This window comes from Rickettsia endosymbiont of Pantilius tunicatus (assembly GCF_964291875.1).
Lineage (GTDB): Bacteria > Pseudomonadota > Alphaproteobacteria > Rickettsiales > Rickettsiaceae > Rickettsia.
The window spans coordinates 748,993-864,335 of sequence record NZ_OZ198175.1 but is presented as its reverse complement, the minus strand read 5'-3'; the positions used below and the strand labels follow the sequence as shown (position 1 = coordinate 864,335).

Here is a 115,343-nt window from a genome sequence, read left to right as displayed (position 1 = left end):
AGGACAAATATCAGTGTACCGCACTGTTATTACTGGAGGTGGATCGCAGCTTAGAGGTTTAAAGGAGCTTTCAAGTAAGATTTTTGAGAAGCAAACTAGAATAGGTAAACCAGAGCTTATTGATGGCTTTACTGAAGATTATAATCCAGCTACTTATTCGGCAGTTATAGGTATGCTAAAAATTCATGCTCTAAAACAGCAAAAAGAATTTGCACATATGAAACTTGATGAAAATAGCAGCTGGATTAATAAAGTTTTTGATTGGCTAAGAGAGAATATTTAATTAAATCTATTATTGACTTTCTTTTCTAACAATTTTGTTACATAAATTTATAATTTCTGTTTTTTATTCATTATTATACTTATCAAATTTTTATTTAATACTTGATTCATATTGTTGGATAAAAAAAAGAGTATTTAATTTTTAGGTCTGTGTTTAGAGCCTGTCTTGAAATTAAGGTTTAGTCAATTTTTTAAGCATAAGTGTAATCATATTGATATAAATAATATGTTCAGAAGTTTTATAGTTATGCTCATAGTCTTTACTCATACGACGAAAATTATTGAGCCAGCCAAAAGTACGTTCAACTATCCAACGCTTGGGAATCACTTTAAACCCCACTTGATCAACAATTTTACGAGAAATTGTCAGTAATGCTCTTACAGTTAAAAAACACCAAATTTGTGATGCTCCAGCATAACCACTATCTGCAAAAAATTTGATAATACTAGGATATTTTGCTTTTGCCTTGATTATTACATTTTTAGCACCATCTCTGTCTTGTATACCTGCTGAATGTACTTCACATGATAATACTAAACCAAGTGTATCTGTAACTATATGGCGTTTCCTACCCTTAATCTTCTTGCCTGCATCATATCCTCTAGCTCCCCTTTTTGGGTAGTCTTAACAGACTGACTATCTATAATCCCTACAGTAGGAGTGGATTTCTTACTTTCTTTCTCCCTTACTTTTTGGACTAATCTATCATGTATTTCTTGCCATCTACCATTCTTACGCCAACGTAAATAATAGTCATATACTGTTTGCCATGGGGGAAAATCTTTAGGTAATAATCGCCACTGACAACCACTCCTCATTACGTAACGAATGCCATTAATTATATCTCTTATATTATGTTTACGTGACCGTCCTATCTTGCAAGGACCAACAAATGGAGCTAAATGTATCCTTTCTTCTTCCACTATATCACTGGGATACATATTCCTACTTTATTATTTTTTGACAATATAAATTATTTCTTATATCTTTTCAAGACAGGCTCTTAGAGCAGATTAATATATTACCTTTAACCTTGGTAATAAAGACTTTATCACCAGCTTTAGCTTTCTCGTTTGGTATAAGGTAAGCATTCATAATGACCCCTGACCATTTTACTTGTCCAAGGTTTTCTTCAGAAATTAACTCGCTATAAACTTCAGCTTCTTTACCTATCATATCGGAATAGTTTTCATTAGAAGTAGTTTTGCTATATACATATTTTTTGAGAGGATAATATAATATACAAAACCATATGAGAGATAATAAACCAAAAAGCGTTATTTGATTTGTTAAGTTAATTAAAGGGTAATGATATATTATAAGAGCATTTGACAATGCTCCAAATCCAAAAAATAAGAAACCAATATTTGGAACTGCAAAAAATTCTGCAATTATACAAATTACTCCGATTATTAACCAAATTTCAGTTAAGTACTCATTTATCATGAACATAAGTTTTTAAAAATAATATAACATCTGCGATTTCTTGCGGTTTTGATATACCGGCAAAAGACATTTTAGTACCAGGAGCATAGCTACTTGGTTTATGCAAGAAAGCAAACAAACTATCATCATCCCAACTACCTCCAAGAGCTGATAGAGCAGGGGAATATTTATAATCGGATATACTTGCTTTAGGACGACCTGCTACATCCCATAGATGAGGTCCTATCTTATTTGGACCATCTTTATCAAGAGAATGGCACATTAAACATTTTTTAGCTATTTCACGACCATTATCAGCATTTGCAGTTTTCATCAATTCCGGTATATTGATTGGAGTTTGTGCTTGCGTAGTAGGGGTTTCTGAAACTTCCTGCACTGCAATACTATAACCTCGATGTTTTGGTTCTAAAACTGGTTTATATAATATATTTGCAATAAACCCAACCATCATAGCAATTAAGCTTGCAAACAATATAGCTGCAACAATTTTATTTAATTCTTTTCCAGACATTTACTTTTGTTTTTTATTAGAATTTATACTATAATTTGGATTATAAGAAAAGTTAATTAAACAAATAAAATAAAAAAATAAATGGTCGATTTAAAAAAATCAAGATTTCGAATAATATTAGATAAAATTAATAATAATTGGAATCGTTTTACAGAAAGCAAAACCGGTAAAATATTACTTAGTAATGCTTTAAATTATGCTATTTCATTAACAGGGGTAGCAATTGCGATTTCAGGGCTTTTTACACCTGTATCGCCTATAGTTATAGTAGTAGCTACTATAACTGCGGTTAGTGTAGGAATTCAGGCTATAAATGAAACTATTAAAATACGCAATTTACGTAAACTTCATAAAGAAAATAATTTATTAGTACAAAATAGAAATGCTAAAGTCCAGCAAGATTATATATTATCATTAGAACCTAGTTTAAACGATATTCTAAAAAGTGAATTATTTACACCACCTAAGAAAGAAAAAGATTTAAATAGTGATAAGTACAAAGTAACTAGCAGAAATCTTAAAAGTGTTGGTATAGTACTTACGAATAATGTAGCTGGTATAACTTCTGCTATATCTACTGCTATTGTTCAAGGAGCAAGCGGAAATGTACTTGGAGTTTTAAGAGCTACAGGTTATGGCATATTAACTTCTATTTCGTTAATTACTGGAGGGCTTAGTGAAAAAGAAAAAAATAGAATAAGAACAATATTTAAGTTAAATATAAATGAAGAATGTAAAAAGCACGACACTCCAGATTATAAAAATTTAGATCAGTTGGAAAAATATACTAAAGAACAAATTCTGCAAACAGCAGCGTTAAAAAAGTTAATTACCGATAAGAATTATTGGAAAATGAAAGATCATGATAAGAGAGAGAAATTTCAGGAGATAAGAAATAATTTTATTTATGAAATAAGAAATAATGGGTTCAATGATTTTTGTAACAAAAATAAAATATCATTAAATATTGAAAAAGAAAGTTATGTCAAAGATATTGGTAGAGTAATGAATCCGTTTTATGAAAAACCTAATAAGGCTCAAGAATATAGCAACTTAGCAAATGTTATGAATAAAAGAAGAAGATCTACTATAGCTCGCTGGCATTAACAAACTTATGAGAAGTACTATCGCTAAATATTCGTTGTAATAACTCGTTATTAAGAGCATGACTAGTTTTATAGCCATTGATTGAGCTTATAATGTTATTACCAGAAGTATATAGATCGCCAAATAGGTCTAATAATTTATGACGCACAAATTCATCTTGATAACGTAATCCATCAGGATTTAAGACTTTATCTTGATCGTCTATTCCTATTGCGTTCTCAAATGAAGCACCTAGAGCAAGTCCTTTACTTTGTAAATAATCGACATCTTTCGTAAAGCCGAAAGTACGAGCATCGGCAATATTATCATTAAAAGATTCTTGTTTTGAAAAGACTAAGCTTTGTCTTCCTATAGCTTTACTATTAAAATCAATAGTTAAATCTATTTTCATGTGATCAGAAGGTCTACATATCAATTCGCAATCTTTATGAGCAGCTGTTACTTCTTTTAAAATTTTTAAATATTTTTTAGGAGCATTTTGTAGTTTTTTCCCAGCACATTCAATCATAAAGACGAAAGGCTTACTACTTCCATCCATTATAGGAACTTCAGGACCATCTATTTTGATAATAGCATTATCAATTCCGCATCCCCATAATGCAGCCATTATATGTTCAATTGTTGAGACTTGTATTTTGTTGCTATTGCTTATAGTAGTAGAAAGTAAAGTATCAGAAACGTTAAAATATTTTGCTTCAATATAATTATTTTCTGAAGATATATCCGTTCTTACGAAAATAATACCGGTATTTTCTTTAGTAGGTTCAATAGTTAACTGAGTACGTTTCCCAGAATGAACACCTATTCCGTAACAGCTTACGGGCTTTGATAATGTAACTTGCTGCATTTAAAATACTAATAACATATACTTAAAATATTAATATTTAATGCTGAATGGTGCAAGGTATATTATGTTACAAAATGTTACATATTTAAATTATACATCTTAAAGGTACAGCAAGAAATTTGTCAGAAAAACTAATTATTTTGTTACCATTGTAAAGTATAATGCCACGTATAATTTGTGATGCTAATGCTTCGGACAAATCTTTTAGCCCCGCAAAATGCTGACTTTGAATAGTTTCCGTACTTTTACACTCTAACCCACAAAATATATCACCTTTATGTAAAAGAAAATCAACTTCTTTTCCTAAATGTGTGCGATAAAACGTTTGTTCTATTCCTGTAGTTAAAGTTAATAACTTCCTTAATTCTGCCCATAACCATGTTTCAAATATTCCTCCATAATAAGGACTTTTTGGTAATAGATCAGGAGTTGTTATACCCTGTAAATATGATGCATAACCTGAATCATTCATATAAATTTTGGAAGTTTTAATTAATCTTTTACGGGTATTACTAAACCAAGGTGTTAACTGATTTATCTGAAAAGTTGTTTCTAAAATCTCTAAATATCTTGATATTGTTCTCTGGTCTAATCCTATTTCATTACCTAAATTCTTTTGATTTAATAAATTACTGCTTTGTAAACCAATCAGACGAAAAAGCCTAGCAAAAGAAACGACATCCAAAAATTTATTTATATTTCGTACATCTCGTTCAATATAAGCTGATTGATAAAAAGAGAACCAACGTTCACGAAATCTTTCTTGCTTTTTTAGTGCGATTTCTGGAAATCCACCATAAAAAATATATTCATTGAGAAATTGAGTATTTATTTCCGGTTTATGTTTTAGCTCTTCAGTCCATTTATCCTTTAATTCAGGGATAGTTCTGCCGGAAAAAATATCTGATATAAAAGAAGAGGGGTTATTTTGATTTAAAATTTCTCCTAAACTTAACCCCTCAAGATGTATTACATCAATGCGTCCCGCTAGGCTTTCAGATATTCTGGGGTAAGAAAAAATATTAGCTAATCCGGTTAAAAGAAAACGCCCTGGTTTCTTATCTTCATCTATTGATTTTTTTATAGCTTTTAAAAGATCGGGAGCTCTTTGAATTTCATCAATAGCAAGAGGATAGCTTACGTTTTTTATAAATCCGTAAGGGTCTGCGGTTGCTGCTTCTAATTGCGAAATATCATCTAAAGTGATATAGGATTTAAAAATTCCCTCATCACACAACTGCTTTACTAATGTAGACTTACCAACTTGCCTAGCTCCAATGATAAGAACGGCAGAAAAATCTTTTAAAGATTGCTTTACAAATGATGTTATATGTCTATTTATTATGTTGTAAATTATAACATACCAATGCTATTATTTGCAACATTTATTTTTTTATAACTCTTAACCAAGCATCCCAGTCACGTTTGCCTAAATCTTCTTCAAATGATAATAAATCTTTTACAGTCTGTTCACATGTTTCTTCGGAGGGTATTATAAGTTCTTGTTTGTTAGCTAAATTTAGTAAACATTGTGTTTTGCAAGCTTGCTCTAAATGATAAGCAAAAAACATAGCTTCATGTATTGTTTTCCCGCAAGTAATAACACCATGGTTGCGAAGTAGCATCACATAATTTTGTTTGAGATCATTAACTAGCCTGCCGCTTTGTTTATCGGCGTCTAATATTAAAGAATTATATTCATGGTAAGAAATTCTGTTGTAAAAATGTAATGCCCATTGGCTGATTGGCAATAACCCGCATTTCAAAGCAGAGACTGCAATACTTGCTGGAGTATGGTAATGGAAAATAGCTGAAATATCAGGGCGTGCTTGATAAATGCTTCCATGAATAAAATAGCCAGTCTTATTATATTGATATTCCTCTCCCTCTAGAATTTTCCCATCTAAACTAACTTTTAAAAGATTATGCTCTGTTACTTCTTCAAACCTAAGCCCAAAAGGATAAATATAATAAAAATCAGCATTTTTCGGTCTTGCTGATAAATGGGTGTAAGTGTGGTCATCCATCGACAAATATGCCATTATTTTATAGGCAGCTGCTAAGTTGTATTTTATGTTAGTCATGAGTCAAGATAATTTTATTGTGTGGTTTGAAGTCTTCATTGATGTCACAGAGGATATTTATAAAAAAGGTATGTATTTGCTCTTTCCATATCTATAATTGCTTTTTTAGGAGTTTTTAGGCATTCTTGTAGATGTTTTTTATTTAAATATGGTGCTAAATTATAATTCAATATATGACATTGTAAATTATCTTTTTTATTACTAAAATTAAATGTGACTTCATTTCCTTGCTCTAGCAATTTTTTAATATTTATTGTTTGGTCTATGAAATTCTTTTGTTCTAAACTTAAGTGTTTGATTCTTAGAATATTTTTCACTACTGAAAATGAAACAACAGCAAATAATAACATAAGAATAAATAATTCTTTTCTACTCTGTTTTTCATTTAAGAAAATACTAATTTTTACATACGCGACAGCAACCATACCTATACCTAGAACGTAACAACCAAGATATCGAAGTAACGAGGCTCCTTTAATTGCTTCTTCATAGCTAAAAGTAAAGAAATATAGATATAGTCGCCATAAAGCAAAAATTATGCCGCAAATAAATGTGGCTATTAGAAAAAATTTATATTCTGCTAACAGTTTCGGTTTATATTTACGAATTCCATACCAGGCAATAAAACAAATAGTATATACAACTAAACTTCCTTCTTTTACTAAAAATTTTAAAAGAAACTTACCATAATTTAGTAATAATAATTTATGCTGTTCATTAAAATTTTCTACAATATATATTAAATTACTAAAACTATGCTCTTTTCTATCTAAGAAATCGTGAGTATTCCTAAAATAATCCATTAAGATAAAATTGCATAATATTGGTAGAATTAATAAAATTACATAGGTAATATAATCATGTGATGTTTTAGGTTTTTTATCAAAAAATGTATAATGCAATATAAGAATTATCGAAGCAAAACTTGCAAGCCACGCTCCGATTTCTCTAAATAAAGGAAGTAATATAGCGATAGGTATAATCAGCTTTAAAGCTTTTTTCTTATCTTCTTCAAGAATATAAATAACAAGAATAGATCCGAACATTAGCCCTATAGTACTATCATTATATATAGAGCGAAGTCCTGTCGTATATAATACTACTGCACAAAGTATAGCAGAAAATAGTAAACCGGTCTGCCAAATTTTCTTATTGGAAGCTAAAGGAGCTAAGAACATTAAATGTAGTAAGAAATGAGCAAATAGCACATTTCCGTCCGAGTAACCTGAAAGCATTAGCATAAAGTAGTGGTAAACAGCGGCACCTCTTGGATAATGTGCATGCGTAGAAATAATAGAGGTAAGTGAAGTTTGGTTTTCAAAAAATCCTGAATATAATAGTTCTTTAGTAAATATTCCCCAATGGGAAAAATCATCATAAGCATGCAGAGATGCTTCTCTGGTATAGAGGGAAAAAAGAAAAATCAATAGAGTGAAAATAAGAGATTCGTAAGAAAATCTATGTCGATTTATAAATGCTAATAATATACCGATGAAGTAAAGTAAATAGGTAGCAGCCATTAACAGATTTAGTATAGCACAGCAATATAAAATCGTAATTAATATGCTAATTGTTATAGGTATCGCATGATTTAATTTTATTTTGAAATATTTTGAGAAAAAGCATGAAAAGCCAAAAAAGCTTAATATCGGTATGATAATCATTTACTTTAATAATAATTTAGATGTCACATAATAAAGATTAAAAGTTTAAATGTAAACTTTTCTATTGTTATTACAGTGCAATTGACTATATTTAATAGATATTAGTAATTTTTTTAAATAAAGAATAAATTATTTAATATGGCAACAGCAGATACATCCAAACGTAGTGATAAATTACGGAAAAGCTTAGAAAAAATTTTGTCTTCTTCTAAAGCTAATAAATTAATTAATAGTGCAATTAAAGATTTGTCATCTTCAAATGGGTTAAGTTTTAAAACAATCTTACTTGGAGCAAAATTTACTTTAACTAATCCTGTAAATACTTATAACCTTGTTAAACTTGCTAATTCCTCTGATACATATCTTGATCCAGAATTTCAAAAATCACTTCTTGAGGAAAAACCAATATGGGAGTTTTTAAAAAAGAATGCTAGTAATTTACCTAAAATAGGGCAAATACTTGCTAAAGCTGGATTTAGAGAGTTTCAAGAAGGTAATTTCTTAGATCAGAAAGGCTTGGATATATTAAAAGAAAGTTTCAAAAATGACGAGGTGCTTGATCAGCTTAAAGAAGTTGCAGTAGAGGTAAAAAAAGATGAACCTAATTGGAACAAAGTAACTTCTAATACTTTGGATATGCTTACCAAAGATAAAAACTTTGAAAAGTTTTTTAATGAAAAAGAAAAGGATATTGCAAGCTATATAAAAATTGGAGCAACTGAAATATTACCAGGCGATTATATCAAAAGTTTTGATGACATATTACAAAAACCGGAAAGTAACCAAAGCTATGCAGAAGTGCAAAAAATCTTTGATAAAAATCCTGCTTTAAAACAAGAAGTTGCTGAAAATATAGATAATTTGAGGTCTTTAAAGGAATTTAATAACCTAAGTCCTGAAAAACAGAAAGTACTAAATAGCTTTGTAGCAGATGCTAAACAGCAGGCTAAACCTGCCTTGAAAGAGTATTTTGAAAATTATAGAATTGATCCCAAAGTTTTAAGTACTGTTCCTAGTTTATTAAATGAAATTCCTAAAATAAAAGAAGTTTTTGATACTCTTAATGATCCAAATCAAGGATTAATGATAGCTATTGAAAAAACTTTAGAAATGACTAAAGACAATAAAGAATTAAGAGATTTTTTTGCTAATAATAAAGAATTTTTTCCAAATGCAGCTTTAGGCATTATTGAAAATAATCCTGATTTGCAAAAAATGACTAAAGACTATAATTTTGATAAGCAAATGCTTAATATAGTCGGCGAAATGATGTCAAAGCCTGAAATGGCACATGATATTATGTTAGATGTAAATAAAGGCGATTATATGAGCGTGACAAATAGTTTAATTTTAGCTCTCAATGATCCGTCGTTTAAATTAAAAGATACATTGCTGCAGCAAAGTAAAGATGGCTTATTTGATAATTTATTCAAAGGTGTAGTTGAGGTAGATGCAAAAGATAGCGGTGTCATTAAACAGCAACTTGAGAATTACGGTCTACAAGCAGAAGATGTTGTAAAGCTTAGCAAAGTGATGCCTTTATTGCTTGATAAGCCTGAATCATTACAAAAAGTTTTTAGCAGTTTTGTTAAAGGTGATTATACAGGAATTGCAAAAGAGCTAATTACATTAACGAAAGATAATCCTGAAATTCAGCAATATTTAAATGATAATAAAAGAATATTCGCAAAAGTAGGAGTTAAGGTAGGGCTAGATTATGTAACTCAAGCAGTAACAAATATATTTAGTGGGACACCGCAGCCGGTAGAAGATAAAATTACAGATAAAAACATCCTTATTGATCAAGCGGTTGATAAAATATTTTTACAAGCTAAATCGGAAAGTAAGCAAAATTTACCTAATAAAAAAGAATTTGCTAATGAAGTAAAAATATTATGTCAAGAAAATTCAGAACTTGAGAATTATATTGTAGAAAAATTAAGTTCAAAACCTATTAGTAGTGTAGGGGACGTTTCTACCCCAAAAACGAATCAATATAGACATGTTTCAGATCATACAAATTCTCCTATGCAAGTGCTGAATCCTTTATATGAAAATTTAGTAAATAAACAAGATGTAAAGGCAGGACTCTTAGCAAATATGCTAAGTGAACAAGTTTCGCAAAAGCTATTTGATAGAGGTGATAATAGGGGAGAAGATTTTCATATGATTAATCAGACCTTAAAACAAGTAATTCCCGAGCATATTAAAGAAAACCCACATAGTATAGATCATTTTTCAACACCTGAAAATCAAGAAAAGCTGACAAACAATATTGCCAATACTTTAAACGATAAATCTAAATATACTTGGGCTGGTCTTGCTACTGGCGGCGTTTATCTACCAAAAGAGATTTTTAACGAAGAATTAAAAGGTAATTTAAAAGCTGAGTTTAAAAATAATTTTCATTCAAATACTTTAGTTGAAGCAAAGAATATGGCTTTAAAATTGAGTAATAAAATCATTATAAATACCGATCACACATTAAGCTCTCCATCTAATACTCCTACTACGCATAAACATAAGCAAGAAACGCAAAGGTAATAATATCTATATAATACTTGACTAATTTACTAGGACATTCTATTGTAAGTTCGGATATTTATAGTGGATGATAGTATGATGCTAACGACAAAAGGTAGATATGCCGTAATGGCTATATTAGAGATGGCTTCAAATGTAGACAATGAGCCTATAAGTTTGAATGAAATTTCTTTAAAACAAAATATATCACTTAATTATCTAGAGCAAATATTTTCTAAGCTTAAAAAAGCTAGTCTAGTTAAGGCTATTAGAGGTCCAAATGGAGGATATATCCTAATAGGTAAATTAGAAGAAATAAAAATTTCTAATATTATGGATGCTGTAAATGAAAATTTCATAATGACCGGCTGTTATAAAAAATCGATAAAAAATTGTGCCTCGAGCACAATGAAATGTAATTCGCATAAATTATGGAAAGGGCTTGGTAAGCATATTAGAGATTATTTTGAAAATATTTCAGTTAAAGACGCTCTAAATCTGAATTTATATATATGATATATTTAGATCATAACTCTACTACTCCTATTGCACCAGAGATTAAGAAATATGTAATAAGCTTGATGGATAAGGAGCTTAATGCTTCATCTATTCATAGTGCAGGTAGGTTTGCTAAGAAAATCATTGAGGAATCACGCACACAAATAGCTAAAGTTCTTGGTATATCTTTTAAGGAATATGATATTACGTTTACTTCATCCGGAACGGAAAGTAATAACTTAATAATGAAGAATTTTTATGACGGTGATATTTTCATTTCTGCTATTGAACATTTATCAATCTATAACCATATAAAGCATGCTCCAAATATTAAAGTAATAAAAGTTGATAAGCAGGGAATAGTTGATCTAGAACATTTGGAGGAGCTATTAGCCCAAAGTACGGTTTCTAAAAAGTTAGTGTCCGTAATGATGGTCAATAATGAAAGCGGAGTACTACAAGATATAGCTAAAATAAGTGAGATAGCTAAAAAATATGATGCAAAATTTCATAGCGATTTAGTACAAAGTTTTGGTAAAATACCAACAAATATCAAAGAGTTAGGAATAGATTTTGCTACAATTTCAGGGCATAAAATAGGAGGCGGGCAGGGAGGAGCTGCTTTGGTCTCTACTTCTCGCTTTCCGCTTACTCCAATAATCATAGGAGGTGGGCAAGAGAAGTCAGTACGTTCAGGCACTGAAAATGTTTTAGCAATTGCAGGCTTTGGTTTAGCAGCTGAATTAATGAAAAAAAATATCGCAGAGAACTATATAAAACTCAAAAGCTTACAAGAAGTTTTAGAGAAAAAATTAAGAAAATATCCTAATGTAAATATTATTAGCGAAAACGCAAAGAGATTACCTAATACTACATTGTTTACTGTGCCAGGTACGGATGCTCACACCAAATTAATTGGTTTTGATTTGCGTTATATTTGTGTTAGTTCTGGCTCAGCCTGCTCATCAGGTAAGATATCTAAATCGCATGTGCTAACTAATATGGGGCTAGATGAAGAGGAGGTAAAATCGTCTATTAGAGTGTCTTTAGGCTGTAATAATACGGTTGATGATATAGAGGCGTTTATGAGGGCTTTTGTGAACATTTATGATGTTATGTAGCGTCATTGCGAGGAGATGCATAGCATTGACGCGGCAATCTCATAAAGCAATACAAAAATCCTGAGATTGCTTCGTTAAAACTTGCAGTTTTTCCTCGCAATGACAATAAAAATTCACTTACAAAACAAGAATTAACTAACAATATGAACACACAATTAAATAATTTAATCCTACCAATATATATGGATTATCAGGCAACGACGCCGCTAGATCCACGTGTGATGGAAGCGATGCTGCCATATTTTACTACCAAGTTTGGTAATCCTCATTCACGTAGTCATTCTTTTGGTTGGGAAGCTGAAAACGCTGTAGAAGAGGCAAGAGGTGATATTGCAAAGCTAATAGGGGCTGAAGCTAAGGAAATAATCTTTACATCCGGTGCGACTGAGTCTAATAACCTTGCTATAAAAGGCATAGCAAAATTCTATGGTAATAAAAAGAACCACATCATTACAGTAGTTAGCGAACATAAATGTGTCCTTGATGCTTGCAGGCATTTAGAGCAAGAAGAGATAAAAGTCACCTACTTACCAATCAAACCTAACGGAATAATCGATTTAGAGGTTTTAAAAAATGCTATAACGGATCAGACTATGTTAGTATCAGTTATGGCAGTAAATAACGAAATAGGTGTGATTCAGCCTTTAAAGGAAATTGGAAAAATTTGCCGTGAGAAAGGCGTTTTCTTTCATTCTGATATCGCTCAAGGGTTTGGTAAAATCCCAATTGATGTTAATGAGTGTAATATCGACCTTGCAAGTATCTCAGGACATAAAATTTATGGTCCAAAAGGTATAGGTGCTTTATATGTTAGAAAAAAGCCTCGTGTGCGTATCACTCCGCTAATAAATGGTGGTGGTCAAGAGCGTGGGATGCGTTCCGGTACGCTGCCAACTCCTTTAATAGTAGGGCTTGGTACGGTTGCTAAGATAGCATATAATGAGATGGAAAAAGATACCAAGCATGTAAATCACTTATTTGATAAGTTTTTAGATGCTATAAATAGTCAAATTTCTGAAGTTTACTTAAATGGTGATAAAGATCAAAGATATAAAGGTAACTTGAATTTAAGCTTTGCGGGTGTTGAGGGAGAATCGATTATACTTGCCATTAAAGATTTGGCGGTTTCGTCTGGTTCGGCTTGTACTTCAGCTTCACTTGAACCATCATATGTATTGCGTTCTATGGGAGTTGATGAAGAGCTTGCCCATACTTCGATTAGATTCGGCATAGGTAGATTTACTACCGAGCAGGAAATAGATTATGCAGTAAAGTTAATATGCTCAAAAATCAATAAGCTACGAGACTTAAGCCCGCTTTGGGAAATGATGCAAGAGGGGATTGATCTAAAGAAAATTAAATGGGCTACACACTAATGCTCTTTTGCTTTTAAGAATTGCTCTTTCATTTTATCAGGGGTTCGTGTGCTCACGTACTATTTGTACGCTCCGCTCACTCACCCATCAAAATAAAATTCAATTCTGAAAATCATGCGAGCATTTATATAAAAATAGAATCATGAATTAAGGAATAACAATGGCTTATAGCAAAAAAGTAATAGATCATTATGAGAACCCACGTAATATTGGGTCGCTTGATAAAGAGAAAAAAAATGTCGGTACAGGTTTAGTAGGTGCACCTGCTTGTGGTGACGTTATGAAGTTACAAATTGAAGTTGATGATAACGGAATTATAACGGATGCAAAATTTAAAACATTCGGTTGCGGTTCGGCTATTGCCTCAAGCTCTTTAGTAACAGAATGGGTAAAAGGTAGATCAATAGACGTTGCTGAAGAGATTAAAAACACCGAAATAGCAAAAGAATTATCATTGCCTCCAGTAAAACTTCACTGCTCATTGCTTGCCGAAGATGCAATAAAAGCAGCTATAGCTGATTATAAGCTTAAAAAAGAAAACAAAAAAGATACTTAAAACATGAAGAAAAACGTTATTTCATTAACTGATTCGGCTGCAAAACGAGTGCAATTACTGATAGAAAAACGTAATAAACCCACATATGGAATTAGGGTAGGCGTTAAGTCAGGCGGTTGTGCCGGTCAAACTTACTATGTTGAGTATGCCGATAATAAAAATCAGTTTGATGAAGTAGTCGAAGAAAAAGGTGTACGAATCTTAGTTGATCCGAAAGCATTAATGTATATACTAGGTTCTGAAATGGACTATGTAGAGACTAAATTTAAATCCCAATTCACTTTCACCAACCCTAATGAAAAAGCAGGTTGTGGCTGTGGCAAATCATTTAGCGTGTAGTAATTAATAAAAGTTTTAAAATATGTTTAACTGGATTTTTAATAATTCACCTATTACTAAAAATATGGCAAAAGAGCTAGAAAAAATACTTCAGCTATTTCCAGAGCTTAGCGAAGCAGAGAAGCAAGAAAGAGTTGATATTAGATTGATGAGAGATAGTGATATAGAAGATGATAAAAATCTATACTAGAAGCAGTAATAAAACCTTTACAAAACATTAAATCAAATGATCCTTATATTATATTTGATTTCCGACATTATAAACAAGTCCATTTAGGCAATATGATTTTTTCTAGCTTTTCTTCTGATTGGGCACTGTAGATGTTTTTAACATTATCCAAATTTCATCAAGAAAGGTTTATATTATTTAATAAAAATGAGTATGGGATAAAGATAATTCAAGGTAGTAAGATACACGACCTTGATAATATACAAAACATAGAAGTTACAAAAGAATATGGATATTCAGTTTATAATATTAAGGCTAATGGATTAGAATTTTCTGAATATATTTTAAATGTTAGTAATATTAAAAATCCAAATTATGATAAAACTGCTATTGTTGGCGGAAATCTCAAATTTACTAATCAAGGAACTTTTTTTTTCTATTATTGCAGAGAATGTAGAAAATATAGGCTTTGATCTAAGAGCAGCATCTACTATTCAAGAAATGCTTGCAAGGTGTTTTTCATATTTTCGTTTTTCTATAAAAATATATGATGTGGAAAATAGCCATATTATAGGAGGAAAAGATACCAGTGGAAATTATGCATATGTTAATAATACAAATACAACGGGGTCTTTGCATAAGTCTCAGGATAACGCAGTTGAATTTTATGAAGAACCGCAGGGTAATTGTTTTCTAACTAATTATCAGCCAGGAATATTAGGCAAATTGATGAATGTATTAGGTGAGATAGATTTTATGACAACATAGATTGTAAATAAATCCTACTTAATTAATTGCTCAATATTTATAGTTGATAGTATCTCAGCTATTATTCTTGAGATAAATTCTCTGTAGTAGTTTTAACACCACACCGGTCAGTATTATAAGTAGAAAAGTAAAAAAGCTAAATGTTACCCATAATGACTTAAATTTTTGCCATAATAACATACTAAAGAAAGGGGTGCTTGAGGATAATATAATACCGCCAAGGGAGTGAGATAAGCTGTAAAGTCGCATTCTAACAGCTGTTTTAAATAAAGATTGGACAATAATTTGCAGTGGAACAGCGTAAAATGCGGCAAGTCCAATTAGCATAATAGGAAATAGAACAGTAAATATTTGCTGATATAGTAAAATCTGCATAGCAAAAGCAGCTATAAGACTAAGTAGTAAGGCAAATATAATCTGTCTTAAAGGGTTTATTTTATCCGCAAGTATTCCTGCAAAAACTGCTGCTACCCCGTAAGTAATAATTAGAGTTATATTCATAAACTCAGTTTCTATAGGGTTTATAAAGGCTATTTTTGCTAAAAACACACCTAAGAAATACACTAAGAAATGATATATACCGCCGATTGCCCCATTAATTATTAATGCTATAGTAAAAGTTAATTTAGCATTTTTTAAGATTTGAAAAATAGGAATATTATCAGATTGTTTATTTTTATGATGTAAAAACTCTCTACTTTCCTCAAAATAACTTCTCATCAAAATTGCAAATAATCCAAATATAGCACCTACAAAAAAGTTAATCCGCCACAAATAATAAATATTAAGGTTGGTCGCACAATAATAAGCCATAGCAGCAAGTAATGCTCCTATTTGGGTGCAGCTGGCAACTACTCCTAGCCCTGAATTCTTTCGATTATTTTTTGTCTTTTCTGCTACATAAACTTTTATGCCATCAACTTCACCAGCTAAACTTGCAAGAAAAATCATCCGGCAAAATGTAAGCATAATTGTAGCAAAAATACCTATTTTATCAAAGGAAGGGGTAATAGCAATTAGTAAGGTAGAAATGCTACTGATAAACATGGATATTTTGATGGATTTAGTGCGTCCGTATCTATCCCCTATATAGCCAAAAATTATAGAGCCTAAAGGACGGATTATAACAGCTGCACTAAGTAAGGCAAAAAAACCAAGTAGCTGCGTTTCATGCGTACTTCTCGGTAAAAAATTTTGTGCTAAAATGTGTGCTGATAAACCAAATAACGCATAATCGTAGTAACGAATTATAGATACAAAAAACGCAATTAAAAAAGCTGAATTGGACATAAAATATATTTCTTTCTATACCGTGATAGTATCATATGATACTATCACAATGTAATTTGTAGATAAAATATCTATGGTATACTCGGTGTAATATTATTTATAAAGGATTAATATGAAAAAATTTATGAAATACTCATTTTTTACTTTTCTATATATAGCAATAACGATAATAGTTGCCTATATGATTTTGGCACAAACGATTCCAAATGATGGGCAGTGTCATATGGTAGATAGACCGCTTATTATTCATTATATTTTAGCTGCTATTATTACTGCTTTACCAACATTAGTTTTAATATATAGTAAGAAAAAAAAGAAAAAATAATATGATTGGTAAATTAAGCGGTAGAGTCGACTCAAGCTATGATGATTACGTTATAATCGATGTGAACGGAGTAGGGTATAGGGTTTTTGCTTCCGCTAAAACTTTAAGTAAACTTTCAGAGGGGGAATCCTATAAACTATTTGTTGAAACACATGTTAGAGAAGATCATATTAATTTATACGGCTTTTTGAGCTTAGAAGAAAAGAGTTTTTTTAACTTGCTGCAATCTGTGAATGGTATAGGAACAAGGATGGCTTTGTCCATTTTGTCAGCTCTTACGCCTACTGATATACAAATTGCTATAAGTAATGAAGATAAGAATATTTTTAAAGCGATTTCAGGAGTAGGGGCAAAACTTGCCGAGCGTATAGTACGAGAATTAAGCGATAAAGTGGCAAAAATATCAAGCTCATCTGCTGCTATTAAAGACAGTTTAAACATTAAAGGTATTACGCCGGTAGCAAGTAATGACGTGATAAAAGCTTTGGTAAATATAGGCTTTTCAAGGTTTGAAGCTCAAAACGCCGTACAAGAAATTATCACCAAAAACCCCGAAATTTCTATTGATGAACTAATCAGAACCGCACTAAAGAATCGTAATAATAATTTTTAAATAAATCGTATAGCAAAAAATAGTTTTTTCGCTATTATTGGTTAGTATATGTAAATCGTCATTGCGAGAAGAAACTGCAAGTTTTGACGAAGCAATCTCAGGAATATTATACTACTTCATGAGATTGCCGCGTCGATGCTACGCATCTCCTCGCAATGACATTTTCCGATCCATAAAACCGTCTAAAAAAGTTAATGACTAATATATTATCGCCCGAAAAAAATCAGAATGATCAAGAGTTACCGCTAAGACCGTCATATTTGCAAGAATTTGTCGGGCAGCAACAGATTAAGGAAAACCTTTCCGTATTTATTAGGGCAGCTAAATCTCGTGGGGAGCATCTTGATCATACTTTATTTTATGGTCCGCCTGGGCTTGGTAAAACTACACTTGCCAAGATTATTTCTAATGAGATAGGCGGTAATTTTAAATCAACTTCCGGTCCTGCTATACTTAAAGCAGCAGACTTAGCTGCTATTCTCACCAATCTTGAAAAAAATGATGTGTTATTTATTGACGAAATTCATCGTTTAAATACTTCAGTTGAAGAGGTGTTATATCCTGCTATGGAAGATTTTGAGCTTGATATAATTATCGGGGAAGGTCCGGCTGCAAGATCGGTGAAAATAAACCTGCCACAATTCACGCTAATCGGTGCTACTACCCGTCTTGGTTTGCTTAGTAATCCCTTGCGTGATAGGTTTGGTATTCCTATGCGTTTGAATTTTTATAATACTGAAGAACTGAAAAAGGTTTTAAACAGAGCAAGCAAGTTGCTTGATATTGATCTGACTGATTCAGGTTCAGAAGAAATAGCCAGAAGAAGTAGAGGCACGCCAAGAATTACCTTAAGGTTGCTACGTCGTATAAGAGATTTTGCAGCGGTTAATAATCAGTTAGAAATAGATAAAGAAATAGCTAATTTTGGTTTAAACCGCTTAGAAGTTGATATTATCGGGCTTGATAGCAATGATTATCGTTATCTAAAATTTATAGCAGATAATTATAATGGCGGACCTGTTGGGATTGAGACGATAGCAGCCGCTCTTTCCGAACAGCGTGACGCACTTGAGGAAACCATAGAGCCTTATCTAATACAGATAGGTCTATTACAAAGAACACCACGGGGCAGGGTGATAACAGCTGCTGCTTTTGAGCATTTAAAAATTTCACTACCAACTAGTCCCCTTTACCAATTTAATATTTTTAACGACAATGAACAATAATTTAGATAATGACTACCAAGCTTTTTATATAATTAAAAGGCTGATAAAAAATCATGTTAAACCTTATGCAACTAAGATATATATAGCAATATTTTGTATGGCTGTCGCAGCAATTTGCACTGCTATTATAGTGCATGCGGTCAGACCTATTATTGATAAGATTTTTTTAATACATGACAGAAGAATGCTTGTTATAATGCCGATAGTGCTTATTGTGACTTTTTTCGTTAAAGGAATTTCGGAATATTATCAGAATTATCTAATAAAATTTGTTGGGCAAAGAGTATTAAACGATTTGCAGATTAAAATGTATGAGCATTTATTATTTGCTGATATTTCTTTTATTCAAAAGCAATCTTCAGGACGTCTTATATCCCGCTTTACTAACGATATTTCTTTAATGCGTGGTGCTGTTTCTAATTTACTTGTTGGGTGTGCAAAACATTTTCTAACTGTAGTATGTTTAATAATAACGATGTTTAATTTAGAACCGCTATTATCTTGCGTAGTTTTTCTTGTTTTTCCTCTTGCTGTTTATCCGGTACAAAAGATGGGTAGAAAAATAAGAAGAATATTTGCACGATCACAAGAAGAGCTTGGGCACTATACCTCTAAACTTGATGAAGCCTTTCAGTCAATTAGAATTATTAAATCTTTTGTCGGTGAAAAAATAGAAAGTAATAGAGCAGCATTAATTATTAACAATATCTTAGAATATTATAAAAAAACATCTAAACTAGATGCGTTAGTTTCGCCGATTATGGAGGGGTTAAGTGGTCTTGCAGTTGGTGGTATGGTATGGTATGGAGGTAATTTGGTACTTGACGGGAAGACTACCCCGGGTGCATTATTTGCTTTTTTAGCTTCTTTTGCTGCGGCTTATAGACCATTTAAAAGTTTAGTGTCATTAAATATTAATCTCCAAGAAGGAATTGCTGCCGCTAAAAGGGTATTTAGTATTTTAGATACCGAGCCTTTAATTAAAGATTATGTTGCGGCTAAAGAAATAGATTTATCTGTCGCTAAAGTTTCTTTTGAGAAATTAGCTTTAAGTTTTGAGAGTAAAACCGCCATAAGGAATATAGATTTAAAGCTAGAACCTAATAAAATGATTGCATTTGTCGGACGCTCCGGTAGTGGTAAGACCTCGCTTAGTAATTTATTAGTGCGTTTCTATGATCCAACAGAGGGAAAAATTATAATTAACGATCATGATATTAAGCATATTAAGCTCACTTCGCTTCGCAAGCAAATATCCTTAGTTACTCAAGATACTCACTTATTTGATACTACTATCGCCGAAAATATTGCATATTGTCAGCCTGAAGCTACTAGAGAAGAGGTAATCGAAGCAGCAAAATATGCCGATGCTCATGAGTTTATTACGCATCTACCGAACGGTTATGATACGCAGATAGGCACACAAGGCTTGACTCTTTCTGGAGGTCAGCGCCAACGTTTATCGATTGCTAGAGCTTTTTTAAAAAGTGCACCTATTTTAATTTGGGATGAAGCAACAAGCAGCTTAGATCAATCTTCTGAGCAGAAAATTTTAAAATCGCTAAAGAACTTACGTAAAGGAAAAACCACTTTAATTATTACCCACCGCTTAAGTAGTATTACCGACCTTGATAACATAATCGTAATGAAAAATGGCGAGGTTTGTGAACAAGGAAACCATAAGAAGTTGCTTGACAATAAAGGTGAATATTATGCCTTGTATAATAAAGAGCTGAGGGAAACGCTTGACTAAAAGAATAAGTAGTCTAAAAATATTAATTTTTATTAACCATTTTAGTTTTGTTCTCGTGTAAGCTTTGTTGCATGGATAGGAAAATGTCGTGTTGTGAGCAAGCCACGGGATGATAATCGGAAAAATTAACATGCTTATCACAAAAATATTTAAAGACTATCGCTTATTTGAGATATTAATCTTAGGAATAGTTAGCGGGATGCCGCTGGCTATAATTTTTTCTACTATTTCTGTTTGGCTAAAAGAGTCGGGTATAGATATTGCAGTTATTACTACTTTTGGAATAGCAAAACTATCTTATTCGCTAAAAGTATTTTGGTCTCCGTTGATTGATAGTTTTAAAGTGCCTTTTTTAAGTAGATGGGGACATAGAAAAGGTTGGCTTATATTATGTAGTAGTTTGATGGCTTTGGTATTAATAGTTATGGGAAGAGAAAACCCTGCCACTTCTTTAACTGCTTTATATTTTCTAACTATAGCTTTAGGATTTTTATCAAGTACATTTGATATTGCTGTTGATGCTCTTCGTATCGATAAGTTTGAAGAAGAAAAGCAAAGTATAGCCAGTGCAACAGCGGTATTTGGTTTATAGGATTGGTATGCTAATTACTGGCGGCTGGGCTTTATATTTTGCTGAAATAACTGATGATAACTGGCAATTAACTTTCTTTATCATAGGTATAATATTTGCTGTTTCTACGATTTTTATAATAACAGTAAAGGAAAAAGAATTAGCAAGAGAGAAAATAAGTTTTATTTCTATTGCTTCTTGGATTCATACAGTAATTAGCCCTTTTAAAGATTTTTTTAAAAGAGAATTTGCTATAACTATTTTGTTTGCTGTAATATTTTTTAAACTTGGTGATTCGATGCTTTTATCTATTGCATCGCCTTTTTATATAGAACTTGGTTATAGTAAATCAGAAATAGCAGTAATTGTTAAGCTATATGGCTTAATTGCAACCTTAGTTGGTGGCTTTATTGGTGGTATAGTAATGTATAGGTTTAATAATTTTAAAGGTTTAATTATTACCGGTATCATCCAAAGTTTAACGCATTTTGCGTTTATTTGGCTCAATAGTCAGCCTCCTTCTTTTGAAGCCTTATTAATTACCATTACTATAGAAAATTTTGCTGCTGCTATGGGTACTACTGCTTTAGTTGGATATATAAGCTATTTATGTAATAAAAAATACTCAGCAACGCAATATGCACTTTTTACCTCTGCGAGCAGTTTATGTAACAATACTGTCACTATTTATGCCGGTAAACTTGTAAATATGTTAGGCTGGAATGGCTTTTTCATCTTCACTATCATTTTAGCCTTGCCTGCTTTATTTATATTAATGTATCTTAATAAAAAGGTTAATGTATAGTAAGTTTTGGCGTCATTGTAAGAAAAATTTGTTATCCCGCGACTTGATCGCGGGATCTCAGGACACGGAACATGATACAAGATCCCGTGGACAAGCCCACGGAATGACAATGAGAAGTGCTAGATCCCTGCTTCCGCATGGATGAAATTATAGTGTCATACACTATAGTTTCATCTTGACCAAACTTGAATAATATTTTATCTACATAAGATGTTTAGAAAAATTTTATTGCCTTACATTTTTGTTATCATTTCTTTATTTACCCAAGTAAGTGAAGCAAAAAAGGCTGTAAAAAATTCTCCTAAAGTTCCTATTCCCGTTCAAACTAGTTTAGTAATTGATGCTAAAAGCGGTAAAGTTTTGCACGCTCATAATTCTCAAATCCGAATTTATCCCGCCTCTTTAACTAAGTTAATGACTTTATATATAATGTTTGAGTTAATTGAATTAGGTAAATTATCTTTAGATAAAAAGCTTCTTGTATCGGCAAAAGCAGCAAAAATGCCTCCCTGTAAAATTGGTTTAAAGGCTGGGGATACTATAACAACTAGAGAAGCAATCAATATGCTAATTGTTAAATCAGCAAATGATGCTGCTGTTACGGTTGCTGAAAATATTAGACCTTCTGAAAAAGATTTTTCTCACTTAATGAATATTAAAGCCAAGCAGCTTGGAATGAAAAATACTTATTTTAAAAATGCTTCAGGTTGGCATGACCCGTTACAGCAGACTACAGCACGAGACATGGCTAAGCTTACTTTAGCGATTAAACAGAAATTTCCTAAATATTATCCGTTATTTTCTAAAACTAGTTTTGTATTTCGTGGTAATATAATAAATGGTCATAATAAGATTACTAAAAATTATGCAGGAGCTGAAGGTATGAAAACAGGTTTTCATACTCCGGCAGGATATAATTTAGTTACTACTGCTTCAAGAAATGGTAAATCATTAATTGCAGTTGTAACAGGTGGTAGAAGTGCTGCATCTCGTGATCAGAAAATGATCGGGTTGTTAGATCAGCACTTTAGCGTAGTATCTACCAAACCTAAAGTCACCCTTGCTTCCAACAATAAGGTAAAAGCAAAACCTAAACCAAAAATAGTGATAAAAAAAGGAGTCATACGTAGTTAGTCTTCATAAATCGTCATTCATGAGGTTGTCACGCAGTCCTCGCCTGTTTTAGTACTATGGAAGCCATTCATGAAAATTTTTTATTTTTCTCATTATTATCCTTGCAAATATTATTGCTTCTAAATTTTAACTAGTCTATATAGAATTCTTCTTAATTATAAACCTTTTAAAGTTAATTTTAAAAAATTAAAAATATGGAAAAACTTATCGGTTCAATTTTATTAATTGCTGGTACTTGTATAGGTAGCGGTATGATAGCCCTGCCTATGGTATTAGCAAAAATAGGTTTAATACCTAGTATAATACTAATGTTTATAATTTGGTTTCTAATGTATTATACTTCTTTAATTAATTTAGAACTTAACCTTCAAGCCGGTAAAGGTTTAGCACTAGGAAGACTTGGAAGATATTTTTCAGGACGTATTGCTGAAATTATCGGTATGGTGAATCTTAAAATTCTTTCATACGCTTTACTGGCAGTTTTTATATATGGAGGTTCGTCAATAATACAAAACTTATTATCCTTAGATATAAGTATAACTTATATAGGAGCATGGTATGCCGTTATATCTATTTTAGTATTATTGCTACCGTTAAAGTTAATAGATTATATAAATCGTTTGTTATTTATTGGGATACTTATAGTAATAGCAATTTTAATTATAGGACTTATTGCTATGATTAAATGGTACAATTTACCATTATTTTCATCAAGATATAAAGAAATATTAGTATGGAGTGAAATAATACCTGTAGTTTTTACTTCTTTTGGTTTCCAAGTAATTTTTCATACTTTAACTAATTACTGTAACAAAAATGCTAAAACATTAAAATTAGCATTCTTATTTGGTACTTTAATTCCAGCAATAGTATATATAATTTGGACATCCAGCGTTCTTACTGTAATACATCATGAAAATCCGGTATTTTATCAACAGATGGTTGTAGGCAATGTTGAAGTAGGAGAGTTAGTTAAAGAATTAAGCAGTATAGCAAAATGGCAGTCCGTACAATTGCTAGTGTGGATAATTTCTACTTTGGCTATAGCTACCTCAGTAATTGGTGTAGGTGTAGGTCTATGTGATTCTCTAAAAGTAAGTTTTTCAAACCTACAGTGTAATTCAATAATTCGTGATATAATAGCTTCTACTACTACTATATTACCAGCTTATATTGTAACAATACTAATTCCTAATGCTTTTATTACAGTTTTAGGATTTGCCGGTATGATACTGGTAATAATAGCAATTTTATTGCCTGCTTACTTATTATATAAAGCAAAAATAAAAAATTTTTATTATCCTGAACTAAAAAAGAAATATTTAATTGTTGTATCAGTAATTATCGGAATATTTATTATAGGATATGAACTTACTAATACGATTATCGGTATTTTATAAAAGTATACTTGCTCTTTATTTACTATGTTGATACATAAAATTTTGCGAGTCTCGATTGTGCTCAAGTATTTAATATACGCTCCGCAACCTCGCTCGTAAATTTAATGCCTAAACCTTATTGCTTTTTGCTACATATAATATATAGCTCGGTCAGGCACTAGATGGTCCTAGGTTTTGTGCAGCAGCTATTATCTCGGATGCACTGGATATTTTGTTTCTAGATTAATAAATTTAGAATATTGACTATCGTAGAATAGCTGAACATTTCCAACAGGACCGCTACGATGTTTTGCAATTATAATATCGGTAATATTATGTGCTTTACTCATATTATCTTGCCATTCAGCATATTTTTCGGCATGTTTAGGGTCGCTTGCTGCGGGCTCTTTTCTGCTTAGATAATATTCTTCTCGGTAAATAAACATAACTATATCAGCGTCTTGTTCAATACTTCCTGATTCTCTAAGATCGGATAGCATAGGTCTTTTATCCTCACGAAGCTCTACGGCTCTTGATAGCTGAGATAATGCAATGACAGGAATATTTAATTCTTTGGCTATGGCTTTTAAACCTTGGGTGATTTCTGAAACTTCATTAACCCTATTATCAGATTTACTTACACCTCTAATTAATTGTAAATAATCGACAAATAATATACCTAGATTATGCTTGCGTTTCATTCTTCTAGCACGTGTTCTTATAGCTGAAATAGTTAAAGCAGGAGTATCGTCAATAAAAAATGATAATTCTGATAAAGCTATGGCTTCTTTGCGAAGACGATTATAGTTTGCTTCATTAATCATTCCTGTACGAAGAGTAGTAGAGTCAATTCCTGCACTCATTGAAAGCAAACGTGTTGTAAGCTGCTCGGAGGACATCTCTAAAGAGAAAAATCCCACAGATTGCACTTCTTGATTATCACGCTTATTTTTAATAAGCATATTATTGCAAGCATTTAAGGCTAAATTTAAAGCAAATGCTGTTTTACCCATAGCAGGACGTCCTGCAAGAATTACAAGATCAGAATTATGAAAACCAAATAGTTTATTATCTAAATCGATTAAGCCGGTAGATATACCTATCACGTGATCATTATTTTTCATTGCTCTGTTTATACTAGCAATCGACTCTGAAATAGGTATAGCAATTTTGGTAAAGCTTTTTTCGTTTATCCCTTCGCTAGCTAAATCATAAAGCTTAGATTCGGCTCGTTCAATTTGTTCTTTTGCTTCAAACTCTAACGAAGAATTATAAGCATCATTTACTACTTCTTCACCAATATTTATCAAATAACGTTTTATCGCTAAATCATAGATTATTTTACCATAATCGATAGGATTAATTACCATCATTGACATAGTGACTAGTTTTGCTAAATATTCAGCTCCTTCCATTTCAGCAAAAAGTTCATCATTTGCTAGCATACTACGTAATGTTATAGGGGTAGCTATTAAACCTTTCTCGGTAATTACTTCAATTACGTTATAAATTTTTTGGTGAATAGGTTCAAAAAAATGTTCACTGCGTAAAAATTCTGATACATAATTTAGCAATTCATTATTAGTTAAAATTGCCCCAATAAGCATCTGTTCTGCTTGAGTATTTGAAGGTAAAACTCTTGCTAATACAGTATTTGCTTCATCGTTAGCTATATTTTTATCGTTATTTGCTTTATTACGTGCCATTGTTATTTTTTTAGTATTTGAATTGTTATAAGAAATTGTTATCCTGTATTAGGAATTCTATGTCATTCCTGCAAAAAGTTGATTTTTTATTATTTACAAACCACTCCATCTTTTAATCAGATTAGTTTCGATATCAAAAAGGTCTAAAACTCTAGCAATAGAGTGGTTTACTATATCATCTATTTGTTTAGGTTTGCTATAAAAAGCTGGCATTGGTGGTGCTATAATTCCGCCATAATTTGTTACTTTCAGCATATTTTCTATATGTCCTGTATGTAAAGGAGTTTCACGAGTCATTAAAACAAGTTTTCTTTTATCCTTTAATACTACTCCTGCTGCTCTGGTAATTAAATTATCTTCCATAGCATGAGCGATGCTAGCTAAAGTTCTCATACTACAAGGGGCTATTATCATGCCAAAAGTTTTAAACGAACCGCTTGCAATAGCAGCTCCTATATCTTTATTACTATAATGATGATTTGCAAGAGCTTTTACTTTTTCTATAGAATATTCAGTTTCAGCTTTTATAGTAAGAGCAGCTCCATCTGAAATAACTAGATGAGTCTCTATATTCTGTTCTTTTAATACTTCAAGTAAACGAATACCATATATTGCCCCTGAAGCTCCAGAAATTGCTATGATAATTTTTTTCATCGATGTTTTTATAATTTATTAGTTTAGTATATAATAAAAAAAATTATATAAAACAAATTATATATGCAAATAGCGAAGATGTTATTACCGACGATAAAATTATTCCCTCTAGATTACTTAATCCCTGAAGATTTATCTTTAAATATTGGTGATTTTGTTATAGTGCCTTTTAGAAATAAGGAATTAACCGGCATAGTGTGGGAATTTGCTAATGTTCCTGAAGTAAAGAAGCTAAAAACTATAAAAGAAAAAATACCGCTAAATTTAACTATAACTTCAGAAGTTTTAGACTTAATTAAATGGATGAGTAATTACTACATGGCTGAGCTTGGTAGTATAGCTAAATTAGTACTACCGGTAGATATAGGTGAAAAGCCAATTAAAGTTAAAGAACAGAAAATAAATAATAATTTTACGTTGCCTGATTTATCAGAAGAGCAGAAACAGGCATTACAAATGTTAAACAATAGTAATAAACCAACCCTTATTAAAGGTGTTACTGGTTCAGGTAAAACAGAAGTTTATTTTCATCTCATAGCAGAATATTTAGCGAAAGGTAAGCAAGCACTTGTAATGCTTCCAGAAATAGCACTAAGCACGCAAATTATTAATCGTTTTAAGGAGCGTTTTGGGTTTGATCCTATAATATGGAATTCTAGTGTTACAAAAGCTCAAAAGAAAATGATTTTAAGAGGTATATTAGATAATAAGGTTAAAATAGTCATTGGAGCTCGCAGCAGCTTATTTTTGCCTTTTAAAAACCTTGGATTAATAGTTATTGATGAAGAGCATGACGATTCTTATAAACAAGATGATGGTGTGTTATATAATGCAAGAGATACTGCTATAGTTAGAAGTACGTTTGATAAAGCACAAATAGTTTTATGCTCGGCAACGCCCTCTATTGAGACAATGTATAACGCAAATATAGGAAAATATAGTTTAATTAATTTAAGTAGTAGATATAAAAACGCTGTTTTACCGAATATTGAAATGATTGACATGACAAAAGAGGAGCTACCTAAAAATTGTTACTTGTCTAATATTTTAATAAAAGCCATCAAAAAGAATCTAGAAAACAAAGAGCAAACGCTTTTATTCCTTAATAGAAGAGGCTATGCCCCTCTAATGCTATGTAAATCTTGCGGTCATAGATTTACTTGTAAATATTGTTCTAGTTGGATGGTAGTGCATAAAGCTTCTAAAAAGCTTGAATGTCATCATTGTGGTTATCAAAGTAAGATTTTTGATTCTTGTCCTGAATGCTTAGAAGATGAATCGCTAGCTATTTGTGGTCCTGGAATAGAACGGATAGAAGAAGAGGCAAAAACGCTTTTTCCAAATAGTAAAATTGCTGTGATAAGTAAGGATCATGTTAAAAATCCAGAAAAGATAGCTCAGCTTCTACATCAAATGGAAAATCTAGAAATTGATATATTAATAGGAACACAAATGATAACAAAAGGTTATCATTTTCCAAATCTTACTTTAGTTGGGGTAGTCGATGCCGATCTTGGAAGTAATCATGCTGATCTTAGATCAAGTGAGAGGGCTTTTCAGTTGCTTCATCAAGTAGGTGGTAGAGCAGGGCGTGGAAACTCTAAAGGTATGGTATATTTACAAAGCTATTATCCTGATAATATTATTTTTAGCTATATTAAAGATGAGCGGGAAGATAACTTCTTTGTCAATGAGTTAGAAGTACGAAAAGCTGCCGATATGCCGCCATTCTCGAAAATGGCATCAGTAATTTTATCCGGCACAAATGAGCATAAAATTTTAGAAGTTGCTAAGAATATGGTACGAATTGCTCCAGAAGCACAGGTGAAAATTTTGGGACCAGCAAGCTCGTTAATGTCAAAACTTGCTGGTAAATATCGTTTTCGAATACTTATTATTGCTGATAAAAAATTTAATTTGCAAAAATATTTAAAATTTTGGTTAGAACTGATTAAAATTCCATCCTTTTGTCATATAAAAATAGATATCGACCCAAAAAGTTTTTACTAACCTCTTTGTTTAGTTTTGCTTTTAGACTTAGTTTTTTTAGGTTGGAGCTTACTTTCTAGAAGTTTTTTTGTTGTAGATTTAGCTGTTAAAGGTTTGGTAGCACCTCGTTCTTCTTCTTTAGCTTCCTTGGTATTTTGTTTAGCATCTTTTACTGCTTTCATATAGTAATGCACTTTGTTAATTTCATCATTATATTCTTTATTGCCTATATTTTTGATAGCTTTTAAACTATGTTTTATAACATTACCAATATTTTTCCAAAGAAGAGTTTTATCTGTTGTTGTAGGTTCTTCGCACCATTTATCTAATTCTTTTAGCTTTGCTTCTACCATTGGTAAGGTTGTCAATCCTTTTTGTCCTTTTATATGATGATCTTGTGTTGATTCACCATTATAAATTTTAATAATATCAGCTACTTTTTCTTCAAATTCTTTATGGTGTCTAGTTTGCTTTAAATTAGCTTTTACCTCTTCATCCATTGATAATTCCTTAAGTGTAGAAATTATACCATGTAATCTCTGTTCTCGAATATCACTAAAAGCCTTATGTAGAGCATCTTGTTTTTCTTGTCTATCTACAGCTGCTGTATCTTGTTCCTTTTTAGGTTTTGTTTTAAATATGTTTGTTATATCTTGTATTATACTCATAATAAATATCCTAAATAAATTTAACCATATTAAAATATAACTACTAATAGTTTATAGTTTTCAAATCTATTTTATCAAAATATAAAAATTTCTTTTTGTGGTGCGATATTTTTACTATAAGATATAAAGTTATTATAAATGATTTTGCTACCTATTTTCATCTATAGGTAATTTAGTAGGGTTAAATTTAATTCCTTGTTCATTGATATAATTAACAACGCTTTTTAAGTAATGTCCTAAATTAGCAGCATTTAGATAGGTAAATACTGGATCTTTAGCTACTAAATAAAAAGGTTTTGTTACTCCTGAGCTTCTAATACTACCTGGTCCTTCAAAATCCCATATATTTTCTCCTGGTTTTAGAAGCCATTATTAAAGTATTTACTTCCCATATGCAGGCTTGTAATGAAGTTCTATATGGTCCAAAACGCTCTCTAATATGTACATTATCAATTCCTTGAACAGGAGGTCCATCATTTATGCTAGGATCTAATGCGATTTCTGTATAAGCAGCATTAGTTTTTCTCATTAAATTTAATATTTGAGCTAACCTTTTTTCGTTTACTGGAGCATTTAGTATATAATCATCTAATACAATAACCACATATTTTGTTTTAACACTTTCAAGTGCTTTTAAAAAATTACTTGACCAGCCTTTATCTGCGTCTCCAACTAAAATGTTAGTCACTCTTGGATGATCAAATTTTTCTTCATTACTCATTAAATAAATAGGTGCATAACTATATTTATTATTTAAGCTAGACCAATATTTAAAAAAGATTTCAAAAGCTGGATTCCATAACTCTGAGTATTTATCATAAGAAGGCATCATTATTATTGATAAATCTTTAAAGTTATATAAGTTTTCTTCTTTTTTATTTATATTATTTGCATTTGCAGGTAATATAATATTTACTACCACTAAGAAAATTATAATTTTTTTATCATGCTATAGTATGTTTATAGGTTAATGAAATTAAATAATATTAGATATTAATCAATATGTAAAGTTGATAAAATAGGAATGTTGAATAATCAAGAGAATTTATATGTACCCACTTATTAGACCTAGAAGAAACAGAAAAGCTGCTTGGCTTCGTGATTTAGTTGCTGAAACTACCCTTAGAGTAGAGGATTTGGTATTACCGCTATTTGTTGTGGAAGGACATAATCAAAGGCAAGAAATTAAAACTTTACCAGATATATATCGCTTGTCTATAGATCAGGCAATAGAAACGGCAAGAAAAGCAGTTGATCTCGGTATTAAAGCTATTGCTTTATTTCCATGTATTGATCAAAGTTTAAAAAGCGAGAATGGTGATGAAGCTTATAATTTAGATAATTTAATGTGTCGTACTATAAGAAATATTAAAAATGCCGATATTGATATAGGTATAATATGTGATATAGCACTTGATCCTTATACTACGCACGGACATGACGGTGTAATACATAACGGTGAAGTGGATAATGATAGATCAGTAAAAGCCTTATGCAACCAAGCTTTAACTCTTGCAAAAGCTGGTGTTGATATTGTCGCTCCTTCTGACATGATGGACGGCAGGATTATGGCTATAAGAGAATACCTTGATAAAGAGCATTTTACTAATGTAGGAATACTTGCTTATGCCGCTAAATATGCCTCTAGTTTTTACGGTCCGTTTCGTGATGCAGTTAAAAGTAATAAAAAAACTTATTTAGATAAGTCAAGCTATCAAATGGATGTGCGTAATATCAAAGAGGCAATGCTTGAGATCGAACATGATATAGCAGAGGGAGCAGATATGGTTATGGTTAAACCTGGGATGCCGTTTTTGGATGTTATTCGTGAAGCGGCTAATAACTTTAACACTAAAATTTTTGCATATCAAGTTAGTGGAGAATATGCCATGCTAAAACTTGCAGCAAATGCCGGAGTTTTAGAGTGGGAAAAAAGTTTATTTGAATCACTAATTAGTTTTAAGAGAGCAGGGGCAAGCGGTATATTTACTTATGCAGCTCTTGAAGCGGCTGAACTATACCTTTGATACTTCAAGATTTGGCTAGCCAAATTGTGGGATTCGTCTTTGCTCACGTAGTTTATCTACGTTCCGCAGACTCACCGCTTATTTGACTTACCAACTTTTGAAGTATCTGTGGTATATTTGAAAAAATAAATTATTTTTAGAGAGGTAAAAATGGCTACAAGCAATAAACCATTACTAAAAAATAGAGTTGAAACTTTAGAGCCTGAATTAAGTTTAGATAAAAAATCAGCTTTTAAAGATTGGAAATTTTTAAAGCCTAAAAGTGGTGGGGCTAATGAAGCAGGAGAGTACGGTGGAGTATATCAAAGTGTGGATGGTAACATTACTGCAATGATAAAACAAGAAGCTTCATCATCAAAAAATATAGCTGAATTTTTAGGGTCTAAATTTTTTGCAGCAATAAGCCCTGGTAATGGTGCTGAAGTTAGTTTAATTGCTCCAGATGGTTTTAGCAAATCTAAAAATAGTGATTCGCAAATATATGTTAGATCTGAATTCTTTAAGAATTACAGTAGTGATATGTATGTGGATATGGATAAACATATGTCTGCTGAAACTAAACCAAGTTCTTGGTTTAGAAAAGATGGGGGCAGACCACTATTTATGGGAGCTCGAAATAAACTATTTAGAACTTTAGAAAATGCTTTTAAAGAAGTTAAATATCAAAATTTTGAAAATATCATGCCGACAAGTTTGTTAATTGGTGATTTTGATATACATGTCGGAAATATAGGAGTTATTAGAGATGAGAAAAATCCAAAAATTTTACCTAAATTAGTAAGAATTGATTTTGCTGGTAGTTTTGATAAATTAACAAATCAAATTTATTCTCATTCAAGAATGAGGCATTTGCCTGGCTTTGGTCCTACTAATCACTTTAGAGAATTTCCATCTAAATTAAGAAGAAGTCCTGAACTTGGTGATAGTTTAATTGCGGCTTCCAAAATCAATTTAGCCAAAACTATTAATGAAAGTTTTGATGAGCTAACTAAATATTATAGCGACAAAGCAATAGCAGATTTTGCTAAGCAGGCTATGCCAGAACTATTTAAAAAATCTGAAAAAATAACCCCGCAGCAGGTTAAAGATAGCTTATTAGATGTGATGCTAAAAAGACAAAAATCTTTAAAAGAGTATGGTCTTGAAATAAAATTAACCAATGTAATTTCTAAAAAATATACTTATCCTTATTTTGAAGTAAAAGAGCAAGAATTAAAATCATTAATGAAAGAACAACCTAATTACTTTGAAAAAATTCTTAAAGGTGAAGAAGGGAAAATAGGAGGAAAAAAATTTAAATTACGAGACAAAGTTAGTTCTACTTTAAACAAAATTCTAGAAACTCTAGGGATTAGACCTAGTGCAAAAAAACACTTAATAAAAACAATAAAAAGCTTAAATGAAGAAGTTAATAGTGAAAAAGATTTAATAGATTTTTCAAAAGAAGTTGAGACAAAAAAAGTTAAAGCACCAGCTAAAGAAAAAGCTAAACCTAAAGAAAAACCAAATTTATTAGATTTAAATGAAGAAGATTTAAAAGCAATTAAGCATTTAAAAAAAGAAGTTTTAAAGCCAACAAAGTTAAAAGCGGTAGAGAAAGCTAAGCAAGCTCCAAAATCGAAAACTGCTCATCCGAAAGATGCTTCTAAAGCTAAAAAAATTATGCAAAAGTAAAAATGAGCAAAACCATAGTTAGGTTAAATTAAAATATGTCTAGCCGTATTTTTATAACTTTTTTTATTTTATTGAAAGAAAAGGCTAGACGTTAACAAAAAGATTTGTTATAAGGAATTATCTGAATTTTCCAGATGCTTCTAATGTTCCTCGGTAGCTCAGTGGTAGAGCAAACGGCTGTTAACCGTTCGGTCGCTGGTTCGAGTCCGGCCCGGGGAGCCATTCCGTATAATCGGCTATTTTTTGTAGCTTATCAAACGAAAAAGCCAAGTTATAATAAGGATTTTATCCCCTCAAGTTTAGGTATTTAAATACAAAATTTAAAAACTTTCTTTTTTCTTCAATAGTCAAATCTTACATTAGAATAATAATAAGGTTTAAAATATTAACATATTAATAATTTTGATTGACGAAAAAATAAAATATGTATATGATACTCATCAAACTAAAAATAAATCAATTATTGGGGAAATTAATATGTTTAATAAGTTAAATCGCTGTACTCTTGCTTTAATGTTACTAACTAGTAGCATGTCATTTTCTGGACCTTTATCTACCAACGTAGTTGATCCTAACCAATCATATACTGGTGATGATATTCGTAATGTGGTAGAGAATCATATGGGCAATAATCCAAATATATATTTCGTACAACCAATTCCATTAAACACTGATAAGGATTGTATAAATACTATGGCTCAGCTTTTTATTAATGATGTTGAAGAGATAGTAAATCTAGGTACTCCAATTCAGAATGTAAAATTGCTAATACCTAATTTTTATGGAAATGAGGGTGAGGATGGACATTGGACTGCGGCAGTAATACGTAGAGATAAATCAGGAAATGCTAAGTTATATCACAACGATCCTACAGGTAATCCATATAATCCTACACCTTTACTAAGTAAAATAATAGAACTAATAAGGGGTGAATTGGGTGATATACCAATACATGACTTACAAATACGTCAACAAAGTGATGGTACTTCTTGTGGAGCATTTACTGCTGAAGATCTTGTAGTTTTAGCAGAGATGAATGGTGATGAGTTGACATTAGAATCAGCAAGAGCATTACTTTCTAATATAAAAGATGCTCAAGCACTTCGTAACAAACACGCAGGTATCGTTACTCAAGAGAATAGAGAGCATGCTACTCAAGAAAATAGAGAGTATTTTGAAGATGAAAATGAAGAATACGTTTTTAATTCGGATAAAGATAAAAAATTTGCCGAGCAATTAAGAAAAGCATTACCAGGTAGTGAAGCAGAAAAATTTGGTGATAGTCTTGATGAATTTGAGGAGCAACAATTAAAAGAAGCTTTTTCTAAGTTAATCGATCGCCCAAAAGAGCGAAATAGCGAAATTATACGTGCAGCATTAAGACATGCATTAACAGATACTCATAATTCTGCAATGAGTGCGATACATAGCAGGTTAAGTAATGGACCTTTAATAGTAGCAGCAGGTGATGATGATGTTGCTGGTGATACATGGCAACATGGTGTATGGGCTAGGGCATCAATTAGCCACAGCAAAGATAAGGCAAATAATAAGGAAGCAGAATATTTTAGTGGATATAAAACAAAAGGACATAGTAATACTATAGGTGTTGATACCTTAGTAAGCGATAATCTACTTCTTGGTTTAGCGTATACTAACGCTTACACAAGCATAAAGCCGCAAAATCAAAATTCAGGTAATTTAGACAAAGTTAGAACTAATATGTTCTCATTATATGGTTCATATAATATACCAAATTATAATTGGTTTGTAGATGGTACTATATCTTATGCAGAAAGTGTTATAAGAGGTAAAAATGTACGTAATGGTAATGAAGTAGCATCAAGCAAATATAAATCACATTTATATAGCGGTAGCGTGTCTTTAGGATATAATTATCATACAAGTAATGACATCTATATTACGCCAAGTTTAGGTATGACAGGTTCTTTAATTAAAGATTCTGGATATAAAGAAACTGGGACTAATTTTCAAAATTTAAATGTTGCGAAGAAACATTACAATAAGTTAAGCAGCATATTAGGAGTTAGAACATTTAAGAATATAAATCAAGGTAAGTTAACTATAACACCTGAATTATATAGCTTTGTTAATTATTCTCTGAAAAATAAAACTCCTAGTGTTAATGCTCAGTTGCAAGGTATAGATGAGACTTTACCAACAATTAACTTTAAAAGTAATAAAGTAGATTATAATTTAGGTGTTGGTATTTCATTAAAACACAATATGATGGAATATGGCGTTAATTATACTGCTACTTTTGCTAAGAAGTATGAAGCACATTCAGGTAGTTTAAAAGTACGAGTAAATTTCTAATCCAATCCTATCTATTGCCAAGCGGTCTTTGACTGCTACGGCTTTAATTCTCAATTTTTCCTTTATCACCCCGTAATGGCATTGCCCACGTGAATCAGTTTCGTCTCTGTCATCCCGTGATTTATTCACGGGATCCAGTTAAAAATACTAATAATATTAGTATTTTTTATTATTTTCTGGATCTAGTTAGCAAGCCACGGTATGACTACCTTAGGGCATTTTTTGATCTACACAACAATGCCGCCACAGCATGACAGGGGGAACTGATCCACGCCCCGCTTCCATATTTCTCTACTACTTATCTTATTACTTTCTTATTTATTAGTTTTAATATTCTATCAAATACAGTATGCTTACACAGTTGGCAATGATGGTGGGCAATAAAAAAAGTTTATGGTAAAAGAACGTATTAATTCGCTAAGATGTTTATTTGAAGAGCAAGGCATAGATGGATATATAGTTCCGTCTAATGATAAATATATGAGCGAGTACGTACCTGAATATGCTAAGAGACTTGAGTATATTACAGGTTTTACTGGCTCGAATGGTATAGCTGTCATATGCAAAGATATAGTGCTATTCTTTACTGATGGTCGATATTTAGAACAAGCACGTAAAGAACTTGCCCCGCAGCTTTTTAAGATTTTTGACTTAAAAGATGTATCTAAATTTGCTTGGGAAAGTTATTTAAGTAGAGCAGGGTATGATACGGAATTATTTACTTATCCCGCTATAGCAAATTTAAACCTAACATTACAAAAAGTTAATGGTAATCTAATTGATAAAATTTGGCAAGATCAACCATTTGAACCAAATTCTCAAGTTTACTTACATGATATCCAGTTTGCAGGTGTCTCACATATAGAGAAGATTGATAAATGCCGTAACATGTCATTCCGTAGTTTGGAAACTAAATCCAGAAAAATGGACACCGAAAAATATTCTTTAATTATCTTAGATAGCTCTTCTATATGTTGGTTATTAAATATGCGGGCTAGTGATGTTGCTTATACGCCTTTAATGTTCGCTAAAGTGATAATCAATCCTGAAAAGTTATATTTGTTTATTGACCCTACAAGAATTAACGCTGAAATTATTAAAGAGCGTCCTGAAATAATGATTTTACCTGAAGAAGAATTTGAGAACATCTTAAGGGACCAGGATAATATTTTTATCGATGATAGCATAGCATCTATTCATATAATGGATTTGATAGAGGGTAAAAAAGTCCATAAAACTAAAGATCCGTGTTTAATGCTTAAAGCTTGTAAAAACGAAATAGAAATTAAGCATGCAATAAATTTTCATATCAAAGATGCAGTAGCTTTATGTGAATTTTTTGCTGATTTGGAGGAAAGTACTCGTCATTGCGAGAAGATGCAAAGCGTTGACGAAGCAATCTCAGGAAAATATGAGGAGATTGCCACGCAGTCTACGACTGCTCGCAATGACAAAATATTAAATGAATATAACCTTGGTCTAAAACTTACCGAATATAGAGCTAAACAGGAGTGTTATGTTTCAGATAGCTTTCCGGCTATTTGTGGCTTTAGGGAAAATAGTGCAATCATTCATTATAGGGCTGATGCTAAAACCGCTAAGAAGATTGAGGGGCAGGGGATATTACTTATCGATTCAGGCGGTCAATATAAGGGTGCTACTTCTGATATAACAAGAACAATTACGATAGGCATCGCTACTGATGAGCAGAAAAAGCGTTATACACAGGTGCTTAAAGGGCATATTGCTCTAGCTAAAGCCAAATTTCCTAAAAATATCATTACGGGAGCAAATCTTGATATCTTAGCACGGCAATGTTTATGGCAAGATTCGCTAGATTATCCTCATGGCACAGGGCATGGTGTTGGAAGCTTCTTAAGCGTTCATGAAGGACCGCAAAGTATAAATCTCCGTAATAAAACGATTTTGCAAGCTGGTATGATTTTATCTAACGAACCAGGGTTTTATATTCCTGGGGAATATGGTATTAGGATTGAAAATTTAATATATGTAAAAGAAAATAATGGCTGGCTGGAATTTGAAGCTCTAAGTTTAGTGCCTTACGCTAAAGAACTAATTGATGTTAAGCTACTTAATAATGATGAAATAAGCTATATAAGGCATTACTATCAAAAAATTAAAACACAAATTCATCATTTATTATCACCAACTGCTAAAGAGTGGCTTGATAATGAAATAAATTTATTTTTATAGGCATTATTGTAATTGACGTTTCTGCTATTTATTGGTATAAAGTCTATAAATGTGTCACATATTGTTTAATATGCATGGGCGTCAACTTAAACATTGGTGTCATCCCGTGGCTTGTCCGCGGGATCAAGTAAAAATTATACTAATTATACTAAAATTCATACATTGGGACGTCGCCAAGTGGTAAGGCAACGGTTTTTGGTATCGTCATCCGGAGGTTCGAATCCTCCCGTCCCAGCCAACTAATTTACATATGATAATCCTGCTCCATTAAAAAAAATTTTGTATGATAGTGAATAATCGAGCTACTTCTAAGTTAAAGATAGAAGTAAGATAATTAAATAAAATTAACACTTTGAGAATAAAATTTAATTGTTCTATAATCTATATTATGGAAAATAGAAACTTTAGCTAATTCTTTTGTTCCATAAGTATGATAAACCATTTTTTACTTTTGTATTATTGTATTACAAGATTTAAAAAATAATAAAGCTTCAAGCCGCATTACAAAAAACCAAACAATCGTTCCTTATACTTTTATCATAATTTTCTTATCCATTATAATATACTCTATAATATACTCTTTTTTACTTTTGTATTATTGTATTACAAGATTTAAAAAATAATAAAGCTTCAAGCCGCATTACAAAAAACCAAACAATCGTTCCTTATACTTTTATCATAATTTTCTTATCCATTATAATATACTCTATAATATACTCATTACTTCAATTTTTTCCTGAATTTAAAGTATAATTCTAGCTGTTTTAATTTGGTGCATTCGATTGGATTTGAACCAACGACCTTTGCCTTCGGAGGGCAATACTCTATCCAGCTGAGCTACGAATGCATATTTATTTTTATACTGACTGTAGTAATTAAGGTAAATCAATCTGATATTTTAGAGCTACTTGTTTACTGTTATTTTTGATCTATTTTAGGAAGCAATACTGTATCCGCTCTGCCCTTACCTGTTTTTTCTCACTATCTATATTGCGAGAAAATTATAAAATAGAATTCTGTAGAAGTAATTTGAGGGTATGAAATATAAAAAAAGGATAAGTTTTAAAACTTATCCTTTTTTTATTTTTTATGCGTTATTATTAGTAGCGGTAGTGGTTTTTAATTTATCTTTTCCAGCTAAACATTTTACTAGATTATTAACAGCCTGTTGCTCATCTGTACTTTGAATTTTCATAAAATTTCTTGAAACTTCAATACACATACGTTGATGTTGAGTATGCACAGGTTGTGGCTTATTTGCCTCTTCTAATCCTTCGAAGAAATAATCAATATTTCTATCTAATGCTTCAGCAATTAATACAAGTCTTCCTACAGAAATTCTATTAATTGCTCTTTCGTATTTTTGTAATTGCTGATGGGTAACGTCAATTACCTCTGCAAGTTGTTGACGAGATAATCCTTTTGCTAGCCTTAAAGAATAGATTTTCTTTCCTATAAAACTATCGATTTTTTGTATTATGTCATTTTTTCTAGCCATTTTCTTCTCCTAGGTTGTTTTATATATTTATAATTATTCCAATAACTACTATACTATAGTTATTAATAATTATATAAATATTAAACTTATACAATTATTAGTCGAAATAATAACACATTTCAATATCATATACAACTAAAAAATAACATTTTTTAAGTTTTTTGTAATTATTTAGTAAATAATAATTAATTCTAAACTTTAATATTATTGAAATATTTGTAAAATAAAAAATATTCTTATTTAAAGACAAATTTAATTTATATCTAGTAATATACTAGATTATTATATTAAATTTGTAATAGAAGTATTATATATAAAATAAAATGTGTTTTTTTTAGATTTAAATCTTTATAAGATTGTAACTTAATAAAAAAATAAAGTTCTGGGGTATTATAGAAAAATATAAAATAAATGCAATAATAAATTTAATTTCCTTTGCAATATTTCAAATATTTCTTTATACAAGTAACATTTTAACTAATTTTTGGAAATTGATTTAATGAAAAAAATATTTAATTGTCTTTATGTTGCGTTATTTAAAACAATAGAGCATGACGGAGTCGAACATTCCGGATATATGTCATTTATGGTACTTTTATCTATTTTTCCTTTTTTAGTATTTTTACTAGCTTTAACAAGCTTTTTAGGAGCTTCAGAACTTGGACAAAATTTTATACAAATTTTTCTAGAAAGTATGCCAGAGCGGGCAACAGAATCAATTGAAAAAAGAATAAAAGAATTGTTAAGTGTACCGCCACAAAGTTTAATGAATCTTGCCGTCGTAGGTAGTGTTTGGACAGCCTCTTCCTTTGTAGAATGCTTAAGAACCATTCTAAATCGTGTATATGAGATTAAGTCCCCTCCCCCTTATATAAGAAGACGATTACTTAGTATTTTACAATTCCTTGTAATTAGTATTTTAATTACTTTCACCATGTTTCTTCTAGTATTTATTCCAATAGTTTTCACAAAAATTCCAGTATTATTAGAAGCTATAGAACAATATAAAAATATTTTAAATTTTATAAGATATGTTTTAATCTTAGTTTTATTATTTTTAGGAGCCTCCTCTTTATACTATATATTACCTAATGTAAAACTAAACTTCATAGATGTATTTCCAGGAGCTTTATTAACAGTAATATTATGGGTAATAAGCGGTTACTTACTTTCAACTTATATAGTTTACTATAACCAGCTAAATTTAATGTATGGATCTCTTGGTAGTATAATAGTTACATTGATATTTTTCTATATTATCAATATGATATTTATTTATGGTGCAGAATTTAATTATCTAATGAAGAATTATAATATAGTTAAAAAAAGAGTTAATGAAAAGTAGTTACACGATTAGAGCGACTTAAGCTTCTATTTCTACTTTTAGTTTTTTTATTTTCTCTATAGATAATTCGGTAATTTCATAAGAATTGATAACCGATATCAATAAATCCTTATTTTCTTCTATTCTATCAATGTTTGTATGGTAGGTAACCCCCCTACTCTACTCTTGCATTATAGTATTAAGTAATTGAGCAAGATGGACATAAATATCTAATGTTTCAAGCTCATTTTTACTAAATTTATAAGGAGATTTTACATAAATAAGATTTTGGGTATCTTGCTTTTTGGCTTGATCAGATAATATATATACATATAATTTGCAATAGTTGAGATTTGATCTTACATTTAGTAAAATAAATTAATTATTAAATGGAGATAAGAAATGAACTTAAATCAAAAAATAATAAAGCCAAAATTAGGATTACTAGAACTCGCTAAGAGTCTTGGTAGCATATCATCAGCATGTAAAGCGATGGGCTATAGCAGAGATAGTTATTACAGATTTAAAGAACTGTATGAAGGTGAAGAAGCGTTGTATGAAATTAGTCGAAGAAAGCCAATAATAGCCAATAGAGTTGATCCAGCGATAGAGAAGGCAGTAATGGATATGGCAATAGAATATCCAGCATATGGTCAGCTAAGAGTATCAAATGAGCTTAAGAAGAGCGGTATACTTGTATCACCTGGAGGAGTGAGATCAATTTGGTTACGTAATGATTTAAACAATATCAATAAAAGGCTTAAAGCATTAGAAGCAAGGATGGCTCAGGATGGTATTGTACTTACTGAATCTCAGTTACAAGTACTAGAGAAACGACGTAGCGAAAAAGAAGCCCATGGCGAGATTGAGACACAGCATCCAGGTTATCTAGGATGCCAAGATACATATTATGTAGGAAATTTTAAGGGTATAGGTAAGGTTTATTCTCAGGTATTTATTGATAGCTATAGCAGAGTAGCTGATGCTAAACTATATACTGATAAAACAGCTTTAACTGCTGCTGATATGCTTAATGACCGCGTGTTACCATGGTATGAAACTCAAGGCATACCAATACTTCGTATTCTGACAGATCGCGGGTCAGAATATAAGGGAAATATAGAGCATCATGCTTTTGAATTATTTCTAAGTATCGAAGGTATAGAACATACTATTACTAAAGCATATTCTCCTCAAACAAATGGTATGTGTGAACGTTTTAATAAAACTATGACACAAGAATTCTTTGATACAGCTATGCGGAAAAAGATCTACACTGATCTTGATGATTTACAATTAGATCTTGATATTTGGTTAGAGCATTTCAATAATGAGCGACCACATTCAGGAAAATATTGTTATGGTAAAACGCCTATGCAAACTTTTAAGGATAGTAAGAAATTAGCTATTGAAAAGAACAATGAAATCTTATATCTTGAATACTCATCTGACAGTCATAATTTATCAGATATTCAGATATAATTTTTATAGTGTCTGTAAGATCAAATCTTGACTTCTACATATAATCTATGCTCTTTTTTACCATTTATATCTTCATCACATAATATCTCATGCAGTGCTGCTATATCTTTTTTAGCTTCTGATAAAAACTTGATGGCAAGTTCTTCTAGTTTATCTTTAAACAATAATTTTAGCTCTTCATCTCTTGCTAGCTCTTTTTGTGAAATAACTCTTATATCATCTAATTTAAAATATATTTTAATATTTTCTAAAAAAATTCAGTATAATTTTGAGGTTTCGGAGCTTTAAAGCTACTAGTTAAATTATTGTGAAGAAACTTCTTATCTAGATAAAGCTGAATTATATTTAAATTTTTTTCGTATTTTATTATTTTAGTAATAACAAATACGACTAGAAAGAGAAAAATGCTTATTAATAAGGGATATACAATATTTAATTGACCAAACATTATAATTTATAGGTTTTTAATTAACTATGCATACAGTAGTAAAATTTATTTTAATTTCAACTTATATTTATTAATGTTGCCAAATATAATGGATTATATGTCGTTCTTGTGCAGCATTGCGTAGACGTTAAGGCGTCATTGCAAGCGGGCATTGCCTGCGTGGATCAGAAAACACCCTAAGGTAGTCATCTAGTTGCTTGTACCTGAGGCATTCAGAAAATAATAAAAAATACTAACTGGCTCTAGTTCATAAATCACGAGATGACAAGGGGAAAATGATCCACGCAGGCAATACCTCCTCGTAATGACGGAAAAATTGATCACATTGGTAATACCAAAAACCACCCGTAATGTGTAGAAGTCAAGATTTGATCTTACAGACACTATAAAAATTATATCTGAATATCTGATAAATTATGACTGTCAGATGAGTATTCAAGATATAAGATTTCATTGTTCTTTTCAATAGCTAATTTCTTACTATCCTTAAAAGTTTGCATAGGCGTTTTACCATAACAATATTTTCCTGAATGTGGTCGCTCATTATTGAAATGCTCTAACCAAATATCAAGATCTAATTGTAAATCATCAAGATCAGTGTAGATCCTTTTCCGCATAGCTGTATCAAAGAATTCTTGTGTCATAGTTTTATTAAAACGTTCACACATACCATTTGTTTGAGGAGAATATGCTTTAGTAATAGTATGTTCTATACCTTCGATACTTAGAAATAATTCAAAAGCATGATGCTCTATATTTCCCTTATATTCTGACCCGCGATCTGTCAGAATACGAAGTATTGGTATGCCTTGAGTTTCATACCATGGTAACACGCGGTCATTAAGCATATCAGCAGCAGTTAAAGCTGTTTTATCAGTATATAGTTTAGCATCAGCTACTCTGCTATAGCTATCAATAAATACCTGAGAATAAACCTTACCTATACCCTTAAAATTTCCTACATAATATGTATCTTGGCATCCTAGATAACCTGGATGCTGTGTCTCAATCTCGCCATGGGCTTCTTTTTCGCTACGTCGTTTCTCTAGTACTTGTAACTGAGATTCAGTAAGTACAATACCATCCTGAGCCATCCTTGCTTCTAATGCTTTAAGCCTTTTATTGATATTGTTTAAATCATTACGTAACCAAATTGATCTCACTCCTCCAGGTGATACAAGTATACCGCTCTTCTTAAGCTCATTTGATACTCTTAGCTGACCATATGCTGGATATTCTATTGCCATATCCATTACTGCCTTCTCTATCACTGGATCAACTCTATTGGCTATTATTGGCTTTCTTCGACTAATTTCATACAACGCTTCTTCACCACCAGTTTCATACAGTTCTTTAAATCTGTAATAACTATCTCTGCTATAGCCCATCGCTTTACATGCTGATGATATGCTACCAAGACTCTTAGCGAGTTCTAGTAATCCTAATTTTGGCTTTATTATTTTTTGATTTAAGTTCATTTCTTATCTCCATTTAATAATTAATTTATTTTACTAAATGTAAGATCAAATCTCAACTATTACACGTAATGACCTTAATTTAATTACATATGTGCTATAATATGAGGTTCTTCATGACCAATAAGCGGCATTTCTTGAGGTAAGTGATCAATATAGTCTAATAATTTATTTGTTCTTTCTTCTACTAGTTTAAAATTATCATTATATTCTTTGTTTGGAGATTGCTTAAATTTTTCGACTAATTTACTTATATCAACTACATCTTTAATAGCTTTAGTTGGGTTATAACCTTTATCTTTTTCTAATTTCAGAAGATAATTATTCCATTCTTTATGATCTTCTGGAAGTTTTGTAACAAGCTCATAAAAATCTTCCATTTGCTTGTTACAAATTTCATTAAACGATAGATTAATATTTGCTTTATACTTCTCTACTCTTCGTACGTCTCCACCAATAGCCACTACATTATCATTAACCTCTTTTACATTGTTTGATAGAATAAGTAATGCTTTACAAGGAATATTTTTTGCTTCTTTTTCTAATCTAGCAATTTCTTTGTTTATCTCATTTGTAGGTATTAGCTCATAACTAAGATTAATTCTTTCATCTTTAAGCTCATTAATCTTTTTATCATATTCTTTTAGCTCATCTGGTTGAATTTTTTCTATCTCTTGTTCTAGTTCTTTTGGTAAAAAAAGTTTTTCAAATGTATTAAGCCATTGACCAAAAGCTGTAGACTTTAGTAACTCAAATTTCTTTTGTAACTTCATATGAACCTCTGTTATTAATTAGTTAAAAACTTATACTCCACTACATCCGTAATTAAGATATTGCCCTAATAAATATACTTCTATTTTTTCAACATTTTCTTTTATTTGGCTGTAATCTTCTGAGTATCTCAATTCTTCTATTAGCTGATTCTTATCAATGATATTTTTAAAAAACTCAATATTTTCTTCTTCCTTTGCAAAATAAGCTTTAAACTTTTCATAATCCTTAGGAAGCTTTATTAGAAACTCTAAAAATTTCTTACTTAACTTCATACTCAGTTCTCTATTTACTTAGGTCTTATAATATGGCTAAAAGCCTGTTTGGTGTCATTCCGCAGGATGACATTAAACAAGACCATTTACTTATGATGAATTCATTATATAATCAAGCTAAAAATAATCAAATTATATATTTCTACTAATAGTTAATAATTCCATGAAATTTATGCCCTAACGCAATAATTGAAAAAGTTCACTTAAGGTATTAAAATAATTTGACTATTTCAGAAAAAATTCATAACATTTATTAATAAACTCAATCTAAACAATAATATAATATATGAAAACAGCCTTTATCTTTCCAGGTCAAGGGTCTCAAGCCATTGGTATGGGCAAGGATTTTTACGATAATTTTAAACCTGCAAAAGAAACTTTCCAAATAATCGATGAAGCACTAAAACGAAAACTTACCGATATAATTTTTAACTCTACTTCGGAAGAGCTAACATTAACTACCAATGCACAGCCGGCATTAATGGCTGTATCTATGTCAATAATCAATACTATAAAAGCCGAAACTGGTAAAAATATAGCTCAGCTATGCGATTATGTTGCTGGTCACTCTTTAGGCGAATACTCCGCTTTATATGCTGCCGAAAGTATCAGCGTTGAGACTACTGCAAAATTACTCCATACACGCAGCAGCTCCATGCAAGAAGCCTGTCCTGCTAATATCGGAGCTATGGCCGCTTGTATAGGTATATCCATTGATAAACTTGAGACAATAGTAAAAGAAAGCAAATGTGAAATAGCCAACGATAATATAGATGGACAGATTGTTATCAGCGGTAAAGCGGAGGCAATCGATCATGCTATTAGTTTAGTTAAGGAAGCAGGTTATAAAGCCATAAAGCTAAAGGTAAGTGCTCCCTTTCACTGTAGCTTAATGAAGCCGGCAGAAGAGAAGATGCAAGTAGCTCTTGATAAAGTAGCAATTAGTAAGCCGCTAGTTCCGGTGATTCAAAACTATACGGCAAAACCTGTTACCGATCCTGTAGAAATTAAGCAAAATCTCATTTCTCAAATATGCGGACGGGTTAGATGGCGTGAAACTTTAGAGCTATTTAACACACTAGATATCACCCATATAGTAGAAGTAGGAGCAGGAAATGTACTAACAAATATGCTTAGAAAAATCAACTACCCATTTAAACTTAGTAATATAAGTAACGTAGAAGAATTAAAAGATTTTTTAGTAGCTTCTAACTTATAATATTTTTTTAGGGTAGCTTAATGAGAGTAAGTTTTAGTTTTCTAAGACAACTACTAGAATTATTAACTAGCGACTGGCAGGATTATTTAAATAATGAAATAAAAAAACTTAAGATATTAAGTATAACAAAGACTAATGATGGTTTTTTAAGAAGAGAATGCTTTAAAATAATTTCTGATATAAGAAATTCTATTGAAAAGTATGAATATCCATCGTATATTATTCCTTTTAATAAGGCAAAATATGCAAGTTTTTTACTTACTAATAACATATATTAGAATTTAGTTGTTTTAACCAAAATATGGTAAAAGCAATAAAAAATATGCTACAGAATAATTTTAAAGATATATATGATCCTACAATACATCTAGTTGCTAATTATGATGAAGAGTTTTTAGACAATAGTTGTAGAGTAACAGAGAAGATAATTAAAGGTAAAATTATTACCTTTGAAAATTTTGATATCAAATATACCAATTATACAAAAGCAGAATTAAATAATATAGATAGCATAGTAAGCTGTATTAGAAATACTAGATAGTAATTTAGTTGCTGAGATAGCAAGTATTAATGATACTCCTCGCAGCAGAGCTACGAGGTATCTATCCAAAAAGTTTTAACTGTTTTTGTTGAAATGCTTTATAAGAAGGTTTGCCTGAACCTTTATTTTTTACATAATTACGTAATTTCCGCTCATCACCATGTTTACCTACTGTGCTCATAAAATATCCTTTACTCCAAAACTCACTTCCCCATAATTTTTCTTTAAGATTTGGATATTTCTTAAACATTTCCTTAGATGTAATACTTTTTATGATTTGAGTTATTTTTGTTGGGCTATACATTGGTATTGACTGTAGTAAAAAATGTACATGATCTTTATCTACTCCTATTTCCAAAAATCTAATTTCATAACGAGCTTCTATGTCCTCACAAATTTTACATAAATAATCGTCTAGTTCCTCATTGAATATTACTCTTCTATACTTTGCCGGTGTTACTAAATGATATATTAGTACTGTGACATTATGACTTTTATGTATATAACTGCTTTCTTCTATGCATCTAGTATATCACGAAGCAGAGCTTCGGGGAATTAAACCCTAAGAGATTAATTTCATGCATCAAATTTATTTTATAAATTATTCTATTACTGAACCTACTATACTTTTTGTAGCTGCACATTTTGACAATTTACCAAATTTCCATAAAAATTTAGATAAAATATATTTTTCGATACCATTACAAAAATATGATTCTAAATATCAGCCTAAAAATTATTATGATTTTATAAATATTGAAACAGTAGTTTGGAATAAATTCTTAATTCAATATAAAGAATTATTTCATGACCTTGACGAAGAAAATTTAGATAGATTATTTAGTATTTGCAACGCTAATGATAGCTTAGTAAAATTGTTAGTTTCTGATTCTTATCGTGTTAATTTAGAAACGCGAATAGAAATTATTAAATCTAAGATAAATGAAGATAGTAAATTTATTTATAATAAAATTAGTCGACTTTTTAACACAAATCACTGGATTAATTTTGCCGCTTTTGTGTCTAAATTTGATGCCTAATTGCACTAGTAAAGATAATTTTTTTAATATAGGTAATTCTACAATATCAGAAAATTATTTTGAGCAGGAATAATCTATTTCAAAAAAAATCTCATAAATAATTATATGAATAAAAAGAACAAAAGCAGATTAATTTTAAATTTTGCATATATAACTTAAAAATAACTCTAGAAATTCTTTTAATTAGCTGATATAAAATAATCCTACATAAACGGAGAGATGGCCGAGTGGTCGAAGGCGGCGGTTTGCTAAACCGTTATACGGGTCATACCGTATCGAGGGTTCGAATCCCTCTCTCTCCGCCAGTCGGGACAATTAGCCATTTCTTGTAATTTATCGAATGGAAAAGCCAGAGAGTAATCAAGTTTTTCGCCTCTCAAGCTATATCACCTGATCCGGCACTTGCTAATGTTAGCTTATGCCCTATTACTCTTGCTCATCAAATAAGATTTGAGGATTGTGTTTAGAGGTCTGCCTAAAGTAGGTAAGAGTGATTTTTTGTTATCACTATTCGTATGCTTAGCTGCATATATAGGATTTCTAGTATTTAAATCAATAATCACTCAAGATTTTTTATTTTCAAACTTAGGTAGAATATAATTATTTACATGAAAGATTGCAAAGTATAAAGCTTTTGCAAGAATTATTAAGTGAACACTCCACGGGGCAAGCCCCGTGGTATCTGTGTCGACCTATAGGTCGAGTACAAGCTGTGCTTGCCCCATATCCTCCTGCCCCTGATGCTCTATATATCGTTTTATTATATGCTCATTAATTCCAACAGTTGACACGAAATATCCATCTGACCAGACTCCATCAATACCCCAATAAGCCTTCCTTATATATTCAAATTTCTTTTTTAATAATCTACCAGTTATAGATTTTATTGTCCTCACCACATCACTAACTCTCACCTTTGGTGGTATAGATAGATGCATGTGAATATGATCTATATCATGATTTATCGTCAATAGTTTTATCTCAGGTATATTTCCCCACACCTGCTTAAGTATTGCTTCAAAATACCCAAAACTCCCAGCATTGAATATTTTCCGCCTATATTTACTCACTAACACCAAATGATACTCACATTGGTAAGCACAGTGACCTTGTTTTCTAATCTGCATACATCACCATAGCAGAAAGATATGGGGAGCACTACATCCACGGGGCAAGCCCCGTGGTTTTTATGTGCGTATAAAGCACTAAATAATTTATATATAACACCAAGGAGTAGCAACTTAAGATAGTTTTGCTATTGATAAAATTTATTTATTCATTCTTTTTTTACTTAAATGCATATCTAGTGCTTCACAATATTTAAACATTTCTATTGTATCAGGATGCTTGACTCCAAACTCCATAGCTTGCGGATTACCAAAAGCTTTATACATACTTATATCTTTCTTTTTACAGGCTGCTTTTGCTCCTTGAAGATTCAAATAACTTACTTGAGCAATATTTTTACTATTTTTTCTATATAAGTTAAAATATATCATTTGTGCCTTTCTATAGCTTTTTAAAGCATCTTCAAGCTTATCCATCTCGGCTAATATATCACCCTGTACCACACATGCATTAGCTATAGCAGGGTTAGTTACCATAGGCATTTGTCTTTCTGCAAAGTTCTTATCATTATTTCTAAAAATCTCTAATGCTTTATTCACATTTGACAAAATGCTGCTGCTGATGAGAAATATATCTTTTTTTCAAGACATAATATGTAGAAGTCAAGATTTGATCTTACAGACACTATAAAAATTATATCTGAATATCTGATAAATTATGACTGTCAGATGAGTATTCAAGATATAAGATTTCATTGTTCTTTTCAATAGCTAATTTCTTACTATCCTTAAAAGTTTGCATAGGCGTTTTACCATAACAATATTTTCCTGAATGTGGTCGCTCATTATTGAAATGCTCTAACCAAATATCAAGATCTAATTGTAAATCATCAAGATCAGTGTAGATCCTTTTCCGCATAGCTGTATCAAAGAATTCTTGTGTCATAGTTTTATTAAAACGTTCACACATACCATTTGTTTGAGGAGAATATGCTTTAGTAATAGTATGTTCTATACCTTCGATACTTAGAAATAATTCAAAAGCATGATGCTCTATATTTCCCTTATATTCTGACCCGCGATCTGTCAGAATACGAAGTATTGTATGCCTTGAGTTTCATACCATGGTAACACGCGGTCATTAAGCATATCAGCAGCAGTTAAAGCTGTTTTATCAGTATATAGTTTAGCATCAGCTACTCTGCTATAGCTATCAATAAATACCTGAGAATAAACCTTACCTATACCCTTAAAATTTCCTACATAATATGTATCTTGGCATCCTAGATAACCTGGATGCTGTGTCTCAATCTCGCCATGGGCTTCTTTTTCGCTACGTCGTTTCTCTAGTACTTGTAACTGAGATTCAGTAAGTACAATACCATCCTGAGCCATCCTTGCTTCTAATGCTTTAAGCCTTTTATTGATATTGTTTAAATCATTACGTAACCAAATTGATCTCACTCCTCCAGGTGATACAAGTATACCGCTCTTCTTAAGCTCATTTGATACTCTTAGCTGACCATATGCTGGATATTCTATTGCCATATCCATTACTGCCTTCTCTATCGCTGGATCAACTCTATTGGCTATTATTGGCTTTCTTCGACTAATTTCATACAACGCTTCTTCACCACCAGTTTCATACAGTTCTTTAAATCTGTAATAACTATCTCTGCTATAGCCCATCGCTTTACATGCTGATGATATGCTACCAAGACTCTTAGCGAGTTCTAGTAATCCTAATTTTGGCTTTATTATTTTTTGATTTAAGTTCATTTCTTATCTCCATTTAATAATTAATTTATTTTACTAAATGTAAGATAAAATCTCAACTATTGCAGCTTATAATAGTTAAAAAGTAATAATCCTGTAATAACATAACCAATAGCAATAAAAGTAATGATAGGGAACTCAATCCTTTTTATTTTAGATAAAAAATTAAAAAATTAGAATCCATAACTTTAAGCATACAAATACTAATTCTATATTTTTAATTTATTATATTAAATAAATAAGCTAAATTATAGAAAGTAAATTTTTGTACAGAAGAGATTTATACTTTTTTACTAAAAGTCAATAGGAATTTTTACTTTAAGTTAAAAATTGGAAAAGTGAAGTACAGGCTTTAGTTATAATTTAAGCTGTAGATGATAGATATTATTTTTACCACACAAAGTTTAAAAAATATTTATTATAGCAATTCCCTACTTTTAATTTTAAGTAGAAACTGTTATAAGAAAATCTTTAATAAATTTAAAAATGTAACTTTTATGGAAGATTTAAGCCATTGGAAAGAAAAGTTTGAAGTATGTATTTATGCTAAAAAACTTTTGGATAAACTTGAATATTTAAATACCAAAGTAAATAACCCTATTGACCTAGAAGAAGTCAAAAAGGGTATTTATTACGCTCGAAAGTATCATGGCTCACAAATGCGTAAGTCCGGTGATCCTTATTATTCTCATCCAATTGAAGTTGCGATTATGCTTGCAGATTTTGTAGCATACGAAGCTCCTAAACTTTATACTGTTATAATGTTACAAGCAGCACTACTTCATGATACTATTGAGGATACAAAGCTTACTGAAAAAATGATTATCGAGATTTTTGGAGTAGAGGTAGCAAAGCATGTAGAAGGTCTAACCAGAATTAAACCTTGGGGAAAAATTAGTGCAGAAGAGAGTTTGAATTTATTAGTTGAATAAAAAAGATATGATACAATAATTATAAAATTTTTTGATAGAATACATAATTTACAAACTTTAGGTGTTAAATCTCCTGAGAAAGCACGAAAAATTATTGAAGAAACTTTATCCTGTTTTTTAGTTATGGCTGTATATTTTGAGACTAAAACTATTGAAAATTATTTATTTAATATATGTTACAATTTTATTAACAATAATTTTTTGCCTAATTCCAATAATATTAGTGTATTATATTCTTTTCCAAGTCTTCAAAATGACGCAATCCTAGATAATAACATATTGTTACCGGTACCATAATCATCAATATTCCCCAATAATTAAAATGCTCAGTTAAATAAGCAAGACCGAATGAGGTTATAATATACATTAAAGCACGTGACATAGCGAATATGAAGCTGGTATGCATAAAACGTTTAAATATTGGAAAATGTTTGTGAACACTCCACGGGGCAAGCCCCGTGGTATCTGTGTCGACCTATAGGTCGAGTACAAGCTGTGCTTGCCCCATATCCTCCTGCCCCTGATGCTCTATATATCGTTTTATTATATGCTCATTAATTCCAACAGTTGACACGAAATATCCATCTGACCAGACTCCATCAATACCCCAATAAGCCTTCCTTATATATTCAAATTTCTTTTTTAATAATCTACCAGTTATAGATTTTATTGTCCTCACCACATCACTAACTCTCACCTTTGGTGGTATAGATAGATGCATGTGAATATGATCTATATCATGATTTATCGTCAATAGTTTTATCTCAGGTATATTTCCCCACACCTGCTTAAGTATTGCTTCAAAATACCCAAAACTCCCAGCATTGAATATTTTCCGCCTATATTTACTCACTAACACCAAATGATACTCACATTGGTAAGCACAGTGACCTTGTTTTCTAATCTGCATACATCACCATAGCAGAAAGATATGGGGAGCACTACATCCACGGGGCAAGCCCCGTGGTTTTTATGTGCGTATAAAAAATTGCCGTAGCCGGAAAATAACCAGGAGCAAATACAAGGAAATACAATTGTATTAACATCAGATAAGAAATGGTCAAATTCTGCATTATCAAAGGTGAGAAACATAGAAATACTATAAGTACATAAAATGTTGCCCTCAAAATTTTTAGGGGATAAATTTATAGCTAAGGTATGTCATTAATATACAACCTATAATATCACTCATCGAAATATAAAAATTATGATTAATAACTTCAGCAGGACTATACCCAAAATTTTCCGTTAAAATATTGCCGCAATAAAAATAACCAAAATAAGACCATACCGGTCATGTGCATTGTATAGCAAAATAAGAAAGAAAAGTTTTTAAGTTTGTTTTTTCTTTTACAATAATACTATTATTTTCAATTTTTTTGGGGTCTAAGCCAGTTTTTTCTAGACTTAATTTTATCCGTCTTTTAGCATCAATAAAATCTGGAGTTTCTCTTAATGTAGTACGTGCCATTGTGCCAGTTACAGCTACAAACGCACCGAATAAAAAAGCGTAACGCCAAATAAAATTTGCTGAGGTCACAATACTTGCTATTCCAAGTGCAACTAATGTTCCTAATGTAGAGAAGATAGTAATTGATGCTACAGCCGGATACTGCAATGGGGGTTTAACTATAAAGTTGAGCCCCTGTAACTTCTGTAGCAGAAGAAATACCTTGAATAGCACGAAAAAGCGTAACTAAAACTGTAGCAGTAAAACCTATTTCATCATAGGACGGAAGAACAGCCATCCCAATACAAGCACAGGACATTAAAAAAGTTGATATTAAAATTACCGGTTTACGTCCTATATTATCACCTATCCAGCCAAATAATAATGCACCAAAGGTGCCTAAATACGAAAGTTGAACAATAAGCAAAAGCTGAAAGCATTTTTACAGAATAAGTATTGTCCGGAGAAAAAATATTTTATTAAGAAGCACTGCCATATGTACATATAAATATAAATATTCTAGGAATGTACCAATTGACAGTAATCCGACAGCTTGCTTTTGTTCTCTTGTTAAAGTTCTTTGTTCTTTTGCATATTCCAGCATAAATTCTTTATAAAAAATTAAATTGTAAAGAAATTATACTGTTCTATATAAAAGTCAATAGGAAATTTTACCTTAGGTTAAAAAAGTTTAATGAAGTGCAAGCTTCAGACATGTATAGACCTCGCTATATACTATTATTGATTCTGTATATAGGGAGGTCCATACCATTACTTCGTAAGTTTAAGATGGGTAGATAGTTAAGATATTTCACAACCCTCTTTAGCTGGCTGTCCAGTATGTTTTGTCATGTGGGACAGCTAGCAATTTCTTGTAAAGTAATCAAGTTTTCTGCTTCTTAGTCGCAGGGTTTCAAATACAAAATTTGAAATTTTTTTTCTAGAATTGTCAAACCTTTAAAAATTTTATATCTGTTTATCGTTATTTCGTGATACTAAATTAAGACCAAGAAAAAAGCCTAAATTAGTTTAATCGGCACTATTACCTCTACTATTTTACAACTAACAATTAAAATTGTTGACTTGGTTTAATTATTTCTATAACTTATTTTAATTAAACTAAATTAATATTTAAGCTCCGCCATTAAACATAAGAATAATTTAAAAGAGTTAATATATGAAAAATAACGAAGAAGAGCAAGTTTTAATGTCTGAACTTGAGTTTGATGAAGAGGAAGAAAAGCAATTAAAAGCCGAAAATTCAAAAAAAGAACTAAAAGCAATATTAATAACTTTTGCAATTCTTTTGACTGGTTTTATAATTTTCTGTTATTTCTTTTTTAGCTATAGCTTAATGCGATAAGATAGTGACTTAGAGTATGAGTTAGATTATACTAAATGAAAAACTTATGGCAAAGGCATATTCATACGATTTAAGAATACGAGTAATAAAAAGTTTAACAGATGGTAAAACAATAAAAGAGACTTCTGAGATATACTCTATTAGTAGGAAGACTATAATAGAATGGAAAAAATTAAAGAAACAAACCGGCGATATCAAAGCAAAAAGTGGTTATCATACAGGACATCGTAGAATAATAAGAGACATAGTGACTAACGAATATTAGAATTCCCTATGACGAATATTAAAATTACCTATTTTTGAGTAAAAAATATTGTCTAGTGTATTATATTATTATCCTCCAATTTTATAGTTAATTTTTTTTCTTTTGCTGTAGCGATTCTATAACTTTCAGTATTCAGTTCAAGAATTGAAGAATGGTGAACCAATCTGTCAATGGCTGCTGATGTAGTCATTTCGTCTTTAAAAATGGAATTCCATTTTGCAAAAACTAAATTGCTAGTAATTAATACACTACGCATCTCATAACGTTCAGCTAATAAGGTAAATAAAACATCAGTTTCCTCACGATTATATGGTACATATGATATATCATCAATTATCAATATTTCAAAATAATCGAATTTTTTAATAATTTGCTTAAGTTTTAAACTAAGCTTTGCTTCTAGTAATTGTTGAACCAAATTAGCTGCTGTTGTATATAATACACGCCTACCGGCAAGACACCACTCACGTGCTAAACCTATACTAAGATGACTTTTGCCAGTACCAGGATTACCAAAAATAAGTATATTTTCATAGCGATCCATAAATTCTCCTTGTGCAAGATATTGGATCTTAGTTGACGATAATCCTGGGATACGCTTAATATCAAAGTTGCTTAATAACTTATCTCGAGAGAGTTTTGCTTGCTTTAGCAATCTGGCGATACGTTGCTGATGTCTATGTTCTAACTCACGTATGGCTAACTCTTGTAGATAATCTATATATGTTTTCTTTTCTTGCTCAAAGCTTTCTGCAACTGATTTATAGCATGATGCAAAAGTAGGTAAACAAAGGTTCTTGAGTAAATTATTTAGCGGTTGCGGAGTTATTATCTTTTTACTCATGCGACCTCCATTGTTTTAAAGCAATGTAATTGATCATATTCGGACAGTACTGGTTGATTAATTTTTACTGAACAAACAGTTTTAGTCTGACTATTTAGTAAATCTGTAATATGATCAATTATTGGTTCAATCTTCTCTTCTACTAGCATTTCTAATGCAGCAACTACATTCAATTCTCCATACATTTTTGCTAATTGTAATATTTTAAGATATATTTTATGCCCCTTATATGGATATATAGATATCAGCTGGTCATATACCTGACGAAATATAGCACGTGGAAATAAAGCTTCATAATATTGATATTGGGCAAATGCTCCAGGTTTACGTACTAAACTATCAATGATATGTCTATAATCAATAACATAGCCATTGCTGATTCTAAACATTTTTTGTAAACATTTGTTACCATAGTAAAGCTCTATTTCTTCAGAATAAATATAAGCTTTTAAAGTATAACCTATTAAGCGACTAGGCACAGAATAAGCTACAGATAAAATACTAACTGTACTGCTTGGGTTAACACGTACTGATAATATTGTAGGTGCATTCCATTTCCTGATTGGTAACTCTTTTAAATAAACTAATTCTTCAGCTAATTTTTCTTTTCTACAGCTATTGCGCTTTTCTTTAATTTGTGTAAGGAATAATTCATAAGCTTTTAAATCAACAAAATTACGTGATCCACGTAATAGCAAATGTTGATTCACTGCTTGCTTAAATGTATCATGACTTTTTTCAACAGAACCATTTTCATGACTGACACCGGGATTATTTCGCGATGGTGCAACATCGTAATAACCAAGCAATTCTTGCCATTTTTCTGTAAATTGTCTACTATTACCACATTGCTTGGTAGCTGCACTTAAATTATCTGTACGATGCTCTGGTAAAACTCCACCTAACTCCCATACAGCTTTTTCAAACCCTGATGCTAATGTATCAAAACTTTCACTATGGCATATGCTGAAAGTTTCCCAACATGAATAAGGCAATATAAAATGAAATAGTAAATGAGAATATGGTTTCCCATCAATACAAATACCTAATTGATTCATATTGGTCCAATCAGACTGGCTTTGTTTGCCAGGAAGAATATTTTGTAAAAAGATGACTGGCTTATCCTTACCATGTTCAGCTCTCCATTGTTTCAACCTTTTCTGCAAACAGCGTAATTGCTTTCCATTATAATTTCCATGATACTTTTCTGTCAAATATGCTAATATGGTAGTTGCTTGCAACTCCGGTGCTGATCCTAGCATTGATTCTATTTCATCCCAGTGCTTAACAAATGGATCCTTACGTGTCCTATATTTACGTACTGTTCGTAATTCGCTTGGATACTTATTAACACCTAAATATTTACGTGCTGTTTTTACACTCATACCTGCTTTTGCAGCAGAAATTATCTGATTATATTTTTTGATCTTTTGCATTAAAATACCTACTTGTTTATTTGTACATGTCATCAGTAATTCTCGAATAATAAATAAATCTTAAAAAGAAATTTTTATTCGATATTACTGTCCATAGTTACTTCTTTTTTATAGGTAATTTTAATGTTCGTTGAGGGTATTTCTAATATTCGTTAGTCAACATAGAGGGATTTAAAAAATTTATAGAATTAAATTTTGATAAAACCACCATGGAACTAGCTAACAACTGGAGTCAAAAAGTATCTGCAAGTACGATATCAAGATTGCTTAATAAATTAGGTTATAGTTATAAAAAAAACTTTTCTTCATCCCAAAAGAGATGTTGGTCTAAGGAATGAGTTTATATTGAAACTAAAAACTATAGACAAACAAGATTTAGTATTTATCGATGAATCTGGGATAGAAGATAATAGCTGTAGAGAACACGGGTGGAGCATTATCGGTCAAAGATGTTATGGTGAAAGGGTCTATCAACATAAATCACGGATTAGTATGATTGCTGGGGTGTCTGCCAAAGATATTATTGCCCCAATAATATTTGATGGGACATGTAATAAGGACATTTTTGAAACTTATGTACAAGAGATATTGATTAAAGAGTTAAAGCCTGGTCAGATAGTAGTAATGGATAATATTAATTTTCATAAAAGTACAAAAGTGAAAACGTTAATTGAATCTGTTGGTTGCAGTATTTTATTTTTACCAACTTACTCTCCTGATTTAAATCCTATTGAGCATTACTGGTTTAAAATCAAGAACGAAATAAGAAAAACTGTTTCTAATTTTGAGCACTTTTTTGATGCGGTTTACTATGCTCTTGAAAAAGTCACTACCTTATCGCATTAAGCTATATATGGAAGAAAAAGCAGCAGAGTATAAATTACAACAAGAAGCAGAAGCAAATAAAAATAATTAATCTAAAGATATAACTTTTATGGAAGATTTAAGCTCTTGGAAAGAAAAGTTTGAAAGTTGTGTTTATGCTAAAAAACTACTTGATAAACTAGAATATTTAAATACCAAAGTAAATAATTCTATAGATCCCCTCGAAGTCAAAAAGGGTATTTATTACGCTCGAAAGTATCATGGTACTCAAAAACGTCATCCAGGAGAACCATATTATTCTCATCCGATTGAAGTAGCGATTATGCTTGCAGATTTTGTAGCACACGAAGCTCCTAAACTTTATACTGCTATAATGATACAAGCGGCACTACTTCATGATACTATTGAAGATACGGAACTCACTGAGGAAATGATAGCTGAAATCTTTAATCAAGAAGTAGCAAGCCACGTAGAAAGTCTTACTAGAGTTAAACCTTGGGGGAAAATTAGTGCAGAAGAGAGTTTGAATTTATTAGTTGAACAAAAAAGATATGATACAGCATTAATAAAACTCTTTGATCGTATTCATAACGTGCAAACCTTAGGTGCTAAATCACCTGAAAAAGCTAAAAAAATTCTTCAAGAAACTTTAATAAATTTTATTAGTTTTTCTATATATTTAAAAATGCCTAATATCACTCATCACTTAATTGAATTATGTCATGAAAATTTAGGCATACCTAACTTTAAGTCGATACAACCCAATATATTTTTAGAAAATATATTGGCATTTTAGGGATAATTTTTAACATTTTTCTCAAGCTTGAAGAAATGCGATATTCCCCACATCGAACTTAATATTATAGAAATAGTTATAATTGATATTCCCCAATTGCCAAAATATTCAGTAAAATAAACTAAACCGAATGAGGTAAGTATACTCATAAAAGTTCTAGACAAAGCGTATAAAAGACTAGCATAAGTAAAACGCTTAAAAACGGGAATGTGTTTAAAAAGTATAGGTATAGCAGGCGAATAGTTAAGGGAAAATGAAATTAGTATAATTTGTAATATTAATAAACTCGAAGGAGTACTTATTATATTTAACAGATAAGGAAAAATAAGAATAAGAGCACCAAATATTATTATTTTAATCCTTAATAGAATTAATGGATAAATACGATAACTTAAACAAGTCCATATTATAAAACTAAATATTTGAAATATTGAAACTATAAAATTTTGATGGATAATTTCTTCACTAGTAAAACTAAAATTATTTTTCATGATATTACCGCAGTGAAAATAGATAATATAAAAGCACACAGACCAGGCACATTGTAATAAAAATACAGCTAATGAAGTGCTATTATTAACTTTTTCTTTCCATACTGTACTATTTTCTAACTGCTTTTCTGTAACTTCAGCTTTTTCTAAGGCTTGCTCTAACTTCTTTTTTAATTGACGTTATGCGTCAATGAATTCAGGAGTTTCTCTTAAATGGGTTCTAGCAACAGCACCCACTATGGCAATAACTGCTCCTCCCCAAAAAGCTATACGCCAATTGAGACCATATTTCGTTGAATAATAAGCGATAGCTAAAGCGGCAAAACTTCCAAAAGCTGTAAAAATTGAAATTATAGTTACTGCTGGGTATTGTATAGGGGGTGAGGTTATTTCGGTTATATAAAGTTCAGCACCTATTATTTCGCCCATGCATGACATACCTTGTACAATTCGACAAATTGTAATAACCCAAGCCGCCGCTACTCCTATTTGAGCATATGTAGGAAAAGTAGCCATTACAACGCAAGATAAAGACATCATGGCTGTAGTTATAATTACAGTAGTTTTACGACCAATATTATCTCCTATCCAACCAAATATTATAGCTCCAACAGGTCTTAGTAAATAAGTTGAGCAAAAAGCAGCAGCATAAAGAGCTGCAACGTGTGCATTAGCTTTTGGATAAAATAATTCATTAAAAAGTACAACCATATGCACGTATAGCATTAAGTCAAAATATTCAAGAAATGTGCCAATTGATAGTAAGCCTATGGCTTCTTTTTGATTACGTGTTAAGCTTTTTTGCTCTTTTACATAGCCCAGCGTAATTTCTTTACAAAAAATTAAATTGTAAAGAACTCATACCTTTCTATAAAAAAGTCAATAGGAAATTTTACCTTAGGTTAAAAAAAATAGAGAAGTAAAGTGCAAGCTTAAGACACTTTGAATGGCTCATATTCGTTATACTATCTAACTTGATTAAAGTATCTTAGGAACACAGTTTGTGATACAAGACCCCGGTGGCAAGCTACGGAATGACACCGTCCAATACTATTAATGACAATAAAAAACTGGATTCTGTCGTTACTGGGAATGACATCGAAGCCATACGACAATTGACATGTTCCTCAAAAGCTATTTTCTACTTTTATACCATAAGAAATATAAAGGAATGCCGGCTATAGTAAAAGCACTTGCTATGATTAATGTTTTAATAGGCGTTTCATAAATAACCCAAGCACAAAAAATAATTGATATTATGGCAATCAGTAAATAATAATAAGAGAAATTTTTCTTTGAACTAAGAATTACTTTTAAAAAAGCCAAGCTACAAATCAAATAAACAAATAAAAATGCTATTGCCGAAAAATCTATTATTTTGGTGATCTGCTCAGCAAAGTTATCATTCGCCGTAAATACTAATAAAGGTACGATGCCAAGACAACTTACAATAATCCCCCATACCGGTGCATTATTACTATTTTTCTTAGCAAAAAATTTCGGCAATAAACCATCTTCAGCGAGTCCTAAAGCAATCTGTCCGCTAGTTAGTACCCAAGCGTTAAGCGTGCCGATGCAAATAATGGAAGCAATAACGGAAATCACACTAGACCATTTACCACCAAATAATAAAGCTGCGGCATCAGTATAAGGAGCTTTGGAAATAATAAGATCAGATGCAGGAATTAAGCCCATTATACCGATACTATTAATAAGATATAATACGGCAACGCAGAAAGTTCCAAGCATTATAGCCCTTGGGATAGTTTTAGAAGGATTTTTTACCGAGCCTGCCGTAGTTGTTGCACACTCTACTCCGATAAACCCCCAGAAAGTAAGCAGTGCTACCCTACCCATAATAGTTAGAACGCTTAAATTCTCTACTTCCTCAGCAATAGCTATATTATCTATATTAAAGTGCGATAATGCACATAATCCTACTATTAATAAAGGTACGAATTTTAATAATGTTAAATAAAACTCTGCTTTGCCTGCCACTTCAGGACCTTTTAAATTTAAGATCATAATGGCAGCTAGTAATATTATTTGTAATATTAAGTCTAATATTGCTTGTGATTTGAAGAAAGGAGTCAGGTAACCTATAGCAGAAATTACGACTATACTAGTGCTGATGAACGAGATAACCCAATAAGTCCAACCAACAAAAAAGGCGGCTTTTTTACCAAAGCTTTCACGAATATAAACATGCGGACCGCCTGTCTTAGGAAATTTTGCACATAGATATGAAAATACGAGTGCGATGCTCATAGCACCAAATAGCGACAACACCCACCCCCATATACTATATATACCGTAAGGTGCTAAACTCAAAGGAAGTATAAAAACACTAGTACCGATTTGGCTACCGGTAACTAATGCAAAAACTGCCCAAAAACCTAATTTTTGTGACATATTATGAAGATATTAAAAAAAGAAAATTATACCTATAAAAACGATTTTATGCAACTTATTTAAATAATTGGCATAATATATTCAATAACTGTAATTTAAAATTGAGTATATATATGCTGAGGGATGTTATACATATAGAAGGTCAAAATATGGTTATAACTAAAGATTACACCAACAAGAAGTTATTATTTTATCCTTATAGTGAGGCAAAGTGGTCTGAGCATAATATAAAATTGGCTAATAAAACCGATGAATTTATAACTATTTTATACAATGAAGCATGGTATATTTTTGAATCTGGTCCTCATCCTAATTTTTATGAGCTAGAATCTGAATTATTAGGAGATGAAATAATTGAGAGATGAAGCTACTACCAACTAAAAGACAGTAGCAGCTTGTATTTTTTATATTTGATCTGTAGGAAATTCAGAAGCTACGCCTATTACAGACATATCAGTTATCTCTTGATCTATTATAGGAACATCACATTTTTTGAAAGTGAATTCATTATTGGATTTCTCTATAGAATAATTCCCTTGCAAGAAATTATCTATATTATCAACAAAGAACTTTTGTTGATTGAGCCCCATGTTAAGAAACTCATTTAAAGAAACTAATTTTTTGATTAATATGCTTTCTATAATTAACTTTTTCTCAGGTGTGGAAAATTTTGTTTCGATTGAATATTTAACATTTGGGATGGATTGAATTAAAAACTTCTTTACCTGGATTTGTGGTGCTATAATTAATTGTTAGTTTCTCACCTGATTTTATCTTTGTAGGAAGTATTAGTTCAATTTCTTGATTATGTTTGTGCACATCAGAGGTAAAAGGTACCACCGCATAACTGAACGGCGATATAAAAATTTCTTTAGAATCTAGATCCCTAACGAATTGTACATTTACATATCCTTTGCCCTCAAAGTCATTAGGTATTTTGATTTCCTGAATAGTGTTATTTCCATCTGTGTTAAACCATGTAAAATTATGCACTTTATCAGTTTCAATAGTAATTAATCCATATCCTGTATAAGGAGTGATAATATTTAAAAGAATCGTATCACCAGCTTCAAAAGCATCATGATCAAGCTTAACTGTTAAATTTGCCTTTTCAGTTAGATTAGCCGTAACATTGCCCTCACCTATCACCGAAAACTCGCTTTGAGCAAATATAGTTCCATCTTTATTTGTTAAATAAATAACGTAGTCACCTGCTTCTTTAGTAGGTATATTATAAATATAGCCATTTTCTGCTGTAATACCAATTTTATCAGAAGATATATTTGTCTCGATAGGAACTGATTTGTAGGAATAATTACCTCCACCATCAGATACTAAATTATTTACATAGTTAATTTTCTTCAAAATAAAATTCAAGTCGGGAACTGCTACTTTATCTGCTTTATTTGATATAGCAATGAATTCTATTTTTGGAGTAGTTCCTCTTTTAACATATTTTAAATCACTATCGCTTTTAAAACCTATTATATAATCTAACGGTGAAACTATGATTGATTTATTGGCGTTTACACTTCTTCCTGAATCAGGCTCAAATCCATCCACTGAAAGTGTTAAATTAAAAGTAGCATTATAATATTTCTCAAGATTCAGTGCAAAACTAGCCTCCCCTTTAGAATCGGTAGTAACATCGCCTAAGCGTTCGCTAAAAAATTCTTTATTTTCTTTACAGCTGTAAAATTTATAATCTTTAAAAGCAGGCACAAAGAATTGTGTTGGTCTAATATCGATATAACCACTAACTTTTCTATTTTCTGCCGGCGTACCATAAAGATTTATAAGATTAACATTTGCTTTAAGGTCCTTAGGATTTGTCCATAATTCATCTTTTAAGTTGTTGAAGTTTATGTTTATTTTCATACGATCAGGCTGAAAATCTTCAACTCTTAAACTTATGCTGTTGAGATAACTATTATCCCCTTTATCGCTTACTAAATATAGACTTACATTATATGTACCACTTAAAGACTCGTCATATGTAGTGAATAAATATTCAGTAAATCCGTCTGGATTTAATGTTACCTTACCTTTATCTATTTTTGCCCACGAGGATTAGTTACCTCTACCGCTAGAGGTAGCCCATCAAATTTTCCCTGCCAATCATTTTGCTTTAGGATAATACCTATATGTCCATGTTCTCCTGGTCTATAAATTCCACGATCAGAAAACATATATGCTTTTAATCCTTGGTCAGAACTAACTACTCCTGATACGTTAAACCGAGAATAATTAACTTGGCGATCCACTCTTCCATAAGGCATAAATGAGAAATCATCGCTTGTGGTTAATATATAAGCTACAGGTGTTTTTTCTTTACTAGAATCCTTAACATTAGATAAAACGGCATGTTCATTACTATCCGTTTCTTGACTTTCTATTACCTCACCATTAAGTCCTATAATATCAACTTTAACTCCGCTTGCTGGTTTACCGCTACTAATATATGAAACAAATATGTTATGTATTCCATCTTTATCAGTTTTCACTATCAGACCAAGGTCGGTTACTAGAATTAACCTTTTATCTTGAGAAATTATATTGCCTTGATTATCTTTAGCAAAAACTTTTGTCAGGAATAAGCCTTTAGAATAGCTACAATTAGCCTCCAGGTTAAAATATTTGCTAAAATCTAAATCAGTATAATAAGGTAAATTTAAATTTTCAGAGTTAATTTTTACTTCTTCTTGAAACACCTCTGAAATATTATATTCATTGAAAGAATATTCATTTATAAAAGTTGGATTCCCAAAACTATTATATCTATTTGTTTGACTAATTAAGTGATTTATTTCTTGCTGATTAATTTTATCAATTTCTACATATAATTTATCTATTCCAAGAGAATAAATAGGTAATACTTTTTCACCTGATAATGAGAGAATAGAGCCGTCAGACATTAATTTAACTTCTCTAAGATTTTCAGGTATTTGCACTATTTGAGCATAATTGTTACCAAGCATCAAACCTCCCGATGCTTTAATACCGCTATTTATCTTAACAAGTAAAGATCTTGCAGAAAGAGTATCGACCTTAAAGCTATGCATAGTATTAACTTCAGGCACAGATGGCATTAGCTCGAAATCTACTTTCTCACTAGCCTTAATAATATCTTCAGTTACTTCTTTTGGACTTTGCCATTTATAATCTTTTTTATTTGTTACTCCTAGAAAAGCTGGTTTATCTTTTGGCAATAAAAATAGCTCTAAATGTTTTTTGAGTTCTTCACCTAAAATAGGAGTGTTTGTAGTAATTACAATTACTTGCTGAGGCTTTAGTTTTTCATCTTTGACAATTGTAGCAATAACATTAGTTACTTTTGAATATGATGTTAAGCTAGGAATTAATACCTGCTCCTTGTAAGAATATTTTATACTATTTGATGGCCTATTATTTTGTAAATCAACATTTTTATGAGCAAAATTCTCACCACCATATAATGGTTTAACGCCATCTTTTAACTCAATAGATACTAAATCTTCTTTATCTGTAAGAGATTCTATATTAGCAATAACATTAGCTTCAGTTTTATTTTGGTTAAAGGTAATAGAAAAAGGTAGTTTTTCTTTCGTTGAAACTTTTGTAAGCTCAATTCTTTCTTCCAGAGTTTTAGGATCTATAGGATAGTTGAAGGCTATTCTAGCTTGAACAAATCTTTTGGAAATATCTATTTAATAGCAGGCAGTAACGGCACGGTATTGAAGCTTATAATATTACTTTTGAAATCTATAAAGTTTGGAAATAAATTTTTAGTATTAATAGTAACTTTATAAGTTTGATGAGCTAGAAAATTACTTTCAGGAATAAAGTTTATATTATACCATGAGTCAAATCGCCACTCTCCTTTAATCTCTGGTACAATGGTTAAAAACTCATTTATTTTTTCCTCAATTCCTGTATTTCTTTGTGGCTTGGCACACCAATCTTTAATTCTAGTATCACATAAATTAATATTTAAAGAATTTTGACCAGCAAGTAAATCTTCATTAGCAGGCTTAAAATATAATGGTATTTTTTCATTAAAACTTGCTGCAATTGCTTGAAAATTTATTAAATATAAGAAAATAGTAAATATACATTTATAAAAAATATGTTTCATATTTATAGTTAATAATTTATTGTTGCTTCAATTATATATAAATTAATTCTATTAATGCAATGAATAAGGATGTTTTTTTAGAATATCTAACAAAGTTTTTTTGTTATTTGGGCAGGCATATAGCTATGAAATTATCATAATATTAGGATTTATCTTATTTAAAAGGTCAATATTTACAAAAATTACATGCGTATTAATTTTTACTATAATTTTAAAATGTTTTACTAAAATATACATTTAAAGTACCTTTAAATCCTGCTTTAAATATAAAAGGTTTTGTCTTTCCTAGCGGTCATATGATAAGTTGCGTAGTGTTTTATGGGTGGCTCTTTGTAAATATTAGGCATAGTTTATTAAGAATTATAATATTAATAGTTTCAACGGGTATCGCATTTTCCTTGGTTTATCGTGGATATCATTACCCTATCGATATTATCGGCTCTGTAACAATTGGAATGATTATTATTGCTTTTGCGTATAGCTTAATCAATGAGCAGATTATTCAAAAATATCCATATCTATTTGGAACTTTTATATGGTTGTTAACTGTTCCAATGGTAGTTTATCTTAAAATTCCTGATGTGAATTGTATGATATGGGTATGGGCTGTATTTTTGGGATTACTTGGTTTTACTATTTCTTGGGGATTATTTTATAAATATTTTGATCTTCCTCAATCAAAATTAAATCGTTTTTTTAATTTAGTTATACTTATATAGTAAATTAAGTTGAGGTTTGAGTATAGGGATGATATATATAAAGGAAAATGCCAAGATCATATAGTCAAGATTTTAGAAAAAGAGTTATAGGATATGTAGAAAGAGGTAATAGCTGCAATAGCACTGCGATAAGATTTGAAATAGCAGCAAACACAGTAAGGAATTGGTATAAGAGATATAAGTCCGAAGGACATTATTTAGCAAGAAGAATAGGAGGCAAAAAAGGACGGGTAACAAGTCAAGATGTTGAGTTGTACGTGAGTTCTAATCCTAATTTCACATTATTAGAAATGGGTACGTATTTTAATATGAGTTCTGTGGGTGCGTATTATTGGTTAAAGCAACTAGGTTTTAGCTATAAAAAAAAGACTTTTCCTACTTGGAAGCAAGTCAAGAAAAGCGAGATAAGTACCAAGAGGTCATAAAAGATACACCAATAGAACATCTTGTATATATTGATGAAAGTGGTATTGAGATAAATATCTGCAAAGATAGAGGATGGGGCAAAAAAAGCGAAAAACTTATTGGTAAAAAAAGCGGTAAATATTACAACAGAACAAATATCATAGCTGGTTATGTTAATAAAGAGTGTATAGCACCGATGATATTTAATGGAACATGTAATAGACAATTATTTGAAAGTTGGGTTGGAGAATTTTTAATAAAAGAGCTAAAACCTGGACAAGTTGTAGTGATGGATAACGCTGCTTTCCATAAGTCTCAAAGGACCAAAGAACTAATAGAATCAGTAGGTTGTAGGATAATATTCTTACCACCTTACTCCCCTGATCTAAATCCAATAGAGAAATTTTGGGCCAATATGAAGCGATGGATTAAAGCTACAATTACTCAATTTGATCAATTATATAATGCTTTAATTCAATTCTTTAATACGCAAACTTCAACTTAATTTACCATAATTCCAATAGCTTTAATCAAATATATTAATTACTTACTTGAACAATATTTTAGCTATAAGTTCTATTTAAGCTGGTTTTTTATAGGACTTATCCCGCTTTCGGTAAGAATATGCCATTCTTATAAAATTAGAAATATACTACTCTCCAAAGAAGTTTTAAAAATGAATACTTAAGGTGGATTAGAGTGAATGATATTGACCATTCTGATATTATAGTAAACAGAGTTGAATTATATACTATTTATACAGTATCTTTTAATTTTTTAAAAACATATCTCATAACGTAAATGGGTTAGTATTAGCGGTATTCGCTATATCCTTAAAAAAATAAAATATTTCCTATAAATGGCACATAATTCAACTCCGTTTACTATAAATCAAAATAGTTATAATCAATGCAACATTGGCGTTGGATATGACCATAATATATGTCATTCCCTTGAAAGTTTTCTCACATAGATTAGTTTTAACATCATTGTGAAGATGAGTGAGACCTATTATGTCATATAGCGTTAATCAATAAGGTTGATACATGAAATTTTGCGAGTCTCGATTGTGCTCACGTATTTTTATACGTTCCGCAATCTCGCTCGTAAATTTAATGCCTAAACCTTATTGCTTTTTGCTATACCATAACGAGTATTGTTGCAATGGTTCCACAAACACCTTCAATGTTACACTGTGGTGGCATTGTTTGCGTGGATGCCCAAGTCGTCATTACGAGGAAATTATAAAGTAATTTACGAAGCAAGGAAGTATAAAACATGCTAACTTATAGCATTTTTATTACTTATTTCTGGATTGCCACGCTCCTTGCAGTCGCACGTAATGACAGGAAACTGATCCACGCAGACAACGCCACCATGGGGTGACCTAGATGACAAAGACCTATAGGTTATACCTTAACAGGCATGACTACAAATATATCCTTAGGGCTTTCAGGGAATTTAATATGTACTGGTGCTGAAATACCTGAGAAATATAGCTCTACTAAATCTGATTTTATAGCTTTTAGAACGTCTTCTAAATATTGCGGGTTGAAGCCTATATCTAGAGTAGCTTCACCGTTATACTCATAAAAATTTTCTGTCTCTTTTGAAGAGTTAATAACTTCTTTTGCATTTCCTCGTGCTTCCCCTATTGCACTTATTTCTAAAGCCTCAACGGATAAAGATAATTTTACGGCTCTAAACTTTTCAACTGTTATTATTGCTATTCGCTCGATAGTATCGGCAAATATTTTGCGGTTAATTACTAGTTTTGAGTTGTTATTTTCTGGGATAAAGCTACTATAATCAGGAAAAGTACCATCAATTAGTTTTGATAGCATAATAACATTTTCATTGCATATAAACTTAATCTTATTACTGCTTAAAAGTATTTCTATATCCGCATTTGCATTTTTAGAATCTTTTACTATCTTTAAAATCTCTTCGGCACTTTTTTGCGGTAATATAACACCGAAATCCTCTATTTTTTCAGCTAACGCTACAGATGAAATAGAAAGTCTATGCCCATCAGTACTTGCAGAATAAAACTCGCCATCTTTTACATGCAAATAAATACCGTTTAGATTATAACGAGTCTCATCTAAAGAAACTGAAAATTTTGTTGATTCAATTATTTTAGCAAACTCGGCACAAGAAATTTTAAAGCTAGCTTCTGGATTAATGTTATCCATCACAGGAAAGGACTCTACCGGTAGAGTAAATAAATTAAAGCGACAATTTTTTCCTGTTATTTCAAGCCCAGTAGTACCTAAATCAGTTAAAGTAAGCTCTGAATCAGGAATTTTTCTAACTATATCATTTAAAGTTTTAGTAGATACTGTAAGCTCACCCTCACTTACTACCTGCACTCCTATCTTTTGGCTCAAATATAAATCCATATTAGTAGAGCTAAGCTCTAACTGCCCATCCTTTGCAGATAATTTTATATTTGCAAGCTCGGATATTACATTACGTTTTTCAACAACAGAATTTGCAAAACCAAGTGCTTGAACTAATGTTTTTGTCTCAACTATTACCTTTAACATATTGTTATTCTCTTAATGTTCCTTGAAATTTCTGCTCAATACTGGCAATTAAATCTTTGCTGAATGAATTTAAATCATCTTCATTTAAAGTGCGATCATCAGCTTGAAGCCCTACTCTAATTGCAATAGACTTTTTACCTGAAGGTAATTTATCACCGCTATAAATATCAAATAATATAACTGATTTGACAAGCTTTTTGTTAAAATTATTTATGTATGATATTATTTCACCAACTGGTTGATCATGAGTTATAATAAATGCGTAATCTCTAAAATTAGCTTGGTAATCAGATATTATAAACTCGTCTCTCTTGCCAAATTTAGCTTTAGGTGCAGGTAAATTTGTTATATTTAGCTCAAACGCAAATACTTCCTCTTTAATATCATAATGCTTTAATATTTTAGGATGTACCTGCCCAAAGTGACCTAATAAATTTTTCCCCAAGGCTAAATTTACCGATCTAGTCGGATGATAATATAAAGGTGTATCCTGATTTGACACAATACACTTTTCTATAGATAAACCAGCATAATCAAAAACAGTTTCTAGATTACTTTTAAGGTCAAAAATATCATAGCTACGCCCCATCGAATGAGGGTTTTTATTATTATATGAACCGGTTAAAATTGCTGTTAAATAAGTTGCTTCTGTATTTAAATTTAGAAAATTTGGACCGACTTCAAAAAAAGCCATATCTTTTATTGAGCGTGCAAGATTTTTTCTAACTATAGAAAGTAATTTTGGCACTATAGTAGGACGCATATAATCATCATCAATGCTTATAGGATTCAGCAAAAATAGCTCATCTTTTAGCTCAGTAAATAATTTAGCGTCCTTGCTGTTCATAAATGAGTTGGTAACTACCTCATCATAACCTTTACTCGCAAGTATCCTTTTAAAACTTGAAATTCTTTTATGATCTCTTAAGTGACTATTGTCCTGCTCTAATTCCGGTAGTTTTATGCTCTCTATCTTATCATAACCATAAATACGGGTTATTTCTTCTACAATATCCTCTAGAATATTTATATCATGACGCCAAGATGGAGGTATTATTTTTATAACATCTTCTTTAATATTAGTAGCAAAGCCAAGTTTATTTAATATAGCTTCTATCTCTTTGATATTTAACCCTTTTACATAACTTGCTTCTAAAGGTAATTTGGGCGTCAATCCGGTACTCGCATCCTCACGTACTTCTTTGTACGCTGCGGTGCGAGGTGAAGTGTTTCCTACAAATTCTCCTTTATTAGCTTCGTTATGTAGTAAAAGGGTTAACTTAATCCCAGTAATTTTTTCTAGATAATCTGCTGGAAAATCCAACGTTTTTTTTGCGGGTTCTTTTTCACCATCTATTACCGGTTCAGATACTTCACAACCATCACATATCGATAAAATAAGGTCAGTTGCTATATTTAAAGCTTTTTCTGTAAAGTTTCTATCAATATTACGCTCAAAGCGATATCTGGAATCAGTATCGATTTGTAGTCGCCTACCGCTTGCTGCAACCATTTTAGCATTAAAACAAGCAGCTTCTAGCAATATATTTGTTGTGTTGCTATCACAGCTACTACTAATCCCGCCAATAATACCAGCTAAAGCTTGCACTCCATTTTCATCTTTTACGACTAAATCAGTTTCACTAAGTAGATATTTTTTGTCATTTAGAGCGTGGAATTCCCTGTTGTCATACCGTGGCTTGACCACGGTATCTTTGGAGTTTTCTTGGGTCCCGCGGTCAAGCCGCGGGATGACATCTGCTTCCTCATGACGATCTACAACAATCTCCCCCCTTATTTTATCAGCATCGTAAGCATGCATAGGCTGACCAAAACTATAGGAAATATAATTTGTCACATCAACTAGGCTTGATATAGGCTTTACACCAATATTTTTAAGCAATCTTTGAAGCCAGTCAGGACTTGGTTTATTCTTTAGATTTCTTATTTCTCTGAACGTAAATAACGGGCAAGATTCTTTATCTTTTATATTTAGCTTTATTTTAGAAGTAAATGTACTTTCTACCTTTGGAATTTCTAGCTTTTTAAGCGTTCCGATTCCTTTTGCCGCTAAATCTCTTGCAATGCCGTAAACCCCTAACGCATCACCACGATTAGGGGTAACATTAATTATAAATACTGGATCATCCAAGCCGTGATATTTGGTAAAAGGTTCACCGATTACAGCATCTTTAGGTAATTCTATGATCCCTTCGGATTCGGAAGCTAAAAATAACTCTTCTTCAGAGCATAGCATGCCACAACTTTTTTCCCCTCTAATGTTAGATTCCTTAATCTTAAACTTGCCGTTGGGAATTTCTACACCGATATTAGCAAGCACTACTTTTATGCCGGCTCTTGCATTGCTTGCACCGCAAACTATTTGCAGCATACCACTTTTAGTTTCAACATCACAAAGTTGTAACTTATCAGCTGACGTATGGGGTTTAGTGTTTGCAATATATGCTACTTCAAATTTTTGTAAATATGCTGCTTTGTCTATTACTTCCTCTACTTCAAGTCCTATGGCGGTTAAGTTTTTAGCAATTTCAGCAACCGAGGCTGATGTATCTAAAAATTGTTTTAACCATGATAGTGTAAATTTCATTTCGTAAGCCCTCCTGCTAAATTTGGTATATCAAAAGCAGGAAAACTATAATGTTTGAGCCAACGCATATCTCCTTCAAAAAATTGTCTTAAATCTTTAATATTATATTTCAGCATTGCAAAACGCTCTACTCCAAGTCCTAAAGCAAAGCCTTGGTACTGGCTACTATCAATGTCTACATTTTTAAGCACGTTTGGGTGAACCATACCGCAACCTAAAACCTCAAGCCATCTATCATTTTTACTCATTCTAATATCAACTTCGGCTGAAGGTTCAGTAAAAGGGAAAAAGCTAGGTCTAAAACGCAACTCAATATTTGAATTTTCAAAAAAGCATCTTATAAATTCTGTGATAACATATTTTAAATGCCCCATATTGATATCTTTATCAATAACAAGCCCTTCTATTTGATGAAACATCGGCGTATGAGTCATATCCGAGTCCGATCTATAAGTTCTACCCGGAGCTATAAATCTAAAAGGTGGTTTGCCATTTTTCATTGCTCTGATCTGTACTGTAGAGGTATGAGTACGAAGTAACATAGGCTTATTGTTTTCCTGACCTTTTAAATAAAAAGTATCATGCATTTGCCTTGCGGGATGATCATCTTCGAAATTAAGAGTAGTAAAATTATGAAAATCATTTTCAATGCTTGGACCATCTTCTATCGAAAAACCAAATTTAGCAAATACTTGGATTAATTCTTCCATACATTGCGTTATTGGATGAATTGAGCCTTGCTTATATTTACGAGCAGGTAAGCTTAAATCAATTTTATCGGCAGCAAGCTTTAAATTTAATTCCTGCTCCTCTAGAACCTCTTCTTTAGTTTTTATTATATTCTGCAATTCTTCTTTTAACTTATTGATTTTTAAACCAAATTCTTTACGTTCCTGTTCACTCAAAGACCCTAATTTTTTAAGCTCGTTAGTAACTATGCCGTTTTTACCCAAAAACTCTACTTTATATTCTTGTAAAACTTTTAGATTTTGCACGAGTAGAATTTTCTCTTCTGCTAGTCTTAATATTGTTTCTATATTATCCATGATTTTTTTTGTTTTGTTATAATAAAACGTCATTGCGAGGAGCGTAGCAACGTGGCAATCTAGTCAAACATCCTGAGATTGCCAAGCAGTCTTCGACTGCTCGCAATGACGTTAATGCTCACTTTTAAACTAACACACATTTCATACACCCATCTTCCATCCCTACCAACTTCGCTTTAAATACCTGCCCTATTTCTAGCGGTTCGTTTAGCTTTACCGGTATAAAATTCTCAGTGTGGGCGATATTATTATTTTCTACTAGTAGCTCTACTTTCTGCCCTATATGCTTCTTGAAAAATTCAGCTAATTGCTTCTGCCCTTCTTGTCTTAAAATTTCGGCTCTTTCTTTTCTAATAGCTTTAGGTATTTGCGGCATACGTGCTGCGGGCGTTCCTTCTCGCTCCGAATACGGAAAAACATGCAAATATTGCAATGATGCCTCTTCTATTAATTTCCTAGTATTCTCAAACATTTCAGGTGTTTCCGTCGGAAAGCCCGCTATAATGTCAGCCCCAAATGATACTTCAGGTCTGATTGCTCGCAGCTTATTGCAAAACTCAATTACTTCCGCTCTATTATGCCGTCTTTTCATCCGCTTTAATATCATATCGTCGCCTGCTTGTAAACTAATATGGAAATGCGGCATTATTCTTTGATTATAAGCTATAAGCTCAAAAAGCTCATCATCTATTTCGGCAACATCTATTGAAGATAGACGAAGCCTTTTTAAGTCAGACACTAAATTCAAAACCCTTTTTATCATCTGAGCAAAGGTTGGGCTTCCGGGCAAATCACCACCATAAGCCGTAACGTCAACACCGGTAAAAACAACTTCTTTAAAGCCCTTTAATACTAGATGCTTCATCTGCTCGGCTATAGCTCCGATTGCTGTTGATCTGCTTCTCCCCCTACCGTAAGGAATCATACAAAAAGTACAATTATGATTACAACCATTTTGCACCTGAATAAAAGCACGAGACTTACCGTCAAAACTACTAATTAGATGATTTGCTGTCTCTTTCACCGACATTATATCGTTAACGACTATTTTTTCATCATTAATTTGATAATGATTAGGCAACAGTTTCTCTTCATTACCTATAACCTTATCAACTTCTGGCATATCGCCGTATATTTTTGGATTAGTTTGAGCACTACAACCCGTAACGATAATTTTTAAATTGGGATTATTTTTTTTAGCGGCACGAATGGCTTGACGCGCTTGTTTTTCAGCAGATTTAGTTACTGCACAAGTATTAAATACTGTAACATTATCAAGTCCTGAAGCTGCAAGATTTTTTCTTATTATCTCACTTTCATAGATATTAAGACGGCAACCAAATGTTACTATTTCTTGCTTCAGATTACTCACGATAATATACTCCTTGAGCTACCATCGTAGCCGGTCCTTGCATTATTATATTACCATTTTCCTCTTTTATAATAAGGCTGCCATATTTATACACCACCTCACATGGTGAGTGAATAAAACCGAGCTTTAAACCGGCAGCGAAGCTACCGCAAGCGCCACTACCACAAGCAAGGGTTAGTCCTGCTCCACGTTCCCAAACTGATAAATAAATCTTATTGTCTCTAACTTCAGCAAAATTAACGTTAACACCATCAGCAAATAGTTCTTTATCTTGTAACTTTTCACCGACAATTTTTTGATCTTGCAGCTCTAGCTTACTAAAAATAACCAAATGCGGATTACCGACATCAACACAAACTGTTTCTTTCAAATCAATCATATAACGCTCGGCAAACTCCCAAATCTTATCACGATTTGGCATCCAAGTTTCATTAAAGCTAACACTACCCACATTAACACTAATATTATTTTCATCTATAACATGACATAATAATTTCTTACTACCTACTACTACAGTAATATCTTTTTTACCTGTATTAAGATAGATCAATTTTGCCAAACACCTCGTAGCATTACCGCATAATTTAGCACTAGAACCATCAATATTATAGATAATCATTTCGTAAGAATCATTTTGTTCTTCGTAAATAATAAATTGATCGCATCCAATACCTAAATGACGTTCTGCCATACTCTTTGCTATTTGTGATAAATCATGTGTATTTGCTAAATCTTGCTTATTAACAATAACGAAATCATTACCAAGACCATGCATTTTTACGAAGTTAATCTTACTGCTCATAGTATAATCATAATATTTAAGATTGTATTATAGCAAATTTCTTAGAATTTGCTATAATGAAAGTTATTATATATAAAAATAGATTTTCTATGCTACTTTCACGTTTCTTAGATCCTAAGAATAACTACGCCTTTTTAAAAATTTTCGGCACTGAAAAGAATAAGGATATACTCATCCATTTTCTTAATGATATTTTAGGTTACACAGGAGAAGAACAAATCAAAGAAGTTACTTTTCTAAAAACCAATCAAGACCCTGATATTGCAGTCTACCGACAATCTATTGTTGATGTATTATGTTAAAGATAAGAACGGCACACAATTTATTGTAGAAATGCAGGTAAGTAAGCACCCAGGTTTTGAAAAAAGAGCCCAACTTTATGCAGCTAAAGCTTATTCAAGACAAATACTTAAAGAAGATGAAAATCATAAAAAAATGGCAGTATATGCTAAGCTAAGAGGTGTAATATTTTTAGCTATTGCTGATTTTATTTTATTTCCAAATAAAAAAGACTGGAGATCAAACCATAGGCTGCTTGATACAAAAACTTATGAGAATGATTTACAAGATTTTTACTTTATTTTCATAGAACTAGAAAAGTTTAATAAAGAGCTGGATCAATTAGAGAATCTTCAAGAAAAATGGGCATATTTCTTTAAACATGCACATGAGAGTAGTTTAGAAGAGATGGAGCATTTAATAGGTCACGATCCTATTATTAAGAAAGCTTTTTATGCATTAGATCAAGCTAGTTGGTCGGAAGAAGATCTCAATACTTATGAAAAAATGGTAAAAACTGAGATGGATAATTTAGCTGTAGAAGAGCAAAAACTTATGGATGCTGAAGCTAGAGGTGAGGCTAAAGGTGAAGCTAAATTAAAAGAATCAAAAATTATTCTAGCTAAAAAAATGCTGGCTAAAAATAAATCTTTAGATGAAATTATTGACTTTACCGACTTAACTAAAGAAGAAATTGAGAAATTAAAGTAAAAATGAAGATACTAAATATTATGCTAAGCCGTGATCTTGGTGGTATACAACAAGCTTTTTTAGACTATAACACAGCTCTTGAAATGCAAAATATTGAGGTAATAAATGTTACCTCCTACAAGGCAAAAATAAACTCGTTTATATCTAGCAATTTTAAGATCCCTAACTTGTTATCTTTTGACTTAATTTCAGTTCTTGTTCTGAAATATATAATCTATAAAACTAAGCCTGATATTATTATAGCTCATGGCAATAGAGCAATAAATTTTAGTAAACTTGCTAAAACATCTAATATTAGATTAATTGGAATTGCTCATAACTATAGTCTAAAGGGATTGCGTAAATGTGATTTTGTTATTGCTTTAACGCATCATATGAAAGAACATTTATTAAAAAATAATTTTTCCAAATCCAAAATATTTATCCTGCCAAATATGATAAATATCACCAAAACATTTATTTCAAATAAAGCATATAAAAAACCGATTGTAATTGGTGTATTAGCAAGATTTGTAGCTAAAAAAGGTATTGATGTTTTTATTAATGCAGTAAAAATTTTACAGGATAAAAATTATGAAATTCAAGTAGTTATAGGTGGTAATGGAGAGGAACAGGATAATCTAATTTCTTTAGTAAATAAGCTTAATTTACAAAACAAAATATCATTTACAGGATGGGTTAGTAACAAAGATAAATTCTTTGAGCAAATCGATATTTTTTGTCTTCCATCGTTATATGAACCGTTTGGGATCATATTACTTGAAGCAATGGAAAACAGCTTACCTATAGTTAGTACAGATACTGAGGGTCCTAGTGAAATCCTAAAACATATGCAAGACGGACTAATTTGCAAAGCCGGATTATCAAAAGATTTAGCCGAAAAAATTGCATACCTAATAGACAATCCACAAAAAGCAAAAGAACTTTCTCAAAAAGCTTATCTAAAACTAACTCAAACCTATAATATTAAAGTTATTTCAGACAAGTTAGTAACATTATTACATGGTTTAAAAATAGTTAGTTGAAAAAAGATTGCAGTATATTGACATAATAGTTTAAAGAATCTTAATTAAAATTAAGTAATATTAATTTATCTTAATTTTAATGAATATACTCGATGAACTTCAAAAATTAGCTACGTCGTTCTACAAGAATGTTATAGTTCTATCACTTCTAATACTATGCAGCTGTAAAGCAACACATGATCCCCTGCCTAACCTGCCATTACCTAATAGTTGGAATAATTATTCATTAGCATCTCAAAATAACCAGATTTCTAAATGGTGGTTACAATTTAACGATCCGGTACTTAATAACTTAATTGAGGAATCTTTAGCTAATAACTCTAATATTGAGCTTGCAATGAGCAATGTAGCGATAGCAACAGCTCAATATAACCTTGTTAATTCTTATAGATTTCCCCAGATTAATCTACAAGGTAGCGTAAACCGCACAAAGACTAGTAAACAATTAAAACAACCAAATCAACCAAAAATTTCTAATAGTTTTGGGCTTGGTAGTGTACTTAATTACGAAATAGATTTATGGGGACTAGCTGCTAATGCTAGCGAGTCAGCACGTAGAACTTTACTAGCAAGCGAATATAGCAAGGAAGCAGTACGGCTAACAGTTATAAGCAACGTTGCTATCAGCTATTTTAATATTCTAGCATTAGATAAACAAATATATCTAACCAAGCGACTAATAGAAACTCAAACTGAAATCTATAAGTTGACTCAAAAATTATACGACCTTGGTGCAGGTGATTTAATATCAGTTAGTGAGGCTGCTTCTGAGCTTGCTCTTACCAACTCCCCCATCATATCGCAAAAGAAGTATTGCCTTTACTTCGTAGACAAATCCCTGAAGGGGTTAATATAAATATCATGTTTGATAGATCAATTTCTATTAGAGAATCAGTAAATGACGCTAATTTTACTATGATCTTAGCTTTAATATTAGTGGTACTTGCAATATTTCTTTTCTTACATAATTTTAGATCGGTAATTATTCCGACTATCGCCCTACCCTTATCTATAGTTGGTACTTTTGCTTTTATGTATCTCTTCGGATTTAGTATAGATAACATGTCTTTGATGGCTCTAACACTTGCGATGGGTTTCGTGGTGGATGATGCAATAGTAGTACTTGAGAATATCACAAGACATATAGAGGCAGGTGAAAATAAGATTCAAGCTTGTATTAATGGTACTAAAGAAATCGGATTTACTATTGTCTCAATGACCTTGTCATTAACTGCTGTATTCATTCCAATATTATTTATGAGTGGGATTTTAGGGAAATTACTGCACGAACTCGCTGTTGTAATCACTACTGCTATCCTGCTTTCAGGGGTTATTTCAATCACTGTTACCCCAATGTTGTGTAATGTGTTTTTGAAGGATGAGGAAAAAAAACGTCATTGCGAGGAGCAAAGCGACGAAGCAATCTCAGGACAACAAAACAAGATTGCCACGCAGCCTATGGCTGCTCGCAATGACAAAGTTCCACTCACCGAAAAAGCTTTCGAATATATCAAACAAAAATATAGTAATAGCCTTGAAGTGGTAGCCGAATACTCGAAAACCACCATGCTTGTATTCTTACTAGTGATTATCGCAACAGCCTATCTTTTTAGTCTAGTAAGTAAAGGCTTTATGCCTGATTCCGATACTGGACAAATCCTAATATTTACTGAAGCGGCACAAACTATTTCTTTTGATGCAATGGTGAAAGAACAATAACAAGTAAGTGACGTATTGCTTAAAAACCCTAATATAGAGTCGTTTTTTTCGGCAGTTGGTGTATCAGGCAGAAATTCATCGGTCAATCAAGGTACAATCTTTATCAGCCTAAAACCACGTAACCAACGAGTAGGTGCAGACGAGGTAATTGACCAGTTACGCTCAAAACTGAATCATCTAATCGGCTTAAAGGTATATATCCAAAATGTGCCAACTATTACTATCGGGGGACAGGCAACAAAAAGCCAATATCAATATACCCTGCAAGGTCTTGATCAAGATGAGCTGTTTGGTTTTTCCCCAAAATTACAGGCAAAACTTGCAGCTACGCCTGGGTTTTTGGACGTAACTTCGGATTTACAAATATCACAGCCGCAAACTTTAGTGCAAATTGATAGGTACAAAGCAGCAAAGCTAGGGATATCGATTGAGCAAATACAAAATGTTTTATATGCCGCTTATGGGGCTGAGCAGATTTCAACTTTATATACTCCTACTGCTCAATATGATATTATTTTAGAGTTAGATCCTAAATATCAAACTGATTCATCAATGTTATCCTTAGTTAATATTAATTCTGCAAATAACACTTTAGTACCTTTAACTACTCTTGCGAAAATTGTTAATAGTGTTGGTCCTTTAAGTATTTCACATTTTGGTCAATTACCTTCAGTTACAGTATCGTTTAATCTGCAAGATGGTTATTCTATCAGTGATGCCGCTCCAAAAGTTAATGAGGCAATAAGAGAGCTACAAATGCCGGCAACGATCACGGGAAGCTTTCAAGGAACAGCACAAGTGTTTCAATCCTCTTTCTCTGACCTTGGACTATTACTAGGTCTTGCTGTTATAGTTATCTATATTATTCTCGGCATGCTTTATGAAAGCTTTGTACATCCAGTAACGATTCTTTCAGGACTACCTACTGCCGTGTTTGGTGCATTGCTTACCTTATTAATATTTAATAGTGAGCTGGATATGTACGGCTTTGTCGGGCTTATTATGTTAATCGGTATCGTTAAGAAAAATGCTATTATGATTATCGACTTTGCCTTAGAACTTGAACGTACTAGCAATAAAAGTTCCAAAGATGCGATTTTAGAAGCTTGCACTATAAGATTTAAACCTATTATGATGACTACCTTAGCGGCATTAATGGGTGCTATGCCCATAGCTCTTGGGATTGGTAGCACAGGAGCAGAAAGAAGATCACTAGGACTTGCAGTTGTGGGCGGGCTTCTTACTTCACAACTACTAACTCTCTACATAACTCCTATTATTTTTCTATATCTAGAAGCAGCTAAAAGAAAACTACAATCAGTGTCATCCCATAGATAAGTCGGCTTTGATGAACACCTTATGCTATTATCCCATGGCTTGATCGCGGAATCTAGTTAAAAATACTTGACTTTATACGTCAATGACGTAATAATATTGCCATGGAATATATATGGTAAATTAAGTTGAAGTTTGCGTATTAAAGAATTGAATTAAAGCATTATATAATTGATCAAATTGAGTAATTGTAGCTTTAATCCATCGCTTCATATTGACCCAAAATTTCTCTATTGGATTAGATCAGGGGAGTAAGGTGGTAAGAATATTATCCTACAACCTACTGATTCTATTAGTTCTTTGGTCCTTTGAGACTTATGGAAAGCAGCGTTATCCATCACTACAACTTGTCCAGGTTTTAGCTCTTTTATTAAAAATTCTCCAACCCAACTTTCAAATAATTGTCTATTACATGTTCCATTAAATATCATCGGTGCTATACACTCTTTATTAACATAACCAGCTATGATATTTGTTCTGTTGTAATATTTACCGCTTTTTTTACCAATAAGTTTTTCGCTTTTTTTGCCCCATCCTCTATCTTTGCAGATATTTATCTCAATACCACTTTCATCAATATATACAAGATGTTCTATTGGTGTATCTTTTATGACCTCTTGGTACTTATCTCGCTTTTCTTGACTTGCTTCCAAGTAGGAAAAGTCTTTTTTTTATAGCTAAAACCTAGTTGCTTTAACCAATAATACGCACCCACAGAACTCATATTAAAATACGTACCCATTTCTAATAATGTGAAATTAGGATTAGAACTCACGTACAACTCAACATCTTGACTTGTTACCCGTCCTTTTTTGCCTCCTATTCTTCTTGCTAAATAATGTCCTTCGGACTTATATCTCTTATACCAATTCCTTACTGTGTTTGCTGCTATTTCAAATCTTATCGCAGTGCTATTGCAGCTATTACCTCTTTCTACATATCCTATAACTCTTTTTCTAAAATCTTGACTATATGATCTTGGCATTTTCCTTTATATATATCATCCCTATACTCAAACCTCAACTTAATTTACTATAGAATCACCATTATTTAGTAAGCTCTTAAATTCATATTTTACAGATGAAGAATATACAAGTTTTCAATGGCATTTAGCTATGCATCCTAAATCAGGAGACGTTATTCAAGGAAGTGGCGGACTTAAAAAAATTAGGTGGACAGCTAAAGGTAAAGGCAAACGTAGTGGAGTTAGAATTATTTACTATTATAAAGATAAAGAAGATCAAATTTGACTACTAACCATTTATGCTAAAAATGAAGCTACAAATATCCCAACGTCAATTTTAAAGAAAATTATGGAGGAACTAGGATTATGAAAGCAAAAAAAAATGCTAATGGTAGAGATATCGGTGCAGAAATTCTACAATCTATTAAAGATATTAAAGCAGGAAAAGGGCTAACTCAAAAAATAGAAACCAAAACTGATATAATAGATATTAGGAAGCATTTACATCTTTCTCAAGTAGATTTTGCAGCTTTAATGCATATTAATGTTAAAACATTGCAAGAATGGGAACAAGGAAGACGCAGACCTAGAGGTCCTGCGATATCTTTACTTAAAATAGCTTCCAAACATCCTGAAATTTTTATTGATTCTAAATTATAACCTCACCAGAACCTAGCTAACTTAAATTCAGGATCTAGTATAAAGATAGATAAAATTACTATTATCTTTTTTTCAAAAAACCTTTTTTCTTGAACGTATTTATAATATATTAGACATGTATTTCAAATGTATGAGGACATAATGAAAAAAAATCCAAAAATCTCATTAATAGGAAGCGGTAATATAGGTGGAACGCTTGCTCATTTAATCAGTCTTAAAAATTTAGGTGATATAGTATTATTTGATGTGGCTGAAGGAATTCCGCAAGGCAAAGCTCTAGATATAATGCAAGCAAATACCTTAGCAGGTTCTGATATCAAAATTAAAGGCACAAATGACTATAAAGATATCGAAGGGTCAGACGCAATAATTATTACTGCCGGTTTGCCTAGAAAACCTGGCATGAGTAGAGGCGATTTAATTAGCGTCAATACCGGTATTATGAAAAGCGTTGCAGAAAATGTTAAAAAATACGCTCCTAATGCTTTTGTAATAGTAATTACTAATCCGTTGGATGTCATGGTTTACGTGATGTTGAAAGAAAGCGGTTTGCCACATAATAAAGTTATTGGTATGGCTGGCGTACTTGATTCCTCAAGATTTAACCTTTTTCTTGCTGAGGAGTTTAAAGTGTCAACTAATAGCGTTAGCAGTATAGTTCTTGGCGGTCATGGTGATGCTATGGTACCGCTTGCTAGATACTCTACTGTCAAAGGTGTGCCTATACCTGATCTAATAAAAATGGGGTTATCAACCAACGAGCGTATCGAAAAAATAATTGATCGCACTAGAAATGGCGGTGGCGAAATCGTGGCATTACTTAAAACAGGATCAGCTTATTATGCCCCTGCTGCTTCTGCTGTAGAAATGCTTGAATCTTATTTACAAGATAAACGACAAATTCTAACCTGTGCTGCTTACTTGCAAGGTGAATATGGCGTAAAAAATTTATATGCTGGTGTACCGATTATTATAGGCAAAAACGGCATAGAGAAAGTAATCGAGCTACAACTAACTGCTGATGAGCAAGCTTTATTTGATAAGTCAATAGACGGAGTTAGAAAGTTGATTGAAGCGGTAAAGTAATTTAATTCTTAATTTAAACAATTAGTTAAATGTTTTTAATATTTATTATAGGAAAAATATAAAAAAATTAAATTTTAGCTGCTTTTTGCCTATATTTCTGAATATTTCATTACTTTTAAGAAAAATGTTTTTTATTGAATAATATAAATACAACATATATTTTAAATATTAAAATTAGTATAACATTAACTATTGATAGTTTTATATGAATGATATTATTTTCTTATATGAATTAAATATTTAACTAATAGGTGAAGAGGCTAAAATGTCTACAGAAAATTTAAATAAAGTATTAAAGGATGTACAAAACAAAATTTTGAACTTCGGCACTACACAAGATAAATTTACAACAATAGGAACATTACAAAAATCTATTCATCAGAAAGAATTAAAAAATGAGAAATTAACACAAGAAGAAATAGATAATATTTATAAAATTTTAAATATATTTGAAGAAGTCAAGGAACATAATGGAAAAGAAAATATACGCAACCTTCGTATATTAAATAAAAATTATTATAAATTAACTGATCCACGTGATGAGGAGAGAACATATCCCTCAAACCATAAAATTTGAGTTCATATATAGTATTTGATAACGAGTTAGAATGGGATGATAGTGGAATGCCCGCTGCTTTTCAAAAATCTTACGGTTCATGAAATGTTTTAGACCGATTAAAAACAGCCGTAAATGATTACATATTTGAATTAAAGCAGACAGGTGTAGTACAAGATAAGGTAAAATTATTTGAAGAAAAGGCTAATGCTATACAATCTTCTAAAGATAAGCGTAATATACCTACAGCTTCTACTAGCGTAAAAGATAGAATACAAAATTTTGAAGGAAATAATCCTAGCAAAATAAAAAAATATTGGACGGAAGGACGCAGAGAGTTTGTAGAAAAGCATGCTCAGCATACACAATCTAAAGACCCTCAAACCGAACGTAATCAGCGTAAAATGCAGTATCGACACCATCCAATGAACATGATAATTATACTGCAAACAGGCAAGAAACTCATAAGCAATTAATAAATAAATTTGAAAATTTAGCTAAAACTCAAGAGATTGATTCTAAAGAACAAAGTAAGCGTATCTCATCTAACAATTTTCAAAAACTTCAACAAGGTAACACCAAAAATTTAAAAGAGAAATTTGAAAAACTAGCTAACGAAGCAAAACTAATTGGAGCACAAGCACAACAGAAATCTAAACTAACGAATAAATCTAATGAAAAACCTAAGGTAAAACCTGCAAACCACACTAGAGGTATTTAAAAGAATGAAAAACCTGTAGATGGTATAATTTAATATACAAATAAAATCATGAGAAAAATAATCATTTTATATTTAATATTTTTTAATTATTTAACTTATGCATCTGATTCTAAAATTGATTGTGATAATGCATATACACAATTTGATATGAATTATTGTGCTAACGAAGATTTTAAGAAAGCTGATAAAAAATTAAATCAACTTTATCAAGAAATATTAAAATACACTTCAGAAGAGGAAACTAATTTATTAAAAAAATCCCAAAATTTATGGATTAAATTGCGTGATGCCGATTGTGAATTCGGAAGCTTTCAGGTCCGCGATGGTACTGTATTTCCAATGATATTAAGTATGTGTTTAGCAGGTAAAACCAAAGTCCGTATTGAAGAACTTAAAAATATACTAGAATGCTCGGAAGGTGATCTTAGTTGTCGGGTACTGCGAAATAGATAAAGTTATGCCGTGACTTAATCTGTAGAAGTCAAGATTTGATCTTACAGACACTATAAAAATTATATCTGAATATCTGATAAATTATGACTGTCAGATGAGTATTCAAGATATAAGATTTCATTGTTCTTTTCAATAGCTAATTTCTTACTATCCTTAAAAGTTTGCATAGGCGTTTTACCATAACAATATTTTCCTGAATGTGGTCGCTCATTATTGAAATGCTCTAACCAAATATCAAGATCTAATTGTAAATCATCAAGATCAGTGTAGATCTTTTTCCGCATAGCTGTATCAAAGAATTCTTGTGTCATAGTTTTATTAAAACGTTCACACATACCATTTGTTTGAGGAGAATATGCTTTAGTAATAGTATGTTCTATAGTAAATTAAGTTGAGGTTTGAGTATAGGGATGATATATATAAAGGAAAATGCCAAGATCATATAGTCAAGATTTTAGAAAAAGAGTTATAGGATATGTAGAAAGAGGTAATAGCTGCAATAGCACTGCGATAAGATTTGAAATAGCAGCAAACACAGTAAGGAATTGGTATAAGAGATATAAGTCCGAAGGACATTATTTAGCAAGAAGAATAGGAGGCAAAAAAGGACGGGTAACAAGTCAAGATGTTGAGTTGTACGTGAGTTCTAATCCTAATTTCACATTATTAGAAATGGGTACGTATTTTAATATGAGTTCTGTGGGTGCGTATTATTGGTTAAAGCAACTAGGTTTTAGCTATAAAAAAAAGACTTTTCCTACTTGGAAGCAAGTCAAGAAAAGCGAGATAAGTACCAAGAGGTCATAAAAGATACACCAATAGAACATCTTGTATATATTGATGAAAGTGGTATTGAGATAAATATCTGCAAAGATAGAGGATGGGGCAAAAAAAGCGAAAAACTTATTGGTAAAAAAAGCGGTAAATATTACAACAGAACAAATATCATAGCTGGTTATGTTAATAAAGAGTGTATAGCACCGATGATATTTAATGGAACATGTAATAGACAATTATTTGAAAGTTGGGTTGGAGAATTTTTAATAAAAGAGCTAAAACCTGGACAAGTTGTAGTGATGGATAACGCTGCTTTCCATAAGTCTCAAAGGACCAAAGAACTAATAGAATCAGTAGGTTGTAGGATAATATTCTTACCACCTTACTCCCCTGATCTAAATCCAATAGAGAAATTTTGGGCCAATATGAAGCGATGGATTAAAGCTACAATTACTCAATTTGATCAATTATATAATGCTTTAATTCAATTCTTTAATACGCAAACTTCAACTTAATTTACCATATAAACAAATTTTAAAAAACATCGAAAATAAGATAGAAAGTAATAGTATGACTCTTTAAACTTTAGAGGGGTTAAAAATATTTGGATTTGAAAACGCTAAGCGTGAGGGACTTAGAGTCCTGTCTTGAAATTAAGGTTTAGTCAATGTTTTAAGCATAAGTGTAATCATATTGATATAAATAATATGTTCAGAAGTTTTATAGTTATGCTCATAGTCTTTACTCATACGACGAAAATTATTGAGTCAGCCAAAAGTACGTTCAACTATCCAACGCTTGGGAATCACTTTAAACCCCACTTGATCAACAATTTTACGAGAAATTGTCAGTAATGCTCTTACAGTTAAAAAACACCAAATTTGTAATGCTCCAGCATAACCACTATCTGCAAAAAATTTGATAATACTAGGATATTTTGCTTTTGCCTTGATTATTACATTTTTAGTACCATCTCTGTCTTGTATACCTGCTGAATGTACTTCACATGATAATACTAAACCAAGTGTATCTGTAACTATATGGCGTTTCCTACCCTTAATCTTCTTGCCTGCATCATATCCTCTAGCTCCCCTTTTTGGGTAGTCTTAACAGACTGACTATCTATAATCCCTACAGTAGGAGTGGATTTCTTACTTTCTTTCTCCCTTACTTTTTGGACTAATCTATCATGTATTTCTTGCCATCTACCATTCTTACGCCAACGTAAATAATAGTCATATACTGTTTGCCATGGGGGAAAATCTTTAGGTAATAATCGTCACTGACAACTACTCCTCATTACGTAACGAATGCCATTAATTATATCTCTTATATTATGTTTACGTGACCGTCCTATCTTGCAAGGACCAACAAATGGAGCTAAATGTATCCTTTCTTCTTCCACTATATCACTGGGATACATATTCCTACTTTATTATTTTTTGACAATATAAATTATTTCTTATATCTTTTCAAGACAGGCTCTAAGGAATTGGGTACAATAATAGATAATTATTTACACAATACTTTTTCAGGTAATAAATTCCATGTTAAAGGAGAAAAAGTTATTGAACAAATAGCTCAGAAATTACCCAAACTTACCACTATATAGTAAATTAAGTTGAGGTTTGAGTATAGGGATGATATATATAAAGGAAAATGCCAAGATCATATAGTCAAGATTTTAGAAAAAGAGTTATAGGATATGTAGAAAGAGGTAATAGCTGCAATAGCACTGCGATAAGATTTGAAATAGCAGCAAACACAGTAAGGAATTGGTATAAGAGATATAAGTCCGAAGGACATTATTTAGCAAGAAGAATAGGAGGCAAAAAAGGACGGGTAACAAGTCAAGATGTTGAGTTGTACGTGAGTTCTAATCCTAATTTCACATTATTAGAAATGGGTACGTATTTTAATATGAGTTCTGTGGGTGCGTATTATTGGTTAAAGCAACTAGGTTTTAGCTATAAAAAAAAGACTTTTCCTACTTGGAAGCAAGTCAAGAAAAGCGAGATAAGTACCAAGAGGTCATAAAAGATACACCAATAGAACATCTTGTATATATTGATGAAAGTGGTATTGAGATAAATATCTGCAAAGATAGAGGATGGGGCAAAAAAAGCGAAAAACTTATTGGTAAAAAAAGCGGTAAATATTACAACAGAACAAATATCATAGCTGGTTATGTTAATAAAGAGTGTATAGCACCGATGATATTTAATGGAACATGTAATAGACAATTATTTGAAAGTTGGGTTGGAGAATTTTTAATAAAAGAGCTAAAACCTGGACAAGTTGTAGTGATGGATAACGCTGCTTTCCATAAGTCTCAAAGGACCAAAGAACTAATAGAATCAGTAGGTTGTAGGATAATATTCTTACCACCTTACTCCCCTGATCTAAATCCAATAGAGAAATTTTGGACCAATATGAAGCGATGGATTAAAGCTAAAATTACTCAATTTGATCAATTATATAATGCTTTAATTCAATTCTTTAATACGCAAACTTCAACTTAATTTACCATAGCTAAAGATTATAAAGATAAAAAATATCTTAAAACTACTATAGGCGTATTAAAGTTATTAGCAGATAAAGATGTACTGAAATTAGTTATTAATACCGCAATAGATCTAATAAAGTATAAAATAGCATTTAAATCTGCAAAAAAATAGGACAAAATATTAAAAAGGAACACTCTACTATAAAACATTCACAACCAACATTATTACCATCAAATATGCCTAAAGGCTTAGCAAGATAATAATATTTATCTAACTATATTTTGACTTTTTTTATTAGAAAGATTAGGCGTAGCTGTAGGTAAATCAATTTTGATATTGACTAACGAATATTAGAATTCCCTATGACGAATATTAAAATTACCTATTTTTGAGTAAAAAATATTGTCTAGTGTATTATATTATTATCCTCCAATTTTATAGTTAATTTTTTTTCTTTTGCTGTAGCGATTCTATAACTTTCAGTATTCAGTTCAAGAATTGAAGAATGGTGAACCAATCTGTCAATGGCTGCTGATGTAGTCATTTCGTCTTTAAAAATGGAATTCCATTTTGCAAAAACTAAATTGCTAGTAATTAATACACTACGCATCTCATAACGTTCAGCTAATAAGGTAAATAAAACATCAGTTTCCTCACGATTATATGGTACATATGATATATCATCAATTATCAATATTTCAAAATAATCGAATTTTTTAATAATTTGCTTAAGTTTTAAACTAAGCTTTGCTTCTAGTAATTGTTGAACCAAATTAGCTGCTGTTGTATATAATACACGCCTACCGGCAAGACACCACTCACGTGCTAAACCTATACTAAGATGACTTTTGCCAGTACCAGGATTACCAAAAATAAGTATATTTTCATAGCGATCCATAAATTCTCCTTGTGCAAGATATTGGATCTTAGTTGACGATAATCCTGGGATACGCTTAATATCAAAGTTGCTTAATAACTTATCTCGAGAGAGTTTTGCTTGCTTTAGCAATCTGGCGATACGTTGCTGATGTCTATGTTCTAACTCACGTATGGCTAACTCTTGTAGATAATCTATATATGTTTTCTTTTCTTGCTCAAAGCTTTCTGCAACTGATTTATAGCATGATGCAAAAGTAGGTAAACAAAGGTTCTTGAGTAAATTATTTAGCGGTTGCGGAGTTATTATCTTTTTACTCATGCGACCTCCATTGTTTTAAAGCAATGTAATTGATCATATTCGGACAGTACTGGTTGATTAATTTTTACTGAACAAACAGTTTTAGTCTGACTATTTAGTAAATCTGTAATATGATCAATTATTGGTTCAATCTTCTCTTCTACTAGCATTTCTAATGCAGCAACTACATTCAATTCTCCATACATTTTTGCTAATTGTAATATTTTAAGATATATTTTATGCCCCTTATATGGATATATAGATATCAGCTGGTCATATACCTGACGAAATATAGCACGTGGAAATAAAGCTTCATAATATTGATATTGGGCAAATGCTCCAGGTTTACGTACTAAACTATCAATGATATGTCTATAATCAATAACATAGCCATTGCTGATTCTAAACATTTTTTGTAAACATTTGTTACCATAGTAAAGCTCTATTTCTTCAGAATAAATATAAGCTTTTAAAGTATAACCTATTAAGCGACTAGGCACAGAATAAGCTACAGATAAAATACTAACTGTACTGCTTGGGTTAACACGTACTGATAATATTGTAGGTGCATTCCATTTCCTGATTGGTAACTCTTTTAAATAAACTAATTCTTCAGCTAATTTTTCTTTTCTACAGCTATTGCGCTTTTCTTTAATTTGTGTAAGGAATAATTCATAAGCTTTTAAATCAACAAAATTACGTGATCCACGTAATAGCAAATGTTGATTCACTGCTTGCTTAAATGTATCATGACTTTTTTCAACAGAACCATTTTCATGACTGACACCGGGATTATTTCGCGATGGTGCAACATCGTAATAACCAAGCAATTCTTGCCATTTTTCTGTAAATTGTCTACTATTACCACATTGCTTGGTAGCTGCACTTAAATTATCTGTACGATGCTCTGGTAAAACTCCACCTAACTCCCATACAGCTTTTTCAAACCCTGATGCTAATGTATCAAAACTTTCACTATGGCATATGCTGAAAGTTTCCCAACATGAATAAGGCAATATAAAATGAAATAGTAAATGAGAATATGGTTTCCCATCAATACAAATACCTAATTGATTCATATTGGTCCAATCAGACTGGCTTTGTTTGCCAGGAAGAATATTTTGTAAAAAGATGACTGGCTTATCCTTACCATGTTCAGCTCTCCATTGTTTCAACCTTTTCTGCAAACAGCGTAATTGCTTTCCATTATAATTTCCATGATACTTTTCTGTCAAATATGCTAATATGGTAGTTGCTTGCAACTCCGGTGCTGATCCTAGCATTGATTCTATTTCATCCCAGTGCTTAACAAATGGATCCTTACGTGTCCTATATTTACGTACTGTTCGTAATTCGCTTGGATACTTATTAACACCTAAATATTTACGTGCTGTTTTTACACTCATACCTGCTTTTGCAGCAGAAATTATCTGATTATATTTTTTGATCTTTTGCATTAAAATACCTACTTGTTTATTTGTACATGTCATCAGTAATTCTCGAATAATAAATAAATCTTAAAAAGAAATTTTTATTCGATATTACTGTCCATAGTTACTTCTTTTTTATAGGTAATTTTAATGTTCGTTGAGGGTATTTCTAATATTCGTTAGTCATGATATTTTAAGATTTAGACTTTAAAGCAAGCCGTTTTGAGTCTTCAAATACTGTTTGATCAAATCTGTGCGGATTAATTTTTCTAAGCTCTACTAAAGCAGCTTTATTATTATGTATTTCATTGAGGTTTACGTTTCGAAGTTTAGAGTTGTCTGATATTTTTTTTGTATTTTCATCTACAAAATGCTTTAAACCCGTAACAAATTCATTATTTTTTAAACCTTTTGAAAGAGTAGTAATTTTATTATCTATATGCTTGTTATTTGCCTTAATATGAGTATCTAAAACATTTTCTAATTTTTCTCCCAAATAATCTTTTCCTGAAAAAACTGCTTGTATTTTTTCTAAAAAAGAAGTACCTTTATTACTAACTGCCTGTAACTCATTGATTATTGTGTTATTATATTTAGTTGTATAATCTGTATCTAGTTTAGATAATAATGTTTCTGTAATCTGCTTATTTTTTGCAACATCTAAGTTACTAATCCCTTTTTGTACTGCTTCAAATGACTTAATAGCCTGGTTAGTTTCATAAGTAAAATTCAGTATATTTTCATCAGTCAACTTTTTCTCATCTAGAACACATACACCTTTAACATTAGCTCCATCTTTACCAAAAAAATCGCTGGCATTTCTAGTAATTTGCTGCACTAATGGATCTAATAACTTTTCATTTTTTAGTAAAGCCGAAACTGTATCTTGCGATATTTCTACATACTTATTTATTTTATTTATAAGAGCGTCTTTTTCATCTTTGAATATTGGCTGATTTTCTTTAGCAAAATTAGCATACATAAATATACGGTTTTTTACACGTTCATTTACAAGATTATCTACATTTTTTTGACTTGATAATTCTGCTTCTAACTGTTTAGGAAGCTTTTCCATTTCTTCCTTAATTTCTTTAAAAGCTTGAGGATTATAACCTTCTTTCTCCCATTTTGTTATTTGCTTGTTGTTATTTTTTATAGTTGCAATAATACTTTTAACATCATTTTTCACATTAGGCTTAGAAGATATATTTTTAGGGTCATCAGGGTCAGAATATATTAGATTTTCAATTGTTTTTTTTACATCAGGATCATTTACATTAATTTCTTTCTTTTTAAATCCCTCGTTAATTAACGCTTGTACTAAATAGTTTTTTGTTTCTTTTAGGTCGTTTCTTAATAATTGTATTAAATCATTTTCTTTATCTTTACTTCTAATCTCATATTGTGCTTCCTGTAACTTTATAGCCATATGTTACCTATTATTAAAACATTTGATATATTAAATATTAAAATTTCATAATTTGCAACTTTTTTATCTTTTGATAGAAATATTTAAAAAATTAACAGTGTAAAATAACTAGGATAGATTCTATGAAAATCTCTAATATATATCCAATTTTAAGATACTTTTAGAAATCTTCATAGTTTGGAAAGAAAGCTAATTAAAAACCAGGTCCTCGTGTTCTTACTTTTTGATTTTCTTGGTGAATATCTGGCTTGTCTTTTGAAGATGTTTGAGATTGTTTGGCAAATAATAATTTATCAAATATTTCAGGATTTGCTTTTCTTATTTCAACTAAATTAAGATTAGGATTATTAACTTCTTTCGGCTCAATAGTTTTATTCATTAATTTTGTTAAGCCGGCAGCAATTTGTTCGTTTGTTAAAGCATTTGAAAAGATTTTATTATCAATTTCCTTTTTTACATATTCATCACTTAACGCTGTATATTTACTTACTGATTGTTCTAATCTTTCCCCTAAATAATCTTTACCTGTAAAAATTGATTTAAACTTTTCCCATAAAGAAGTGCCTCTGTCATTAATTTCTTTTAACTCTGATACTATTCTAGAATTGTTGTCAGTTAAATAAGCAGAATCTAAATTCTTTAAAATTGTTCCTGTTTTTTCAATAAGTTTTTCATTTGTACTTTCATATAAAGGGGAAAAGGGTTTTATTACAGGCTCTAATATTTTACTTTCTCGAGTGTTTTTATCTAACCTTTCTGTCAATTGATTTACTGAATCTTCTGCTGCTTTAGAAATTTCTGTTCTATCCATTTCCGATTCTGTGTATGTTTTTTTATTTTTTTTCCCACTGAGAATAAATTCCTTACATTGTTGCAATTTTTGCTGCGATAAAGAATTAGGTAATTTTTTTATAACTGCTTCTAGTAATTTTTCAGTATATATCTCTGTAGGAATCTTATTATTACTCACTTCAACTAATGATTCATTAATTGCATTTGCTAAGGTATTTATATCTTGATTATCAAATTCATTTAGTACAGGTTTCATTGATTCTAAATCTAAACTTACCCTAAATCCTTTTAAGTTACCTTCAATTTTTGCAGCATAAAGTTTAATCTTATCTCTATTTTGCTTTGTAGTTATTGCAGCATTTTGTTTTGCATTTTCATTTATGCTATCAACAAAATCTTGAATTTTCTCTTCTTTAAGATAGGATCTTATAAGATCATAACCTAAATCTAACGCTCCACCAAAATTTTGTACATATTGAAGCGGTTGATCAAAAAAAAAAAGATCTTTAGGTACTAATGACTGATATTGATCAAACTTTCTAATTACTCCTGTAATATCGTTAATTTTATTATTTACTATATTTCTATTTGATGATTGCTGGTTCTTATTATCAATTTTTAAATTTTTTTCTTCTTCAATCTCATTAATTTTTTCATCAGCTACATCTTTCTTTGATAATTGCTGAGCTTGATCATCAATATTTAAATCCTTTTCTTGAATATCCATTATGTCTTTCAGTTGCTGAGCTCTGTCATCAACTTTTAAATTATCTGTCATATTATTCCTTTTTTAAGTTATTTTAAATAATAATAAATATTAAAAAAAATGCCAAATTAATTTTAAATTCTAGAAAAAAAATTAGTTAAAATTTATAAAAAGAATCATATTTTTTCATAGAAGATATGCGGATAATAATTTCCTCTGGGATTTCAGCTAAGAACCTTGATGGGTATGATCTGACTATTTCGTAGAATATTTTGCGGCTTTCAGCATGGGTAATGTAAAGCTCTTTTTTAGCTCTAGTAATACCGACATAAGCAATGCGACGTTCTTCTTCCAAACCTTTTTCACCCTCTTCATCTAAAGATCTTTGAGACGGAAACACCCCCTCTTCCCAACCTGGCAAGAATACTACGTCAAACTCAAGACCTTTAGCACCGTGTAGTGTCATTATTGTTACAGAACCACCATAATTGGTTTCTAAAACTTCATTCTCCATAACTAGGCTTGCATGCTCGATAAAATCGTGAATATCGTTGAACTCAGCAATAGCTCTTAGCATCTCGTTGATATTCTCGATTCTGCCTAAAGCTTCTTCAGTTTTCTCTTCCTGAAGCATTTCTAAATATCCGGAATCATCGAGTATTGCTTTAACAACATTAATTGGAGCATCAAAGCTAAATCTTTCGTGCCAATTACTGATTTTAGTAACTAAATCTTTCAAAGTTTCATAGGATTTTGTTTTTATCTCACCATCCTCTAGCATTTCTTTAATAGCAGCAAAATTAGAGATATTTTTTTCTATAGCATATACTTTAATTTTATTTAACGTCACTGCCCCTATTGCTCTTTTCGGTACGTTAATAATACGCTCTAATGCTAAATTATCATTTTGGTTTAAAGCAATACGAACATAAGCAAGCACGTCTCTTATTTCCATACGTTCATAGAATCTAAGACCTCCGATAATCTTATAAGGCATAGCACTATTTATAAAGGCTTCTTCAAAACTTCTAGTTTGAAATCCTGCTCGCACTAATATAGCAATATTTCCTGCACTATATCTTCCCTCTCGCACTAACCTAGCTATTTCGGAGGCAATATATCTTGCTTCTTCTTTATCGTTCCAACAAGATATAATTTTGATCTTTTCGCCGCTTTCCTTATCAGTCCATAAGGTTTTGCCATGACGATTTTTATTGTTATTGATAACATTTGAAGCAGCCGCAAGAATTGGAAGAGTTGATCTATAATTCTGCTCTAACTTAATAATTGTGGCGTTTAAAAAATCCTTTTCAAAACGTAATATATTGCCTACTTCCGCACCACGCCAACCATAAATGGACTGATCATCATCACCAACACAGCAGATATTTTTACTTAAGCTTGCAAGCATTCTTGCCCACAAATATTGCACGACATTAGTATCTTGATACTCATCAATTAAAATATAACGATATTTTTCTTGGTAATATTTTAATATCTCAGGATTTTTAATGAAAAGTTCATTGTTATAAAGCAGCAAATCCCCAAAATCTACTACGTTGGAGATAAGTAAATTTTGCTGATATTCCTCATAAACAAGTTTTGCTACACGTTGCAGCGGTAAATTAGTATCAGAACTTGATAGCTTATTTGGCAATAAACCTTGATCTTTCCAACGTGAGATTACGATATGTATTAATTTAGGAGCATATTTTTTAGTATCAATATTTTTGAGCTTTACTATATCCTTAATCAATCTTAGTTGATCATCTTGATTAATAATAGTGAATCTACTATTCAAACCGAGATTTAAATGCTCTATTTGATCACGCAATATCCTTGCTGCCATTGAGTGGAAAGTACCAATGTTAAGACCGTAAGAGCTAACCAAATTATGGACTCTTTCCTGCATCTCTTTTGCTGCTTTATTCGTGAAAGTAACAGCTAAAATATTCTGCGGGGATGCTAAATTTTGATGAATAATATTCGCAATTCTTGAGGTTAGCACTTTCGTCTTACCTGTTCCTGCCCCTGCAAGCAAAAGAAGCGGTCCTTCGGTATGAAGAACTGCTTTTTGTTGCTGCTCGTTTAATGAATGTAGGAAATCATGATTTGGCATATAATATATTGTTTAATATGTGTGATACCATGGCTTGATCAATATTGTTGCACGACTCTAATTGTCATTCCCGCGTAGGCGGGAATGACATAGAACGCTTTTTTTTAGCCATGCAACAACATCACTACGGGGTGACACTAAGTCCTTAAATAATATCTTCATTTCTGCTTTTATCAATAAAAATTTATCTAATTCTTTTAAGGTTTTTTAGAATATAAGAAAGGGTAATGATAGGATTACAAATTATTATTTTTAATAATTTAAGATAAGAATTTAAATTTTTATCCTCAATAAACCAGCTATATAAATCATCTATGGGCTTAATCTCATCAGGAATAACATATTTATTCTTAAATAATTCTTTTAAAACTCTTTTAGCTTTTTGGGCTTCTGCTTTACGTTCAGTTGTTAGGCTCTGATTATGCACCATATAAAAATATAACGACTCTGGTACATGAGCAAATTTCGTAACAAGCCCAAACCGAAGCCAATATTCATAATCACCAACTAAATGCATGTTTTCATTATATCCGCCTACTTTCTTTGCTACATCTGCTCTGTATAAAAAGCATGCTCCAACACAATCACGAATAGGCAAAAATTCCGGAGATTCTTGATAGAGCCTTGCACCTATTTTGCCCTGCTCATCAATTAGAGTATAATCGGTATAAACAAGACCTATATCCGGTGAATTATCTAAAACATCATTCATTTTTTCTAAAGCATTTTCATGCAAAAAATTATCATCGGAAGTCCAAGTAAAATATTGTCCCCTAGCCTCTTTGAAAGCAATATTAAGACTAGCTGGCAATCTTCTATTAGGCTCATTTCTTATTACTTTGATACGCTGATCCTGCTTTGCATATTCTTTTGCTATTTCAAAACTTTTATCTTTAGAGCAGTCATCGATTATAATAAGTTCAAAATCTTTAAATATTTGATTAAGGCAGCTTTCAATAGCTTTCGGTAATAATTTTTCCCTATTATAAACTGGTAAAACTATTGATATTTTTGGAGAATTTAGATTCATATATTTTGATTTTTTATTATTATACCTTAAATAAATAATATGTATACTTCGACTCAACTTCAAAAAGAGTAAGAAGTCTGAAACTTTCGGAACGGAGCGTAACACTTAGTACGTGAGTACCGCAGATTTTATAAGACGACGTAACCAATTTTTGAAGTTTTACTTACATATACCAAGGAGCAAGAGATAAATCTACTCTAATCCCACCCACAGTAATATCTTCTTCCTTATTAGCCAAATACTTCTCTTCTCTAATTAAGGCGATAGCTTTATTTTGATAGCTGGAACATAATATACCAATTTTGTTCTTGGTCGTAGTTATTTCCTCATTTTTAACTAAAGATGATAGTTCTTTCTCAGTTATAATTTTATATATCTTTCTTCTTATAACACCTTGATATTTAGTTCTTGATATAACTTCTTGACCTACATAACAACCTTTATCATAACTAATAGCGTTCAATTCTTCAGCACCATAGATAACCGGAATTGACTCACCTGAAGCCAAATCATCTACTCCGTCTACTATGGCAAAATTATATTTATCATCTAAATATAATTTTTCACTTAGATTCCCGCCTATGTAGGAATCATATGAGTGGCTTAGTATTATTGAGCGAAACCCAAGTAAATGGTATCGAGGATCACGAGCTGTGACTAATGAATCCATATTTAATTCTTGATGAGAATAAGCAATTTTATACTCATCTTTACAATCTATTATTTCTATTTTAGAGCGGAGCTTATAAAAATTTAAGTGATCTATTAAGGCAGTTTTACTTTTCTCATCAATATCGATATAAATTTCTTTAAGGTTATGTATATATACAAAGAAATCAAATAAATATCTACCTTGATTATTAAGTAAATAAGTATAACAGTAATTACTCTTATTGATATCATTAGTTGTAAGGTTTTGTAAGAATTTTACCGAATCCAAACCTACTATTTTAATAATCTTCCTATTGTTTAATATTTCGTACATTAAATTTACTCCCAACAAATAAAAAAATAGATAGACGAAGTTTAATTTGGAAAAGAGTAAGAAGTCTACAAGACGAGGAACGGAGCGTATACTTAATACGTGAGTACCGGAGTACTTGTAAGACGACGTAGCCAATTTTTCAAATTAAACGAGTATATAATATTATTGACTTTCTATGCTTCACACCACTATACTTTAAATTTGTGTAAATTAAACTTAAATAATTATGAGATGTTCATCTTACTGTGTTTCTTCTGAATATAAGATGAGTGATCTAGTTACTAATTTAAAAAAGATAGGGCTTGAACCTCAGCATTTTGATGATGTTTTATACATCCGGAAAGAAATAAATAAAGATTCTGATTATATAGATATATTTTTCTTCCCTTTTGGTTGTGTAACTATTTGGGGTGGTGACGAAATTCAGGAAAAAGTAATTTTAAATGATATTGATTCAGTAACAATAAACAAACTTGCCGAACCTGTATCCGATTATATTTATTTTGAATATAGTGAAGAACACGAAAAAACTTTTATTGACGAAGAAAAAAACAAAATAATTTTAGCTGATAAATCGGTTTTTGTTAAACTGTCTATTTCTCATGCACTTGCTCAATCTGTTAAACTTAGCGTTCTTGAGCAGTCTGTGAGTAATTTGATATCTCAAACCACTCCTATACAACAAGAGCTAGCTAGAACAGGTAGTGTCTCTCTGTCTAAAAAAGAGATATTACAACAAATAGGAATATTATTTAGTGAACGCTATTCAATCAGTTTACATAGTGATATATTCGATACGCCTGAGTTTTTTTGGCGTCGTCCTAGCTATGAGCCTCTATATCTTATGACGGCAGAATTTCAGGACATAGAAATAAGACAAAATATAATGAATCATCGCCTTAATATGATTCATGAGTTACTTGATATTCTTTCAAATGATCTTAATTATAAACATTCTACTAAACTTGAGTGGATTATTATTATATTAATCGGTTTTGAAGTAGTATTATCTTTATCTCATACCAATCTTTTTCTAAAAATTATTGGAGCTTTGTAAATAGCTTCATTTATGCAAATTATTAATAGTCAAAAAATATTAGAAGAGTTTTGTAAGGAATTATCCACCAAAAAATGGTTGAGTATAGATACAGAATTTGAACGTCGTTATACCTATTACTCCAAACTCAGTATAATACAAGTAAAAGCAGAAGATTGCAGTATAATAATTGATGCGATAAATAATCTAGATTTAAACGTCTTTAACAAGCTGCTTATAGATAGTAATATTATTAAAATATTTCACGCACCTCGTGAAGATTTCGAAATTTTTCATAATCTATTTAAAACTCTGCCTTCCAATATTTTTGATGTACAAGTTGCTGCAAATGTTTGTGGTCTTGGTAGTCAACTAAGCTATGATGATCTTTGTTATAAACTCTTTAAAATTAATATTGATAAAACTCATCAAAAATCTAACTGGTTAAAACGCCCTATTACTGAAGATATGCTAAATTATGCATTTTTAGATGTTGAATATTTGGACAAAATATATAAACAACTAAATAAGATAATTTTGGATAATAATTTAACGAATCAATATCAGTACATGCTCCAGTTTTTATTTAATATTAAAAACTATGAGATAAAGCCCGAGGATGCTTGGAAAAAAGTAAAATTTAGAATTGAAATTAAAGATTTTAATACTAAAATACAAATGCTTGCAGCTTATCGTGAAGAAAAAGCCCAAACTATAAATATCCCACGAAAACATTTTATTTCAGATGAAGATTTAATGAAGCTATGTAAATATCTACCTTTAACTGAACAAGATTTTAAAAATTTAAGCCTAAAAAGTAGACATTTACAAAAACCAAGATATAAAGAAGAAATAATACAATTATGCAATAGTTATATGCATAAGAATAGTTAAAAGACTCGTCATTGCGAGAAAGCTTTTGTAATTCTCCTCGCAAGAACAGGCTATTAAAATTTTCTTTTACTGTTGAGGATAAGGGTTATCATTTGCTACTTTAGCAGTAACAGTTTTTACACTATTATCATCAAAGAAAAAAGTTATATCAACTGTATCACCTACGTTTAGATCTTTTCTTATATCATAAAGCATTATATGCATACCTCCAGGTACAAAACCAACTTTAAGGTTACCAGAAATTAAAAACGGATAATCTACTTTCGCCATTTGGCTAACACCATTACTGTCAGTAACTGTTTGGTGCATCTCTATTCTACCTATTTGATCTGAAGATATATTAACTATATTATAGCTAGCCGGTCTAGTATTTGCTAATGTAAAATACATAGCAGAATTGCTTAGTGCATTATCGACATTTGTAGTAGGTCTTACCCAAGGTTGTGCAAATTGTACAGCTCCTGCTGCATTTAACTTAGATAAAGTAGTAGATAAATCTGTAGGATTAGTATTTTGGGTTGGCTGAGTATTAGGGCTAGCATAGCTTGTTATACTAGCAAAAGCTATGAAACCAGCCAATAAAGTTTTTATCATAATTAATACCTTTTAATAGTTTTATAAAATACTAGCATAAATTTTCTATAAATCTAGTTTTTTAAGGTTATACTTGTTTTATTTGAAAAATAGCGACAAAGTTTTTCATTTATAATGCTTACGTGTTTCTTCAGAAAATCTTTCAATTGCATAACGCAGCATGGTTCTAGGCATTTGTGATATATGTCGATTTAAAAACTCTATTAATTGCTTTTCGTCCCTTTTTCCTGCTTCACGTAGCATCCACCCTACCGCTTTATGAATTAAATCATGTTTATCATTTAACAATAATTGGGCTATTTTAAAAGTTAAATCGAGTTCATTTTTGCGAATAAAATACCAAGTTGCAACCATTGCTATTCTTCTTTCCCAAAGATTTTTAGATCTTGCTAATTTATAAAGATATTCCTTATCTTTATCCCATAAATAAGCTCCGATAATATGATGAGCTGAAGCATCAACCAAGTTCCAATTATTGACATATTTTATATTGTCTATATAAAATTGATAAAAAATTTTCTTATCGTTATCAGAAGCTTTTTGATATTGATTGATAAGGATAACCGAAGCTAAAAACCTCTCTTCATTAAATCTTGATTTAATAATCCCGCCTAAATCATCTTTACTTAAATTATAATAAATTTTAGCTATTTTACGTAAAGTCGGTACAGTCACCCCTATAAATTTATCATACTCACCATACTGCCCCTCTTTAGTTTTAAAAAAGGCTGTTAAGCGTTCTGTAGGAATGGTTGCAGAAATGATACTCCTCGCAGCAGAGCTACGAGGTATCTATCCAAAAAGTTTTAACTGTTTTTGTTGAAATGCTTTATAAGAAGGTTTGCCTGAACCTTGATTTTTTACATAATTACGTAATTTCCGCTCATCACCATGTTTACATACTGTGCTCATAAAATATCCTTTACTCCAAAACTCACTTCCCCATAATTTTTCTTTAAGATTTGGATATTTCTTAAACATTTCCTTAGATGTAATACTTTTTATGATTTGAGTTATTTTTGTTGGGCTATACATTGGTATTGACTGTAGTAAAAAATGTACATGATCTTTATCTACTCCTATTTCCAAAAATCTAATTTCATAACGAGCCTCTATGTCCTCACAAATTTTACATAAATAATCGTCTAGTTCCTCATTGAATATTACTCTTCTATACTTTGCCGGTGTTACTAAATGATATATTAGTACTGTGACATTATGACTTTTATGTATATAACTGCTTTCTTCCATGCATCTAGTATATCACGAAGCAGAGCTTCGGGGAATTAAACCCTAAGAGATTAATTAGAATATCTCTAATTTGTTGTAAATTTTCTTTCATGTTCAATAAGCCATTTTTTACGATGTAGTCCTGAAGCATATCCACCAAGCTCGCCATTATTATTAATGATACGGTGACACGGAATAATTATGGCAAATCTATTTGCTCCATTAGCATTTGCAACAGCTCTATAGGCAGTTTCTTTGCCTACTGCTTTAGCTTGAGTAAAGTAACTTCTTGTTTCACCATAGGGTACGTTCATTAACTTTTCCCATACTAACTTTTGAAACTCACTTCCTACAAGACACAACGTAGTATTAAATTTGTGCAAAGTACCATCAAAATATAATTTAAGTTCTTTTTCAACTGATAAAATAGGTTTAGTACTACCTGAAGCAATATCTGACTTTGCTGCTACTTTAAGCTTTTTAATTTTACGTTCTAAACCTTTACTTTCAGCAAAATCAAGCAAATAAAGCTTTTCTTCATCACTAATAGCAAGCATTGAACCAAGAGGAGTATCAATAAAAGTGGATTTTAAACTCATTTTTTTACCTAAAATTTTTTTAGTATTATATATTGATTTTTTTATTTAACAATTTTATTTTTTTAAACCAATAATTTCAAGTAATTAAAACAGATAGAACAGAATTTAGTGAGTAAAGTAGGGAGATAAGTATTTAAGCTAAGTGACGTCATTGTGAAGAAAAGCCGATATTGTTTTTCTGGATTCCTGCTTTTAGCTAAGAATGACATTAAGGGTATTTTTCGATCCACGCAAGAATAACATTATGCCACAATAACAGCGACAATCACCCCTCTACAATGCTTGCAAGTCTAGTGAATAAAGCTTCAATCATGTCCCAGCCTTTTTTTTGAATATTAAGCAGTAAAAGATCATTAACATTTAACTGTTTCAATAAATCTACTCCCATTTGTTCATGCTCAGGGTCAAGATGCATGTGGATTTTAAAGTGCTTTTCTGCTTTTTTACAGCTTAAAAATACCGAGCCTAACTTCTCATAAAATATAGTAGCACACGATTCTATTATCATATGCACAAGCACTGCCCGCTCACTATCCCCAAGTATCATCATTTTCAAAGTAAACCAAGAACCAAGTGCCTCAAAGATAGGGTCTTCCACTTCTGTATTATTTTTTCTATCTTTTGTAAGTTCTATATTATGACCGAATTCATCAAGTAAATGTTCCCAAGCAAGTTTTGTAAATTCTTTATGTTCTGAAAATACTAATCTTGCAAGTACCATTTTTTGGAATTCGTTTGACCAGATTTGGAAGTAATCAAAAAATTTATTTTTTTGTGCGTCACTTTCTAATTTAATTTTAAATAACTTATTTTGTTTAAATCTTTCTTTATATTTTTCATTATCTAAGATTAAACGATCTATTACATTCATCGTTATTAATATTAATTAGTTGCTCAAATATACTAATATCAATAAAAAATAAATACCACCAAAATTGTTGATTTTTATCTACCAATTTTTAAAACCATATGTGTAACTATAGACAAATATAAATTGCAAAATAATAATTTGTGCAAAATATATATATATGACATTTCTGCTAACCCATTTTAAATTTATAAATAGTCTTTTTGAATAGTTGCCTATGATCATTAATATATATGTAACTGTTAATAAGATAATATCTAATATTAAATCAAAATTTGAGAAATTAAGATCGCTAAAAGAAGTAGTAAGCACGAATAGAACTGAATTTACCAAAGTAATGAGAATTGTTACAAAACAACAAAGTTTTAGGTTTTTGGGTTCATGTCTTGCAATAAATCCAAGTATCATAATTGCAATTACAACCGTACCATAATCAATGATAGCCCAGCTTATATACCATAATATTACCATTATAATAACATGACAGTAACCGCTATAGAAAAAACGAGTTAATGACTTATGAAAATAATAAATATAGCACTGCCCCAAATAAATAGAGATTAAAATATTTGTAGTGATAAACTGCTTGAATAATATTGTAGTGTAAATTTGTAGTAAAACACCCCATATTAATATTCGTAGTTTTGGCTTATCATGAAAATTATAGCCAGCAAAAAAATAAAAAACCGGCATAGCAGTACGACCGATTATTCGTAAAACAATAAGATCAGGATATAGATACAAACCTATATGATCGATGATCATGGCTATGATTGCTAAGGTCTTTAGCAAATCTTGATAATTAGATTTATTTTTACTACTTTCTAACATGCTTAACTACTTTTAATAAATAAGCTACACCAAAAAAGACTATAATGCCAATTGAAATAGTACCTCCTAATGCACAAATTCTAATTAGTAAATATTTTGAATAAAAATATTCCACACAATAGTGTTTTATTGATCCAATCATAATAGACATAATTAGGCAACATACTAAAACTTTACCACAAAAAGATTTTATATCTTGCTCTATATGTAGCATATTCTGCTTTTTAGTATAGCTGTATAATAAACCTAAATTATACCAAGCTGCAATAGAAGTACCAACCGCAATACCGATATGTTTTAAAGAATCCATTAATAATAAATTCATACTTGTATTAATTATTATTGAAAATAGAGTTATTTTCAAAGGTGTTTTAGTATCACTATTAGCATAAAAAATGGGGGTTAGAATTTTTGCCAAAATAAAAGCAGGCAGCCCTAAAGCAAAAGCAGAAATAGCCTCAGCCGTATTTGTAGTGTCAAAAGAAGTAAAAACGCCTCTTTCGTAAATCACGTTAATGATAGGATGCGATAAAATTATAATTCCAAAAGTTGCAGGAAGCGACAAAAATAGCCCCATTCTAATTGCATTATTCTGTACTTTCGTTGCAGCTACTATATCATTTGATTTATATATTTTTGATAATTCAGGTAATAAAATAGTTGAAAAGCTAGTGCCTATTATTGATAGAGGAAATTGATATATTCGGTCAGCATATGATAATATGGATATAGCTCCCTCAATAAAGCTAGCAATAGATTGAGAGATAAAAAGGTTTAATTGCTGTACGCCTGAGCTAATGGTCGCCGGTCCCATATTAATTAAAAGCTTTTTTACATCCGGATCATTTGGCTTAAAAATAAATGGAAAACTTAAATCCGCTCTTTTAACGCAAACAAACATAAAAGAGACTTGTAATATTCCGGCAATTATTAAAGATAAGCTAATTGAAATGGTAGACTCTGTATAATTATCTAACATTAAAGTACATAGTATTACACATACGCTTAAGATAACAGGTGAAAAAGCAAAAGCAGCAAAGCGTTTTACTGAGTTTAAAATTCCACCTAATAAAGCTGTGAGTGATACAAATATTAAGTAAGGTATAGTGATTCGGCATAGAAATACTGTGAGCTCAAACTTCTCTTTTTTACCGTGAAAACCAGGAGCTATAAATAGCATTAATTGCGGCATAAATATTTGCATCAATACTATTATAACTATTAATGAGAGTAGTAAAAGTGTAAAGACCTCACCAGAAAATCTGCCAGCTGCTTTCTTAGAAATCAGCATTTTTTCGTTATAAATAGGGATAAAGACGTTCGATAATGCTCCCTCGGCAAAAATTCTTCTAAATAGATTTGGTAGTTTAAAAGCAACATTAATACTATCGCCCATAGTTGTGGAGCCGAATAATGATGCAATAAATTGTTCACGCACAAGCCCAAATATGCGAGAAATTAATGTGAAAAATGCTACTACAATCCCTGATCTGAATAATGTCACTGGTTTATAATTTTATTGTTTTCATAAGCACGTCATTGCGAGGATATGTATTTTTGGTGGATTAGTGTCATTCCGTTGATCGCAGTAATCCAGCATAAAGCTAGGTAACCTAAGCTTTTAATTTTAAAAATTTGCTGTATTTATGCTTTTCTTCCTGGATTCCTGCGATCAACGGAATGACATCGGAACCACGCAACAATGCCGCCACGAGATGACACCCATGCACTTGGCAGGAATGACATAAAACTAACCTTTAATCCTATCTATCCCCTCATTAATCAAGCTATCAGCTTTGGCTTTATTTTCCCAGCCGGTAACTTTAACCCATTTACCTTTTTCTAGATCTTTATAATGCTCAAAAAAATGAACTATACGTTTTTTAAGCATCTCACATACATCATATAAGTCTTTGATATGATTAAAGGTAATATCAAGCTTAGAGGTTGGTACTGCAATAATTTTCTCATCAAATCCGGATTCATCTTCCATCATGAGCACTCCAACAGCTCGGCACTTAATTACTGAACCAGGCACTACTGGATGATGCGATACAACAAGCACATCTACCGGATCGCCATCATTAGAAAGAGTATGCGGAATAAAGCCGTAATTACATGGATAACTCATCGTGGTTTGCATGAAACGATCAACAAAAACCGCTCCCGATTCTTTATCGAATTCATACTTAATCGGACCACTATTCATCGGTATTTCAATGATTACATTTATTTCGTCATTATTTGCTTTTGCTTTAATTTTATCTATAAACATTTTTTGTTATAATTGTTTTATATTATTTAATAGCTCATTTGTCATTCCCTCAAAAGCTGGAATCCAGTCAATTATATTGTCATCCCGTGACTTGATCACGGGATCTTGTGCTATAGAATGTGTCCTGAGATACCGCGGTCAAGCTGCAGTATGACAGATTTTTTCTAGATTCCCGCTTCTGCGGGAATGACAGTATTCGGAGGTCGATAATTCTCGTCATGCTTTGCTAGCAACTCCCTTGCTATAAACTTGTCGTCTGATAGTTTACCAATAGCAATGATTCCTTGCCCCTCTCTAAACAAAGCAGGTAACACCCCTTGATATAATATTTCTAAATCTTTAATATTATCCGTAATAACAAAGCTTATTTTATTAGCCGCAATTTTATTTATTGAATCTACTTTAACTAGCCCGCCAACTCTTAGCTCTTTCCCCTGCTCTACTTCATTAATCTTTGATGGCTGCACGAAAAATACTATACTTTTTTCTAAATTATAAAGTATTATACTAACTCCGATTACTGCTGAACAAAAACAAATAATGATAGTTATTAACCTATTTTTTGCTCCTTTTTGCATCAATATTTTTTTTCTCTTTCTTATAACTTGTAAAGCTACTAACTAACAATACTCCCAAACTTAAAAAGGTAAATATATATGCTACCAGTAAATAATTATTCATCAGTTACTTTTTAAAAATTCCATAATTTCTTTAGGAGCAGAGTCTAAATAAAAATGCTTTAAATATTTTCCATTTTTATCCATTAGATAAGTAAAAGAAGAATGATCTAACATATAATCTTGGTTATTATCACTTTCACTAACAACCTTAGCATAATAAACCTTAAACTTATCTGCTACTTCCCTTATTTGCTTCTCATTACCTGTAAGTCCAATAAATTTAGGATGAAAATGTTTTAAATATTCCTTTAATACTGCTGGAGTATCACGGCTTGGATCAATAGTAATAAAAACCGGTACTATATCTATCTTATTTTCGCTTAAAATTTCCACTGCTTTTGTTATTTTATTTAAAGAAGTTGGGCATATATCAGGACAGCTAGTAAATCCAAAATATATAAGGCTTAATTTATCCTTTAATTCATCACTGTTAAATAGTTCACCATTTTGATCTATTAATTCAAAGTCACCACCGATTTCTGCATTATCTTCATAAATATTTACCTGACCGGCAAGAGGTTTATCAGGAGTCTTTAAAGATAATAATAAATATAATGCTCCAACGCCTATTAATAGACTAACTCCAATAATAATTTTTATAACATTTGATTGCATTTTTTATATCCTTAAATCTTATACAAGACCTAGTTTTTTAGGTTTAAAATATTTTACCCAAATATCTATTAGTAATTTAGTAATAATAATTGCTGAAAACATCGATGATATAATCCCGATTGTTAATGCCACAGCAAATCCTTTTATTGCTCCAACTCCAAATATATAAAGCAGAAAAGCAACAATCAAAGTAGTAAGATTAGAATCTAAAATAGTAGCAAAAGCTGACTCAAACCCAGTTTTAATAGCATAAAGATTTGAAGTTCCTTTATTCAGCTCTTCCTTTATTCGCTCGTAAATCAATACATTAGCATCAACAGCCATACCCATAGTAAGTATTATTCCAGCAATCCCTGGCAGAGTTAAGGTAGCTTGGAAAAGCGACAATAATGCTAAAACATATAGCATAGCAAGGCTTAAAGCTATATTTGCAAATAAACCAAGTAAGCCATAAGACCATACCATAAATATACAAACTGCTGCAAAACCAATTATCCCTGCTTTTTTTCCTGATTCTATAGAATCAGCCCCAAGATTTGGTCCTATACTTCTTTCTTCGATAATCTTAAGCGGTGCAGGCAGCGAGCCAGCACGAAGCAATAATGCAAGTTCATTTGCCGATTCAACAGTAAAATCACCTGAAATTATACCACTACCGCCCATAATTGGTTGATTTATTGTCGGAGCACTAAGTAACTTATTATCTAAAACTATAGCAAGGTTCTTTCCCACATTATTTTTGGTAATTTCACCAAATAATTTACTACCAAAACTATTAAAGGAAAATGATACAACTGCTTGTGAATTCTGATCAAAAGATGCGGCGGCAGTTGTTAATGAATCGCCACCTAAAATAGTTTTTTTCTTTACAACTAAATAACCAATTCTATCTCCTTGAACAAGCATTGAACCCATAGGCACATGCCCTTTTACCGCTTCTTCAACATTGGCATTTTCATCAACTAAATGAAAAGTTAGCTTAGCAGTTTTACCTAAAATATTTTTTAAATAAGTTGGATTTTCTTCCCCTGGAACTTGTAATAATATATGCCTATCACCTTGTTTTTGCAGTATAGGCTCTTTAGTACCGGTACTATCAACCCGCATTCTGACAATCTCAATAGATTGATCGACTACTTTATTAAGTAGCTCACTTAATCTAGATTCACTATAGGAAAGCTTTATTCTATTGTCATTCGCTTCAACATTAATCTCAGGATCAATTTTGCTAATTATTCTTTTTAACGGCTTTAATTCTTCCTGCGATCTCAGCTCTAGTTGAATATTATTTTGCTTAACTAACAGGTTTTTATAACCGATTTTATCTTCACGAAAGCTTTTACGTAAAGTATCGGCTAAATTTTCCATAGTGTCATTAAGATAAGTATCGAAATCAACATCAAGTAATAAATGTGCTCCGCCCCTAAGGTCAAGTCCTAAATTTGCTGAATCATGAGGCAGATATTTGGACTTTACCTGTGTAAAATTTGGTAAAGCACAAATAACTGCAAAAATCGTACATATAATTGAAAGGAAAATTTTCCACTTAGGAAGATTTTGCACCACTTACCTTCTTATCTTTTTTGTTATTTTTATTATCTTCCTTTTTAACTGCTACATCTTTGAAACGGCTAGTTATATCAACAATAGCACTTTTTAAAACTTTAATACGCACATCTTTTGCTATCTCAACTTCAATGTTAGGTTCGCTTTCGCTAACTTTAGTAACGATCCCGTAAATACCACTATTTGTTAGAACTTCTTCACCCTTTTTAACTTCACTTACTAGCTTTTCTCTCTCTTTACGACGTTTTTCTTGCGGACGTAATAGTAAGAAATAAAAAACAGCAAAAATTAAAACCATCGGTATTAAGCTTGTTAACCCCGATTGTAAAGAATTTGTAGTCTCTACAGGTACAACTTCAGTTTCTTGTATTTCTATTGTATCATTATTATTTGCAGTACTGTCTTGCCCGTTTGTCGACATAAATTATTTCCTTTAAGTTTTTTATAAAAAATTCAATAAAATAAAAATAGCTATCTGCTAGCTTTAATGCAAGGGTAAAATAAAAATATAGAAAAAAAGAGAGATTATTAATTGCTTTATCACTTATAGAGAATAAAGAATAAGTGATTTTATTAGAAAATCTCAAATTTATGGCATCGTTTTTGAATTATTTGGGGTTTTTAGGACTTCTTTATAGACTTCAAGATTCTTTCGGAGCATTAAATCAAGGGAGAAGTCATTAATTACAGTATGTCTTGCGGCGGTTTGAATTTTCTTGGCTTCTTCAGTATTTAAAATAGATAAGCAGTGATCAATTTTTTGAGCTAAATCTTCAGCATCATTCGGCTTTACGTGAAAACCTGTTACATTATCGTTTATTGTTTCGGTAGCTCCACCAATATTAGTGGCAATAACAAGCTTTTCCATAGCCTGCCCTTCAATAATAGTACGCCCAAAGGCTTCAGGCTCAATCGAAGCAGAAACAATAATATCAGAAATACCATATAGATTTATGATATCAGAATCATTACCAAAAATTTGAATTTTATTTTGAAGTTTTAAATTTGCGATAAGCTCTTTTACTCTATTAGTAAAACTAGGATGTCTTGATAAATCACCGACCATTAAACAATAAAAATTTCTGTGTTTTAATTTGCTTAATGCTTCTACTAAAACAAGATGCCCTTTCCAATTGGTCATTCTAGAGGGCATTGATATTATCGGTACATTATCTGGAGCATCATATTTATCACGACATTTTTTAAGCCTTTCTGGCGTTAAATTTGCTGGATCAAAATAATCACAATTTACACCACGCTCAATTACTACTATTTTATTTTCATCAACATTATAATTTTTAAGTAAATGTTGCTTCACAAAATTGGAGACGGCAATAACTTTCTCTCCCTTTAACATTATACTATTATAATATTTCTTTAAATCATTAGGAGCGTTATAAATACCATGAAAAGTTGTTAAAAACTTAGTATTCGTCCATTTTGCTGCTAAATATGAACTCCATGCCGGAGCTCTTGACCTTGTATGGACTATATCAACTTTATATTTTTTGATTATTTCAGCTATTAACCTAGCATTACTTAGAATTACAAAAGGGTTTTTACTACTACTATTCATTTGAATATGTAGTATATCCTCATTATCTAACTCTTTAACTAAAGTACCACCAGCTGAAATTATAATTGGAGTGTGACCAAGAACTTTAAGATATTTTGCAACTTCTATAGTCCCTCTTTCAACTCCTCCCGAAACTAGAGCAGGAACTACTTGCAAAATAGTATATTTATTGTATCGTTTACTTGAATTTAATGAAGGCATTATAATTTCATCTGTTTAAATAATTATTTAAAATGCACAAGCTTTATACTAGAACACAAGACAAATTTGTTGTCTATAATAATTATAGAATTGTTAATACAAATATTCCACCTGTAATTTTTTTACACGGCTTAATGTCAGGTATGCATTCATCTAAAGCTCTCTATTTAATAGATTATTGTAAAAAAAACAATTATAATTTTACTATTTTTGATAATTTTGGTCACGGTCATGCTACAGGACAATTTACAGATCAAACTATTAGTAGTTGGTTAGAAGGAGTAGCTCTAGTTTTAGATGAATTAATTGATGATCAAGCCATAATAGTCGGCTCAAGCATGGGAGGATGGCTTGCACTTCTTGCAGCTTTAAAGTTTCCAAATAAAGTTAAAGGACTTATCTGTTTAGCCCCCGCAGCTGATTTTACAGAAGATATTTGGTACAATCTATCGCCGGAAGATCAATCTAGAATGCAAAAAGAAAGTGTGTTAGAAATATCAGGTAGAAGTTGTGAATATAGATACCCTATTAGCTATAAATTAATCGAAGATGCAAAAAAGCATTTACTATTGACAAAGAACGAAATTGATATAAATATTCCGGTGCATTTAATCCATGGTATGTTAGATGAAGATGTGCCTTATGAAATTTCTCTTAAACTATTAGAAAAAATAACAAGCAAACAAATGGTACTGAAATTAATTAAAGATGGGAAACATAACCTATCTAGAGAAGAGGACTTAAAGGTTATGACAAATTCTTTAGAGGAAATAATAAATAATATAAAAAACGAAAAATATGTTTAGCAAAATAAATAAAATCCATGATTTTAAAGAAGTTATAGAAGCAATAGAAAAAGCTGATGAAACTTATCTAGTGCTTTTTGATGTTGATGAGGTAATAGTGATGGATTCAGATGAATCTAGATTAACGCATGATTACCGTAAAGTATTAGTAAATGATATCGAAAAAAGACTCACGATAGAGCAATGTAAATTATTGATGAGTGTAGTTTTAAAAGACCGCAAAGCTAGGTTTGTGAATAATGATATTTTAACCATATTTGCTTTACTTAAAGAAAAAAATATTCCAGCAATGGGACTTACAAAACTTCCTACTGGTAAATTTGGTATAATTGAGGATATGATAAAATGGAGAGGACAAGAATTAACTTTATTGAAAGTGAATCTTCAAGAATTATCACCTTTAAATGATGAGATCATAATAAAAGATTTTAATGCTGGTTATGGTGATCCTATTTTAAAAGATGGAATAATTTATACCGCAGAATATGATAAGGGAGCGGTGCTTGAATATGTGTTGCAAAAAACAAATTATTCTCCAAAATCAATAATATTCATAGATGATATAGAAGAAAATTTATTATCATTACAAGAGATATGTAGTAAACTAAAAATTAATTACCAAGGATTTGAGTTTATGGGCTCCGCAATCGTCCCTGAACCTGATCTTAATGAACAACTAGAAAAAATTAGATTTGAGGTTCTAGAAAAAGAATTAAAATGGTTAACAGATGAGGAGCTAAAAAAGCTAAAAAAATAATTTATGTCTACAAAATTTATCGGTTTTTTTATCTTGTTGATTTCACTTTCTACTATTGCAAGTAAAAAAATAGAAGAAAAAATAACAGGTGTAAAAGTTGCTAAAGCCCATATAGCAGAACTTTATAAAGTTTTTAATATCGTAGGGCGGTGCCAAAACAATAATAGCCGTGACTATTATGCTAATGCTGCTGGTACTGTTGAGAAGGTTTCAGCTATGCAAGGACAAATAGTAAAAAAAGGTGATATATTATTAGTTATAGATAAAGATGTAGCGGAAACTACTAAATCAAAAGCTGCAGCTTTACTAAATACTAAACAAGACGAATATGACAGAAAAAATGCTTTACTTGCAAAAAAATATGTAAGTAGTCAAGAATATGAGAAATCGAAAAGTGATCTTGAAGAGGCTAAATTTAATTATACGATGGCTCTTAAAACCTATAATGACATGATAATTACCGCACCTTTTAATGGTAAAATAGGTGTGATAAAGCCTATGGTTGGTGATGAAGTAATAATAGGTGACTATCTTTTTAGTATTACAGGAGCTGATAAATCACAAAGTATTTTTATTGAATTACCAGAATCTTTAAGCGGCAAGGTCTTTGCCGGTACAAAAGCAATAGTTAATGGCAAAATCCATAGTGAGGTTTTTGCTATCTCACACTATTTATCAAATAACGGTTCTATAACTGCTAAAATTGCCTTACCAAATAATACAAATATCTTACATAATAGCTACGTAGATGTTAAGTTGATAATCAACCCACATGAAAATTTAGCTGTACCAGAAAAATCTATACAACGTAATAATCAAGGCAATTTTGTCTATAAAATAGATGGTGATACAGCAAAACAACTATATGTAAAAACTGGTTTACGAACCAACGGCTTAATCGAAATTACTTCTGATAACATCAAAGACAGCGATATAATCGTTACAGACGGCATGCCTCAAATAAGCGATGGTGCAAAAGTAAAAATACTGGAAGAATAAGTTAAAATCTTCTATGTTTCTTAAACCATCTTTTTATTTTAGATATAGCTGCACGCATTCCATTATATTTTATAGAATAAATAGCTAACCTGAGTAAACTTGGTATATTAGAAAAACCTAGTTCTATTCTTTTCATACCAATAGAGCCGTTCTTTGTAACATCCATATCTTCTTTTAATAATTTTAATTTTGTTATAGCTTTTGATAATAAACCAACAGTTAGGGAACTATATTTGTTTAAATAAGGATGACTAATAATATAAGATGCTGTGTTTATTAAACTTTCTGCATGTTTTCTAGGATTTGACAAAGTATTAGTACTAGTTATTCTTACTTGTGACAATTCTTTATCAATACCACCTATCAGATTCTTACTTGCAATAGAAATCCATACACAAAAATCTTCACCATTTCTAATATTTTCAGGAAATAAATTTTGTTTAAATACAGAAGTTTTAGCCATAACTGTCGGTACTGCTATTGGACAGTAATTAATAATTTGGGGAAAGCATTGTCCAGAAAAAGTACCTGAATCCTCAGAAGAAAGATATTTTCCTTGCCCATCTACTTTTTGATAAGAAGTATGAGAAAATGATAAATCATTTTCTGCCATATACCTTAATTGAGTTTCTATTTTGTCTGGCATAAATAAATCATCAGAATCAAGAAAAACAATATATTCGCCGGTAGCTTTTTCAATTCCAAAATTACGAGCTGAACTAACGCCTTTATTTTCCCTACGAAAATATTTTATTCTCTTATCTTTTTTACATGTTTCAGTTAATTTTGATATATCATCAGTTGATCCATCATCTATTACTAAAACTTCAAAATTTTGATGAGTTTGAATAAGTACGCTTTCTATAGCCTCTATAGTCCAATTTATCCTATTATATAGAGGAATGATCACAGTAACTTTTGTATTATTTAAATATTTATTTGCCATCTCTAAGGCTAATTGTTCTGATTTTCTATAGGAGGTATAACCTTTCAAAAAAGCTACAAAATCAAATAAAAATACCGTTATAGAACCGCCGCCCATTTCTAGCATTTCTTCTTCTGTTAACTCTTTTAAAAATCTTGACCACAATTCTTCACATTCTTCTAAACTTTTAGGAACAACACGACTACTTTGTGTTGAATGTTGACGGCATTTTACAAGAATTTGAGAATCGAAATGAATTTTTGCTACCCGAAAAATCTTAAAAAACAAATCATAATCTTGAGTATGCTTTAGAGATTCATTAAATAATCCAACTTTTTGAAAATATATAGCTGGTATTAATAAAGTGCAACCATATGCTAACCCACGTAAAAGAGCAAATAATGGTATATCTAATTTTTCTTTTGGATATTTATCATTAGGTTTTATAAAACGTAAAGAACGGGATTTTTCATCAATTAACTCATAACCGCCATAAATTATAGTATCTTTGTTATCTAATTTATTTAATATATTAATTTGATGTTCAATTTTACTAGGATAATATAGATCATCATGACTAAGCCATGAAAAATATTCCCCTTTCATATTTTTTATGCCAACATTTAAAGCTGAACCACATCCACCATTCTCTTTGGAAAAATAACGTATCTGATCGCCGTATGATAAAGCGATTTCTTCCGTTTTCCTATTATCTTTTGAGCCGTCATTAACAACTATAACTTCGATATTTTTATATGTTTGAGCTAAAGCACTATCTATTGATTCTTTTAAATAGTTAGCACCGTTATATACGGGGATAATAATCGAAACTAGTGGGGAATATATATTTTGTCTCATCCGACTAATTTTTGAGAATGAGGAATTAGTCTAATTGACATGCTAACCAGTAAACTAAATATGAAAGTAGCAATACTCAAAATCAAACCATAAACTACTGGATAAATCATTATATCATTACTAAAGAAATTTGATGTTAAATATTGTAGTCTATCTAATATCCACACATGCACAAAGAAAATAAGAAAACAGTTTTCAGAAATGCATTTTAATAATTTATTATATTGAGCAGGTATATTAATATTTTGCAATGCTAAAAACATCCCTACAGATGCTATAACAACATTCGGAGATAAATACCAATAAGCTGTTTCATCAGCATTAACAGAATCTATATTTAAAATCCAGGTTATAACAAACGTAACACTACTTACTAGCAAGGATAAAATTAACCAATAATATCTAGGAAGCTTTAACCCAATATTTTTTCTTATTAAATAAGCTCCTAAAACAGCATAACCAGAATAACTAAGAAAATTACTAATTACCATCCAATTTATTATTAAAAATACATAATAGTAATTAATAGAATTAATTGCGAACCATAATATTAGAAAATAACAAGCAAAT

112 protein-coding genes, 4 tRNA genes and 9 pseudogenes (2 of these 125 only partly in view) are annotated in these 115,343 nt (G+C 31.2%); 59 read left to right on the top strand and 66 right to left on the bottom strand.

Annotated elements, in window-relative coordinates; all coding sequences use genetic code 11:
• On the top strand, positions 1-283 hold the 3' end of the coding sequence (ftsA, locus tag ACICQC_RS04940; RefSeq protein ID WP_395477611.1) for a cell division protein FtsA. It extends 953 nt beyond the left edge of the window; the window shows 283 of its 1,236 coding nt (coding positions 954-1,236); its start codon lies off the left edge, out of view; its stop codon occupies positions 281-283.
• Positions 284-454: 171 nt separating this feature from the next.
• On the opposite strand, the gene ACICQC_RS04935 is transcribed toward ftsA, so the two are convergent.
• From ACICQC_RS04935 to ACICQC_RS04920, 4 genes are read right to left on the bottom strand one after another with little or no spacing between them, the layout of a single operon-like run.
• Positions 455-841 carry a transposase gene (locus ACICQC_RS04935; RefSeq protein ID WP_395477651.1) on the bottom strand — a complete coding sequence of 129 codons (387 nt, stop codon included), beginning with the start codon at positions 839-841 and terminating at the stop codon, positions 455-457.
• A complete protein-coding gene (locus ACICQC_RS04930; protein ID WP_395476475.1) occupies positions 838-1,224 on the bottom strand; it encodes a transposase in 387 nt (128 codons plus the stop codon). Before ACICQC_RS04930 ends, ACICQC_RS04935 begins: the two co-directional genes overlap by 4 nt.
• Before the next feature lie 49 nt (positions 1,225-1,273).
• A complete protein-coding gene (locus ACICQC_RS04925) occupies positions 1,274-1,735 on the bottom strand; it encodes an NfeD family protein (protein WP_395477610.1) in 462 nt (153 codons plus the stop codon).
• Positions 1,719-2,240, bottom strand: coding sequence for a c-type cytochrome (locus ACICQC_RS04920; protein ID WP_395477609.1), 522 nt, complete (start codon positions 2,238-2,240; stop codon positions 1,719-1,721). Before ACICQC_RS04920 ends, ACICQC_RS04925 begins: the two co-directional genes overlap by 17 nt.
• A gap of 81 nt (positions 2,241-2,321) precedes the next feature.
• Between ACICQC_RS04920 and ACICQC_RS04915 the strand changes: the two genes are divergently transcribed.
• Positions 2,322-3,347 carry a hypothetical protein gene (locus ACICQC_RS04915; protein WP_395477608.1) on the top strand — a complete coding sequence of 342 codons (1,026 nt, stop codon included), beginning with the start codon at positions 2,322-2,324 and terminating at the stop codon, positions 3,345-3,347.
• On the opposite strand, the gene lpxC is transcribed toward ACICQC_RS04915, so the two are convergent.
• The 4 genes from lpxC to ACICQC_RS04895 all read right to left on the bottom strand — a co-directional run bounded on the left by lpxC (position 3,328) and on the right by ACICQC_RS04895 (position 7,942).
• Positions 3,328-4,194: a UDP-3-O-acyl-N-acetylglucosamine deacetylase gene (gene lpxC / locus ACICQC_RS04910; RefSeq protein ID WP_395477607.1), complete on the bottom strand. Its 867-nt coding sequence runs from the start codon at positions 4,192-4,194 to the stop codon at positions 3,328-3,330. The two genes, ACICQC_RS04915 and lpxC, sit on opposite strands and share 20 nt — an antisense overlap.
• Positions 4,195-4,279: 85 nt before the next feature.
• Positions 4,280-5,431, bottom strand: coding sequence for an ATP-binding protein (locus ACICQC_RS04905; protein ID WP_395477606.1), 1,152 nt, complete (start codon positions 5,429-5,431; stop codon positions 4,280-4,282).
• A 148-nt stretch (positions 5,432-5,579) separates the two neighbouring features.
• Positions 5,580-6,278: a class II aldolase/adducin family protein gene (locus ACICQC_RS04900; RefSeq protein ID WP_395477605.1), complete on the bottom strand. Its 699-nt coding sequence runs from the start codon at positions 6,276-6,278 to the stop codon at positions 5,580-5,582.
• A 44-nt stretch (positions 6,279-6,322) separates the two neighbouring features.
• Positions 6,323-7,942: a hypothetical protein gene (locus ACICQC_RS04895; protein WP_395477604.1), complete on the bottom strand. Its 1,620-nt coding sequence runs from the start codon at positions 7,940-7,942 to the stop codon at positions 6,323-6,325.
• A gap of 138 nt (positions 7,943-8,080) precedes the next feature.
• On the opposite strand from ACICQC_RS04895, the gene ACICQC_RS04890 reads away from it, so the two are divergent.
• The 8 genes from ACICQC_RS04890 to ACICQC_RS04855 all read left to right on the top strand — a co-directional run bounded on the left by ACICQC_RS04890 (position 8,081) and on the right by ACICQC_RS04855 (position 15,292).
• The gene (locus ACICQC_RS04890) at positions 8,081-10,486 is read left to right on the top strand and encodes a hypothetical protein (RefSeq protein ID WP_395477603.1); all 2,406 of its coding nucleotides are present in this window, start codon (positions 8,081-8,083) and stop codon (positions 10,484-10,486) included.
• A gap of 75 nt (positions 10,487-10,561) precedes the next feature.
• Positions 10,562-10,981: an Rrf2 family transcriptional regulator gene (locus tag ACICQC_RS04885; RefSeq protein ID WP_395477602.1), complete on the top strand. Its 420-nt coding sequence runs from the start codon at positions 10,562-10,564 to the stop codon at positions 10,979-10,981.
• A complete protein-coding gene (locus ACICQC_RS04880) occupies positions 10,978-12,084 on the top strand; it encodes a cysteine desulfurase family protein (protein ID WP_395477601.1) in 1,107 nt (368 codons plus the stop codon). Before ACICQC_RS04885 ends, ACICQC_RS04880 begins: the two co-directional genes overlap by 4 nt.
• Positions 12,085-12,227: 143 nt before the next feature.
• Positions 12,228-13,460 (top strand): IscS subfamily cysteine desulfurase, encoded by a 1,233-nt coding sequence (locus ACICQC_RS04875; RefSeq protein ID WP_395477600.1) that lies wholly within the window; start codon positions 12,228-12,230, stop codon positions 13,458-13,460.
• Between the two features lie 160 nt (positions 13,461-13,620).
• Positions 13,621-14,016 (top strand): Fe-S cluster assembly scaffold IscU, encoded by a 396-nt coding sequence (gene iscU, locus ACICQC_RS04870; RefSeq protein ID WP_395477599.1) that lies wholly within the window; start codon positions 13,621-13,623, stop codon positions 14,014-14,016.
• Positions 14,017-14,019: 3 nt separating this feature from the next.
• Positions 14,020-14,355, top strand: coding sequence for an iron-sulfur cluster assembly accessory protein (locus tag ACICQC_RS04865; RefSeq protein ID WP_395477598.1), 336 nt, complete (start codon positions 14,020-14,022; stop codon positions 14,353-14,355).
• Between the two features lie 22 nt (positions 14,356-14,377).
• Positions 14,378-14,545: a hypothetical protein gene (locus ACICQC_RS04860; RefSeq protein WP_395477597.1), complete on the top strand. Its 168-nt coding sequence runs from the start codon at positions 14,378-14,380 to the stop codon at positions 14,543-14,545.
• A 327-nt stretch (positions 14,546-14,872) separates the two neighbouring features.
• Positions 14,873-15,292, top strand: a complete 420-nt coding sequence (locus tag ACICQC_RS04855) for a hypothetical protein (RefSeq protein WP_395477596.1) — start codon at positions 14,873-14,875, stop codon at positions 15,290-15,292.
• A gap of 54 nt (positions 15,293-15,346) precedes the next feature.
• Here the strand turns inward: ACICQC_RS04855 and ACICQC_RS04850 are convergent, their stop codons facing one another.
• Positions 15,347-16,582 carry an MFS transporter gene (locus ACICQC_RS04850; RefSeq protein WP_395477595.1) on the bottom strand — a complete coding sequence of 412 codons (1,236 nt, stop codon included), beginning with the start codon at positions 16,580-16,582 and terminating at the stop codon, positions 15,347-15,349.
• 112 nt (positions 16,583-16,694) lie between these two features.
• Here ACICQC_RS04850 and ACICQC_RS04845 point away from each other — a divergent pair, with 112 nt between their 5' ends.
• From ACICQC_RS04845 to ACICQC_RS04815, 7 genes and pseudogenes are all read left to right on the top strand, one after another.
• On the top strand, positions 16,695-16,907 hold the full coding sequence (locus tag ACICQC_RS04845) for a Holliday junction ATP-dependent DNA helicase RuvA (RefSeq protein WP_395477594.1): 213 nt from the start codon (positions 16,695-16,697) through the stop codon (positions 16,905-16,907).
• A gap of 1 nt (position 16,908) precedes the next feature.
• Positions 16,909-17,520: a Holliday junction branch migration protein RuvA gene (ruvA, locus tag ACICQC_RS04840; RefSeq protein WP_395477593.1), complete on the top strand. Its 612-nt coding sequence runs from the start codon at positions 16,909-16,911 to the stop codon at positions 17,518-17,520.
• 194 nt (positions 17,521-17,714) lie between these two features.
• Complete coding sequence (gene ruvB, locus ACICQC_RS04835) at positions 17,715-18,746, top strand: Holliday junction branch migration DNA helicase RuvB (protein WP_395477592.1); 1,032 nt, start codon at positions 17,715-17,717, stop codon at positions 18,744-18,746.
• Entirely contained in the window at positions 18,736-20,499 is a 1,764-nt protein-coding gene (locus ACICQC_RS04830) for an ABC transporter ATP-binding protein (protein ID WP_395477591.1), read from the top strand. Before ruvB ends, ACICQC_RS04830 begins: the two co-directional genes overlap by 11 nt.
• A gap of 130 nt (positions 20,500-20,629) precedes the next feature.
• A pseudogene (locus tag ACICQC_RS04825) lies at positions 20,630-21,875 on the top strand (AmpG family muropeptide MFS transporter).
• 210 nt (positions 21,876-22,085) lie between these two features.
• On the top strand, positions 22,086-23,009 hold the full coding sequence (locus ACICQC_RS04820) for a D-alanyl-D-alanine carboxypeptidase family protein (RefSeq protein WP_395477590.1): 924 nt from the start codon (positions 22,086-22,088) through the stop codon (positions 23,007-23,009).
• A 194-nt stretch (positions 23,010-23,203) separates the two neighbouring features.
• Positions 23,204-24,310: pseudogene (locus tag ACICQC_RS04815) on the top strand (amino acid permease); the annotation flags it as partial.
• A 287-nt stretch (positions 24,311-24,597) separates the two neighbouring features.
• Here the strand turns inward: ACICQC_RS04815 and ACICQC_RS04810 are convergent.
• A complete protein-coding gene (locus tag ACICQC_RS04810; RefSeq protein ID WP_395477589.1) occupies positions 24,598-26,094 on the bottom strand; it encodes a replicative DNA helicase in 1,497 nt (498 codons plus the stop codon).
• Positions 26,095-26,187: 93 nt separating this feature from the next.
• A complete protein-coding gene (locus ACICQC_RS04805) occupies positions 26,188-26,748 on the bottom strand; it encodes a UbiX family flavin prenyltransferase (protein WP_395477588.1) in 561 nt (186 codons plus the stop codon).
• Positions 26,749-26,811: 63 nt separating this feature from the next.
• Between ACICQC_RS04805 and ACICQC_RS04800 the strand changes: the two genes are divergently transcribed.
• A complete protein-coding gene (locus ACICQC_RS04800; protein ID WP_395477587.1) occupies positions 26,812-28,758 on the top strand; it encodes a primosomal protein N' in 1,947 nt (648 codons plus the stop codon).
• Here the strand turns inward: ACICQC_RS04800 and ACICQC_RS04795 are convergent.
• Together ACICQC_RS04795 and ACICQC_RS04790 are read right to left on the bottom strand one after the other, a co-directional pair.
• Positions 28,755-29,405, bottom strand: coding sequence for a hypothetical protein (locus ACICQC_RS04795; RefSeq protein ID WP_395477586.1), 651 nt, complete (start codon positions 29,403-29,405; stop codon positions 28,755-28,757). The two genes, ACICQC_RS04800 and ACICQC_RS04795, sit on opposite strands and share 4 nt — an antisense overlap.
• Positions 29,406-29,736: 331 nt before the next feature.
• Positions 29,737-30,327 (bottom strand): hypothetical protein, encoded by a 591-nt coding sequence (locus ACICQC_RS04790; protein ID WP_395477585.1) that lies wholly within the window; start codon positions 30,325-30,327, stop codon positions 29,737-29,739.
• Between the two features lie 127 nt (positions 30,328-30,454).
• Between ACICQC_RS04790 and hemB the strand changes: the two genes are divergently transcribed.
• The 6 genes from hemB (at position 30,455) to ACICQC_RS04760 (ending at position 37,895) form a co-directional block, all read left to right on the top strand.
• The gene (gene hemB / locus ACICQC_RS04785) at positions 30,455-31,432 is read left to right on the top strand and encodes a porphobilinogen synthase (RefSeq protein ID WP_395477584.1); all 978 of its coding nucleotides are present in this window, start codon (positions 30,455-30,457) and stop codon (positions 31,430-31,432) included.
• 150 nt (positions 31,433-31,582) lie between these two features.
• Positions 31,583-33,106 (top strand): hypothetical protein, encoded by a 1,524-nt coding sequence (locus ACICQC_RS04780; RefSeq protein ID WP_395477583.1) that lies wholly within the window; start codon positions 31,583-31,585, stop codon positions 33,104-33,106.
• 147 nt (positions 33,107-33,253) lie between these two features.
• Positions 33,254-33,328: transfer RNA gene (locus tag ACICQC_RS04775), tRNA-Asn, on the top strand.
• A gap of 255 nt (positions 33,329-33,583) precedes the next feature.
• Complete coding sequence (locus ACICQC_RS04770; protein ID WP_395477582.1) at positions 33,584-35,443, top strand: autotransporter outer membrane beta-barrel domain-containing protein; 1,860 nt, start codon at positions 33,584-33,586, stop codon at positions 35,441-35,443.
• A 393-nt stretch (positions 35,444-35,836) separates the two neighbouring features.
• Positions 35,837-37,657, top strand: coding sequence for an aminopeptidase P family protein (locus tag ACICQC_RS04765; protein ID WP_395477581.1), 1,821 nt, complete (start codon positions 35,837-35,839; stop codon positions 37,655-37,657).
• A 163-nt stretch (positions 37,658-37,820) separates the two neighbouring features.
• Positions 37,821-37,895 (top strand) — tRNA-Gln (locus tag ACICQC_RS04760).
• Positions 37,896-38,427: 532 nt separating this feature from the next.
• Here ACICQC_RS04760 and ACICQC_RS04755 read toward each other — a convergent pair.
• Both ACICQC_RS04755 and ACICQC_RS04750 read right to left on the bottom strand, forming a co-directional pair.
• Positions 38,428-38,504 (bottom strand) — tRNA-Arg (locus ACICQC_RS04755).
• Positions 38,505-38,744: 240 nt separating this feature from the next.
• Complete coding sequence (locus tag ACICQC_RS04750; protein ID WP_395477580.1) at positions 38,745-39,155, bottom strand: helix-turn-helix domain-containing protein; 411 nt, start codon at positions 39,153-39,155, stop codon at positions 38,745-38,747.
• A gap of 499 nt (positions 39,156-39,654) precedes the next feature.
• On the opposite strand from ACICQC_RS04750, the gene ACICQC_RS04745 reads away from it, so the two are divergent.
• Positions 39,655-40,500 (top strand): YihY/virulence factor BrkB family protein, encoded by an 846-nt coding sequence (locus ACICQC_RS04745; protein ID WP_395477579.1) that lies wholly within the window; start codon positions 39,655-39,657, stop codon positions 40,498-40,500.
• A 381-nt stretch (positions 40,501-40,881) separates the two neighbouring features.
• A complete protein-coding gene (locus ACICQC_RS04740) occupies positions 40,882-41,961 on the top strand; it encodes an IS481 family transposase (RefSeq protein ID WP_395477578.1) in 1,080 nt (359 codons plus the stop codon).
• A 20-nt stretch (positions 41,962-41,981) separates the two neighbouring features.
• Here ACICQC_RS04740 and ACICQC_RS04735 read toward each other — a convergent pair whose 3' ends face one another.
• The 4 genes from ACICQC_RS04735 to ACICQC_RS04720 form a co-directional block, all read right to left on the bottom strand.
• On the bottom strand, positions 41,982-42,125 hold the full coding sequence (locus tag ACICQC_RS04735) for a hypothetical protein (RefSeq protein ID WP_395477577.1): 144 nt from the start codon (positions 42,123-42,125) through the stop codon (positions 41,982-41,984).
• 676 nt (positions 42,126-42,801) lie between these two features.
• Positions 42,802-43,887, bottom strand: coding sequence for an IS481 family transposase (locus tag ACICQC_RS04730; protein WP_395476848.1), 1,086 nt, complete (start codon positions 43,885-43,887; stop codon positions 42,802-42,804).
• Positions 43,888-43,970: 83 nt separating this feature from the next.
• The gene (locus tag ACICQC_RS04725; RefSeq protein ID WP_395477576.1) at positions 43,971-44,657 is read right to left on the bottom strand and encodes a hypothetical protein; all 687 of its coding nucleotides are present in this window, start codon (positions 44,655-44,657) and stop codon (positions 43,971-43,973) included.
• A gap of 30 nt (positions 44,658-44,687) precedes the next feature.
• Entirely contained in the window at positions 44,688-44,930 is a 243-nt protein-coding gene (locus ACICQC_RS04720) for a hypothetical protein (RefSeq protein WP_395477575.1), read from the bottom strand.
• Positions 44,931-45,216: 286 nt separating this feature from the next.
• Here ACICQC_RS04720 and fabD point away from each other — a divergent pair, with 286 nt between their 5' ends.
• Genes fabD through ACICQC_RS04705 form a run of 3 tightly spaced genes read left to right on the top strand, consistent with a single transcriptional unit; the run spans position 45,217 to position 46,690 of the window.
• Complete coding sequence (gene fabD / locus ACICQC_RS04715; RefSeq protein ID WP_395477574.1) at positions 45,217-46,149, top strand: ACP S-malonyltransferase; 933 nt, start codon at positions 45,217-45,219, stop codon at positions 46,147-46,149.
• A gap of 20 nt (positions 46,150-46,169) precedes the next feature.
• Positions 46,170-46,427 (top strand): hypothetical protein, encoded by a 258-nt coding sequence (locus ACICQC_RS04710; RefSeq protein ID WP_395477573.1) that lies wholly within the window; start codon positions 46,170-46,172, stop codon positions 46,425-46,427.
• Positions 46,428-46,450: 23 nt separating this feature from the next.
• Positions 46,451-46,690, top strand: coding sequence for a hypothetical protein (locus tag ACICQC_RS04705; protein WP_395477572.1), 240 nt, complete (start codon positions 46,451-46,453; stop codon positions 46,688-46,690).
• A gap of 61 nt (positions 46,691-46,751) precedes the next feature.
• Here ACICQC_RS04705 and tnpA (ACICQC_RS04700) read toward each other — a convergent pair whose 3' ends face one another.
• Positions 46,752-47,210, bottom strand: coding sequence for an IS200/IS605 family transposase (gene tnpA / locus ACICQC_RS04700; protein WP_395477650.1), 459 nt, complete (start codon positions 47,208-47,210; stop codon positions 46,752-46,754).
• A 58-nt stretch (positions 47,211-47,268) separates the two neighbouring features.
• Between tnpA (ACICQC_RS04700) and ACICQC_RS04695 the strand changes: the two genes are divergently transcribed.
• Positions 47,269-47,730 carry a hypothetical protein gene (locus ACICQC_RS04695; protein WP_395477571.1) on the top strand — a complete coding sequence of 154 codons (462 nt, stop codon included), beginning with the start codon at positions 47,269-47,271 and terminating at the stop codon, positions 47,728-47,730.
• 213 nt (positions 47,731-47,943) lie between these two features.
• Positions 47,944-48,035 (top strand) — tRNA-Ser (locus ACICQC_RS04690).
• A gap of 387 nt (positions 48,036-48,422) precedes the next feature.
• Here the strand turns inward: ACICQC_RS04690 and tnpA (ACICQC_RS04685) are convergent.
• The 3 genes and pseudogenes from tnpA (ACICQC_RS04685) to ACICQC_RS04675 all read right to left on the bottom strand — a co-directional run bounded on the left by tnpA (ACICQC_RS04685) (position 48,423) and on the right by ACICQC_RS04675 (position 50,576).
• The gene (gene tnpA / locus ACICQC_RS04685) at positions 48,423-48,857 is read right to left on the bottom strand and encodes an IS200/IS605 family transposase (protein WP_395476676.1); all 435 of its coding nucleotides are present in this window, start codon (positions 48,855-48,857) and stop codon (positions 48,423-48,425) included.
• Between the two features lie 141 nt (positions 48,858-48,998).
• Positions 48,999-49,397 carry a hypothetical protein gene (locus ACICQC_RS04680; protein WP_395477570.1) on the bottom strand — a complete coding sequence of 133 codons (399 nt, stop codon included), beginning with the start codon at positions 49,395-49,397 and terminating at the stop codon, positions 48,999-49,001.
• Between the two features lie 94 nt (positions 49,398-49,491).
• Positions 49,492-50,576: pseudogene (locus tag ACICQC_RS04675) on the bottom strand (IS481 family transposase).
• A 494-nt stretch (positions 50,577-51,070) separates the two neighbouring features.
• Here ACICQC_RS04675 and ACICQC_RS04670 point away from each other — a divergent pair.
• Positions 51,071-51,802 (top strand): annotated as a pseudogene (locus tag ACICQC_RS04670) (HD domain-containing protein).
• Here the strand turns inward: ACICQC_RS04670 and ACICQC_RS04665 are convergent.
• The 4 genes from ACICQC_RS04665 to ACICQC_RS04650 all read right to left on the bottom strand — a co-directional run bounded on the left by ACICQC_RS04665 (position 51,726) and on the right by ACICQC_RS04650 (position 53,382).
• Entirely contained in the window at positions 51,726-51,911 is a 186-nt protein-coding gene (locus ACICQC_RS04665) for a hypothetical protein (RefSeq protein WP_395477783.1), read from the bottom strand. The pseudogene ACICQC_RS04670 and the gene ACICQC_RS04665 sit on opposite strands and share 77 nt — an antisense overlap.
• Positions 51,912-51,980: 69 nt before the next feature.
• Positions 51,981-52,415: an IS200/IS605 family transposase gene (gene tnpA, locus ACICQC_RS04660; protein WP_395476676.1), complete on the bottom strand. Its 435-nt coding sequence runs from the start codon at positions 52,413-52,415 to the stop codon at positions 51,981-51,983.
• A gap of 384 nt (positions 52,416-52,799) precedes the next feature.
• Positions 52,800-53,123, bottom strand: a complete 324-nt coding sequence (locus ACICQC_RS04655; RefSeq protein ID WP_395477569.1) for a hypothetical protein — start codon at positions 53,121-53,123, stop codon at positions 52,800-52,802.
• 7 nt (positions 53,124-53,130) lie between these two features.
• A complete protein-coding gene (locus tag ACICQC_RS04650; protein ID WP_395477568.1) occupies positions 53,131-53,382 on the bottom strand; it encodes an MFS transporter in 252 nt (83 codons plus the stop codon).
• 750 nt (positions 53,383-54,132) lie between these two features.
• Between ACICQC_RS04650 and ACICQC_RS04645 the strand changes: the two genes are divergently transcribed.
• Positions 54,133-54,318, top strand: a complete 186-nt coding sequence (locus ACICQC_RS04645) for a hypothetical protein (protein WP_395477567.1) — start codon at positions 54,133-54,135, stop codon at positions 54,316-54,318.
• 46 nt (positions 54,319-54,364) lie between these two features.
• Positions 54,365-54,583 (top strand): IS630 transposase-related protein, encoded by a 219-nt coding sequence (locus ACICQC_RS04640; RefSeq protein ID WP_395477566.1) that lies wholly within the window; start codon positions 54,365-54,367, stop codon positions 54,581-54,583.
• Between the two features lie 52 nt (positions 54,584-54,635).
• Here the strand turns inward: ACICQC_RS04640 and istB (ACICQC_RS04635) are convergent, their stop codons facing one another.
• Positions 54,636-55,427, bottom strand: a complete 792-nt coding sequence (gene istB / locus ACICQC_RS04635) for an IS21-like element helper ATPase IstB (protein ID WP_395476338.1) — start codon at positions 55,425-55,427, stop codon at positions 54,636-54,638.
• A complete protein-coding gene (gene istA, locus ACICQC_RS04630) occupies positions 55,424-56,896 on the bottom strand; it encodes an IS21 family transposase (RefSeq protein ID WP_395476339.1) in 1,473 nt (490 codons plus the stop codon). Before istA (ACICQC_RS04630) ends, istB (ACICQC_RS04635) begins: the two co-directional genes overlap by 4 nt.
• Positions 56,897-57,018: 122 nt before the next feature.
• On the opposite strand from istA (ACICQC_RS04630), the pseudogene ACICQC_RS04625 reads away from it, so the two are divergent.
• Together ACICQC_RS04625 and ACICQC_RS04620 are read left to right on the top strand one after the other, a co-directional pair.
• A pseudogene (locus ACICQC_RS04625) lies at positions 57,019-57,709 on the top strand (IS630 family transposase); the annotation flags it as partial.
• Between the two features lie 88 nt (positions 57,710-57,797).
• On the top strand, positions 57,798-58,484 hold the full coding sequence (locus ACICQC_RS04620; RefSeq protein ID WP_395477565.1) for an HD domain-containing protein: 687 nt from the start codon (positions 57,798-57,800) through the stop codon (positions 58,482-58,484).
• A gap of 671 nt (positions 58,485-59,155) precedes the next feature.
• On the opposite strand, the gene ACICQC_RS04615 is transcribed toward ACICQC_RS04620, so the two are convergent.
• Positions 59,156-59,686 (bottom strand): MFS transporter, encoded by a 531-nt coding sequence (locus ACICQC_RS04615; protein WP_395477564.1) that lies wholly within the window; start codon positions 59,684-59,686, stop codon positions 59,156-59,158.
• Positions 59,687-60,109: 423 nt separating this feature from the next.
• The gene (locus ACICQC_RS04610) at positions 60,110-61,387 is read right to left on the bottom strand and encodes an APC family permease (protein WP_395477563.1); all 1,278 of its coding nucleotides are present in this window, start codon (positions 61,385-61,387) and stop codon (positions 60,110-60,112) included.
• Positions 61,388-61,536: 149 nt separating this feature from the next.
• On the opposite strand from ACICQC_RS04610, the gene ACICQC_RS04605 reads away from it, so the two are divergent.
• Entirely contained in the window at positions 61,537-61,752 is a 216-nt protein-coding gene (locus ACICQC_RS04605) for a hypothetical protein (RefSeq protein WP_395477562.1), read from the top strand.
• 39 nt (positions 61,753-61,791) lie between these two features.
• Here ACICQC_RS04605 and ACICQC_RS04600 read toward each other — a convergent pair whose 3' ends face one another.
• Both ACICQC_RS04600 and ACICQC_RS04595 read right to left on the bottom strand, forming a co-directional pair.
• On the bottom strand, positions 61,792-61,977 hold the full coding sequence (locus ACICQC_RS04600) for a hypothetical protein (RefSeq protein WP_395477561.1): 186 nt from the start codon (positions 61,975-61,977) through the stop codon (positions 61,792-61,794).
• Positions 61,978-62,089: 112 nt separating this feature from the next.
• A pseudogene (locus ACICQC_RS04595) lies at positions 62,090-65,501 on the bottom strand (MG2 domain-containing protein); the annotation flags it as partial.
• Between the two features lie 296 nt (positions 65,502-65,797).
• Between ACICQC_RS04595 and ACICQC_RS04590 the strand changes: the two are divergent.
• Genes ACICQC_RS04590 through ACICQC_RS04580 form a run of 3 tightly spaced genes read left to right on the top strand, consistent with a single transcriptional unit; the run spans position 65,798 to position 67,130 of the window.
• Entirely contained in the window at positions 65,798-66,220 is a 423-nt protein-coding gene (locus ACICQC_RS04590; protein ID WP_395477560.1) for a phosphatase PAP2 family protein, read from the top strand.
• Between the two features lie 47 nt (positions 66,221-66,267).
• Positions 66,268-66,645, top strand: a complete 378-nt coding sequence (locus ACICQC_RS04585; RefSeq protein WP_395476240.1) for an IS630 transposase-related protein — start codon at positions 66,268-66,270, stop codon at positions 66,643-66,645.
• Entirely contained in the window at positions 66,600-67,130 is a 531-nt protein-coding gene (locus ACICQC_RS04580; protein ID WP_395476342.1) for an IS630 family transposase, read from the top strand. Before ACICQC_RS04585 ends, ACICQC_RS04580 begins: the two co-directional genes overlap by 46 nt.
• Before the next feature lie 904 nt (positions 67,131-68,034).
• On the opposite strand, the gene dnaN is transcribed toward ACICQC_RS04580, so the two are convergent.
• From dnaN to dapF, 5 genes are all read right to left on the bottom strand, one after another.
• Positions 68,035-69,174: a DNA polymerase III subunit beta gene (gene dnaN / locus ACICQC_RS04575; protein ID WP_395477559.1), complete on the bottom strand. Its 1,140-nt coding sequence runs from the start codon at positions 69,172-69,174 to the stop codon at positions 68,035-68,037.
• A gap of 4 nt (positions 69,175-69,178) precedes the next feature.
• Positions 69,179-71,782 carry a phenylalanine--tRNA ligase subunit beta gene (pheT, locus tag ACICQC_RS04570; RefSeq protein WP_395477558.1) on the bottom strand — a complete coding sequence of 868 codons (2,604 nt, stop codon included), beginning with the start codon at positions 71,780-71,782 and terminating at the stop codon, positions 69,179-69,181.
• Positions 71,779-72,828: a phenylalanine--tRNA ligase subunit alpha gene (gene pheS / locus ACICQC_RS04565; RefSeq protein WP_395477557.1), complete on the bottom strand. Its 1,050-nt coding sequence runs from the start codon at positions 72,826-72,828 to the stop codon at positions 71,779-71,781. Before pheS ends, pheT begins: the two co-directional genes overlap by 4 nt.
• Positions 72,829-72,952: 124 nt before the next feature.
• Positions 72,953-74,203 carry a tRNA (N(6)-L-threonylcarbamoyladenosine(37)-C(2))-methylthiotransferase MtaB gene (gene mtaB / locus ACICQC_RS04560; protein ID WP_395477649.1) on the bottom strand — a complete coding sequence of 417 codons (1,251 nt, stop codon included), beginning with the start codon at positions 74,201-74,203 and terminating at the stop codon, positions 72,953-72,955.
• Positions 74,193-75,002, bottom strand: coding sequence for a diaminopimelate epimerase (gene dapF / locus ACICQC_RS04555; protein ID WP_395477556.1), 810 nt, complete (start codon positions 75,000-75,002; stop codon positions 74,193-74,195). The genes mtaB and dapF overlap by 11 nt, the downstream gene beginning before the upstream one ends.
• Positions 75,003-75,058: 56 nt before the next feature.
• Here dapF and ACICQC_RS04550 point away from each other — a divergent pair, with 56 nt between their 5' ends.
• The 5 genes and pseudogenes from ACICQC_RS04550 (at position 75,059) to ACICQC_RS04530 (ending at position 80,074) form a co-directional block, all read left to right on the top strand.
• Positions 75,059-75,304 carry a PD-(D/E)XK nuclease family transposase gene (locus ACICQC_RS04550; protein WP_395477555.1) on the top strand — a complete coding sequence of 82 codons (246 nt, stop codon included), beginning with the start codon at positions 75,059-75,061 and terminating at the stop codon, positions 75,302-75,304.
• A 31-nt stretch (positions 75,305-75,335) separates the two neighbouring features.
• Positions 75,336-75,992, top strand: a complete 657-nt coding sequence (locus tag ACICQC_RS04545; RefSeq protein ID WP_395477648.1) for an Rpn family recombination-promoting nuclease/putative transposase — start codon at positions 75,336-75,338, stop codon at positions 75,990-75,992.
• A 2-nt stretch (positions 75,993-75,994) separates the two neighbouring features.
• Entirely contained in the window at positions 75,995-77,017 is a 1,023-nt protein-coding gene (locus ACICQC_RS04540; RefSeq protein WP_395477554.1) for a glycosyltransferase family 4 protein, read from the top strand.
• Positions 77,018-77,096: 79 nt separating this feature from the next.
• On the top strand, positions 77,097-77,873 hold the full coding sequence (locus ACICQC_RS04535) for a TolC family protein (RefSeq protein WP_395477553.1): 777 nt from the start codon (positions 77,097-77,099) through the stop codon (positions 77,871-77,873).
• 5 nt (positions 77,874-77,878) lie between these two features.
• Positions 77,879-80,074: pseudogene (locus tag ACICQC_RS04530) on the top strand (efflux RND transporter permease subunit).
• 227 nt (positions 80,075-80,301) lie between these two features.
• On the opposite strand, the gene ACICQC_RS04525 reads toward ACICQC_RS04530, so the two are convergent.
• Entirely contained in the window at positions 80,302-80,724 is a 423-nt protein-coding gene (locus ACICQC_RS04525) for a transposase (RefSeq protein WP_395477552.1), read from the bottom strand.
• Entirely contained in the window at positions 80,679-81,056 is a 378-nt protein-coding gene (locus tag ACICQC_RS04520) for an IS630 transposase-related protein (RefSeq protein WP_395476240.1), read from the bottom strand. Before ACICQC_RS04520 ends, ACICQC_RS04525 begins: the two co-directional genes overlap by 46 nt.
• Positions 81,057-81,186: 130 nt before the next feature.
• Between ACICQC_RS04520 and ACICQC_RS04515 the strand changes: the two genes are divergently transcribed.
• The 5 genes from ACICQC_RS04515 (at position 81,187) to ACICQC_RS04495 (ending at position 84,511) form a co-directional block, all read left to right on the top strand.
• Positions 81,187-81,321, top strand: coding sequence for a hypothetical protein (locus tag ACICQC_RS04515; protein ID WP_395477551.1), 135 nt, complete (start codon positions 81,187-81,189; stop codon positions 81,319-81,321).
• An 80-nt stretch (positions 81,322-81,401) separates the two neighbouring features.
• Entirely contained in the window at positions 81,402-81,695 is a 294-nt protein-coding gene (locus tag ACICQC_RS04510; protein WP_395477550.1) for a helix-turn-helix domain-containing protein, read from the top strand.
• Between the two features lie 141 nt (positions 81,696-81,836).
• On the top strand, positions 81,837-82,781 hold the full coding sequence (mdh, locus tag ACICQC_RS04505; RefSeq protein WP_395477549.1) for a malate dehydrogenase: 945 nt from the start codon (positions 81,837-81,839) through the stop codon (positions 82,779-82,781).
• 265 nt (positions 82,782-83,046) lie between these two features.
• Complete coding sequence (locus tag ACICQC_RS04500; protein WP_395477548.1) at positions 83,047-83,358, top strand: hypothetical protein; 312 nt, start codon at positions 83,047-83,049, stop codon at positions 83,356-83,358.
• A gap of 748 nt (positions 83,359-84,106) precedes the next feature.
• Positions 84,107-84,511 (top strand): lysozyme inhibitor LprI family protein, encoded by a 405-nt coding sequence (locus ACICQC_RS04495; RefSeq protein ID WP_395477547.1) that lies wholly within the window; start codon positions 84,107-84,109, stop codon positions 84,509-84,511.
• Positions 84,512-84,570: 59 nt separating this feature from the next.
• On the opposite strand, the pseudogene ACICQC_RS04490 reads toward ACICQC_RS04495, so the two are convergent.
• Positions 84,571-84,891, bottom strand: a pseudogene (locus tag ACICQC_RS04490) (integrase core domain-containing protein); the annotation flags it as partial.
• Positions 84,892-84,940: 49 nt separating this feature from the next.
• Here ACICQC_RS04490 and ACICQC_RS04485 point away from each other — a divergent pair.
• On the top strand, positions 84,941-85,318 hold the full coding sequence (locus ACICQC_RS04485) for an IS630 transposase-related protein (RefSeq protein WP_395476240.1): 378 nt from the start codon (positions 84,941-84,943) through the stop codon (positions 85,316-85,318).
• Positions 85,273-85,803, top strand: coding sequence for an IS630 family transposase (locus tag ACICQC_RS04480; RefSeq protein WP_395476342.1), 531 nt, complete (start codon positions 85,273-85,275; stop codon positions 85,801-85,803). Before ACICQC_RS04485 ends, ACICQC_RS04480 begins: the two co-directional genes overlap by 46 nt.
• Positions 85,804-86,055: 252 nt before the next feature.
• On the opposite strand, the gene ACICQC_RS04475 is transcribed toward ACICQC_RS04480, so the two are convergent.
• From ACICQC_RS04475 to ACICQC_RS04465, 3 genes and pseudogenes are all read right to left on the bottom strand, one after another.
• On the bottom strand, positions 86,056-86,328 hold the full coding sequence (locus tag ACICQC_RS04475) for a transposase (RefSeq protein WP_395477646.1): 273 nt from the start codon (positions 86,326-86,328) through the stop codon (positions 86,056-86,058).
• Positions 86,325-86,525 (bottom strand): annotated as a pseudogene (locus ACICQC_RS04470) (transposase); the annotation flags it as partial. The gene ACICQC_RS04475 and the pseudogene ACICQC_RS04470, both read right to left, overlap by 4 nt.
• Before the next feature lie 42 nt (positions 86,526-86,567).
• The gene (locus tag ACICQC_RS04465) at positions 86,568-86,711 is read right to left on the bottom strand and encodes a hypothetical protein (RefSeq protein ID WP_395476275.1); all 144 of its coding nucleotides are present in this window, start codon (positions 86,709-86,711) and stop codon (positions 86,568-86,570) included.
• Between the two features lie 236 nt (positions 86,712-86,947).
• Between ACICQC_RS04465 and ACICQC_RS04460 the strand changes: the two genes are divergently transcribed.
• Together ACICQC_RS04460 and ACICQC_RS04455 are read left to right on the top strand one after the other, a co-directional pair.
• Positions 86,948-87,325, top strand: a complete 378-nt coding sequence (locus ACICQC_RS04460) for an IS630 transposase-related protein (protein WP_395476240.1) — start codon at positions 86,948-86,950, stop codon at positions 87,323-87,325.
• Entirely contained in the window at positions 87,280-87,810 is a 531-nt protein-coding gene (locus ACICQC_RS04455; protein WP_395476239.1) for an IS630 family transposase, read from the top strand. Before ACICQC_RS04460 ends, ACICQC_RS04455 begins: the two co-directional genes overlap by 46 nt.
• A gap of 391 nt (positions 87,811-88,201) precedes the next feature.
• Here the strand turns inward: ACICQC_RS04455 and istB (ACICQC_RS04450) are convergent, their stop codons facing one another.
• The 7 genes from istB (ACICQC_RS04450) to ACICQC_RS04420 form a co-directional block, all read right to left on the bottom strand.
• A complete protein-coding gene (gene istB / locus ACICQC_RS04450) occupies positions 88,202-88,993 on the bottom strand; it encodes an IS21-like element helper ATPase IstB (protein WP_395476338.1) in 792 nt (263 codons plus the stop codon).
• Positions 88,990-90,462, bottom strand: coding sequence for an IS21 family transposase (gene istA, locus ACICQC_RS04445; protein ID WP_395476339.1), 1,473 nt, complete (start codon positions 90,460-90,462; stop codon positions 88,990-88,992). The genes istB (ACICQC_RS04450) and istA (ACICQC_RS04445) overlap by 4 nt, the downstream gene beginning before the upstream one ends.
• Positions 90,463-90,595: 133 nt before the next feature.
• Entirely contained in the window at positions 90,596-91,831 is a 1,236-nt protein-coding gene (locus ACICQC_RS04440; protein WP_395477546.1) for a hypothetical protein, read from the bottom strand.
• A gap of 193 nt (positions 91,832-92,024) precedes the next feature.
• Positions 92,025-93,401, bottom strand: a complete 1,377-nt coding sequence (locus tag ACICQC_RS04435; RefSeq protein WP_395477545.1) for a hypothetical protein — start codon at positions 93,399-93,401, stop codon at positions 92,025-92,027.
• 85 nt (positions 93,402-93,486) lie between these two features.
• Positions 93,487-95,448, bottom strand: a complete 1,962-nt coding sequence (gene pcrA / locus ACICQC_RS04430; RefSeq protein WP_395477544.1) for a DNA helicase PcrA — start codon at positions 95,446-95,448, stop codon at positions 93,487-93,489.
• Positions 95,449-95,632: 184 nt separating this feature from the next.
• Positions 95,633-96,478 carry a glycosyltransferase gene (locus ACICQC_RS04425; protein WP_395477543.1) on the bottom strand — a complete coding sequence of 282 codons (846 nt, stop codon included), beginning with the start codon at positions 96,476-96,478 and terminating at the stop codon, positions 95,633-95,635.
• A 163-nt stretch (positions 96,479-96,641) separates the two neighbouring features.
• Entirely contained in the window at positions 96,642-97,463 is an 822-nt protein-coding gene (locus ACICQC_RS04420) for a YgfZ/GcvT domain-containing protein (protein WP_395477542.1), read from the bottom strand.
• Positions 97,464-97,728: 265 nt separating this feature from the next.
• On the opposite strand from ACICQC_RS04420, the gene ACICQC_RS04415 reads away from it, so the two are divergent.
• Together ACICQC_RS04415 and ACICQC_RS04410 are read left to right on the top strand one after the other, a co-directional pair.
• Positions 97,729-98,520 carry an RMD1 family protein gene (locus ACICQC_RS04415; RefSeq protein ID WP_395477541.1) on the top strand — a complete coding sequence of 264 codons (792 nt, stop codon included), beginning with the start codon at positions 97,729-97,731 and terminating at the stop codon, positions 98,518-98,520.
• A 12-nt stretch (positions 98,521-98,532) separates the two neighbouring features.
• Positions 98,533-99,393 carry a ribonuclease D gene (locus ACICQC_RS04410; RefSeq protein WP_395477540.1) on the top strand — a complete coding sequence of 287 codons (861 nt, stop codon included), beginning with the start codon at positions 98,533-98,535 and terminating at the stop codon, positions 99,391-99,393.
• 66 nt (positions 99,394-99,459) lie between these two features.
• Here ACICQC_RS04410 and ACICQC_RS04405 read toward each other — a convergent pair whose 3' ends face one another.
• The 13 genes from ACICQC_RS04405 to ACICQC_RS04345 all read right to left on the bottom strand — a co-directional run bounded on the left by ACICQC_RS04405 (position 99,460) and on the right by ACICQC_RS04345 (position 110,428).
• Positions 99,460-99,987: a copper chaperone PCu(A)C gene (locus ACICQC_RS04405; protein WP_395477539.1), complete on the bottom strand. Its 528-nt coding sequence runs from the start codon at positions 99,985-99,987 to the stop codon at positions 99,460-99,462.
• A gap of 105 nt (positions 99,988-100,092) precedes the next feature.
• The gene (locus tag ACICQC_RS04400) at positions 100,093-100,737 is read right to left on the bottom strand and encodes a DNA alkylation repair protein (protein WP_395477645.1); all 645 of its coding nucleotides are present in this window, start codon (positions 100,735-100,737) and stop codon (positions 100,093-100,095) included.
• A 42-nt stretch (positions 100,738-100,779) separates the two neighbouring features.
• On the bottom strand, positions 100,780-101,238 hold the full coding sequence (gene tnpA / locus ACICQC_RS04395; protein WP_395477538.1) for an IS200/IS605 family transposase: 459 nt from the start codon (positions 101,236-101,238) through the stop codon (positions 100,780-100,782).
• A 65-nt stretch (positions 101,239-101,303) separates the two neighbouring features.
• Positions 101,304-101,816 carry a methylated-DNA--[protein]-cysteine S-methyltransferase gene (locus ACICQC_RS04390; protein ID WP_395477537.1) on the bottom strand — a complete coding sequence of 171 codons (513 nt, stop codon included), beginning with the start codon at positions 101,814-101,816 and terminating at the stop codon, positions 101,304-101,306.
• A gap of 265 nt (positions 101,817-102,081) precedes the next feature.
• Positions 102,082-102,687 (bottom strand): hypothetical protein, encoded by a 606-nt coding sequence (locus tag ACICQC_RS04385; protein WP_395477536.1) that lies wholly within the window; start codon positions 102,685-102,687, stop codon positions 102,082-102,084.
• Between the two features lie 78 nt (positions 102,688-102,765).
• Entirely contained in the window at positions 102,766-103,515 is a 750-nt protein-coding gene (locus ACICQC_RS04380; RefSeq protein WP_395477535.1) for a TraX family protein, read from the bottom strand.
• Entirely contained in the window at positions 103,502-105,019 is a 1,518-nt protein-coding gene (gene murJ, locus ACICQC_RS04375; protein WP_395477534.1) for a murein biosynthesis integral membrane protein MurJ, read from the bottom strand. Before murJ ends, ACICQC_RS04380 begins: the two co-directional genes overlap by 14 nt.
• Before the next feature lie 246 nt (positions 105,020-105,265).
• The gene (gene ppa / locus ACICQC_RS04370; protein WP_395477533.1) at positions 105,266-105,790 is read right to left on the bottom strand and encodes an inorganic diphosphatase; all 525 of its coding nucleotides are present in this window, start codon (positions 105,788-105,790) and stop codon (positions 105,266-105,268) included.
• Positions 105,791-105,954: 164 nt separating this feature from the next.
• Positions 105,955-106,368, bottom strand: coding sequence for a cytochrome c maturation protein CcmE (gene ccmE / locus ACICQC_RS04365; RefSeq protein ID WP_395477644.1), 414 nt, complete (start codon positions 106,366-106,368; stop codon positions 105,955-105,957).
• A 102-nt stretch (positions 106,369-106,470) separates the two neighbouring features.
• Positions 106,471-107,085: an SCO family protein gene (locus tag ACICQC_RS04360; RefSeq protein ID WP_395477532.1), complete on the bottom strand. Its 615-nt coding sequence runs from the start codon at positions 107,083-107,085 to the stop codon at positions 106,471-106,473.
• Between the two features lie 18 nt (positions 107,086-107,103).
• A complete protein-coding gene (secD, locus tag ACICQC_RS04355) occupies positions 107,104-108,648 on the bottom strand; it encodes a protein translocase subunit SecD (RefSeq protein ID WP_395477531.1) in 1,545 nt (514 codons plus the stop codon).
• Complete coding sequence (gene yajC, locus ACICQC_RS04350; RefSeq protein ID WP_395477530.1) at positions 108,632-109,072, bottom strand: preprotein translocase subunit YajC; 441 nt, start codon at positions 109,070-109,072, stop codon at positions 108,632-108,634. The genes secD and yajC overlap by 17 nt, the downstream gene beginning before the upstream one ends.
• 168 nt (positions 109,073-109,240) lie before the next feature.
• The gene (locus ACICQC_RS04345; protein ID WP_395477529.1) at positions 109,241-110,428 is read right to left on the bottom strand and encodes a glycosyltransferase family 4 protein; all 1,188 of its coding nucleotides are present in this window, start codon (positions 110,426-110,428) and stop codon (positions 109,241-109,243) included.
• 32 nt (positions 110,429-110,460) lie between these two features.
• Between ACICQC_RS04345 and ACICQC_RS04340 the strand changes: the two genes are divergently transcribed.
• From ACICQC_RS04340 to ACICQC_RS04330, 3 genes are read left to right on the top strand one after another with little or no spacing between them, the layout of a single operon-like run.
• On the top strand, positions 110,461-111,234 hold the full coding sequence (locus ACICQC_RS04340) for an alpha/beta hydrolase (RefSeq protein WP_395477528.1): 774 nt from the start codon (positions 110,461-110,463) through the stop codon (positions 111,232-111,234).
• A complete protein-coding gene (locus tag ACICQC_RS04335; protein ID WP_395477527.1) occupies positions 111,227-111,991 on the top strand; it encodes a DUF2608 domain-containing protein in 765 nt (254 codons plus the stop codon). The genes ACICQC_RS04340 and ACICQC_RS04335 overlap by 8 nt, the downstream gene beginning before the upstream one ends.
• 3 nt (positions 111,992-111,994) lie before the next feature.
• Entirely contained in the window at positions 111,995-112,990 is a 996-nt protein-coding gene (locus tag ACICQC_RS04330; protein ID WP_395477526.1) for an efflux RND transporter periplasmic adaptor subunit, read from the top strand.
• Position 112,991: 1 nt separating this feature from the next.
• Here ACICQC_RS04330 and ACICQC_RS04325 read toward each other — a convergent pair whose 3' ends face one another.
• Positions 112,992-114,773, bottom strand: coding sequence for a glycosyltransferase (locus tag ACICQC_RS04325; protein WP_395477525.1), 1,782 nt, complete (start codon positions 114,771-114,773; stop codon positions 112,992-112,994).
• Positions 114,770-115,343: the 3' portion of an acyltransferase gene (locus tag ACICQC_RS04320; RefSeq protein WP_395477524.1), read on the bottom strand. 470 nt of this gene lie beyond the right edge of the window; 574 of the gene's 1,044 nt are visible here — the last part of the coding sequence; its start codon lies beyond the right edge, outside the window; the stop codon is at positions 114,770-114,772. The genes ACICQC_RS04325 and ACICQC_RS04320 overlap by 4 nt, the downstream gene beginning before the upstream one ends.

Coding starts and splice junctions, on each gene's coding strand:
- ACICQC_RS04740 (WP_395477578.1), top strand. CDS start 40,882: ATGAACTTAAATCAAAAAATAATAAAGCCAAAATTAGGATTACTAGAA.
- ACICQC_RS04865 (WP_395477598.1), top strand. CDS start 14,020: ATGAAGAAAAACGTTATTTCATTAACTGATTCGGCTGCAAAACGAGTG.
- fabD (WP_395477574.1), top strand. CDS start 45,217: ATGAAAACAGCCTTTATCTTTCCAGGTCAAGGGTCTCAAGCCATTGGT.
- ACICQC_RS04845 (WP_395477594.1), top strand. CDS start 16,695: ATGAAAAAATTTATGAAATACTCATTTTTTACTTTTCTATATATAGCA.
- ACICQC_RS04875 (WP_395477600.1), top strand. CDS start 12,228: ATGAACACACAATTAAATAATTTAATCCTACCAATATATATGGATTAT.
- ACICQC_RS04605 (WP_395477562.1), top strand. CDS start 61,537: ATGGTTATAACTAAAGATTACACCAACAAGAAGTTATTATTTTATCCT.
- tnpA (WP_395476676.1), bottom strand. CDS start 48,857: ATGCAGATTAGAAAACAAGGTCACTGTGCTTACCAATGTGAGTATCAT.
- ACICQC_RS04615 (WP_395477564.1), bottom strand. CDS start 59,686: ATGGTTGTACTTTTTAATGAATTATTTTATCCAAAAGCTAATGCACAC.
- ACICQC_RS04705 (WP_395477572.1), top strand. CDS start 46,451: ATGGTAAAAGCAATAAAAAATATGCTACAGAATAATTTTAAAGATATA.
- ACICQC_RS04810 (WP_395477589.1), bottom strand. CDS start 26,094: ATGGCACGTAATAAAGCAAATAACGATAAAAATATAGCTAACGATGAA.
- istA (WP_395476339.1), bottom strand. CDS start 56,896: ATGACATGTACAAATAAACAAGTAGGTATTTTAATGCAAAAGATCAAA.
- ACICQC_RS04695 (WP_395477571.1), top strand. CDS start 47,269: ATGCATCAAATTTATTTTATAAATTATTCTATTACTGAACCTACTATA.
- ACICQC_RS04335 (WP_395477527.1), top strand. CDS start 111,227: ATGTTTAGCAAAATAAATAAAATCCATGATTTTAAAGAAGTTATAGAA.
- ACICQC_RS04645 (WP_395477567.1), top strand. CDS start 54,133: ATGAAAAATAACGAAGAAGAGCAAGTTTTAATGTCTGAACTTGAGTTT.
- iscU (WP_395477599.1), top strand. CDS start 13,621: ATGGCTTATAGCAAAAAAGTAATAGATCATTATGAGAACCCACGTAAT.
- ACICQC_RS04410 (WP_395477540.1), top strand. CDS start 98,533: ATGCAAATTATTAATAGTCAAAAAATATTAGAAGAGTTTTGTAAGGAA.
- ACICQC_RS04515 (WP_395477551.1), top strand. CDS start 81,187: ATGCATCCTAAATCAGGAGACGTTATTCAAGGAAGTGGCGGACTTAAA.
- yajC (WP_395477530.1), bottom strand. CDS start 109,072: ATGTCGACAAACGGGCAAGACAGTACTGCAAATAATAATGATACAATA.
- ACICQC_RS04420 (WP_395477542.1), bottom strand. CDS start 97,463: ATGTACGAAATATTAAACAATAGGAAGATTATTAAAATAGTAGGTTTG.
- ACICQC_RS04805 (WP_395477588.1), bottom strand. CDS start 26,748: ATGAAAAAAATTATCATAGCAATTTCTGGAGCTTCAGGGGCAATATAT.
- hemB (WP_395477584.1), top strand. CDS start 30,455: ATGTACCCACTTATTAGACCTAGAAGAAACAGAAAAGCTGCTTGGCTT.
- pcrA (WP_395477544.1), bottom strand. CDS start 95,448: ATGCCAAATCATGATTTCCTACATTCATTAAACGAGCAGCAACAAAAA.
- dapF (WP_395477556.1), bottom strand. CDS start 75,002: ATGAGCAGTAAGATTAACTTCGTAAAAATGCATGGTCTTGGTAATGAT.
- ACICQC_RS04890 (WP_395477603.1), top strand. CDS start 8,081: ATGGCAACAGCAGATACATCCAAACGTAGTGATAAATTACGGAAAAGC.
- ACICQC_RS04345 (WP_395477529.1), bottom strand. CDS start 110,428: ATGCCTTCATTAAATTCAAGTAAACGATACAATAAATATACTATTTTG.
- ACICQC_RS04385 (WP_395477536.1), bottom strand. CDS start 102,687: ATGAATGTAATAGATCGTTTAATCTTAGATAATGAAAAATATAAAGAA.
- ACICQC_RS04585 (WP_395476240.1), top strand. CDS start 66,268: ATGCCAAGATCATATAGTCAAGATTTTAGAAAAAGAGTTATAGGATAT.
- ACICQC_RS04440 (WP_395477546.1), bottom strand. CDS start 91,831: ATGGCTATAAAGTTACAGGAAGCACAATATGAGATTAGAAGTAAAGAT.
- istA (WP_395476339.1), bottom strand. CDS start 90,462: ATGACATGTACAAATAAACAAGTAGGTATTTTAATGCAAAAGATCAAA.
- ppa (WP_395477533.1), bottom strand. CDS start 105,790: ATGTTTATAGATAAAATTAAAGCAAAAGCAAATAATGACGAAATAAAT.
- ACICQC_RS04900 (WP_395477605.1), bottom strand. CDS start 6,278: ATGACTAACATAAAATACAACTTAGCAGCTGCCTATAAAATAATGGCA.
- ACICQC_RS04860 (WP_395477597.1), top strand. CDS start 14,378: ATGTTTAACTGGATTTTTAATAATTCACCTATTACTAAAAATATGGCA.
- ACICQC_RS04495 (WP_395477547.1), top strand. CDS start 84,107: ATGAGAAAAATAATCATTTTATATTTAATATTTTTTAATTATTTAACT.
- ACICQC_RS04435 (WP_395477545.1), bottom strand. CDS start 93,401: ATGACAGATAATTTAAAAGTTGATGACAGAGCTCAGCAACTGAAAGAC.
- ACICQC_RS04405 (WP_395477539.1), bottom strand. CDS start 99,987: ATGATAAAAACTTTATTGGCTGGTTTCATAGCTTTTGCTAGTATAACA.
- ACICQC_RS04380 (WP_395477535.1), bottom strand. CDS start 103,515: ATGTTAGAAAGTAGTAAAAATAAATCTAATTATCAAGATTTGCTAAAG.
- ACICQC_RS04750 (WP_395477580.1), bottom strand. CDS start 39,155: ATGGCTAGAAAAAATGACATAATACAAAAAATCGATAGTTTTATAGGA.
- ACICQC_RS04880 (WP_395477601.1), top strand. CDS start 10,978: ATGATATATTTAGATCATAACTCTACTACTCCTATTGCACCAGAGATT.
- istB (WP_395476338.1), bottom strand. CDS start 88,993: ATGAGTAAAAAGATAATAACTCCGCAACCGCTAAATAATTTACTCAAG.
- dnaN (WP_395477559.1), bottom strand. CDS start 69,174: ATGTTAAAGGTAATAGTTGAGACAAAAACATTAGTTCAAGCACTTGGT.
- istB (WP_395476338.1), bottom strand. CDS start 55,427: ATGAGTAAAAAGATAATAACTCCGCAACCGCTAAATAATTTACTCAAG.
- ACICQC_RS04795 (WP_395477586.1), bottom strand. CDS start 29,405: ATGAGTATAATACAAGATATAACAAACATATTTAAAACAAAACCTAAA.
- ACICQC_RS04360 (WP_395477532.1), bottom strand. CDS start 107,085: ATGCAATCAAATGTTATAAAAATTATTATTGGAGTTAGTCTATTAATA.
- pheS (WP_395477557.1), bottom strand. CDS start 72,828: ATGGATAATATAGAAACAATATTAAGACTAGCAGAAGAGAAAATTCTA.
- ACICQC_RS04510 (WP_395477550.1), top strand. CDS start 81,402: ATGAAAGCAAAAAAAAATGCTAATGGTAGAGATATCGGTGCAGAAATT.
- ACICQC_RS04325 (WP_395477525.1), bottom strand. CDS start 114,773: ATGAGACAAAATATATATTCCCCACTAGTTTCGATTATTATCCCCGTA.
- ACICQC_RS04610 (WP_395477563.1), bottom strand. CDS start 61,387: ATGTCACAAAAATTAGGTTTTTGGGCAGTTTTTGCATTAGTTACCGGT.
- ACICQC_RS04920 (WP_395477609.1), bottom strand. CDS start 2,240: ATGTCTGGAAAAGAATTAAATAAAATTGTTGCAGCTATATTGTTTGCA.
- ACICQC_RS04885 (WP_395477602.1), top strand. CDS start 10,562: ATGATGCTAACGACAAAAGGTAGATATGCCGTAATGGCTATATTAGAG.
- ACICQC_RS04770 (WP_395477582.1), top strand. CDS start 33,584: ATGTTTAATAAGTTAAATCGCTGTACTCTTGCTTTAATGTTACTAACT.
- ACICQC_RS04340 (WP_395477528.1), top strand. CDS start 110,461: ATGCACAAGCTTTATACTAGAACACAAGACAAATTTGTTGTCTATAAT.
- ACICQC_RS04720 (WP_395477575.1), bottom strand. CDS start 44,930: ATGAAGTTAAGTAAGAAATTTTTAGAGTTTCTAATAAAGCTTCCTAAG.
- ACICQC_RS04460 (WP_395476240.1), top strand. CDS start 86,948: ATGCCAAGATCATATAGTCAAGATTTTAGAAAAAGAGTTATAGGATAT.
- ACICQC_RS04915 (WP_395477608.1), top strand. CDS start 2,322: ATGGTCGATTTAAAAAAATCAAGATTTCGAATAATATTAGATAAAATT.
- ACICQC_RS04710 (WP_395477573.1), top strand. CDS start 46,170: ATGAGAGTAAGTTTTAGTTTTCTAAGACAACTACTAGAATTATTAACT.
- ACICQC_RS04545 (WP_395477648.1), top strand. CDS start 75,336: ATGCAGGTAAGTAAGCACCCAGGTTTTGAAAAAAGAGCCCAACTTTAT.
- ACICQC_RS04500 (WP_395477548.1), top strand. CDS start 83,047: ATGTCTACAGAAAATTTAAATAAAGTATTAAAGGATGTACAAAACAAA.
- ACICQC_RS04725 (WP_395477576.1), bottom strand. CDS start 44,657: ATGAAGTTACAAAAGAAATTTGAGTTACTAAAGTCTACAGCTTTTGGT.
- ACICQC_RS04830 (WP_395477591.1), top strand. CDS start 18,736: ATGAACAATAATTTAGATAATGACTACCAAGCTTTTTATATAATTAAA.
- ACICQC_RS04600 (WP_395477561.1), bottom strand. CDS start 61,977: ATGGGGCTCAATCAACAAAAGTTCTTTGTTGATAATATAGATAATTTC.
- ACICQC_RS04820 (WP_395477590.1), top strand. CDS start 22,086: ATGTTTAGAAAAATTTTATTGCCTTACATTTTTGTTATCATTTCTTTA.
- tnpA (WP_395476676.1), bottom strand. CDS start 52,415: ATGCAGATTAGAAAACAAGGTCACTGTGCTTACCAATGTGAGTATCAT.
- ACICQC_RS04540 (WP_395477554.1), top strand. CDS start 75,995: ATGAAGATACTAAATATTATGCTAAGCCGTGATCTTGGTGGTATACAA.
- ACICQC_RS04765 (WP_395477581.1), top strand. CDS start 35,837: ATGGTAAAAGAACGTATTAATTCGCTAAGATGTTTATTTGAAGAGCAA.
- ruvA (WP_395477593.1), top strand. CDS start 16,909: ATGATTGGTAAATTAAGCGGTAGAGTCGACTCAAGCTATGATGATTAC.
- lpxC (WP_395477607.1), bottom strand. CDS start 4,194: ATGCAGCAAGTTACATTATCAAAGCCCGTAAGCTGTTACGGAATAGGT.
- ACICQC_RS04855 (WP_395477596.1), top strand. CDS start 14,873: ATGTTAGTAATATTAAAAATCCAAATTATGATAAAACTGCTATTGTTG.
- ruvB (WP_395477592.1), top strand. CDS start 17,715: ATGACTAATATATTATCGCCCGAAAAAAATCAGAATGATCAAGAGTTA.
- ACICQC_RS04485 (WP_395476240.1), top strand. CDS start 84,941: ATGCCAAGATCATATAGTCAAGATTTTAGAAAAAGAGTTATAGGATAT.
- ACICQC_RS04390 (WP_395477537.1), bottom strand. CDS start 101,816: ATGAGTTTAAAATCCACTTTTATTGATACTCCTCTTGGTTCAATGCTT.
- ACICQC_RS04520 (WP_395476240.1), bottom strand. CDS start 81,056: ATGCCAAGATCATATAGTCAAGATTTTAGAAAAAGAGTTATAGGATAT.
- pheT (WP_395477558.1), bottom strand. CDS start 71,782: ATGAAATTTACACTATCATGGTTAAAACAATTTTTAGATACATCAGCC.
- ACICQC_RS04930 (WP_395476475.1), bottom strand. CDS start 1,224: ATGTATCCCAGTGATATAGTGGAAGAAGAAAGGATACATTTAGCTCCA.
- ACICQC_RS04620 (WP_395477565.1), top strand. CDS start 57,798: ATGGAAGATTTAAGCTCTTGGAAAGAAAAGTTTGAAAGTTGTGTTTAT.
- ACICQC_RS04780 (WP_395477583.1), top strand. CDS start 31,583: ATGGCTACAAGCAATAAACCATTACTAAAAAATAGAGTTGAAACTTTA.
- ACICQC_RS04745 (WP_395477579.1), top strand. CDS start 39,655: ATGAAAAAAATATTTAATTGTCTTTATGTTGCGTTATTTAAAACAATA.
- tnpA (WP_395477538.1), bottom strand. CDS start 101,238: ATGGAAGAAAGCAGTTATATACATAAAAGTCATAATGTCACAGTACTA.
- ACICQC_RS04550 (WP_395477555.1), top strand. CDS start 75,059: ATGAAAGTTATTATATATAAAAATAGATTTTCTATGCTACTTTCACGT.
- ACICQC_RS04730 (WP_395476848.1), bottom strand. CDS start 43,887: ATGAACTTAAATCAAAAAATAATAAAGCCAAAATTAGGATTACTAGAA.
- ACICQC_RS04465 (WP_395476275.1), bottom strand. CDS start 86,711: ATGTATCCCAGTGATATAGTGGAAGAAGAAAGGATACATTTAGCTCCA.
- ACICQC_RS04925 (WP_395477610.1), bottom strand. CDS start 1,735: ATGTTCATGATAAATGAGTACTTAACTGAAATTTGGTTAATAATCGGA.
- ACICQC_RS04640 (WP_395477566.1), top strand. CDS start 54,365: ATGGCAAAGGCATATTCATACGATTTAAGAATACGAGTAATAAAAAGT.
- ACICQC_RS04800 (WP_395477587.1), top strand. CDS start 26,812: ATGCAAATAGCGAAGATGTTATTACCGACGATAAAATTATTCCCTCTA.
- mdh (WP_395477549.1), top strand. CDS start 81,837: ATGAAAAAAAATCCAAAAATCTCATTAATAGGAAGCGGTAATATAGGT.
- ACICQC_RS04895 (WP_395477604.1), bottom strand. CDS start 7,942: ATGATTATCATACCGATATTAAGCTTTTTTGGCTTTTCATGCTTTTTC.
- ACICQC_RS04330 (WP_395477526.1), top strand. CDS start 111,995: ATGTCTACAAAATTTATCGGTTTTTTTATCTTGTTGATTTCACTTTCT.
- ACICQC_RS04415 (WP_395477541.1), top strand. CDS start 97,729: ATGAGTGATCTAGTTACTAATTTAAAAAAGATAGGGCTTGAACCTCAG.
- ccmE (WP_395477644.1), bottom strand. CDS start 106,368: ATGCAAAAAGGAGCAAAAAATAGGTTAATAACTATCATTATTTGTTTT.
- ACICQC_RS04850 (WP_395477595.1), bottom strand. CDS start 16,582: ATGTCCAATTCAGCTTTTTTAATTGCGTTTTTTGTATCTATAATTCGT.
- ACICQC_RS04665 (WP_395477783.1), bottom strand. CDS start 51,911: ATGCATACCAGCTTCATATTCGCTATGTCACGTGCTTTAATGTATATT.
- ACICQC_RS04535 (WP_395477553.1), top strand. CDS start 77,097: ATGAATATACTCGATGAACTTCAAAAATTAGCTACGTCGTTCTACAAG.
- ACICQC_RS04425 (WP_395477543.1), bottom strand. CDS start 96,478: ATGAATCTAAATTCTCCAAAAATATCAATAGTTTTACCAGTTTATAAT.
- ACICQC_RS04590 (WP_395477560.1), top strand. CDS start 65,798: ATGATAAGTTGCGTAGTGTTTTATGGGTGGCTCTTTGTAAATATTAGG.